The 91,353-nt window shown below is 69.3% G+C and carries 73 protein-coding genes and 2 tRNA genes; 30 read left to right on the top strand and 45 right to left on the bottom strand.

The window, feature by feature from the left end; translation table 11 throughout:
• Window positions 1-154: 154 nt before the first annotated feature.
• Together F4X11_08690 and F4X11_08695 are read right to left on the bottom strand one after the other, a co-directional pair.
• A complete protein-coding gene (locus tag F4X11_08690; protein ID MYN65091.1) occupies window positions 155-1,228 on the bottom strand; it encodes a YncE family protein in 1,074 nt (357 codons plus the stop codon).
• Between the two features lie 39 nt (window positions 1,229-1,267).
• A complete protein-coding gene (locus F4X11_08695; GenBank protein MYN65092.1) occupies window positions 1,268-3,319 on the bottom strand; it encodes a hypothetical protein in 2,052 nt (683 codons plus the stop codon).
• Between the two features lie 427 nt (window positions 3,320-3,746).
• Between F4X11_08695 and recA the strand changes: the two genes are divergently transcribed.
• Window positions 3,747-4,787, top strand: a complete 1,041-nt coding sequence (gene recA / locus F4X11_08700) for a recombinase RecA (protein MYN65093.1) — start codon at window positions 3,747-3,749, stop codon at window positions 4,785-4,787.
• Window positions 4,788-4,795: 8 nt separating this feature from the next.
• Here recA and F4X11_08705 read toward each other — a convergent pair whose 3' ends face one another.
• Genes F4X11_08705 through F4X11_08715 form a run of 3 tightly spaced genes read right to left on the bottom strand, consistent with a single transcriptional unit; the run spans window position 4,796 to window position 8,476 of the window.
• Complete coding sequence (locus F4X11_08705) at window positions 4,796-5,293, bottom strand: septum formation initiator family protein (protein ID MYN65094.1); 498 nt, start codon at window positions 5,291-5,293, stop codon at window positions 4,796-4,798.
• Window positions 5,238-6,719 carry an insulinase family protein gene (locus F4X11_08710; GenBank protein MYN65095.1) on the bottom strand — a complete coding sequence of 494 codons (1,482 nt, stop codon included), beginning with the start codon at window positions 6,717-6,719 and terminating at the stop codon, window positions 5,238-5,240. The genes F4X11_08705 and F4X11_08710 overlap by 56 nt, the downstream gene beginning before the upstream one ends.
• Before the next feature lie 20 nt (window positions 6,720-6,739).
• Complete coding sequence (locus tag F4X11_08715; GenBank protein ID MYN65096.1) at window positions 6,740-8,476, bottom strand: insulinase family protein; 1,737 nt, start codon at window positions 8,474-8,476, stop codon at window positions 6,740-6,742.
• Window positions 8,477-8,655: 179 nt separating this feature from the next.
• Here F4X11_08715 and F4X11_08720 point away from each other — a divergent pair.
• The 3 genes from F4X11_08720 (at window position 8,656) to F4X11_08730 (ending at window position 10,364) form a co-directional block, all read left to right on the top strand.
• Window positions 8,656-8,731 (top strand) — tRNA-Phe (locus F4X11_08720).
• Between the two features lie 212 nt (window positions 8,732-8,943).
• Entirely contained in the window at window positions 8,944-9,417 is a 474-nt protein-coding gene (locus F4X11_08725) for a hypothetical protein (GenBank protein ID MYN65097.1), read from the top strand.
• Window positions 9,396-10,364 carry a hypothetical protein gene (locus tag F4X11_08730; GenBank protein MYN65098.1) on the top strand — a complete coding sequence of 323 codons (969 nt, stop codon included), beginning with the start codon at window positions 9,396-9,398 and terminating at the stop codon, window positions 10,362-10,364. Before F4X11_08725 ends, F4X11_08730 begins: the two co-directional genes overlap by 22 nt.
• A gap of 165 nt (window positions 10,365-10,529) precedes the next feature.
• Here the strand turns inward: F4X11_08730 and F4X11_08735 are convergent, their stop codons facing one another.
• The 8 genes from F4X11_08735 to F4X11_08770 all read right to left on the bottom strand — a co-directional run bounded on the left by F4X11_08735 (window position 10,530) and on the right by F4X11_08770 (window position 21,253).
• Window positions 10,530-12,239, bottom strand: a complete 1,710-nt coding sequence (locus tag F4X11_08735; protein ID MYN65099.1) for a hypothetical protein — start codon at window positions 12,237-12,239, stop codon at window positions 10,530-10,532.
• A 2-nt stretch (window positions 12,240-12,241) separates the two neighbouring features.
• The gene (locus tag F4X11_08740) at window positions 12,242-14,551 is read right to left on the bottom strand and encodes a TonB-dependent siderophore receptor (protein MYN65100.1); all 2,310 of its coding nucleotides are present in this window, start codon (window positions 14,549-14,551) and stop codon (window positions 12,242-12,244) included.
• Between the two features lie 799 nt (window positions 14,552-15,350).
• A complete protein-coding gene (locus F4X11_08745) occupies window positions 15,351-15,686 on the bottom strand; it encodes a DUF3325 domain-containing protein (protein MYN65101.1) in 336 nt (111 codons plus the stop codon).
• A complete protein-coding gene (locus F4X11_08750) occupies window positions 15,683-17,299 on the bottom strand; it encodes a PepSY domain-containing protein (GenBank protein ID MYN65102.1) in 1,617 nt (538 codons plus the stop codon). Before F4X11_08750 ends, F4X11_08745 begins: the two co-directional genes overlap by 4 nt.
• Window positions 17,296-17,565: a DUF3649 domain-containing protein gene (locus F4X11_08755; GenBank protein MYN65103.1), complete on the bottom strand. Its 270-nt coding sequence runs from the start codon at window positions 17,563-17,565 to the stop codon at window positions 17,296-17,298. Before F4X11_08755 ends, F4X11_08750 begins: the two co-directional genes overlap by 4 nt.
• A 136-nt stretch (window positions 17,566-17,701) precedes the next feature.
• A complete protein-coding gene (locus F4X11_08760) occupies window positions 17,702-19,243 on the bottom strand; it encodes a PepSY domain-containing protein (protein ID MYN65104.1) in 1,542 nt (513 codons plus the stop codon).
• 79 nt (window positions 19,244-19,322) lie between these two features.
• Window positions 19,323-20,219 (bottom strand): hypothetical protein, encoded by an 897-nt coding sequence (locus tag F4X11_08765; protein MYN65105.1) that lies wholly within the window; start codon window positions 20,217-20,219, stop codon window positions 19,323-19,325.
• Window positions 20,220-20,371: 152 nt separating this feature from the next.
• Window positions 20,372-21,253 (bottom strand): hypothetical protein, encoded by an 882-nt coding sequence (locus F4X11_08770; GenBank protein ID MYN65106.1) that lies wholly within the window; start codon window positions 21,251-21,253, stop codon window positions 20,372-20,374.
• Window positions 21,254-21,373: 120 nt separating this feature from the next.
• On the opposite strand from F4X11_08770, the gene hisC reads away from it, so the two are divergent.
• Both hisC and F4X11_08780 read left to right on the top strand, forming a co-directional pair.
• On the top strand, window positions 21,374-22,423 hold the full coding sequence (hisC, locus tag F4X11_08775; protein ID MYN65107.1) for a histidinol-phosphate transaminase: 1,050 nt from the start codon (window positions 21,374-21,376) through the stop codon (window positions 22,421-22,423).
• Between the two features lie 47 nt (window positions 22,424-22,470).
• Window positions 22,471-23,517 (top strand): S9 family peptidase, encoded by a 1,047-nt coding sequence (locus tag F4X11_08780; protein ID MYN65108.1) that lies wholly within the window; start codon window positions 22,471-22,473, stop codon window positions 23,515-23,517.
• 23 nt (window positions 23,518-23,540) lie between these two features.
• Here the strand turns inward: F4X11_08780 and F4X11_08785 are convergent, their stop codons facing one another.
• A complete protein-coding gene (locus F4X11_08785) occupies window positions 23,541-24,812 on the bottom strand; it encodes an aminotransferase class I/II-fold pyridoxal phosphate-dependent enzyme (GenBank protein MYN65109.1) in 1,272 nt (423 codons plus the stop codon).
• Here F4X11_08785 and F4X11_08790 point away from each other — a divergent pair.
• Window positions 24,751-25,767 carry a 2'-5' RNA ligase family protein gene (locus F4X11_08790; GenBank protein ID MYN65110.1) on the top strand — a complete coding sequence of 339 codons (1,017 nt, stop codon included), beginning with the start codon at window positions 24,751-24,753 and terminating at the stop codon, window positions 25,765-25,767. The two genes, F4X11_08785 and F4X11_08790, sit on opposite strands and share 62 nt — an antisense overlap.
• Complete coding sequence (locus F4X11_08795; GenBank protein ID MYN65111.1) at window positions 25,764-26,186, top strand: vitamin K epoxide reductase family protein; 423 nt, start codon at window positions 25,764-25,766, stop codon at window positions 26,184-26,186. Before F4X11_08790 ends, F4X11_08795 begins: the two co-directional genes overlap by 4 nt.
• Here F4X11_08795 and F4X11_08800 read toward each other — a convergent pair.
• Window positions 26,146-27,021 carry a hypothetical protein gene (locus tag F4X11_08800; protein MYN65112.1) on the bottom strand — a complete coding sequence of 292 codons (876 nt, stop codon included), beginning with the start codon at window positions 27,019-27,021 and terminating at the stop codon, window positions 26,146-26,148. The genes F4X11_08795 and F4X11_08800 overlap by 41 nt on opposite strands.
• A gap of 107 nt (window positions 27,022-27,128) precedes the next feature.
• On the opposite strand from F4X11_08800, the gene F4X11_08805 reads away from it, so the two are divergent.
• The 3 genes from F4X11_08805 (at window position 27,129) to F4X11_08815 (ending at window position 29,450) form a co-directional block, all read left to right on the top strand.
• On the top strand, window positions 27,129-27,440 hold the full coding sequence (locus F4X11_08805) for a DUF4339 domain-containing protein (protein ID MYN65113.1): 312 nt from the start codon (window positions 27,129-27,131) through the stop codon (window positions 27,438-27,440).
• 89 nt (window positions 27,441-27,529) lie between these two features.
• Window positions 27,530-27,973 (top strand): cytochrome c, encoded by a 444-nt coding sequence (locus F4X11_08810; protein ID MYN65114.1) that lies wholly within the window; start codon window positions 27,530-27,532, stop codon window positions 27,971-27,973.
• A 193-nt stretch (window positions 27,974-28,166) separates the two neighbouring features.
• Window positions 28,167-29,450 (top strand): acetamidase/formamidase family protein, encoded by a 1,284-nt coding sequence (locus tag F4X11_08815; protein MYN65115.1) that lies wholly within the window; start codon window positions 28,167-28,169, stop codon window positions 29,448-29,450.
• Here the strand turns inward: F4X11_08815 and F4X11_08820 are convergent.
• The 11 genes from F4X11_08820 to F4X11_08870 all read right to left on the bottom strand — a co-directional run bounded on the left by F4X11_08820 (window position 29,431) and on the right by F4X11_08870 (window position 42,106).
• On the bottom strand, window positions 29,431-31,023 hold the full coding sequence (locus F4X11_08820) for an ATP-binding protein (GenBank protein ID MYN65116.1): 1,593 nt from the start codon (window positions 31,021-31,023) through the stop codon (window positions 29,431-29,433). The genes F4X11_08815 and F4X11_08820 overlap by 20 nt on opposite strands.
• Window positions 31,024-31,067: 44 nt before the next feature.
• Window positions 31,068-32,330: a beta-lactamase family protein gene (locus F4X11_08825; GenBank protein ID MYN65117.1), complete on the bottom strand. Its 1,263-nt coding sequence runs from the start codon at window positions 32,328-32,330 to the stop codon at window positions 31,068-31,070.
• 14 nt (window positions 32,331-32,344) lie between these two features.
• Window positions 32,345-32,551 (bottom strand): type II toxin-antitoxin system HicA family toxin, encoded by a 207-nt coding sequence (locus F4X11_08830; GenBank protein ID MYN65118.1) that lies wholly within the window; start codon window positions 32,549-32,551, stop codon window positions 32,345-32,347.
• 32 nt (window positions 32,552-32,583) lie between these two features.
• Window positions 32,584-32,967: a hypothetical protein gene (locus F4X11_08835; GenBank protein MYN65119.1), complete on the bottom strand. Its 384-nt coding sequence runs from the start codon at window positions 32,965-32,967 to the stop codon at window positions 32,584-32,586.
• Between the two features lie 104 nt (window positions 32,968-33,071).
• Entirely contained in the window at window positions 33,072-33,767 is a 696-nt protein-coding gene (locus tag F4X11_08840) for a S8 family serine peptidase (protein MYN65120.1), read from the bottom strand.
• A 32-nt stretch (window positions 33,768-33,799) separates the two neighbouring features.
• Window positions 33,800-35,665, bottom strand: a complete 1,866-nt coding sequence (locus F4X11_08845) for an ABC transporter ATP-binding protein (protein ID MYN65121.1) — start codon at window positions 35,663-35,665, stop codon at window positions 33,800-33,802.
• Window positions 35,665-36,804, bottom strand: coding sequence for a hypothetical protein (locus tag F4X11_08850; GenBank protein MYN65122.1), 1,140 nt, complete (start codon window positions 36,802-36,804; stop codon window positions 35,665-35,667). Before F4X11_08850 ends, F4X11_08845 begins: the two co-directional genes overlap by 1 nt.
• Window positions 36,805-36,856: 52 nt before the next feature.
• Complete coding sequence (locus F4X11_08855) at window positions 36,857-37,249, bottom strand: quinohemoprotein amine dehydrogenase (GenBank protein ID MYN65123.1); 393 nt, start codon at window positions 37,247-37,249, stop codon at window positions 36,857-36,859.
• Window positions 37,227-38,717 (bottom strand): quinohemoprotein amine dehydrogenase maturation protein, encoded by a 1,491-nt coding sequence (gene peaB / locus F4X11_08860; GenBank protein ID MYN65124.1) that lies wholly within the window; start codon window positions 38,715-38,717, stop codon window positions 37,227-37,229. The genes F4X11_08855 and peaB overlap by 23 nt, the downstream gene beginning before the upstream one ends.
• Window positions 38,714-40,501, bottom strand: coding sequence for a quinohemoprotein amine dehydrogenase subunit alpha (peaA, locus tag F4X11_08865; protein ID MYN65125.1), 1,788 nt, complete (start codon window positions 40,499-40,501; stop codon window positions 38,714-38,716). Before peaA ends, peaB begins: the two co-directional genes overlap by 4 nt.
• Before the next feature lie 30 nt (window positions 40,502-40,531).
• Complete coding sequence (locus F4X11_08870; protein ID MYN65126.1) at window positions 40,532-42,106, bottom strand: hypothetical protein; 1,575 nt, start codon at window positions 42,104-42,106, stop codon at window positions 40,532-40,534.
• A gap of 63 nt (window positions 42,107-42,169) precedes the next feature.
• Between F4X11_08870 and F4X11_08875 the strand changes: the two genes are divergently transcribed.
• The 3 genes from F4X11_08875 to F4X11_08885 all read left to right on the top strand — a co-directional run bounded on the left by F4X11_08875 (window position 42,170) and on the right by F4X11_08885 (window position 43,998).
• On the top strand, window positions 42,170-42,457 hold the full coding sequence (locus F4X11_08875) for a type II toxin-antitoxin system Phd/YefM family antitoxin (protein ID MYN65127.1): 288 nt from the start codon (window positions 42,170-42,172) through the stop codon (window positions 42,455-42,457).
• Window positions 42,454-42,897 carry a putative toxin-antitoxin system toxin component, PIN family gene (locus tag F4X11_08880; protein ID MYN65128.1) on the top strand — a complete coding sequence of 148 codons (444 nt, stop codon included), beginning with the start codon at window positions 42,454-42,456 and terminating at the stop codon, window positions 42,895-42,897. Before F4X11_08875 ends, F4X11_08880 begins: the two co-directional genes overlap by 4 nt.
• Window positions 42,898-43,017: 120 nt before the next feature.
• On the top strand, window positions 43,018-43,998 hold the full coding sequence (locus tag F4X11_08885; GenBank protein MYN65129.1) for a tetratricopeptide repeat protein: 981 nt from the start codon (window positions 43,018-43,020) through the stop codon (window positions 43,996-43,998).
• A gap of 26 nt (window positions 43,999-44,024) precedes the next feature.
• Here the strand turns inward: F4X11_08885 and F4X11_08890 are convergent, their stop codons facing one another.
• Window positions 44,025-44,792 (bottom strand): BON domain-containing protein, encoded by a 768-nt coding sequence (locus F4X11_08890; GenBank protein MYN65130.1) that lies wholly within the window; start codon window positions 44,790-44,792, stop codon window positions 44,025-44,027.
• 158 nt (window positions 44,793-44,950) lie between these two features.
• On the opposite strand from F4X11_08890, the gene F4X11_08895 reads away from it, so the two are divergent.
• Window positions 44,951-46,285 carry a VWA domain-containing protein gene (locus F4X11_08895; GenBank protein ID MYN65131.1) on the top strand — a complete coding sequence of 445 codons (1,335 nt, stop codon included), beginning with the start codon at window positions 44,951-44,953 and terminating at the stop codon, window positions 46,283-46,285.
• Window positions 46,286-46,877: 592 nt separating this feature from the next.
• Here the strand turns inward: F4X11_08895 and F4X11_08900 are convergent.
• Both F4X11_08900 and F4X11_08905 read right to left on the bottom strand, forming a co-directional pair.
• Window positions 46,878-50,138, bottom strand: coding sequence for a TonB-dependent receptor (locus F4X11_08900; GenBank protein MYN65132.1), 3,261 nt, complete (start codon window positions 50,136-50,138; stop codon window positions 46,878-46,880).
• 431 nt (window positions 50,139-50,569) lie between these two features.
• Window positions 50,570-54,841, bottom strand: coding sequence for a hypothetical protein (locus F4X11_08905; GenBank protein MYN65133.1), 4,272 nt, complete (start codon window positions 54,839-54,841; stop codon window positions 50,570-50,572).
• On the opposite strand from F4X11_08905, the gene F4X11_08910 reads away from it, so the two are divergent.
• The 8 genes from F4X11_08910 to F4X11_08945 all read left to right on the top strand — a co-directional run bounded on the left by F4X11_08910 (window position 54,206) and on the right by F4X11_08945 (window position 64,161).
• On the top strand, window positions 54,206-56,044 hold the full coding sequence (locus F4X11_08910) for a DUF1592 domain-containing protein (protein MYN65134.1): 1,839 nt from the start codon (window positions 54,206-54,208) through the stop codon (window positions 56,042-56,044). The genes F4X11_08905 and F4X11_08910 overlap by 636 nt on opposite strands.
• Window positions 56,041-57,444, top strand: a complete 1,404-nt coding sequence (locus F4X11_08915; protein MYN65135.1) for a DUF1552 domain-containing protein — start codon at window positions 56,041-56,043, stop codon at window positions 57,442-57,444. Before F4X11_08910 ends, F4X11_08915 begins: the two co-directional genes overlap by 4 nt.
• Window positions 57,445-57,575: 131 nt before the next feature.
• Window positions 57,576-57,869 (top strand): type II toxin-antitoxin system prevent-host-death family antitoxin, encoded by a 294-nt coding sequence (locus F4X11_08920; protein MYN65136.1) that lies wholly within the window; start codon window positions 57,576-57,578, stop codon window positions 57,867-57,869.
• Window positions 57,866-58,291 carry a type II toxin-antitoxin system VapC family toxin gene (locus F4X11_08925; protein MYN65137.1) on the top strand — a complete coding sequence of 142 codons (426 nt, stop codon included), beginning with the start codon at window positions 57,866-57,868 and terminating at the stop codon, window positions 58,289-58,291. Before F4X11_08920 ends, F4X11_08925 begins: the two co-directional genes overlap by 4 nt.
• A gap of 37 nt (window positions 58,292-58,328) precedes the next feature.
• Window positions 58,329-60,347: a PQQ-binding-like beta-propeller repeat protein gene (locus F4X11_08930; protein ID MYN65138.1), complete on the top strand. Its 2,019-nt coding sequence runs from the start codon at window positions 58,329-58,331 to the stop codon at window positions 60,345-60,347.
• Between the two features lie 44 nt (window positions 60,348-60,391).
• Window positions 60,392-61,852, top strand: coding sequence for an amidohydrolase family protein (locus tag F4X11_08935; GenBank protein ID MYN65139.1), 1,461 nt, complete (start codon window positions 60,392-60,394; stop codon window positions 61,850-61,852).
• Window positions 61,853-61,919: 67 nt separating this feature from the next.
• Window positions 61,920-62,201: a hypothetical protein gene (locus tag F4X11_08940; GenBank protein MYN65140.1), complete on the top strand. Its 282-nt coding sequence runs from the start codon at window positions 61,920-61,922 to the stop codon at window positions 62,199-62,201.
• Between the two features lie 46 nt (window positions 62,202-62,247).
• Complete coding sequence (locus F4X11_08945; protein ID MYN65141.1) at window positions 62,248-64,161, top strand: CocE/NonD family hydrolase; 1,914 nt, start codon at window positions 62,248-62,250, stop codon at window positions 64,159-64,161.
• 87 nt (window positions 64,162-64,248) lie between these two features.
• Here the strand turns inward: F4X11_08945 and F4X11_08950 are convergent, their stop codons facing one another.
• Together F4X11_08950 and F4X11_08955 are read right to left on the bottom strand one after the other, a co-directional pair.
• Window positions 64,249-65,292 carry a hypothetical protein gene (locus F4X11_08950; protein ID MYN65142.1) on the bottom strand — a complete coding sequence of 348 codons (1,044 nt, stop codon included), beginning with the start codon at window positions 65,290-65,292 and terminating at the stop codon, window positions 64,249-64,251.
• 132 nt (window positions 65,293-65,424) lie between these two features.
• Complete coding sequence (locus F4X11_08955) at window positions 65,425-66,942, bottom strand: DASS family sodium-coupled anion symporter (GenBank protein MYN65143.1); 1,518 nt, start codon at window positions 66,940-66,942, stop codon at window positions 65,425-65,427.
• Window positions 66,943-67,101: 159 nt separating this feature from the next.
• Here F4X11_08955 and tatA point away from each other — a divergent pair, with 159 nt between their 5' ends.
• Window positions 67,102-67,269, top strand: coding sequence for a twin-arginine translocase TatA/TatE family subunit (tatA, locus tag F4X11_08960; GenBank protein MYN65144.1), 168 nt, complete (start codon window positions 67,102-67,104; stop codon window positions 67,267-67,269).
• Window positions 67,270-67,536: 267 nt separating this feature from the next.
• Here the strand turns inward: tatA and F4X11_08965 are convergent, their stop codons facing one another.
• Window positions 67,537-67,845 (bottom strand): redoxin domain-containing protein, encoded by a 309-nt coding sequence (locus F4X11_08965; GenBank protein ID MYN65145.1) that lies wholly within the window; start codon window positions 67,843-67,845, stop codon window positions 67,537-67,539.
• A gap of 18 nt (window positions 67,846-67,863) precedes the next feature.
• Entirely contained in the window at window positions 67,864-68,118 is a 255-nt protein-coding gene (locus F4X11_08970; protein MYN65146.1) for a redoxin domain-containing protein, read from the bottom strand.
• Between the two features lie 123 nt (window positions 68,119-68,241).
• Between F4X11_08970 and F4X11_08975 the strand changes: the two genes are divergently transcribed.
• Entirely contained in the window at window positions 68,242-68,727 is a 486-nt protein-coding gene (locus F4X11_08975) for a hypothetical protein (GenBank protein ID MYN65147.1), read from the top strand.
• Between the two features lie 67 nt (window positions 68,728-68,794).
• Here F4X11_08975 and F4X11_08980 read toward each other — a convergent pair whose 3' ends face one another.
• Window positions 68,795-70,273, bottom strand: a complete 1,479-nt coding sequence (locus F4X11_08980; GenBank protein ID MYN65148.1) for a DUF3179 domain-containing protein — start codon at window positions 70,271-70,273, stop codon at window positions 68,795-68,797.
• A 98-nt stretch (window positions 70,274-70,371) separates the two neighbouring features.
• Between F4X11_08980 and hpt the strand changes: the two genes are divergently transcribed.
• A complete protein-coding gene (hpt, locus tag F4X11_08985) occupies window positions 70,372-70,896 on the top strand; it encodes a hypoxanthine phosphoribosyltransferase (GenBank protein ID MYN65149.1) in 525 nt (174 codons plus the stop codon).
• Window positions 70,897-70,917: 21 nt separating this feature from the next.
• On the top strand, window positions 70,918-71,763 hold the full coding sequence (locus F4X11_08990) for a citryl-CoA lyase (protein MYN65150.1): 846 nt from the start codon (window positions 70,918-70,920) through the stop codon (window positions 71,761-71,763).
• 52 nt (window positions 71,764-71,815) lie between these two features.
• Here the strand turns inward: F4X11_08990 and F4X11_08995 are convergent.
• The 4 genes from F4X11_08995 to F4X11_09010 form a co-directional block, all read right to left on the bottom strand.
• Window positions 71,816-71,890: transfer RNA gene (locus F4X11_08995), tRNA-Val, on the bottom strand.
• A gap of 59 nt (window positions 71,891-71,949) precedes the next feature.
• The gene (locus tag F4X11_09000) at window positions 71,950-72,438 is read right to left on the bottom strand and encodes a hypothetical protein (protein ID MYN65151.1); all 489 of its coding nucleotides are present in this window, start codon (window positions 72,436-72,438) and stop codon (window positions 71,950-71,952) included.
• A 124-nt stretch (window positions 72,439-72,562) separates the two neighbouring features.
• Window positions 72,563-74,569, bottom strand: a complete 2,007-nt coding sequence (gene uvrB, locus F4X11_09005; protein ID MYN65152.1) for an excinuclease ABC subunit UvrB — start codon at window positions 74,567-74,569, stop codon at window positions 72,563-72,565.
• 62 nt (window positions 74,570-74,631) lie between these two features.
• Window positions 74,632-75,624 carry a VWA domain-containing protein gene (locus F4X11_09010; GenBank protein ID MYN65153.1) on the bottom strand — a complete coding sequence of 331 codons (993 nt, stop codon included), beginning with the start codon at window positions 75,622-75,624 and terminating at the stop codon, window positions 74,632-74,634.
• A gap of 45 nt (window positions 75,625-75,669) precedes the next feature.
• Here F4X11_09010 and F4X11_09015 point away from each other — a divergent pair, with 45 nt between their 5' ends.
• Entirely contained in the window at window positions 75,670-77,133 is a 1,464-nt protein-coding gene (locus tag F4X11_09015; protein ID MYN65154.1) for a hypothetical protein, read from the top strand.
• 27 nt (window positions 77,134-77,160) lie between these two features.
• Here F4X11_09015 and F4X11_09020 read toward each other — a convergent pair whose 3' ends face one another.
• Window positions 77,161-78,633 carry a hypothetical protein gene (locus tag F4X11_09020; GenBank protein MYN65155.1) on the bottom strand — a complete coding sequence of 491 codons (1,473 nt, stop codon included), beginning with the start codon at window positions 78,631-78,633 and terminating at the stop codon, window positions 77,161-77,163.
• Window positions 78,634-78,647: 14 nt separating this feature from the next.
• Complete coding sequence (locus tag F4X11_09025; GenBank protein MYN65156.1) at window positions 78,648-79,112, bottom strand: transcription elongation factor GreA; 465 nt, start codon at window positions 79,110-79,112, stop codon at window positions 78,648-78,650.
• Between the two features lie 36 nt (window positions 79,113-79,148).
• On the opposite strand from F4X11_09025, the gene F4X11_09030 reads away from it, so the two are divergent.
• Window positions 79,149-79,994 carry a hypothetical protein gene (locus F4X11_09030; protein ID MYN65157.1) on the top strand — a complete coding sequence of 282 codons (846 nt, stop codon included), beginning with the start codon at window positions 79,149-79,151 and terminating at the stop codon, window positions 79,992-79,994.
• The gene (locus tag F4X11_09035; GenBank protein ID MYN65158.1) at window positions 79,991-81,349 is read left to right on the top strand and encodes a replication-associated recombination protein A; all 1,359 of its coding nucleotides are present in this window, start codon (window positions 79,991-79,993) and stop codon (window positions 81,347-81,349) included. Before F4X11_09030 ends, F4X11_09035 begins: the two co-directional genes overlap by 4 nt.
• A 227-nt stretch (window positions 81,350-81,576) precedes the next feature.
• Here the strand turns inward: F4X11_09035 and F4X11_09040 are convergent, their stop codons facing one another.
• The 5 genes from F4X11_09040 to F4X11_09060 all read right to left on the bottom strand — a co-directional run bounded on the left by F4X11_09040 (window position 81,577) and on the right by F4X11_09060 (window position 91,151).
• On the bottom strand, window positions 81,577-83,277 hold the full coding sequence (locus F4X11_09040; GenBank protein MYN65159.1) for a PQQ-dependent dehydrogenase, methanol/ethanol family: 1,701 nt from the start codon (window positions 83,275-83,277) through the stop codon (window positions 81,577-81,579).
• Window positions 83,278-83,282: 5 nt separating this feature from the next.
• Complete coding sequence (locus F4X11_09045) at window positions 83,283-84,059, bottom strand: c-type cytochrome (protein ID MYN65160.1); 777 nt, start codon at window positions 84,057-84,059, stop codon at window positions 83,283-83,285.
• 51 nt (window positions 84,060-84,110) lie between these two features.
• Window positions 84,111-85,931, bottom strand: a complete 1,821-nt coding sequence (locus F4X11_09050; GenBank protein ID MYN65161.1) for a hypothetical protein — start codon at window positions 85,929-85,931, stop codon at window positions 84,111-84,113.
• Between the two features lie 16 nt (window positions 85,932-85,947).
• On the bottom strand, window positions 85,948-88,836 hold the full coding sequence (locus F4X11_09055) for a TonB-dependent receptor (protein MYN65162.1): 2,889 nt from the start codon (window positions 88,834-88,836) through the stop codon (window positions 85,948-85,950).
• A 197-nt stretch (window positions 88,837-89,033) separates the two neighbouring features.
• On the bottom strand, window positions 89,034-91,151 hold the full coding sequence (locus F4X11_09060; GenBank protein ID MYN65163.1) for a sulfatase-like hydrolase/transferase: 2,118 nt from the start codon (window positions 91,149-91,151) through the stop codon (window positions 89,034-89,036).
• Window positions 91,152-91,353: the final 202 nt, after the last annotated feature.

Below are 91,353 nucleotides of genomic sequence, written 5' to 3' on the forward strand. Positions count from 1 at the left end.
CGCGGACGACGGCGACACGCTGGTGCTGTCGCTGATGGGTGACGACGGAGTTGAGAGCCGCGCCACCTGGCAGCGTCATCGCTAGTCCCTCCGGACTGGGTTCGTCGCGGTTCGAGGCCGGCGGGACGTGTTCCAGGGTCTCTGTTTTGACCGTCTACTCCATCTTCCAGAACGCGACGCCGCCTGCCTGCTTGCCGACGTCGACGGCGCCGACCCGCTCCGCCGTCGGCACGTGGTAGATCTCGACCGTGCCGGGGTCGCTGCCGACCCCCTCGAGCGTGACGAACGCGTACCGGCCGTCCGGCGTGATGGCCACGCCATGGGGAATGGTGCGGGTGGTGGGCGCCCGCGCCCGCTCGACGCCGCTGCCGAGATCCCAGAAGCCCACCGCGTCGTCTCCCTTGTAGGTGGCGATCAGGGTCGATCCGTCCGGGGTCACGTCGAGGTTGTAGGGACCGGCCCCGGTCTCGAACGTGCGCAGAATGCGCCAGGATCGGAGGTCCACCTCGAACACCCTGGCGACGTTGTTGCCGGTCACGTAGGCGATTCCTTCCGCGGTCGGCGTCGTCACCCAGGTCGGCTGTACCCCTTCACCGAGCGGCAGGCGGCGCGCGATCTCGAAGCCGAGGGCATCCAGCTCGACGAGGTCGCCGCCCATCATGTTGACCGAGTAGTGCCGCGTGCCGTCGCGGCTGAGGCGCGAGCCGTGGGGCATGACGCCGGTGTCGATGCGCGCCACCTCGGCCATCGTCTCGACCTCGACGGCCGAGATGCTGCTCGGCTCCATCCGGCCGTGCAGGTTGAAGTTCACGACGAACATCAGGCCGGTGGCCGGCGATACGTCGAGCGTCGCGGGGAACAATCCGAGCGTCACGTCCCCCACCCATGCATCCGTGCCCGTCTCGTACTTGTGGACGCTGCCGAAGGGCAGCCCGTGGGCGATGGAGACGTACCAGTGGCGGCCGTCCGGATCGACGGTGATGCCATGCGGGCCCTCGATCTCGTTGGGATAGCTCCCCACCCCGATCGTCTTGACGACCTCTGCGCCGCCGGGCCCGTAACGCACGAGCGCCACCTCGTCCTCCGACTCGGCGCACACGTAGACGTAGTAGCTGCGCTCCGGCGACTCCGGCGGCGCTGCTGCCGCGGGCACTCGCGCCTCCCGCGAACCGAGCAGGGCCAGCAGCGTGAGCGAAACCGCCACCGCGCCGATCGTCCGCGTCCCCACGTGCATGCTCCCGTCTGCGTGTCCCGCCGCGCCTGACTCCTACTGCGGCTCGCCGATGACCCGGCCCGGACCGGTCTTCTCCTCGAGGCGCACGGCCCAAAGCCCGCTGTTGTAGTCGGTGAAGAAGATGTGCCCCTTGTAGGGCTGCGGACCCCAGACGAACGGTGCGTTGGGAGCGAATCCGTCGGGCTCGAACGGCACGAATCGCGCGATCTCCCGGCCCTGCCGGTAGAGGTCGCCCATCAGCTCCCCGGACACGTCGACCACGCGCAGGCCGCCCGGGTAGTAGTAGCCGACGTAGAGAATGTCGTCCTCCACCCAGATGTTGTGCGAACCCGCCTCGGGCACCTGGTAGCGCGCCACCTCCTGCGGATTGTCCCAGTCGCTCCAGTCGATGACGTGGATCCAGCCCGCGGTCCGAAACGGCAACTGCGCATCCTCGGCGGCGTTCGCCAGCCCGCCGTAGGGATAGGCCTCGTCGCCGGCGAAGAGGTAGAACTTGCCGGTCGACTGGCTGCGGTAGGGGAAGGCAGCGTGGTTCCAGCCGTTGGGATACGCGTAGCGCCCCAGCTCGACCGGCCGCTCCGGCGTTCCGCCCCGACCGCCCCCGCCGACGTCGACGGCCACCACGCCGTCCGTCCAGTTCGACGAGAACGCAATGCCGTCGCTGACCCAGACGTCGTGCACGCTGTGCCCCTGCGTCTCGAGCTCGAAACGCCCCACCCGCTCCGGATTACGCGGATCCTCGATGCTCACGATGTCGTAGCGACGCCCGGCGCTGAGCGCGTACACATGATGCCCGTCCACGAAGACGTTGTGGACCCCGCCGGTCAGTTGATTGGTGAACTCCGACAGCACCGGAACCCCTTCGCGCGGATTGCCGGCGCCGAGCACGACGAAGCCGTTGCGCCGGTTCGAGGCGCCCTCGCGACCGATCACGGCCAGCTCGCCGTCGGCAGAGACCTTGACGTCGTTCACGGTCCTGGCATCGACCTGCACCTCGTTGACCTTCTCGATGTTGGCCGGATCGGTCACGTCCCAGAAGTAGGTGTGTCCGTCGGCGCCCCAGGTCCCGGTGAGGGCGTAGTCCCGGCCGTCGGTTCCCTCCCAGACCCAGAGGTCCGACGAGCGGCGGTCGAGCACCTTGCCGCGTCCGACCACCTCCACGTCCCGCGCCACGTCCCGCGGCTCGATGGAAACCGTCCGGGCAGCCGTATGCGTGCCCGCGGTCGCGATCACGGTGTAGGTCCCGGAACGTTCCGCGACGAAACGGCCGTCGGCGGCGATGTGCGCCGGGGCCCCGGCGGCGACGATGGCGGGGGCGGTCTCACCGCCGACCGCGAACCGCACCGGCACACCGGGCACGGGACGCCCCTGCGCATCGGCCGCGACGGCAGTGAAGCGCAGCACGTCCCCCGTGCGCGCCGCGTCGGCGCCGACCTCCAGCACCAGCGAGGAAACCGGATTGTCCTCGACCTCTATCGTCAGCGCGTCGCTCTCGGTGTCGACCGACGCGGTCACCGTGACCCTTCCGGCCTCACGCAGAGTCAGGAATCCGAACCGGTCGATGGACGCAACGGCCGCGTCACTGGTGGCGAACATGACCGGCACGTCTTCCCGGCGGGCGCCTGCCGTGTCCGTCACGGCCACCTGCAGGCGCGGCTGGGTCCCGGCGTAGAACACCGACGGGACCCTGGAGAAAGCGACTTCCGAGATCGGCGGCAGAGGCACCGTCACCGGAATCTCCACCCGCGCGCGCGCATCGGGTCGCCGGCTCCTGTCGCCCGGGTTGGTCGGAACGAGAGCGATCAGCGTGAACTCGCCGGGGCGGTACGCCTCGACGCGGCCCGTGCGGGTCACGCTCACGCTGCGCCGCGCGCGCGAGTAGAAGACGACGGTCGCGTCGTCCACGACGGCGCCGCCGGCGTCCCGGACGGTCGCGGACAACTGCGCCGCCTCCCCTATCTCCAGGCGCAGGGCGCCCGGATCGACTTCGATGCGCAGCCCGGCCGGCGTATCGCCGCCCTGCCCGCGGACCATCAATGCGGCGCACGCGAGCAGGAGGAAGACGCATGACAAAGAACGCGCCAACCGTACTCCCCAGCGCCGAGGCCGCGCATCCACGTGTCCGATCCGGGCCCCTGCCGCGAGTCCTTCGTCACTGCCCACCTGCCACCCCTTCCCTGACTGCTAACGGCTCCACTGCCACCGTCGGCCTGAACGGCCGGCCCCGCGTACCGGTCGCAAGGACTGCCTCATTGTATCGCCGCTGCCCGCCGGGAAGGCAGGATGCAGAATCTGCAACGGTCCGGGCCGTCAGGATGGCGGAAACTGCTGCTGCGCAGCCGAAAAGGGCGAAAGTCTAGAACAACATAAACTGCTTCATATAATGAATTTATATGGATTTCTAAACTGACTTTCGCTTGACACTCGTCTGGCACGATCCTAGAATACGTTTCGTGACATGCAAGCCCGCCCTATCGAACAGAATGGAGAATCCATGTCGAATCCGGAACGGATAGCCCGCGAACGCTCGAAAGCCGTCGAGATCGCGGTCGGGCAGATCGAGAAGCAGTTCGGCAAGGGAGCGATCATGCGCCTGGGCGCGCAGGGCGCGGTGTCGGCCGTCCCGAGCATTTCCACCGGATCGATCAGCATCGATTACGCGCTCGGCATCGGCGGCGTGCCGCGCGGCCGCGTCGTCGAGGTCTACGGCCCCGAGTCGTCCGGCAAGACCACCCTGGCGCTGCAGGTCATCGCACAAGCCCAGCGCGTCGGGGGCAACGCGGCGTTCGTCGACGCGGAGCACGCGCTGGATCCGATATACGCGCGGAAGCTCGGGGTGCAGCTCGACAACCTGCTCGTCTCGCAGCCGGACCACGGGGAACAGGCGCTGGAGATCGTCGAGACGCTGATTCGCTCGGGCGCCATCGACGTGGTGGTCGTCGACTCGGTCGCGGCGCTGGTGCCGCGGGCGGAAATCGAGGGCGAGATGGGCGAGGCGCAGGTCGGGCTGCAGGCCCGCCTGATGTCGCAGGCGCTGCGCAAGCTGACCGGCGTGGTGGCCAAGTCGCGAACCTGTCTCCTGTTCATCAATCAGCTCCGCGAGAAGATCGGCGTGATGTTCGGCAACCCGGAAACGACGACCGGCGGCCGGGCGCTGAAGTTCTACTCGTCCGTCCGCGTGGACATCCGCCGCATAGGGGCCATCAAGGACGCCGACCGCGTGATCGGGGGGCGTACGCGGGTGAAGGTGGTCAAGAACAAGCTGGCGCCGCCGTTTCGCGTGGCGGAGTTCGACATCATGTACGGCGAAGGGATTTCACGCGAGGGCGATCTGCTTGATCTGGCGGTCGAGCGGCGCATCGTCGAGAAGAGCGGCGCGTGGTTCTCCTATGGCGGCGAGCGACTCGGGCAGGGCCGCGAGAACGTGAAGACGCTCCTGCGCGAGAAGGCGGATCTGTTCGGGAGCATGGAAGCCGAGGTGCGCAAGGCGCTCGGACTGGCGACCGAGGCCGGCGCCCGGCCCACGCCCGTGGCCGAGAGCGCTACGGCCTAGGGCAGCGCTCAGGGCGCGGTTCGTGGCGCCGCCGCACTCGACGGCGGCGCGACCGAGCCAAGGATGAACACGCGCTCGCCCGGGTGTATCAGGCCGAACTCGCGGCGGGCGATCTCCTCGATGAAGGTCGGGTCTTCGCGAAGCCGCCGAACCTGCTCGCGCAACGTCTCGTTCTCGCCCTTCATGTCGGCGATGCGCTCGGCGAGGCGCGCCTGTTGACGGCTGGCCATTCGCGTGGCCAGCAGACCGCTCTCGCCGACGAGCGCATTCGCCACCAGCGCACACGTGGCGAACAGCAGCAGATAGCCGACGGCGCGCCCGCCGGGACGCCGCGCTCGAACCGTTCGCGCCGGTGCAGGCGCATCGGAATCCACGATACGTCCTGACGATACACGAAAAGGCCGTGCGATGGACAGACGAGCCGGAGCGCCGCCGGCCCCGGCTGCCCTGTCAAGGAGAGGACGGGTACTCCATGGTGAACGGATCCGGCAGCGGTATGCCGGCAATCTCGCCGGCGGCGAGTCCCGGCAGGGTTACGTCCGGATTGTCCGGGTCGCCGGCCTCGATCGTCGAGCGATCACCGACCACCAGCATGACAAGCCGTTCCGGATCGAGGTACTCGCGCGCCACGCGCAGCACGTCGTCGCCGCTGACGCTGCTGATCCGATCCCGGTAGGCCACGAGATACGCCGGGTCGCGCCCCGTGTATTCGTCGTTCGCGAACAGGCCCGCCGTCGACGCGGCGCTCGAGAAACTGCGGCTGAAGGTCTCGACGAACGACGCCTTCGACGTGCGGAGCTCCGCTTCGGTCACCGGCTCGGAACGGATACGCTCGATTTCCTCCAGCACGATCGCCGCGGCGCGCGCCACCGTCTCGCTCCGCGACTGGAAGCTGACCCGGAAGGCGCCGGGAAAGTACGTGCCGAACCCGTACGACGAGTAGGCGCTGTAGGCGAGCCCTTCGTCCGACCGGATGCGGGTCAGCAGGCGCGCCGCGAAGCCGCCACCGCCGAGGATGTCGTTCATCACCATCAGCGCGTAGCGGTCCGGGTTGTCGCGCATCGCGCCGAGATGTCCGATGACGACGCGCCCCTGGTTCACGTCGTCCTTGTCGACGACGTAGACGCCGGGTCGAATCTCGTGATCCGGCGCCGGCACCGGCGTGGAAACCGGCTTGCGGGCCGGCCAGTCGGCCAGGCGGCCCTCCAGCCGGGCCAGGAAGTCGGCCGGCTCGACGTCGCCGGACACCGCGAAGATGAAGTTGCCCGGATGGTAGTACTCGCGGTGGAAGGCGACCAGGTCGTCACGCGTGATCGCATCGATGCTCGCCCGCGTCGACGGGGTCGTCGTGAAGTGCCCGCCGCCCCGCAGCAGCCTGCGCCACTCGCGGACCTCGATGCTCTGCGTGCTGTCGTTGCGCCGCTCCATCTGCTGGAGAACCTGGCTCTTGGCGAGGTCGAGACGGTCCTGATCGAAGCGCGGCCGCCGCAGCATGTCGAAGAACAGGTCGAGCGAGGCGTCGAGGTCCTTCGTCAGAGAGTTGACGCCGGCGCGGCCCGAGGTGTCGCCGATGCCGCTCGACAGCTCCGCGGCCAGGAACGCCGCTTCCTCGTCGAATTCCACAGGTCCCAGCGCACCCGCGCCGCCGGCGCGCATCTGGCTGCCGGTCAGGGCTGCGAGGCCGGCCTTATCGGCGGGCTCGAGATAGGCGCCGGTCCGCACCGTCACGGAGACCGACACCAGCGGCAGAGCCCGATCCGGCACGATGAAGACGACCGAGCCGTTCGACAGCTCGTGGCGATGCGCCGCCGCGTCCGGCGGATCGAACGCCAGATCCTCGAACACCAGGTCACGCGGGTGCGCCGGGATCGGCTGGGCCAGGGCCGGCGGGACGGCCAGGCCTGCAAACACCACGCCCATCCAGCACCACACTGCGAATCGTCGCGCCCCCGTCACCGCGCACCTCCCAACTCTTCGATCCGTTGCCGAACGAGCGCGACCAGCGCCTCGGCCATGTCCCGGTTCTCCGGCGGGACCTGCCCGACCATCTGCTCCGCCTGCGCCAGGAACTGATTGAGCTGATCCTCCGGCATCTGCCCGAGCATCGCGCGCACCTGGCGGATCTGCTGCCGCTCGTCGTCGCTCAACCCCGCCAGGAGGGGATCCTCCTCGGTCTGTGTGCTCTCGTCGCGGTAGTAGACCGCCACCGCGCGCGTCTCGGGCGTGAAGTACCTGTTCGCCACCCGCATGACGTCGGCGGCGGTGACCGCGTCGTAGAGGGCCGGATCGGTATTGATGTGCTCCCAGCCGCGATTCCCCTCGCGGATGAGAAGCTGCATCATGAGTCCGAAGTTGCTGCGGAGGCCCCGGAAGGTGTCCGCGGCGTTCTGGTTCTTGACCTTCTGCAGCTCGCGCTCGCCGACCGGCTCGGTCTTCATTTTCTCCAGCTCGGCGTAGATGGCCTGCTCGACCTCTTCCGGCGTCCTTCCCTGCCGGGCCGTGCCGCGCAACTCGAACATCCCCTCGAACTGGAAGCCCGCCTGTCCGCCGGAGGCCCTCGTGGCCACCGCCTGCTCCTCGACCAGGGAACGATAGAGGCGTCCCGTCCGACCGCTCAACAACTGTCCCAGCACGACCAGCGCCGGCTCGTCCACATGTCCGTCGCGCACCGAGTGGTACCGGACGACGACCTGCGGGTTCGTGTCGGCATACGCGATCATCCGCTTCTCGGCGAGCTGCGGCATCTCGCGCGTGCGCGGTTGAAGAGGCGGGCGGGCTCCGCGCTCGAGCCGGCCGAAGTAACGCTCGGCCAGCTCGATCGCCGCGTCGGGGTCGAAATCGCCGACCAGCGCCGCGGCCAGGTTGTTCGGGGCGTAGTACGTGTCGAAGAATCCCAGCGCCTCGTCCCGGGTGATGCCCTCGAGATCGCTGGGCCAGCCGATCACCGGCCAGCCGTACGGCGACGACTGCCAGAACATCGCCTCGAACTGCTCCTGGAACTTGCCGATCGGCGTGCTGTCCGTGCGCAGCCGCCGTTCCTCGTGCACCACGCTGCGCTCGGCGTAGAACTCCCGGAACACCGGGTTCGCCAGCCGGTCGCTCTCCATCCAGAACCACAGCTCCAGCTTGTTGGCGGGAACGTTGATGAAGTAGATGGTGAAGTCGTAGCTCGTGCCGGCGTTCATGCCCGAGCCGCCCTCGGCCGTGTAGATGCGGCTGAAGTCCTCCTTGATGAGCAGGTCGCTCTGCCGGGCGAGCAGCGTCTCGAACTCGTCGAGCAGCTCCTGGTGGCGCGTACTGCGCACGGCGGGATCGGCCGGGTCCTCGATCTCGCCGAGCTGGTGCCGGCGATCCAGCTCCACCTCGGCGGCCTGGATCTCGGCCCGCAACGCGTCGAGCTGCTCGATGATCTGCAGGTCCTGCTCGATGTCCCGGGTCCCGATCGTCTGCGTCCCCTTGAACATCATGTGCTCGAAGAGGTGCGCAACGCCGGTGATCCCGGGCCGCTCGTACACGGAGCCGACCTTGGCCACCCAGCCGGCCGCAACGTTCGGATCACCGGGCCGCGGAACCAGCAGCAGGGTCAGGCCGTTGTCGAGCCGATGCTCGATCACGTCGACCTGCTGCGCGCCGGCCGACCCGGCCAGCACCAGGACGACCGGAAGAACCCACCAGGATATCTGTCTCATCGGATGCCTCGCCACGTCGTACAGGGGAGACCGGCGCCGGGGGACTCCGGCTTTCCGGCCATTACCGACGGTACACCAGTCCCGACGAAGACGCCAAGCACGGCCGGCGCGCGCCTTGCGCGGCGTGCGCGCCGTGCAGTATCTTGGTATTTCCTGCCGGGTTCCGCGCCCGCCTGCGTGCCGAGGTAGCTCAGTCGGTAGAGCACATGACTGAAAATCATGGTGTCGCCAGTTCGATTCTGGCCCTCGGCACCACCTTCAAGTTACTGATTCTCGGGCAGTAATAGGAACACGGCACTTCCGGCGGCTTCTCGGCCAGCCGAGTTGCCCTTCCCGGCAAACTGGATGTTGCACCCGGTTCCGGCGAATGACGGCCCGCGGCTCCGCCCCCCCGCATTGCGGGCAACGGAGCACCAGGGTAGAGTCGAGACGACGGGCACCGTCCGGGTGACCGAGCAAAGGCTGCCATGCGAATCCCGGCGGCGGGGAACGGACAACCGAGCGAACAGCAGATGCGCGCCCAGGGCTGGGGAGCCTACGAGCGCCTCCTGCCGGCGGCGCGGCTCTCGAACGCGGAAATCGACGAAGAAACCGTGAGGACGATCGCGACCAGGCGCAACCGGAACGGCGAGCCCGAAAGCCCTACGGTACGAGCGCGGCTGTGCAGCGCGACCTGCGGTTGGAAGACACCGGCCACCGAAGCCGAATTCTACCGGGCCCTGCGAGCGGAAGAGCCGGACAGCCGGCAGAGGAACATTCTGGATGCGTGGGCGACCGAAGCCACCCCGGAAGAGATATTCCGGGCCTGGGCCGAGGGTGCCTACACCCCGCGCACGCTGGCCGCGGCCCTGCATCGTGCAGGCCTGCAGGTATGCAAGGCGGCCAGGTTCCTCAACAACTTCGACCAGGAGCCCGCAGGATGGACGAGACCGAGCGGTTGAGGCTGCCGGCGCATGCGGGAGCACTGTGGCGCACAACGCGCGAGATCACGCGCCGGGGAATCGCCGAACTGACAGGGGAAAGCGGGAGCTACACGATCGGGGGCGGAACGATCCTGGCGGCGAGGTGGAAACACCGCAGCAGCAGCGACATCGACATCGTCGTCGCAGAGGAAACGAGGCCGGGAAGCGTCCTGGCACGGCCGGACAGCAGCTTCAGGAACGGAATCGAGACCTTGCGCGGAACCGTAGCGCCCAGGGCGCGCGGGAAACTGGTGACGGCTGGATGGGCGGACCAGAAAATCGATATCTGGGCGACCACGCCGATGCCGGCCAGCGGAGCGGCAGCGGCGATCGTCGACGGGAACATCGAAACGGTGCTATCGACGATCCAGATCCTGCGCGGGAAACTGGAGCGAGGCGAAGACTGTCTGGTACGGGACGTGTACGACGTACTGCGGGCCAGTGAACTCGACCGCGGGAGCCTGGTTGCGGCCGCCAACGGCGCCGGCCGCAGGTGGGCGAGGACCATAGCCGGAATATGGCAGGCGGCGAAAACGAGAATCGGCGCCCGGGCAGAGACGCTCGACACCGTCGAAGCACTGGAACGGCCGGAACGACTGGGCGCCGACGCGGCCGACGCAATCAGAAAGGCCATCTACACGAGACTGGAGGTCGGGGTGGACAGAGGCCGGATCCTGGTGAGTGCCACGACGGGCTTCGGCGACGAGAAAGCGCGAACGATCGCCGGAGTCAGCGACGAGGCTTTCGAGCGACTCGGACTCAACGGGTACCTGGCCCACCAGCGACCCGACGGAAGACGCGTTCGAGAGCGCGCCGAAGAAGCACGCCGGGAGTTGGGCAAGTACACGCGAATCTACAGCGAAGAGAACGGCCAGGTAACGGCGTGGCACGGCGATGTCCCACCTGCGGGGCAGCGGGACAAGTGAGTTGAATCACGCGTGGTCCAACCCTTCGACCCTGGCCAACTTCCTCAGGGTCGCCAAGGCGACCAGAGCGAGTGCGCCGTCGAGGTCGATGTCGACGAGCATGATCGGCTGCGGCGCATCACGGACGATGCGGTCGGGGGCCGGAACTCGCCTGTCGGCTCCGGGTCAACGGCGTTTCCGTCCCAGCCTGCCCACGTGACGGCGCAGGCGCCGCCACGTGGGCAGGAGCGTGGTTGCGCTCACCACCGTGCCGCCGATGCTCAGCACGATGACGACCGCATCCCAGAGCGGGCGTTCGTAGTAGAGAAACGGGAAGTCGAGGCTGTGCAGCCCCTGGTACAGCCAGCGCAACTGCCGCCGGCTGTCGTCGGTCCGCAGCGCGATCCCGCCGCGAGCCGGATCCAGATAGAGCCAGGTCCGATCCGAATCCTCGTAGCGGACCCGCAGCACCGGAAGCGACCGCGTCCCCCGGGAATCGTAGTAGTGGGCGTCGAACTCGTGCAGCCATACCGCGTCCCGAACCGGCACGCCGGGCATCGCGAGCTTCGCGAGCTCGACCAGCGACTCGCCCTTCAGATGCCTCTCGCCGAACGCGCGGAACGCCCCGTTATCCGGCCGAGCGGCGGATACGTAGCGCTGCTCGAGCACGGGCCGCGGCGTCCGCGGCATCAGGCCGATCCGCATCCACTGCACGGCCTCCTCGTTCGAGGGCGCCCGATGGCCATGCCAATACGGTTCGCCCCGGACCTGAACGGCATCGAGCTCCTTGAGCGCGCCGGCCTTCCCGAAGGCCCTTTCGACCTCCGCCGCGGCCGCCCGCAGATTGGCCAGCGTCATCAGGTCGACGCGCAGCGGCCCGCCGGTGAACACCTCGCGCTGCTCGCGCGAGACGCGCGGAGACTGAAACCAGTCGAACGGCCCCACCGAGAGCAGACCGCTGTACGCCCAGGTGAAGGTGATGACACCGAAGAACAGGCCGGCATAGTGATGCCACTTCATCAGGCCGACGTACGGCGACGGCACCGGGACATCGCGCATCCGCAGACGGAACCGCCGAATCGGAGAGTAGCGCCAGACGCCCCAGACCAGGCCGGTGAGGCACATCACGCAGCCGAGGAGCGACGACCAGATGATGAACTCCAGCCAGACCGATCCGTGCTTGCGTAGCGGCGTGAAGTAGACCCAGTGGGTGACCGGTCCCAGGTATCCCCAGAAGCGCTCGCTCCACGTGGTGCGCAGCACCACGTCGCCGGTGACCGACGACACGTACAACCGCGTGTCGTCCGCATCGTCGAGCGCAAAGCGGTGCATCGGCATCTGCCCGCGGGCCTGCAGCGTCCACTGATCGGGCTCGGTGAGGTAGCCGTCGTAGTGCAACGGGCCGTCGTAGCCCGGGGCGTAGCGACGGGCGATGGACTCGGCCTCGGCTCGACCGACGTACGTGAACATCTCCCCCGTGTCGGCGAAGACGATCTGCGCGCTGCTGAATGCGCCGCCGCGGCGGGAGCTGCCGAAGCGGTAGACCGGCCGGTCGTCGAGCATGCCGAGCCGGACGCGGTCGACGCCGATTGCCGCTGGCCGCGGCGTCGCGTCCTTGCCCGCAGCCGGCGTCGACTCGGCGAGGGCCTTGTCATCAGGGGCGAGGCCGGCTGCCTGTGCGGCCTCGAACGGCGATAGGGTCACGCTGGCGAGGTCGAGGGCGGGCGAGCGCGCGAGGCGCTCCTCGTTCGCCATTCCCGGCATGCGGGCGTACATCATCACCACGCCCGACACGAACCAGGCGACGAAGAGCACGCCGCCGGCTATCCCGAGCCACCGGTGGAGGTAGACGATCCACCGTCGCCAGTCGAGCCACCGCTTGAGCGACCGCAGCATGTTCAATTCGTGCGGATCCGTACGGTGGCCATGACGTTGAACGGCTCGCCCGGATAGAGCTGCCGGCTGCCGAGCGACGATTGCCAGTACGCCGTGTTGGTCACGTTGGTCAGGTTGAGCGCGTACTGCGCCCGGCCCCTCGTGTACGACACGCCCAGGCTGAGGCGCTCGTAGCCGTTGAACTCGACGGTCTCGGAGTCGTTCAGGAACTGGCTCGAAATATACTGGCCGGCGCCCATGACCGCGAGCCCGTTCGGCCAGAGGTACGACGTGGAGAAGGTCACCGTGTGCCGGGGCGACCGCCGGGGCGTGTTGCCCGAGAGCACGGCGCCTCTCGACGTCGTGTAGTCGAGGAAGCTGGCCGCGGTGAAGCCGTAGCCGACGTCGAGCAGCCAATCGGGGGTGACGTTGCCCCGCAGCTCCGTCTCGAAGCCGCGCGCGCGCAGGCTGCCGATCTGCTCGTAAATCCCCGCACCGAGCGAACGCGTCAGGTTCCGCTTCTGGATCTGGAACACGGCGTTGCTCAACTGCAGACGTTCCCCCAGGAAGCGGACGCGCTGACCGGCCTCGTACTGCACCCCGTATTCCGGATCGAGCGGCGTGCCGTCCACGTTCACGTCGTACTGCGGCTGGAACGACGTGGAGTTCTGCAGGTAGAGATCGTACGCCGGCGCCGCCTGGTAGACCAGCCCCACGCGGTGGCTGAAATCCTGGAACTCGCCCTCGTTGAGGGGACCCTCCGACTCCACTCCGTTCTCCACGGGGTTCCGGTGGGTCGTGCGGTCGAAGATGTCGAAGCGCCCGCCGACGACCACCTTCAGGGTGGGCGCGAGCGTCAGCGTATCCTGCAGGAACAGCCCGGAGGAGTGGGCCGTCTGGTAGTCGTAACGCGTCACCGGGAAGGAGCCGATATCGACGTTCGCGTGGGTCTCGACGGGATTGAACAGGTCGATCGGAGTCGTGTTGAAGTTGGCCCCGCCGCGCCGATCCGTCCGGTTCGGGTAGAACTGATAGTCCCATCCCGCCAGCACGTCGTGCTCGATGCCGGTCGAGAAGCTTGCGCTCAGCTCGGCCTGATTGACGAGCGAGCGACGGTGGTGGAAGAAGTACAGGAAGCCCCGGTTCACCTGGCTGGGCGGGGTCACGTCCAGAAACTCCGCGACGAAGTACTCGTCGTCGAAGCGACGGAACCCGAGCGTGTCGCGGAAGACGACATTGTCGCCGAGGACCTGCGAGTAGCTGACGCGCAGGTTCTGGTCGATCGCCGACCCGAAATCCTGCGGCGTGTTGTAGCGGCTGGACGGCGACACGTTGGGAATCGATGCGCTGTCGTCGCCGCTGATGGCCCTGGTCAGCGGATCGCCGATGATGCCGCGCTCGGCGCTCGGCATGAACCCGCCGTCGAGCGGCACCAGCGGGATGCCGCTGTCGCCGCTGACGCGGTTGCGATCGACGAAGTAGCGCAGCTCGAGCTGCGCCGAGTTCGATGCCCGCCACGTCAACGACGGCGTCACGTTGAGTCGCCTGGACGGATCCTGCCGATAGTTGGTGGCCGACTCGCCGGCGGTGTCGAAACGGTAGAAGAGCGTGTCGCTCAGGCGTCCGCCCGCGCCGAACGTCCCCCGGTAGGTGTCCCAGCGCCCGAGGGCCAGCGAGGCGTCGTAGGCGGGATCGGGGGTCGGCTTCTTCAGGACGATGTTCACGGTGCCGCCGAGCGCGCCCGTGCCGTACAGCACGGACGCCGGTCCCTTGAGGACCTCGACGCGTTCGACGTTCGCAAGCTGGGTGGTGACGCGGTTCCCCTCGTTGCGAATCCCGTCCACCATCTGCACGTTCTCTCTGAAGCCCCGGAACGTGAAGTACTGGTAGACGCCGTAGTTCGTGTACGCGTTGACGTTGGGCACGTGCTGCAGCGCGGTGACGACATCGTTGATGGCGTGCGTCTCCAGGTACTCCCGGTTCAGGGTGTTCACCGTCAGTGGCTGGTCGCGCAGCGGCGCTTCGACCCGCCCGATCGTCGGCGCGACGGCGGTACCCAGTACGGTGATCTCTTCACGGACGGTCGCAACCTGCAGCCTCGCTTCGACGGTCCGGTCGCCAGCGGCTATCGTGATCGTCTGCGCGTGGAGATCGAAACCCTGGGCGGCGATCTCCAGACGGTACTCCCGGTGATGCCGGTCCGCCGCTCGCCGGAACCGACGTGAATCAGAACGACCGGCGCGCCGACGACGGCGCCCCCGTCCGAATCGACTGCGCGTGCGACGAGCGAAGCATCCTGCGCCGCGGCTGGCGTGACTAGCGCCAGCAACAATCCAACTGCCGCGCCCGAAATCATGAAGGCCCTCACCTCAACCCCTTTCCGGCTTCATGTTCGGCGGAAGCCGTTACGCCGGAAGACCCTACGGCGGGCGCCGAGCCGAAACAACTTAAGAGTTGCTGAAATCCTCTTCAGCAACTCTTAAGATGCTGTCCGGTGGTAGCGCGATTTGGCGCCGGCTTTCCAGGAACGCCATACTCTTTCACCCCGTTTCTGTCCGTCCTCCTGGTCGCCTCCGCATCGTTCACTCCGCCTATCGATACGTTGCCGCAACCGGATCGCGCGGCGTGCGCCTTAAGATTTCCTGAAAAGCGAACTACCGGGAAGTAATGAACGCCCCGGGTCTTGACCTGGGTCGCACTCGGAGCCATAATGCCGGCGTCTCCCCGAGAAATCGGGCTTGTAAGGCTGCCATCGGAGGTAGCAGTCCCCGGTTGGTGATGACAAGCTGACGGGGGACACACAACGGGTGGCTCTGCGACGCTTTGGGGGCGCAGAGCCACCTTCTTTTTTTGCTCACGCCCGGATCAGTCGCAAGACCCGCACGCAAGGCATGCGGCCTGCGGATACACAAGCGCGCGAACGGTAACGCACGCGTCAGAGTGTCGGTTGCAAGCGCACCGCGAACTGCAACGACCGCCGTACCTCTTTCCGACGAGGGCCGAAGACGAAGTGCCGGGTATCCGGAACTCGATACCAACCCGACCCCGATAAGCGCCTGAAAGGAACAAGCGTTCGAAACCGAACGCGGAACCGAGTCGTCGCGACTTCGAGCTTGCGAAAAACGAACCCAACTATCCGAAGAATCCCACCCAGAGGCTGGCAACGGCACCGACCGCGGCGGCAACTCGGATGGGGGCAACCGCCTGCGGGGAGTAGGTGAGGAGCAACGCCGCCGCAACCGCGGTAACCGTCACCACGCCCGGGAACGCCACGGCCGCCATCGCCGGTCCCCACGCGCGGGCCGTCGCCGCCGCACTCGCGGCCAGCAGTATCCAGCCGGCCGACCGGTCCGCTCGCCGGCGCCGGCTGCTCGGCTCGCGGCCGTACACCCGGCGGTGGTGGCGGGTCTGGCTCAGGCCCAGGGTCGCCAACCCGGCGTAGCTCAGCGCGAACGCGGCCAGCGTCATCCCGCGGCGTCCTCCGGATACGGGGCCCCCGCCGCAACGACCGCGGGCGCGTCGCGCCGTGGGCGGTCGTTCGCCGCCACCCCGGCCGCCGTCGCGGGCGCATGACGGTGCAGGTACACCGCGGCCGCCGCGAAGCCGAGTCCGGCCGCGAGCGCGACGAGATCGAAGCCGGCCACCTCCCACGCGCCGGCGGGTATCGAGGCCGCCAGGTGCCGGTCTGTCGTAGCCGCGTTCAAGGCAGGCAGTGCACCATAGGCGACTGCGGCCAGCCCGAGCTGATCGGTCCAGGCGTGACGGGCCGGCCGCAGCCAGGGCAAGGCCAGCATCGCCAGCCACACGATGAACAGGACGTGGATCTCCCACGCCGCCCGGTCCGCCATCCCGACCGGCAGCAGCCGGTTCGCCCAGAAGTACGCCGCAATGCCGATCGGCAATCCCACGATCGTACCGACGTTGAGACGCTCCACCACCCGGATGGCGGGGGGCAACGGACCCGCGGCCGCCGCTCTGGCCTTCCGCTTCGCCGTCCACAGCACCAGCCCCGTGCCGATCATCGCCGTGCCCAGCAACCCTGAAAGAAAATAGAGCCAGCGCAGCACGGGTCCCGCGAAGAGTCCCTCGTGCAGGGCGAGCAGCGCGTCGTTCACCGCCATCGGTCCGGTGCGCCGGTCGAAGCGCTCGAGCAACCCGCCGGTGGCGCCGTCGAAGACCATGCGCCCGCCGTTGCTGACCGCATCGACGTGGTTGCGCGTGAAAACGACCCGCGCGTTGCGGTCGCCCGGGTTGTAGACGGACACCACCCGCAGCGGCGTTTCGCCCCAGTGGCGCTCCGCCGTCTCGTACATGGAGGCCAGCGGGGCCCGCGGGGCCGCCACGTGCGCCGGCTCCGGAATCGGCGGGTTGCGGAAGGCCTCGTCGAAGAACCGGTCGCGCTGGTCGCGCCCGTAGGTCGTATCCAGCACCGGGGACATGTAGGTGAAGACGAAGAAGACCAGGCCGCTGTACGTAAGCACGAGATGAAACGGCAGGGCGGTCACGCTGAGCACGTTGTGGACGTCGAGCCACGAGCGCTGCCCCTGCCCGGGACGAAACGTAAAGAAGTCCGCAAAGAACTTCTTGTGCGTGATGACGCCGGAGAGAATGGCCACCAGCATCAGCATCGAGCAGATGCCGACGAGCCACCGCGCCGCGGAACGCGGCAGGTAGTGCAGCGTGTAGTGAAGCTGATAGAGCGTCTGGCCGCCCGCGGTCGCTCGCGCCTCGAACGGTGCCCCGGTGCGGGGATCGAGCGCCTCGCTCCGGCGGCCCGAGGCGCCCCCGGGGCCGCTCCAGGAGATGGTGACGTTGGGCACGTCGTGCCCGCTCGGCGGGAAGATCGTCCATCGCGACGCCCGCGGCGCCACCCGCTCGAGTCGTGCCAGCCCCATGGCCAAACCGTCCATCTGCGAAGGGGCCGGCAGCGCGAGCGGCGTCTCCGGCCGCATCCACCGGTCTATCTCGCTGTCGAAATAGCCCAGCGTGCCAGTGAGGAACACGAAGAAGAGGACCCATCCCACCGGAAGCCCGGTCCACGTGTGCAGCCACGCCATCGACTGGCGCAATCCGCCGTTCATGACACGCCCGACCTCCCGAGCAGGGCCAGACTCCCGAACGCCGCGCTGGTCAGCAGGATGCCGAGCCACGCCCGCCGCGCCGAGCGCGCCGCGAAGACCCAAACGACGGCTGCTGCGTAGACGAGATAGGTCAGCAGGATGCCGGTCATCACCGCGTCGCCGCGTGACATCGGCAGGATCTGCGCGAGGCCGAGCGCGACGGCGTTGGCCGCGGCGTAGCCGCCGACGACCGCGGCCAGCACCCGCGAGAGGACGTGGCGGCTCATGCTCGTGGAGCGTCTCACCACGCCGGCGAGTCTATTGAATGAGAAGCGCCCTCAATCTGAAGAGTTTCTGAAGACTCCCTGAAGCGGCGGGGAACGCTGTTGGCCGCATGGACCTCTCACCGTTGCTGTCGGTCCATCAGCGGCCGAGCGCACGGCGGACCCGCTTGATGCCGAGCCACAGGCCGATACCGCTGGACGCCAGCCCGCCGAACATGAGAGCGATCAGACCGATGTCCCATAGCGGCCGTCGTTGATACCAGAAGGCGAAGTCCAGGCTGTGCAAGCCGTTGAACAGCCAGCGCTCCAGACGGCTGTAGCGGTGAACGGTCCCCACGATCCGGTTCACCGCCGGGTCCACGTAGATCCAGGTCCGCATCGGGTCGGCGAACCGGATGCGAATCACCGGCAGCGGGGGGCGGTCGACGCCGCGGCCGTAGTAGTAGCTGTCGTACGACTCGAGCTGCGTCGCCCCGGCCAACGGGATGGCGGGCAGCGCCGCACGCAGGCGCTCCACCAGCGTCTGCGTGTCGAACGGCCCGCGCCGCGGCTGCAGCGTGTTCGCAGCGACAACCAACCGATCATGCCCGCTCGGGTCAACGGAGGCTACCCGGTTGCGGCTCATGCGCACTTCGTAGTGCGCCTCGCCGTCGATCCGCAACAACGTGACCTCCTTCACCTCCCGCCCGGCGGTCGCCTGCTCCCACGCTGCGGTGTCCGTCGGTGGAAAGTCGGCCAACACGAGCGGTCCCCCACCGACTGCCGCCGATGAAACATGGAGACCCTCCGCCGTCATCCACGCGAACGGCTGGACCGACAGCATGCCGCTGAAGACCCATGTCAACGTCGCGAGTCCGAAGGCGACGCCGGTGAGGTAGTGCCAGCGGAGCCAGCCGCCGTACGGAATGCGCGGTTGTGCGCGCTGTGCCCGCCTCCACCGAAACTGCGTCACCCCGAGCAGCAGCCCGGTGATCGCGATCAGACAGCCGATCGCCGAGGTCCAGACGATGACCGCTTCCCACAGCGGGCGGTCGATCCTGAGTGCCGGAAGATAGAACCAGTGCGGGATCGCACCGATCCAGGCGAGCGCCCTGCTTCGGCGCGTCGTCACCATCGCCACCGCGGCCGTCCGCTGTTCGACGTACACCTCGGTCCCGGCGCGGTCCGACACCCGCACCTTGTGTGCCGGCAGGAACTGTTGTGCAATCAGCATCCACTGATCCGGCTCCTCCACGAGCCGGTCGTGCGTTATCGCCGACGCCGGTGCGCCGGTGAACCGCGAAGCTACCTCCCGGGCCTCGTCCGGTCCGAGTGGTGAGAGTCGCTCGCCGGTGTCGGCAAAGACGGTGACACCGTCGAAGCGGTATGCCGGCCGTCCCATCACCGCCAACAGCTTCGCCCGGGCCGGCGGTTGCGTGACCCTGCCGCGCTCGGCGGCTGCCGCCGGCGTCAGGTGCACCCTTGAGAGATCGAGTGCCGCCCGGTGCTCGATACGCGCCGTCGGCGTCAGCTCCGGCATGCCGCCGGTGTACATCATCACGACGCCGGAGAGGAACCAGAGCACGAACAGCGGGCTGAGGGGAATCCCGACGTAGCGGTGCGTCCAGATCAACCAGCGCCGCAGCAGCACTTCGCTTCGCTCCGTTCTGCGGCACAGGTCCTGGAAGCCCGTCCGGGGCATGACCGAGTACGTCCGCGGGCGCCCGGCATCAGCGTGTTGGCGTAAAAGAACGACGGAGCCTGCGCCGGGTTTGGCGGCGCTAGCGTTGCGTCCTGCGGTCCATGTGCAGGCTGAATGCGAGGTCGCTGCCCGTCACGCTGACCGAAAGGCGCATCCCCGGCGGATCCGGGCGTTCGAAGACCAACCGGTAGCGCCTCGACACCTCGCCGTAGTGCTCGTTCATGCGCTCCGCGAGTTGCGGCAGCACGCGCTCGTACCCGGTCGGAGCCACGAAGGTCTCGACGCTGCCGCCGGTGTTCTCCACCAGGCTCAGGGCGTACTGGGGCAACCGCTGCTGGGCCCGAACCCCTCCGCGCGTAGCCAGCATCACCGCGTGGATCGTGACCCCGTTGGCGATCAGCGGATTCAGCAGATCGGCGTACCGGTTGTCGTTGTAGCTCCCACTCGTCTCCGTGCCGTCCGTGAGCACCAGCACCATGACCGGAAACGCGTCGTCCTCCTCGAAGCGGCGGTCCCACGTCTCCCGCACGCCGTCGAGCAACCGCGCCCCCGCGCCGCGGTCGGGGAAGAGAAGGCCGACGCCGTCCTTCAATTCCGCGCGATCCGTCGTGAAATCGACCCGCTGCTGGACGCTGCGGCCGATCGTCACCAGGGAAATCTCGTGCCCCGGCGCCAGCGTATCGAGAAACCCGTCGAGTCCGGCGCGGAGCGGATTGAGTGCGCTCGTCTCCATGAGGCGGTCGCCGTTGTCGATCAGCACGGCTATCTTCATCGGCGCCGCGTCGAGATTGGCCGAGACGATCCCGGCCGAACGACCGTCCTCGGAGACCTCGAAGGCGTCAGGAGCGAGGTTCAGCACCGGCTCCCCCGTCGACCGGCGGGTAACCTCGACGAACACCTGTCCCAGCGTCTGGGCCGGCGCGAGCGAAGGCACCAGTCCGGCGAGCACGACGAACAAGACGAAACGAAACGACATGGGTCAGCTCCCCCTGGCTACCGCAAGCGTCCCGCGGGGCGCGCGCGCCCCGCGGACAAAGGAACCCGCCGCGCGGACAACGGAACGCGCGGGCGTGCACGCACCGCCGCCATGGCGTCCGGACGTGCGGCCCGCGAGTCCGCCTCCGGCTGCTACTGCATGCGGAGCCCGGCGAACAGCCCCGCGATGCGGGCACCGGACCGCGTGATGGAAGCCGAGATCTGGGCGCCGGGCGGATTCGGTCGCTCGTAGACCACGCGGTAGCGCCGCGACACGCTCTCGTAGTGGGCGTTCATGCGGTCCGCGATGCTCACCAGCATCTGCTCGATGCCGGTCGCCGCCGCGATGTTCTCGTATATGCCGCCGGTGTTCCCGGTCAGGTTGAGCGCGTACTGGTTGATGACGCTGCCGCCCCGCGACGACAGGAGCACGACGTGGACGGTGATCGAGTTGGTGATCAACTCGTTGACCAGCTCGACGTACTCGTTCTCGTTGTAGTTGCCGCTCCCCTCGGTGCCGTCGGTCAGCACCATCACGAAGACCGGAAACGGCTCGTCGTCCTCGAAGCGGCGCTCCCAGGTCTCGCGAATGCCGTCCAGCACGACGGCGCTTGCGCCCCGGTCCAGAAAGATCTCTCCGGCCGATCGCTGGAGCTCGCCGCGGTCGGTGGTGAAATCGACCCGGCGCTGGATGTTCCTGCCAATCGTGAACAGCGAGATCTCGTGCGGCGGCGGCACGGCCTCGAGGAACCCCTGCATCCCGTTCCGCAGGGCGTTCAGCGCGTTCATCTCGACCATCCGGTCGCCATTGTCGACCATGAACGCGATCTTCATCGGCCCCACCGGCTCGGCCGACACGATCCCCGCCTCGCGGCCGTCCTCCCGCACCACGAAATCGGCCGGCGTCATGCCGGGCACGAACTGCCCCGCCCCATCGACCACCTCGATGAACAGTTGCCCGAGGGACTGGGCTCCCGCCACGGACGGAGCGACCAGGAGAACCGACACCGCGACGACGACAGCGAAACGAATCATGCGAGACCTCCCGTCTCCGGTGGACGCTCCAGGCGCTGTTCCAACAGGCATCTCCGCAGTATACTGCGCGGCTTCCGGCCGCACGCGCACGCCGACTGGTATCGTTCCGATCCGAGGTCCATGACACGCTTCCGCCCAGCCATCGACTCCCTCCGCGCCTACGCGCCGGGCGAGCAACCGCCCGACGGCGTCGACGTCGTCAAGCTGAACACGAACGAGAACCCGTACCCGCCCAGCCCGCGCGCGCTCGCCGCGCTCGCCGCCATCGACGCAGAGAGCCTGCGCCGCTACCCCCAACCGCTCGCCGGCACGTTCCGGCGGAGCGCGGCCGAGGTCCTGGGCGTCGATCCGGAATGGATCCTGGTGGGCAACGGCAGCGACGATCTGTTGACGATGCTCTTCCGCGCCGTCACCGGCGCCGGCCGGGCGGTCGCATACCCTGCGCCGACCTACGTCCTCTATCGCACCCTGGCGGCCATCCAGGGCGCGCCGGTCCTGGAGGCGCCGTTCGACGAGGATTACACGCTCCCCGTGGATGCGCTGGCGGATTCCGGCGCGGCGCTGACCATCGTCGCCAACCCCAACAGCCCGTCCGGCACCGCGGCCACGACCGAGCAGCTCGCGAGGCTGGCCGACCGCGCGGCCGGCGTGGTAGCGGTCGACGAGGCGTACGTGGCGTTCGCCGACGGCTCCGCGCTCGATCTGGTCCGCGGCAACGACCGGGTCATCGTACTGCGCACGCTGTCCAAGAGCCACGGGCTCGCCGGGCTGCGGCTGGGCTTCGGCATCGCCCATCCCGACCTGCTGTCCGGGCTGGCCAAGGTGAAGGACAGCTACAACGTCGACGCGGTCGCGGCCGCGGTGGGCGCCGCGGCCGTTCGCGACGTCGCCTACACGCGCGAGACCGTCGAACGAATTCGCAGGACCCGGGCCCGACTCGGCCGCGCGCTGGCCGACCGCGGGTTCCGGATCTGGCCCAGCCAGGCCAACTTCGTGTTGGCCCGGCCCGCCGACGGCGATGCCCGCCGGCTATACCACGGACTGCGGGAGCGCGGCGTCCTGGTGCGCTACTTCGCCGAGCCGGGCCTGGCCGACAAGCTGCGGATCACCGTCGGCACCGAGCAGGAGACCACGAGGCTGCTGTCGGCGCTCGCGGATCTGACGCCCTGACCGGTCGCCGCGGCACAATCCGGCGATGGCCCGGTTATGATGACGGCGTGACCAGCCCGACATCCCTTGCCTCGAGGACGGCGCGCTTCCTGGTGCTCGCGGCGTGCCTGCTGATCGCGGCCGGGTCGGCAGCCCCCGCCGCCGCCCAGTCCGCGGTCGACCGCTACGAGCTCGACCGCAACCGCAAACGCGAACGCGACCGGACGTTCCGCCGGCTCAGCGACGGCGTCCTGCGCATGCGGAAGCTCTCGTACGAGAGCCGGGTCGACCGCCTCGACATTCCGTTCTACCTCTTCGAGCCGCTGCAGGTGCGGGGACCGCGGGCCCACGCCGCACTGATCTGGATTCACGGCGGCGTGCACGGCGACCTCGACCCCACCTACTTCCCGTTCATCCGGGAAGCGGTGTCCCGCGGCTACGTCATCCTGGCCCCCGAGTACCGGGGCAGCACCGGCTACGGCCGGGCGCACCATCACGCCATCGACTACGGCGGCTACGAGGTGGACGACTGTCTGACCGCGGTCGACTACATGCGCCGTCACCTGCCGCACGTCGACCTCGAGCGGCTCGGCATCATCGGCTGGAGCCACGGCGGGTTCATCACGCTGCACTCGGTGTTCCGCGACCAGGCCACGTTCAAGGCGGCGGCGGCGATGGTGCCGGTGACCAATCTCGTGTTCCGGCTCTCCTACAAGGGCCCGCGCTACGCCCGGCACTTCGTGGCCCAGGAACGCATCGGCGGCCCGGTGCACGAGCGGCGCGGCGTCTACGTCGACCGCTCACCCCTCTACCACGTCGACAAGCTGCAGACGCCGCTGCTGGTGCACGTCGCGGACAACGACCGGGACGTCAACTTCGAGGAAGCGCAGCAGCTCATCCACGCGCTCGAGTACCTGAAGCCGGATCTGGCGGAGACGCGCATCTACCGCGACCCGCCGATAGACCGGTTCGGCGGCGGCCACCGGTTCAACCGGCGGGTCGATCGGGATCGCGGCTACCGGCGCGTCGACAGCCCCGAGCAGCGCGATTCGTGGAACCGGATCTGGACCTTCTTCGACTGGCATCTCCGGCCGTACCTGACCCGCCCGCGATAACGCCGCGGCGGCCCGACTCGGCGTCACGGACCGGGAGCCAGCCGCCGGAGCCGAAGCGCCGCCTCCTCGAGGGTCTCCCGGCCGCGGCAGAAGGCGAACCGCAGATACCGAGCACCGTCGCGGCTGCGTTCGTAGAAGTTGTCGCCGGGCACCGCCGCCACCCCGACGCGTTCGATGAGGTGCATGGCCGCCGGCAGGGGATCCAGTTGCGCCAGATCCGCGACCCCGCGGTAGTCCGCCAGAAAGTAGTAGGCGCCGCACGGCTCCGTCATGCGGAATCCCGCTTCGCGCAACGCGCCGCCCAGGACGGCGCGCTTGTCCGCGTAGCCCCGCCCGAGATCGCGGAAGAACGCCGCGGGCATGGCGAGAAGCTCGACCGCGGCCTTCTGCAGCGGCGTCGGAGCCTGTACGACCAGCGTGTCGTGGACCGCACGAATCGCCGGCGTCAGGTGCGGCGGCGCCAGCACCCAGCCGATCCGCCAGCCGGTCGCATTGGCCGTCTTGGAGATCGAGTTGACGACGATGGTCCGCTCGCGCATGCCGGGCCACGTGGCGATGGACCGGTGGCGCGCGCCGTCGAAGACGATGTGCTCGTAGATTTCGTCCGCGACCACGACGAGGTCCCGCGACCGCGCGAGGTCGGCGATCGCCTCCAGGTCCTCGGATTCGAACACCTTGCCGGTCGGGTTGTGCGGCGTGTTCAGAATCAGCAGCCTGGCGCCGGCCGCAACGCGCCGCAACTCATCCGGGTCGAGCCGCCATGCCGTTCCGCTCTCTTCTTCGCGCAGGGTGACGAAGCGGGGCGCGAGCCCGAAGATCTCCGCCTGCGCGGGGTACATCTCGTGAAACGGCTCCACGATCACGACGCCGTCGCCGCGGCGGCCGACCGCGGCGAGCACCGCCGCGAGCCCCTCGGTGGAGCCGAGCACGACCGTCGCTTCGGTTTCCGGGTCGGGCTCGAAGCCGCTCCAACGCGCCGTATGGGCGGCGATCGCCTGCCGCAGCTCGGGCAACCCGAACGGATAGGAGTACTGGTTCAGCTCGTCGCGCCGTCCCTGCAGGGACTCGAGCGCATCCCGCAGCAGCGTCGCCGGGCGGTCGGCAGTGGAATCGACCGCTGCGGCTCGCTCGATCCGTCGGATGCCGGCGTCGCTGCCGCCGAGCAGCGCCGTGATCGCACCCCAGACGAGCGGGAAGGGCGGGGGCTCGTCCGTGAATCCCTGGGCCAGATTGATGGCGTCATGCTGCCGGGCGAGTCGCGTCATGCGCCGAATGACCGATTCGCTGGCCTGCATCGCCGGTCATTCTACCCGCGCCCCCCCTCACGAGCCGCCGGCCCGCGGCCGATACAGCGGAAGACATGGTGCGTTTCGTCAACCGCCGGATGCAGGAGCCCCGCCGGCTGACGGTGCGGCGCATCCGTGCTCGCAGCGGCCATCGGCTGGTGGTGACGTATCCGGACGGCCTGCGACGACTGCACGCGTTCGCGGACGATGCGGCCCTCGCCGCCGGAACCGCCGCGCTGCAGGCGGCGCTGGCCGCGGACGGCTGGGAGCCGTTGCACCGGCCGGCGCCCCGCTGGCGTCCCGCCGCCGGATAGCGCCCCGAAACGCCTCGCCGGCTCGGCGTTGTACGCTGTCAACGATGCCCGGCTCGCTCCTGGCTGTCGACGTCGCGCTCCTGCTGCCGCCCGGGGTGCACGATCTGGTGACGCAGCTCAACGCCCGGCTGCCCGGCCCTCCGGAAGGCTTCCGGTTCGACGCGGATCATCTGCCCCACGTGTCGCTCGTCCAGCAGTTCGTGCCCGCAACCGACCTGCCGTCGGTGTCGGCCGAGGTAGGCGCCGTCCTCTCCACGGCCCCGCCGCTGACGCTCGTCGCCGAGGGTCTCGCGTCGAGCGGAACCACGACGTCGCTCGTCCTCGCCGCGACGCGCCCCCTGGAGACGTTGCACGCGCGCCTCATGGATCGCCTGGCGCCGTTCGACATGGCCGCCGGCGACGCGGAGGCCTTCCTCGCGGCCGGCGAGCCGGCGCGCGCCCGGGACATCGAATGGGTGACCCGATTCAGGACCGCCGCCGCCTATGCCGCGTTCGAACCCCACGTCACGTTGGGGGCCGGCGTGCTCGATGACCGAGCGCCGGCACTCGAGTTCGAGGCGGACCGGGTCGCCATCTGCCGGCTCGGACGTTTCTGTACCTGCCGCCGCGTGCTCGCCTCGTGGACACTTGCCGGCCGGACCGGAACATGACGCTCGCCATCGGCCTGCTCGCCGCCGTCGGACTGGCCATCTCGAGCTACTTCACGGCCGTCGCGTATCGCTGGACGACCCCGGACGTGCGCTGGATCCCCTCCTTCTGCAGACTGCAGGAACGGACCTGCGCCTCGGTCGTCTTCACGCCGAGCGCGCGCGTGTTCGGTCCACCGAACTCCCTGCTCGGCCAGGTATTCTACGCGGCGCTGCTGGCGGGAGCCGCGTTCGGACGGCTCGCCGATCCGCATTGGTGGTGGCTCTACCTGGGAGCCAGCCTCGTGACGGTCGGCCTCGGCGTGTACCTGAGCCACGCGTTGCTGTTCGTGCTGCGCGTGCCCTGCCCCCTCTGCTTCGTCTCGCACGGCGTCAACGCCGTCATCTGCGGACTCCTGCTGTTTCTTCCGCACGCCGGGTGACCGCCCCCGCCAGCGGCTCCCGCAACGGCGCCGGCTCCGCCGACGCCAGCCGCTCGCGGTCTCGCAGGATCGACTGGTACTCCGCCGAGCGCTTCCAGATTCGCCCGGATACCTCCGTCAGGTGGACCGCCTTCAGTCCCAGGTACAGAAACACGGCGCCCAGCAGGCCGACGATGAGGTACTGCAGCCCCTGCACGGCGGTGGAACCGATGCGGGCGGTCAACAGGTCGAGCACCTGGTAGGACAGGAATCCGCCGAGCGCCAGCAGCGGCCCGGTGACCGTCCGCACGCTCCACGACGCGACGCGCGACTGCTTCTCCATGACGGAGCTGATGACGCGCAACTCGTCCACGGCACGATACAGGCCCGGAAAGTCACGCCCCGTCAGGATTTCGCGCAACGGGACACGCGCTCGGCAGGCGCGCACCACCCGCCGATCCCCGCGCAGCCAGGACGGACCGTCGATGACGATACGGCGCCCTGGAAACCGCCGGCGCAGCCGCTCGACCAGCCGCGCGTGCGAGGCCTCGGTGTGCTCGCCCGCGGTCGAGACGACGTCGACCTCGATCCGGCGCCGCGAGGGTACGCAGACCACCTCGTGCAACCCCCCGCCGTCGATATCCTCGATGTAGGCCGCGGCGTGGGGCGGGATACCTTCGTGCAGCTTCGCCTCGTGGTCCAGGCAGGGCAGAACCGGCACCGCCTCGGGCAGGGGCACCGACACTCGGTACATCTTGACTGCGTGCAGCCGCGCGAACGCCGAGAGGGCGTCGAGGAACTCCCGGCACGCCGCGCCGTCGTCGGCGGGCGCCGGCGCTCGAACGGAGGCGGCCACGGGCCGACCATAGCACACGGCATCGACCGCCTCGACGAAGGCTCGCGCCGCGTTTGCGTTTCGGAGTATCCTGATCTGTAGACGGTCGTCAGGAACGGAGGGAAGCCATGTCGGAGCAGCAGTGGTACATGACGCGCCGCGGCCACCAGATCGGCCCCGTGCCGCAATCCGAGATCGAGGCAATGATGCGCAACGGCGGCGCCGACGGCGACACCTACGTCTTCACCGCCGGCATGACCGAGTGGTTGCGCCTCAAGGAAGTGGGCGCCTTCCGGCCCCTGCTGGCCGGCGACGGCTCCGGTCCCATCCCGGCGCCGCCCGGACCGCACACGAGATCGCACCGGACCGGCGGGCGGCGGCGGGGCGAGGAATCCGTGCTCGACAACCTGGGCATCGGGAGCCTCGTCGACGGGCAGTGAGCCGGTGGTGATATAGTCAGTGGCTGTCTTCGGATACGCGGTCCGATACGTTGAGCTACATTCGACACGTTGAACTGAAGAGGAAATCAATGATCGCACGACGCAACGGCATGATCGGCGCCGCCGCCGCGGCGCTGCTGGTGACGGCAGCCCTGTTCTCCGCCGACGTGGCGGCACAGGACGCCCAATCGACCTTGGACGGCGTCTTCACCGCCGAGCAGGCGGAGCGGGGCCAGGCGGCCTACGATCGAGAGTGCGCCCAGTGCCATCTCGAGGACCTGCTCGGGGACGGCATCGCGCCCTCGCTCATCGGCGCGCCGTTCCACTTCCGCTGGAGCGAGCTGTCGGTCGGCGACATGCTGGTCGCCATCCGCACGACCATGCCGCAGGGCGCGCCGGCGAGCCTGAGCCCGCGCGCCTACGTGGACATCGTCGCGTACATGCTCTCGCGCAACGACTTCCCCGCCGGCGACATGGAGCTGCCGACCGACCAGGACGTCCTCGAGTCGATCATCATCCAAGAGGCGCAGTAGCCTTCCCGGCGACCCTCCCGTCCGCGTGTGGCCGAATTCGGCTTTCCGTCACACGCCCGCGGTCTCGGGCGACGGACGAGCGGCCGGCCTTGCCGTCGGCTGCTCGCCGTCGCACCCGTACTGCCCTTCGCCTCACCAACGGTCTACTCGCGGTGGACATGCGCATGGGCCGCGCATGTGCCACAATCCCGGCATGTTGAGACATGCCAGACGTATCGTTCCGGGGCTTCGCTGCGTCGCCACGGGCTCCCTGTGCGCCGCCGTGCTGCTGTTCGGACCGACCGCCGCGCCGGCGCAGGACGACATCGTGGTGGTCGGCGGCGAGGGCCGCCATTGCGGCGAGGATCCGCAGTGCATGAACCGCCTGCACCCGGCCATCCCGATGGCGGCGCGGGCGCGGCCCGGCCAGACCATCGTGTTCCGCGCGCGCAACGCCAGCGACTTCGACCTGGACCCCGCCAGCACCTACGAAGACCCACGCGCCGGCGACTCCCAGATCGGTACGGTGCACCCGCTGACCGGGCCGGTCCACATCGAGGGCGCCGAACCGGGCGACGTGCTGGCCGTGACGCTGCTCGACATCGCGCCGGGCCGGTTCGGCTACACGTCGGTCAGCCCCATCGGATTCGTCTCCGATCACGTCACCGGGTCGTTCCGGGCCGAGTGGCGCCTGAACCGGATCGAGGCCGTCAGCGACGACCTGCCCGGCGTGCGCATTCCCAACGCCAGCTTCCCCGGCATCGTCACGGTGCTCCCGGGCCCCGACGAGCTCGCCGCGATGCTTTCACGCGAGGCGGAACTGCGCGCGGTCGGCGGCGCCGGCTTCCCGCCGTATCCGACGCACGCCTCGCCCGCGGCCGTCTGCGGTCCGGACGGCTCCCACCCGGACGAGTGCCTGCGCACCCTCCCGCCGCGCGAGCACGGCGGAAACCTCGATATCCGCTACCTGCAGGTCGGGGTCACGCTGTATCTTCCCTGCTACGTCGCGGGCTGCGGCCTCGCCATCGGCGACCCGCACTTCGCGCAGGGCGACGGCGAGGTCTCCGGCACCGCCATCGAGATGGACGCCGACTTCACGCTGACCACCCGGCTCATCAAGGAGGGCCCGGAGCTGCGCCGCGGACCGCACTTCGAAGGGCCGGTCCGCGTGCTCGACATCCCGTCACGCCGCTTCTACGCGACCACCGGGTTCCCGCTGAAGGCGGCGGGCGAAGTGCCTCCCGACATGCGCTACCTCGGTGCTTCCGAGCGCATCGGGGCGCTGCGCAACCTGTCGAAAGACGTCTCCCTGGCCGCCCGCAACGCCCTGCTGGAGATGATCGACTACGTCACCGAAACCTACGGCCTGACGCGGGAGCAGGCCTACGTCGTCGCCAGCGTGGCCGTGGACCTGCGCATCAGTCAGCTCGTCGACGCGCCCAACGTGGGCGTGACGGCGCTGCTGCCGCTGGACATCTTCACGTCCCCCAGACGGTGATTGGCCGGCCGGCTCGGTCCGCGTCCCGGCGGAAGATCTTCTCGTCCCACGACCTGTCCGCCCGGCGGTCGAACACGACCAGATGACCGGTCCGCGCCGCGCAGCGGTCCATGTAGGCCGACGTCTGCTCCATACCTTCCGCAATCGTCCGCTCGAGGCCCTTGTGCGCCACCTTGCACTCGATGACGAATCTGTCGGTCGCGGCGTCCGGCGCCGTCGCGCCGCCGCGGGGCCAGACGATGAGCAGGTCGGTACGCCCGCGGCCCAGGCCGTACTCCCGCTCGATGCGCCCCCCGCCGTTCACCACGCGCTGCAGGAACGCCTGCAGGATGAGCTGCGGGCCCGCCTCCGCGTAGTCGAAACGGCCCAGCCAGTGCTCCGAGTGCTCGCGGAAGAACGCCTGGAAGGCGCCGAGCAGCCTGTCGACATCGAGACCGCCATCGTCGTCGACGTACCAGGCAATGTCCTCAATCAGTCGCGACTGGGCGGCCCACGTGAGCTCGCGCGGCACGATCTCCGCGTAGATGGGATTAGCGATGCGCGGAGGAGCGTCCCCTGCGATCAAGCCGAGGTCACGGACGTACTCGAGATCACGGTTTGAGAACGTCCATTCGTTACCGCCGCTCAGCAACGGTTCGACCACGCGCCGCACGCGATCCTCCTGCAGCTTGTCGGCGAGCTGGTCGAGATGCACTTGCCGACTGAGAATCAGGTGCTCCTGGGCGTCGAGGACATCCGGGGCGGTGATGGCTCGGGAACGGTCGCGGCCCGCCGCCTCGTCGAAGCAGACACGACGGCAAAGCGCGTTCACCAGCCACGGCTGCCCCCGGGTCTGTCTCCAGACCGTCTCCAGGGCCTCCGGCGTGAATGGCTGGCTTGTCTCGCGGGTGTGCTGGTCCAGCAGGGCGCGCACCTCGGCCTCGGTGAAGTCGCCGAGGCGCAGCGATTCGGCCCTGACGTTGAACGCGCTGCCGCCGGCGACCGCCGCGTTTTCGGCGCTCGATTGAATCCGGTAGTCGCGCACGTCGCGCACGCCGCACAACACCACGCTCTGCGGGAAGCTCTCGGGACGCCGATCGTAGCGCGCCCGCAACTGTCGCAGCACGGCGATCAGCGTGTCGCCGATCAGGGTGTCGATCTCGTCGATCAGCAGCACGACCGGCGCTGCGGTGTTCTCGCACCAACGGGTCAGGGCTTCTGCGAGCGCGCCGTCGCCGAAAGTCTCCAGTATGTCGGGCCAGGCGTCGTACAGGAACTCGTCGCCCGCGGACCGGGCCCGGGACGCCAACTCGCCGAGGATCACCTGCATGGCGCGCCGCACGTCTTCGCGCACGGCCTGGGCGGCCTCGACATTCACGTAGACGCAACGGAACTCCCCGACACCGCCGCTGTTCAGCAGGTCGCGCAGGGCGAGCAGGGTGGACGTCTTGCCGGTCTGGCGGGGCGCATGCAGCACGAAGTAGCGCTTGTCCCCGATCAACTCCAGGATCGACGGCAGGTTCAATCGTTCCAGCGGTGGGATGCAGTAGTGATCCCGCGCGACGACGGGCCCTTCCGTGTTGAACTTCCGCACGTTCCGAGTATGACACCTCGACTGCGGCCGCCCGGGCGGGCCGGCTACTGATCGGCCGCGCCGCGATCGGCTGCGCGGTTGACGAGATTCTGAAACTCGCGGCGCGGGTTGATCCCCCCGGGGCTCTGCGTGAACGCCATGCCGATGATCTCGCGCTCCGGGTCGACCCAGCCCATCGTCCCGTCGGAGCCGGCGTGCGAGTACGTGCCGTCACTGGTGATCTGCCAGCCGAGCCCGTACCGGGTGTTCGTCCCGCTGACGATCTCGCCACGCGTGCCGGCCGCTACGGAGTCCTCAGAGAGGATCTGGGCGTCGGCGTAGCGCCCGCGGTTCAGGTACATCTGCAGGAAGCGGGCATAGTCGGGCCCGGTCGAGATCATCCCGCCCGAGGCGCGGACGATCGGGAAGTCCGGCGGATCGCCCGGCGTGAAGCCCTGCCGGAAGACGACACGCCCGCCGTCCCGGGGCCGCCCGCGATAGACGGTGGCCATTCGGCTGAGCTTGGTCTGGTCCTCGTGATTCAGCGTGTCCGTCATGCCGAGCGGCTCGTAGATGCGTGCGCGCAGGAAGTCTTCGAGCGGCATCCCGGAGGCAACCTCGATGATGGCGCCCACGGTGTTGTAGCCGGCGTTGTTGTAGCTGTAGGAGGTGCCCGGCTCCACCGCCGGCCCTTCGGCCCCGAACTTGGCAACCGCGCCGATCAGGGTCGGGTTCTCGTCACCCTCGAACGGGTAGAAGATCGGACCGATCCGCAGCCCGGAGGAATGGCTCAGCAACTGCCGGATCGTGATGTCGCGCGAGCGAGAATTGTCGAACGATTCCAGGTACCGCGCCGCGCGGTCGTCGAGCGACAGCCGGCCCTCCTCCTGCAGAATCAGGACCGCCGTGCCGATAACCGGCTTCGTGTTCGAGGCCATCCGGAAGAGCGTGTCGTTCTCCATCGGAAGCTGGTACGCCTCGTGCCGCCAGCCTACCGCCTCGTGCAGGACGATGACGCCCCGTCGCGCGACCATCAGGACCGCGCCCTTCAGTTCGCCCCGTTCGACGGCGGCCCGGTAGAGCTGTACGGCCTCGTCGAGCAGCGCCGCGTCCATGCCCACCGAGGACGCCGGGCCGTAGGAGAGCGTCGTGGCCTGCTGCGCCGGCGCTCCGGATGACCCGACCGACAAGGACCAGGCAATCCCTACGACGGCTGCGAGACGGCAAGTCGATGGCTTCATGGCGTACTCCCTCGCGGACCCGAATCTTCCACCTCGGCACGCGCGACTCAGGCGGCCACTGTGGGCACGACGCTTAGCCGGCGCCATTGCCGAGATGGTCCTCACCTCCTGCGCCGTGACCTGACCTGAGCCCGTCGTAGCGGCGGAACCGGAGCGTCCTTGCCAAGCTGGCGTCTGATATTCGCAATTATAAACGGCGGGAGATCATCATATACCGGTATCACAATCGGCCGTGGCGATCCGGCTTTCGTATAGATCATGTGGCTGCCTTGTTGCCGCTTGAGAACCCATCCTTCTTGTTCACACATTCTGGCAAGGTCTTTGTGCGTGTACCGCTTCTTCATGCTGGCGCTTCGAGGAGATGCTGATATGCAAAATCAGAGAAATTACTGGAGATATCGCCACTATCCCCTTCATCAGCCAAGTAGTCGGCAGACTTCACGTAAGAACATGCCCCGATCTTCACGAAATCCAGCTTGCGATTCGCACTCGAAACCTCGTCTTGCGCAGCCACGATGAACCCCACCTCCTGCAGTGCTTCATCCAACGTCCCCAGCTCGCCGCAAGTGTCAAGCCACAAGCCGATCGCTTCCTTTACAGCTTCGCGCGCTTGCGCCTGTGTTTCGCCGACCGACGCAACGTCAATGCTCGGACACCATCCGACCCAGAGGTTGCTGTCCTCCTGGCGGGTTCCGATGCGAAGATTGATTTCAACCAACGGCAACTGCCACTACTCCCTTCTCTCAGTAGCCGACGGCACGCCGGCCCCTCGTCCGCAGGCTAACCCAGGTCCTTGTTCCTGTCCAGACAGGCTGAACACGCCAGATCTCATCGAACACTCCGCCGGAGCTCGGAAACGACCGCGGCGGGGGCGCGCAGACCCTTTCCGAGCATCGCCCGCGCCGCGAGCCCGGTGATGTTGGCTACGGCGAAGCTCAGCCCCTTGAGGTTCCGTTCGGGATCGACGCCCGGAATCGGACGCGGGTAGCCGCACGTGCGGAACACCGGCGCTTCGGGCGGACCCGTGACCCTGTGGGATCCGCGCGGGCACTCCCAGTCGAGCTCGACGCGAATCACGCCTTCGAGCCCCAACGTACCGGGCAGCCAGTCGACGCCGCGGTGGGAGCCGGCCGCCACGATGACGACGCCGGCTTGGTGCGAACGCCCGACCGCATCCGCCAACACACCGGCGCGGGATCGATCATTCGTGCCGAGGCTGAGGTTCACGAGCGGCAACCCGTGCGCCGCCGCCCAGTCGATGGCCGCGACCAACGCCTCGACCGACGCGTCGAGCGAGCGGTTGAAGACTCTCAGCGGGCAGACATGGACGGCAGGGGCGAGGTCCTGGATCGCCGCTGCCACGGCAGTGCCGTGGCCCAGGCGGTCGACGGTGTCGTCACGAGGGTTCCCCTCGCCGTCGAAGCCCGCGCCGGCTGCAACCGGGCCGATGTGCGGATGGCTGGCATGGATGCCGCTGTCGATGACACCGACGACAAGCGGCTGCGCTGGGGTTTGTACGGTCACCGGACCAAGCGATACGAGTGCCCTTGACTCGCCTACCGGGCCGGCGACGCCTCCGGCGCGCGCGGCGTCTCTTCCCGATCCCCGGCTGACTCACGCTCATTCGTCGAGCCGGCCCCCGCCCTGAAGTGTTCGGCTCCCCTCGGGTCCGCGGTGTGCAACTGCGACGCGAACAGCCGCGCGAAGACCCCACCCCGCGCCAGGAGCTCGTCGGGGGGCGCAATCTCCGCGACGCGCGCCCCGTCGAGCGCCACGACGCGGTCCGCCCGGCGGGCGAGCCCGAGGCGGTGCGTGATGAGCAACGTGGTCCGCTCCCGCATGAGCGCCTCGTAACCGTCGATGACAAGCCCCTCCGCGACGGGATCCAGCGAGGCCGTCGCCTCATCGAGCACCAGCACGCTCGGCTCGGCCAGCAACGCGCGGGCGATGCCGACGCGCTGCCGTTCCCCCGCCGACAGCGCGGCCCCCCGCTCGCCCACGACGGTCCCGTAGCCCTCCGGTAGTCCGGCGATGAAGTCGTGGATCCCGGCCGCGCGAGCCGCCGCCTCCACCTCGGCATCGCCCGCGGCCGGCCGCGCGTAACGGATGTTCTCGCCCATCGACGCGTGGAAGATGAACGGCGCGTGCTCAACCAGCGCCACGTGCCGGCGGACGAACCCCAGCGGCAGCCCGCGCAGGTCGCGGCCGTCGAGCCGCACGACGCCCCGGTCCGGATCCTGGAAGCGGAGCAGCAGGTCGGCCACGGTCGACTTGCCGACGCCGCTGCGGCCGACGACGGCCACGGTCTCCCCCGGCGCGACGGTGAACGAGACGTCCTCCAGCGTAGGCCCACCGCGGTCGAACGAGAAGGTCACCCGGTCGAACTCCACGACCCCGCGGGCTTCGGCGGGCGCCGCCGCTCCCGGTGTTTCCTGCACATCGACCGGCGCATCGGCGATCTCGTGGACCCGCGCCAGCGAGACCTTGGCGGTGGCGAGGCTCGCGTAGAGCCCCATCAGTCCCTGCACCGGCGCCATCAGCCGCGTCTGGTAGGCCATGAACGCCACCAGCGTTCCCATGCTGAGGGTGCCGTCCAGGTAGCGGAAGCCGCCGTAGAGAAACACGACGCCCAGGCCGCCGGACAGCAGCACGCCGGGCAGCCCGCCGGCCAGGTAGGTCACCCGCTGCATCGCCATCAGCGCGCCGATGAACGCCTGGTTCCGGTCGCGGAATCGGGCCACCTCCCGCCCTTGCGCGTTCGCCGTGACCACGAGCTTCATGGCCGAGAGCGTCTCGATCAGGAAGCTCCCGATGTCGGCGCTCCGCTCGCGGAACGCGGCCACGCGCCCCTCGAGCCGGCGGCGGTAGACGACCAGCGCCCACACGCTCAGCGGCAGCACGGCGATGCCGGCCAGGAACAGCCGCACGTCGAGCCAGATCATCATGCCGACCGACCCGGCCAGGAACAGCAGGTTGCCGATCCACGAGAGCGCGGCCTCGGCCGCCACGCGCTGGATCTCGCCGATGTCGTTGTTCAGGCGCGACACGATGTCGCCCAGCCGCGTGCGGGCGTAGAAGCGGGGCGAGAGGCGCTGCAGGTGGCGGTACAGATCCAGCCGCATGTCGAACAGGATGTCCGCCGACACACGGGTGTAGCGCAGGCCGCTGGCGACGTTGAGCAGGAAGCCGAGAAGCGTCAGGCCGATAAACAGGGCGACGATGCGCAACAGCACCGCCCGGTCGCCGGCCAGCAGCGCGTCGTCGATCAGGTCGCGGGACAGCAGGGGAACGATCAGCGACGCCGCGGTGCTGGCGAGGCTGAGCGCGACGACCAGCGCGAGGCGCCGCCAGTACGGCGCGACGTAGGCCAACGCGCGCCGGAACTGGGGATCCAGAAAGGCCCGGCGCGTCCGGACCGGCATCAGGGCGCCGGCGGAGACGGGATGACGATGAGCCCCGACGTCATGTCGCCGTCGAGCGCCAGCGTATCGAGGTAGTCGAACGACGCGGCCTCGTAGAAGTCGATCGTATTCCCGGCGGACGAGATGTAGAGCACCTCCCCGTTGGTGCTGACGTCGAGCGCCATGCGCGGCCGGCCGGCGACCTGCCGGCGGTTGCCGATGCTTCGCTGTTCCAGATCGAAGGTCCAGAACTCGTAGCCCTCGATGCTGCTCTGCAGCCCGTAGGCGGTCCGCCGCCCCGGCGCCAGCGCGAACTGGATGCCCCTGGACGGCCCGAGCGTATAGAAGTCGACCTCGCGGTTCGGCAGGTCGATGCGGGCGATGCCCATCAGGTCGCGGTCCTGCGCCTCGTCGTGCAGCGTGAACAGGTTGGTGAAGAAGCCGGGCTCCTCGTAGATCAGGTCGGTGGAGAACCCGAACCGGATCGGCCCGACACCGGGCTGGATCGGCTCGCGGAGCGACCAACGGTCGACCTCCGTGAACTCCTCGGTCTCCAGGACGATCACGTCGCGGCCGAAGTGGTACAAGTACTCGCCGTCGGGTGAGTACAAGAAACTCGATCGGGGGGTCGACTCCCCCGTCGGCCACGGCAGATCCTGCAGGATCTCGTGGGTTTCGAGATCGACCTCAACCAGCCGGTACGGCTCGATCTCGAAGCGGTCGATCAGCTTGACCGCGGTATCGAGCGTCAGGATCGCGGTCCGCCCGTCCGGCGCCGCCCGGAACCCGCGAATGCGCACGGCGCGGTTGCCCGCGCTGAAGTTGAACGAGTCGGTCACCTCCCGCGAGGCGACGTCGACCGTCGTCAGGTACTCCATGGTCGGGTCGAGGAAGTAGAAGCGCTCGCGATCCTCCGATACGACCATCGCGCGCGGCGAGCCGTGCGGCACCGTGATCTCGTCGACGACGCTGGTGGTCGCCTCGTCGATCACGAAGATGCGGCTGGGAAACCCGCCGAGGTAGAGCGTGCCGTCGCCGGCCGACACTCCCGGCGGCAACGACGCCTCTTGCGCGGCGGCCGACTGGCCGGCCAGCACGAGCAGCGCCCACAGCGCGACGGTCACCCATGCGATGCCGGGCCGCCCGCGCGTCCCGCGCACGTCCGGTCGCCGGGACCACCGCCAGACCGGAGCGCGGCTCCCGGCACATCTACTACGGAAATATGAGGTCAACCTTCCGCCAGTCCTTCTGCGCCGCGGCGCATTTGCCCGTCCAGTCGGGCGCGTGATTCAACTGATCCGGCACCTGCGCCGGCCAGAAGCAGCCGAGGTGGCAGTCGAACAGGTCGCGCTCGACCGGCTGGCACAGGCCCGCCGCGCCGCCGTTGCTGTCCGCCTCCCAACCGGGCAGGAAGATGAAGCTGCATCCCAGCGGGATGTGCGGCCCCTCCTGCTTCGGCGGCTGCGCCGGACTGTCCTGCAAGGCGACGACGCGGCCATCCTCGCCGGCGCTTCCGCCGTTCCCGGCCGCGGCGCGGCGCCGGGCTTCTTCCATCCCCTGCGCGATGCGGGCCGCCTTCTGGTTAATGGGCCTCAGATGCGTCATCGTTTCCCTCTTCCGGCGTGCCACCGCCGTCGAACCGCCGCAGATACGCGGGGTTCCGCTCGGCGATCTCGCCGTAGATCTCCAGGCAGGTCTCGGTCCAGCCGCGAATCCACTCGCAATAATGCAGGTTGGGCGCCTGCGTGGTGCCGTAGCGCGTGTACGCCTCGTGGTAGCAGCCGCCGGCGCACAGCGGACGAGCCCAGCAGGTCCGGCAGTCGGTCTTCCGGTCGATGTGATGGGCGTCGAGAAACGCCGTCTGCGTCGTGTCGTCGACGCCGTCCCGAACCGTGCCGAGCTTGTGATCGTCGGAGCCCGCGAAACGGTGACAGAGCGCCACGTCGCCGTTGGTCGCCACGCCCATCAGGCCGAGCCCGGCCCCGCACGGCAGCGCCTTGCTCGCCCCCTTGTGCAGCTCCTCGACCGTGTCGCGGACGTTGCTGAAACCGTGGTGCCGGCCCGCGAGCGCAGCCTCCAGGAACTCGTGGGCCAGCTCCCGGAACTGCGCCAGCATCGAGTCGAAGCCGGTCTCCCCGATGGCGTGGGCGCGGCCGGGCGAGGTGGTGACCGGTGCGAAGCCGACCTCCCAGAAGCCGACCTCCTCCCGCAGGTGCCGGTAGATGCGGGTGATGTCGAGCACATCCGAGGTCAGCGTGACGCGCGCGCCGATCGGTCGCGACGTGTGCCGCTTGAGCAGCTCGCGCACCTTCGGCGCCACCACGTCGTAGCTGCCCCGCCCGTCGTGAAACACGCGGAACTTGTCCTGCATCTCCTTCGGACCGTCGATGGAGATGGTCACCCCGACGTCGTTGTCGGCCAGGAACTCGATGACCTCGGGACGCAGCAGCGTGCCGTTGGTCGTCAGGCTGAACTCGACCCGCTTGCCGACCTCGGCGGCGCGGCGGCGCGCGTACGGAATGGTCTTCTCGAGCACCGCGAAGTTCAGCAGCGTCTCGCCGCCGAAGAACGTCAGCCGCACCACCGGGCTGCCGCCCGAACGCTCGATCATGAAGTCGACGCTCTCGCGCGCGGTCTCCTCGCTCATCAGCTTCGGCATGCCGCCCGCGGTCGGTTCGGCGATCTTGTCCTCACCGTACTCGTAGCAGTACGCGCAGCTCAGGTTGCAGCGGTTGGTGACGTTGACCACCAGCGTCGAGAGCGGGATCGGCTTCAGCGGGATGATGTTCGGGGCCGGCTCGGGCGGCGGCGCGGCGGGCGGCGCGGGTTCCACCGGCTGAATGACGCGGGCGCCGGCCAGCTCCGCCAGGCTGTCCTCGACCGTTCGCGGGTCGAAGCGCGGCGCGAGGCGCGCGTACAGATCGGGAGCCGCCAGGTGCCCGCCGCGCAGGGTCTCCACGACGGCGGCCGACGTCTCGTCGAGCGCGAACACCGCGGCGCTCGGCACCAGGTACAGGAACTGCCGGCCCGCCGCCTCGAACGGATGGCATTCCCCGAGTGCAATCGCGGTCATTGGCCGGACTCCCCCCGCCGGATATAGAGCGGCACCGTCACCAGCAGATGCGCCCGCGCGCGGAGCGGCCGGTCGAGCGCGCTGCCGTCCGGGGCCGCGGCGAGCGTCGCCACCACCCAGACGTCGCCGATGTTGTTGCGGTCTCCGCTCCGCTCCGGATTGGGACCGTCGACGGCCGGCTCGAACACGCCGTGCTCACCGAGGGTGCCGACGAACGCGGTGTCGTCGTCGTCGAAGGTGACGGCGTACTCCTCCATGCTCCAGTCGACGTCGACCAGCATGCCCAGATCCAGATCGTCGTCGGTCCCCGACTCACCGTCGGGACCGTCGTGCCAGGCGCGCGCCTCGAAGCGCTCGTACTGCTTGGGGAACGCCGCGCCGCCAACGCGGGCGAGGCCCGTGGCCGGGCTCACCTCCAGACGGTGAATCGCATCGTACACGGTGACCGCCTCGGTCAGCGCCGCCCGGCCGACGAAGAGGTCGCGGCTGCCGACCCGCGCGTCGGACGCCACGGCCACCTGCAGCGTCGCGGCCGTCGACGACTGATCGCTGATGCCGGTGACGGTGAGGCCCGCGCCGAGGTCTATCGACGCCGCGTCGAGCCCGTCCGGCAGGTTGGCGCCGAAGAGCTGCAGCGTCACCTCCCCCGCCGCGGCCGACACCGCCGGCGGGTAGACCCCCGTGATCAACGGCTCGGGCCCGACCCGGCGCAGCGTGACGTCGATGCCCCGCTCGTCGTAGGCGCCGGTGAACCAGCGGCCGCCGATCTCGTCGCGGTCGCGCGAGACGAACAGCACCTCCCGTGCGCTGAAGTGTTCGGGGCTGGTACTCCGCCCCCGCCACTGATAGCCGGTGTAGACCAACGCCTGCCCGGTCCGCGTGACGTCGACGCCGCGGGCCGGATACGTGTAGCGCGCCCGGGTCTCGAACTGGTCGGGCGCGGAGGGATCGGCCTCCACGACGACCTCGCCGTAAACGGGTCCCTGCCCCCGCTCGTAGCCGACCAGCGCCCAGGCGCCCTCCAACCGCGGCGTCCGCATGTTGGCAGACCAGCTCGCCCACGCCGGCGAAGCGAGCGGAAACACCTCCGCCAGGTGATCCACCGCCCGGTCGACCGCCGTCCGGCCGTCGTCCTCGTCGTCGGCCTCCGGCCCCGGCCCGCGGAGCCAGTCGCCGACCAGGAACGACTGGACGTCCGCGAGCGGGTAGTAGCCGCGGTGCATCGCGGTCAGCAGCTCCCACTCCTCGAGCGTCCGGCGCTGATTGAGCACCCGCCCCATCGAATGGCAGCGGTTGCAGGTTTGCTGCGTCTCGGGATCGGCCTCGTAGTGGAAGTCGATGTTGCGGCGTTCCACCTCGAAGGCCCCGAGCCGGGCCTCCTCGGGCGCCAGACCGTGGTTGGTCGCGAGATAGCGCACGGCCTCGCGCGCGTCCGCGGGCTCGATCTGCAGATTGTTGAGCAGCACCATCCGACGAATGGTCTGCTGCCAGCCCTCCGGCGTCGTGCGCTGGTAGGAGATGCGGCTCATGCGGCGCTGCTCGTCCGCGCGGTGGCACGTCCCGCAGACGCGGTGCACGAGATCGCTCGTGACCGGGATCCCGCCGTCCGGCAGGACGGCGCCGGAGGACACCTCCTGTGCGAGGGCCCGAGAACCGCCCCCGGCCAGGACCGCCGCCGCTGCCAACGCCGCCGCCAGCCGACCGCCGATCGTTGCGACGCACGAAGCACGCCGCGGAGCAAGCGAAGATGGAGAAGCCATGACTTGCGCTGTTTTAGCACACATCGTCGGCGCGGTCGAATGCGCCCGCCCCGGTCAGACGTCGTTCCGCAGCAAGCCCTTGCCCAGCAGAACGGCCAACGCGCCGAGGAAATCGGCCAGTTCCACCGGCGGATGCGACCTCCCGTATGCCTCGTACAGGTCCGGCACCTGCGTCCATCGGTCGGCCATGGCGACCAGCGCCGGCAAGTCGACGCCGCGCAGATACCGCATGGCCACGATCCCCGCCTCGCCCGCCGCGATCGAGAGGCTGGCGTCGGGCACGATCTCCCGCCCCACGACCGCCGGGGTCATGGTGGCGCGTGCCGCGCGCGTCGGCCGCAGGCGGATGAACGGCGCGCGCCGCAACGCCTCGAACGCGTCCCACACCGCCGGATCACGCCGAAACGCCGCGACCGCATCGGCCCCACCCGACGAGCCCTCCACGGCAGCGACTTCGACCGGGTCCGCGCGATCGCTCCAGAACGGATGCAATTCGTTCCTGGACACCTCGGCGAAGAACTCCGCAGCCTGGCGTCGGTAGCTGGCCCAGACCTCCTGCTCCCGCCGAGCATGGAACTGTCGCGCCAATTCCGCGCGGTCGGGATGCCGCAGACAGGTGTTCGTCACGATCGCGGCGAGCCAACCCGACGCCATCGCCTTCTTGACCCCGAACGACGACAGCGGATCGATGAAGGTGGCGGCATCGCCGACGAGAAGAAACCCCGGACCTCCGAAACGGCGGGCGCCGTACTGCGAAGCGTCGCAGGCCCAGGGCGGCCCCTCCAGCATCGCCCCGCCGGTCATGCTCGCCAGGTGACGGGTCTTGCCGATCTCGGCGGCGTAGCGTGCAGCCAGCGCTCCGGGGTGATCGGTCTCGGTCGTCCGCGGATCGACCATCACCGTCACGTAGCGCCGCCGGCTCGACACCGGCACCGACCACGCCCAGCCGTCGGCGTACGCCTCGACCACGGTGTACGTGTCGTCCCCGGACTCCTCTCCGGCGCCGTCGACCGGCTGGCGTGCAAGACGCGGCCACGGATCGTCGCACCGCCAGACGCCCACCAGCGCCAGCGTCGTTGCCCCGGCCTGCACCCGCGTGCGGTGACGGCGCGCGACGATGCCCGCGCGCCCCGAACAGTCGAGCACCGTGCGCGCGAACGCCGCCACCGGGCGGCCACCGTCGTCGCGGCCGGTGACCGTCACCCGGCATCCATCGGCGAGCGCAACCTGCCGCACCGTCACGCCGGTCCGCACGACCGCGCCGGCGCGCCGCGCCTCGGCCAGCAGCAACCGATCGAAGTCCCGCCGCAGCACCTGGTGGCCGACGCGAGCGCCGCCGAACGTCGCGCTCCGCGGCGGGCCGCCGCCCCAACAGACCGTGTTCCCTTCGGCGGTGAGAAATCCCGCCGACTCGACCGCCTCGCGAACGCCGACCGCCTCGAATACCTTCCGGCAGCTCGGCGGCAGCGACTCGGCCAACCCCGGCGTCCCGGCGTCGGACTTCGTCAGAACCTGCACGGAGTGCCCCCACGCCGCAAGCAGGCGGGCTGCCGACGCGCCGGCCGGCCCGCCGCCCACCACCAGCACGTCGACCGGCCCGCCGGAGTGCCACTCCGACTCCTCTGTCATCTCGATGCCCCCAAGGTGCGCCGCTATCGTATACTCAATCGTGCACACAACGATGAGGCAGTTATGCGCTTTGTGAGCGTGCGCGAGTTGCGCAGCCGGTCGGCGGCGGTCTGGACCGCGCTGTCGAACGAGCGGGACCTGGTCGTGACGTCCAACGGCAAACCCATCGCCCTGCTCTCGGCGACCTCGGAGGACGTCCTCGAGGAGTCGCTCGGCGCCCTGCGCCGGGCGCGCGCGCAGGCCGCCGTCACAGCCATGCAGCAGGCCTCGCTGAAGTCCGGCGCCGACCGCATGTCCCCGGAGCAGATCGACGCCGAAATCACGGCGGCGCGCTCGGAACGATCCCGATGACGCTCGTGCTGGATACGAACGTGCTCGTATCCGGCCTGCTCTCTCCGTTTGGTGCCCCGGGCGAGATTGTCCGCCTCGTCACGAGTGCGGCCGTTCGCCTGTGCTACGACGCCCGCATTCTCGGCGAGTACCGTCAGGTGTTGCTGCGACCCGCGTTTCCATTCGGTCGCCCCCGGATCGAGTCCCTGCTCGACCAGATCCGGGCCGACGGAGATCTGGTGGTGCCGCACCCCCTTGCCGCGCCGCTGCCGGACCCGGACGACGAGGTCTTTCTGGCCGTCGCCCTTGCGGGTCGCGCCCAATGTCTCGTGACCGGGAACATCAGGCACTACCCGCAGGATCGCCGGCAGGGGGTACATGTCGTTGCACCGAGACAATTCCTCGATCTCTATCGCGCGGTGTCTCCAGGCGCCCCGCCGTGTCGCGTTCACGACGAGTAGGACACCGCACCGTGGCCGACCTCCGACCCGCGCTCCTGGCGCCGAATCGAGAGTTGCCCTCCGTTCGCCGGTGGGATATCGTGAGCCTGTTCCAGAGACCCTGTGCCCCGGAGGAATGCCATGCCCGTTTCGCGACCGATTGCCCCGATTCTGCTCGCCGCGGCCGTCGCCGTGGTACTTGTCCAGCCCATGTTCGCCCAGAACAGCGCCCGCATCTTCGGCGTGGTGAGCGACCACGAGGGGAACCCCGTCGAGGACGCCACCATCCTCCTGGAGTTCCAGGGCGGCATCACGCGCAGCTTCGAAACCACGTCGAACGACGAGGGCGAGTACATCCAGATGGGCTTGGCGAGCGGTCCCTACATCGTGACGGTCACCGCGGAAGGGATCGGCGCCTTGCGGTACAGCGTCAGGGTGTCCGCCGGAGAGGAATTCGAGCTGGATGCGCAGGTCCTCGCCCCTGGACAGGTCGACCGCACGGGACTCTCGGCGGAGGAGATAGCCGAACTGGACGCGCGCGAAGCGACGGCCGGTGCGTTCGCGGGCGGCCTGGAGGCGGCGCGGGGAGGCAACTACGACGAGGCGGCGCAGCTCCTGACCGAAGCCATCGAGTCGACGCCGGACTGCGGCGAATGCCTCCGGAACCTGGGCATCGTCGAGTACCAGCGCGGGAACCACGACGAGGCCGAGCAGGCCCTGCTGCGGGCAACCGAGATCGCCCCGGACGACGCAGCGGCGTTCGACACGCTGGCCGCCGTCTACAACGCGCAGCGGCGCTTCGATGACGCTGGCGAGGCGAGCGCCGAGGCGTCCCGGATCCGGGGCGGCGCGACGGGCGGGGGCGGCGACGCCGGCGCGGTGTTCAACCAGGGCCTCGCCGCCTGGAACGCGGGGCGTACCGATGAAGCCCGCGGCCACTTCGAACAGACCCTGGAACTGGACCCGAGCCACGGCGAGGCGAACTACTGGCTGGGCATGGCGAGCCTGAACGCCGGGCAGATCGCCGAGGCGGTCACCTACTGGCAAACCTACGTGGAACGCGAGCCCGACGGTCGCTTCGCGGCCCAGGCCTCCGGTCTGATCGCGCAACTCGCGCCGTAGACCGTCGGCGGCGCCGGCTCCGCCGACTACCTGCCCGGAAACTGGAGGAGGTTCCGGACCTCCTCCGACTCGAACGCCTGCCGGGCGATCGACTCCAGAATGCGGCTCTCGGCCCCGCTACGGACCGACCCGACGAGCATGACCACCGCCTGGTCCACGATGATGCGGAACGGCGGGATGATGTCTCCCGTCAGCGTGTAGTGCGACAAGGTTGGGTGCCGCAACGCGCGGGCGGCGATCTCCAGCCGCAGCCGATCGTCGCGGGCCGAAGCCGACTGCTGGGCAATCCCCATCCGGATGTCCTGCACGCCGGGGATCCTCGCCACCCGCTCGAACAGCTCCGCCGGTTTGTCGCGGTCCGGCGTCACGGCCCCGTTCAGGGTCACCACGCCGTCCTCCACGCCGCCGCCGACGTAGTCCCAGATGGTGATGTAGCGGTAGTTGATGATCGCCCGGCCCACCTCGCGGGCGATCTCGTTGTCGTCCTCGACCTCGGGGACTACGAGCTCGCTGGCGACGGTCTCCACCTGGGGGAACGCCAGCGTGCGGTTGATCGCCTCGGTCTTGTCCCACAGCGTCGGCACGCTGCCGGCAAGCGTCGCCTCGGTGTCGTCAACGGTAACAGTCACGTCCTCCAGGTCGAGGCCATCGCGAAGCATCTCCGCCACGGCGGCCGCGACCGTCGGCCGGGACTGCGCCGCGCCGGTGGCCGCCTGCACCTCAAGGGAACCCAGCGTGAACAGGCCGGCCACGGCGAGAATGGTTGCCAGCGATCCGCGCGTTGGAGCATTCATGATCACCTCCCCTCCATCCTACTCCCATCGCGCACGTACTGGACCCGCCGCCGGGACGGCGAACAGACGCATGCCGCTATTCTCGCGGCGCCCGACTACCAGTGACGGGCAAAGACGGGGTAGCATGGTCCGTAGCTCGAAAAGGAGGTTGGATACCCATGCGCCATCTTCCAGTGGTTTCGCCGATGTGCATACGTGCCGGACTGGCGATCTGCGGCTTCGCCCTTGCGGCGGGAGTCGCGTCCGAGACGCCGGCCCAGACCACCGAGGCTCCGTCGCCTCAGCAACCGGGGACCACCTTCCGGTCCGGGGTAACGCTGATTCGCACGGACGTCATCGTCCGCGACGCCAACGGGGCGTTCGTCCCCGATCTGACGGAGGCCGACTTCCGGATCGTAGAGGACGGGGTGCCGCAAGAAGTGGCCTCACTGATACTGGTGCACGGCGGCCGGGTCTTCAACCAGCTCGTGCCGCCGCCCCCCGTGCACGAGGGCATCATCCTCCCGGAGCAACGCGTCGACAGCCAGATTCCAGGACGGATCATCGTCTTCTTCGTCGACGCGATGCACCTGGAGCCGGAGGTCACCCCCCGGGTCCGCCACTTCGTCAAGGAGGTGGCCGACACCCTGGTGCACGACGGCGACCTGGTGGGGCTGATTTCCAACGGCCCGGGCGGAAAGGCGGTCGATCTCACCTACGACCTGGGCCACGTGAAGTCGGCGGTGGACGGGATCGTCGGAACCGGCATGACGCCGCGCGACCTCATCGAGAACACGCAGGAGGGACCCGACGGCCCCGGCGAGCTCCGCTGGCGCGCGCACCGCGCGTTCATGGCGGTGAACGGCGTCCTGGAAGGGCTGGCGGGAATTCAGGACCGGCGCAAGGTCATCATCTACATCAGCACCGGATACGACCTGAATCCCTTCGCCCTGCAGCGGCTGGTGCGCACCTCCATGCGCGACGAGCTCCTGCGCGAGCGGCCACTCGACCTGGCCGGCGGCGGCGCCGGCACCGACCCGCGCATCCTGATGAGTCCGCTCAACCGCGTCGAGCGCCAGGGAGTCGTGTTCGCCGACAGCGAGCTCATCAGCGAGCTGGCCGAGCTGAGCGACACGGCCACCCGCGCCAACACGACGCTGTACACCATGGACCCGCGGGGACTCATCTCCAGTCCCGACATCGACTACAACGTGCCGATCGAGGCTTGGCGCGAGTACATGATGGCGGCCCGCTCCAGCCTGCGCACACTGGCAGAGCTCACCGGCGGCATCTCCATCGTCAACACGAACAACTTCTCCGAGCTTCTGCAGCAAATCGACGCGGAGACGAGCGACTACTACGTCGTCGGCTACTACACCAGCAACCCCGACCCCACCCACCGGCGACGCGCGCTACGCGTGAGCGTCGCCCGCGACGGCCTCCACGTACAGGCGCGCGATTCGTATACGCTCGCCCGGACGGGCGAGCCCGTTGAGCTGCCGGGAGGGCCCTGAGGCGCGGTCAGCAGGGGCGGCTGGACTCAGCGCGCACCGTTATGGCTCAACCGTGACGCTGGTGGCGGTGCGCTCGCCGCCAGCGTCACTGCTGCCGGCGCATGCCGGCGGGTGGCGTGTCGCCGCTCTGACCGCCGAGGTTGATCTCGATCACCCGCACGCGTTCATCCCACCCGCCGGATCTCCATCCGAATAGCGTCGAGTTCCGCTCGCATCGTGCCGTGTTCCGCCCGCATGTCGGCCCGGTATCCTGTCATGCTCCGCCCGCATGTCCAGACGGAGCTCTCGGATTGCAGCCTGGATGTCGTCGATGCGGGCGTTCGTGGAACACGACCCGCCGACAATCGAAACCGCGACGGCTGCGCCGGTCGCCATGACGGTCAGCCGATCCGCAAGGGTCATACCCAACAACCCTACCACAGTTTTACACTATAGAGAACGCGTGCGTGCGACCCGACCGTCGCACTGCGCGCGTCGATACGCTGTGGACCGGCTTGGGCGGCACGCGAAACGCACCGTACAAGAAAGGAGCCGGACGCCCCTCGCGGGCGCCCGGCTCCACGTGACCTCGGTCAGTCTCTAGACGCGCTGCCTAGAAGCCGTACCGAATCCCGAAGTTCGCCTGACGCGGGATACCACCAGAGCGCAGCGACGTGTAGTTCAGGAAGTTGCCGCTGTCGTAGTTCCCGGTCGGGTTGTTGAAGTTCGGGCGGTTGAAGAGGTTGATGATGTCGAAGTAGATGTCGAGCGTGTCCCCCTCCGCCGGGCGGGCCCGCCACCCGAACCGCAGGTCCAGGTTGATGAAGTCCGCCGCTCGCGCGCCGCCCTGGCGGCCGTTGTGTTCCACCGTGATCGGGTTCCGGTGCGTGCGATCGGGGAATATGGCCGTGGGGTTGTAGGACCCGGCGGGAAGCGGATCCCAGTTGGTCCCGTTCCTGTCCAGGTCGACCCGGGCGTTGTAGACGGTGAACGGGTTCTTGCTCATGTAGCGGAAGATGGGGCTCAGGGTGATCCCACCCGGCAGCTCCGTGCGCCCGCTCAGCGTCAGGATGTGCAGGCGGTCCTGCTCGGCCGGCTGCCAGTTCCGGTCCATGTGCAGGTTGCCGAGGACCTGGGTCTGGACGCCGTTGAGGCTGACGCCGTTGGTGCCGTACTGCTCGAAGGTATCGCCGCGCGAGTGGCCCAGCGCGTACGAGAGCCGCATGCCCCAGCGGTCCGAGTAGCGCTTCTCCACCGAGACGTTCAGGCCGTCATAGGCCGACAGCCCGACGCTCTCGATCGACAGCAGCCGCCCCTGCCAGACGCCAATCGGCAGGCCGGCCGGACCGAGGCCCGTCGCCGGATCCACCTTCGCGCACTCCATGGCGAGCAGGGCGGGATTGCTGTAGAGGCCGGCGGTCGCCGCCCCTGCCGCACAGCTCGGGAACGAGTTCAGCCCCCCGATGCCCGGCGAGCCGTTCTCGGGCCGGTCGTAGACCCCGCCCCGCTCCGTCCCGTACCACGCATCGTACCACGTGAGCGGGTCGCTGCTGTCGGTGCCGGAGCGCAACGGCGCCACGTAGTTGATGCGGTTGAGCAGTCCAGAGCCCCGGATGTTGACGTAGTCGACCCCGACCGACAGCGTCGGCATCAGCTCGCGCTCGAAACCCAGCGTGAGCTGCTTGAACAACGGCTGCTGGCGGCGGTAGTTGTCGATGTAGACGTTCGACTCGTTGAAGCGGTCCGTGGTGCCCGGGGGGTAGACCGAATTCACGAAGTCATGATTCACCAGTGGGCAGTGCGACGCGCCGTCGCGGATGGTCGCCGGCCCGCACTCCCCGGCCGCCGCCGAGCCGATGCGCAGGGCCTGCTGCAGCTCGGGGTCCTGGATCGGCATGCCGTTCCGCGGCCCGGGATCCTCCTGTCCGCCCTGCTCGCCCCCACCGCGGGGGAACGAGGCGACGAAGGAGTTGTTGATGACCGGATCCTGCAGGACGTTGTCGAGCCCGCTGAAGAGCGTCCGGTCATAGAAATACCCGTAGCCCGCCCGCAGAACGGAACGGCCGTCGCCCGTCACGTCGTAGGCGACCGAGAGCCGGGGCGAGACGTTGTTCCAGTCGCGCGGATCCGTCCCGGGCACCATCAGCGGGTTGTCGGTCCGTGCGGCGCTGATCATCTCGGCGTCCCACCGCACCCCGAGCCCCAGCGTCCAGCGCTCGTTCAGCGTCCACTTGTCCTGGAAGAACGTCTCCCACGTGTTGATGGGGTAGGCGAACTGGTTGCCGGTGGGCGCGCCGACGCGAATCTGGAGCCGTTCGGGGTAGGTCGAGTAGTCGTTGATGTCGAACGGCATGTCGGTATTGAAGTGGAACGCGCCGCCCAGGAAGTTCTCGCGGAAGTCGTCGATGAACGACCGGTGGAACGTGCCGCCGAACTTGAAGTCGTGATCGCCCATCTTGTCGGGGACGAACCACGAGGTGGTGTTGTTGTACTGCCACTGCGAGTCGATGCGGCCGCCGGCCCACGGCGCGATATTGTCCCAGAAACTGCTCATTCTGTAGCCGGGCGCCAGGTTCCGCATCTGCCCGTCGCGGGTCACGTGCCCGTTCAGGTCGTACCATGCCGGAGAGGCCCCCGCGGCGTTCTCGTAGCTGCGGGTGATCCGCACCGTGTTGACGACGTTGTTGCCGATGACGCTGGTGTAGCTCCCGACCCAGATCATCTCGTCGTCTTCCTGGTTGTGCCCCGAGGTCAGCGTCCGGTTGCCGTAGCGGTCGGTCTCCGGGCTGAGCTCGCGCATGAACCGCAGGGCCCACGAGTTGTTCCCGTTGATCTGGTGGTCCACCCGGTACATGGTGTTCCACGCACGCCATTTCTCCGGTACGGACCAGTCCAGATCCGGACGGCTGTTGAACTGCCGCGTCCTGGCCGGGTTGGTCAGCCGCCGCTCGAGGCTCACGAAGAAGTGCGCCCTGTCCTGCACGATCGGCCCGCCGAAGACGCCGCCGAACTCGTACTTGTTGTTCGGCGGCTTCTCTACGCTCGAGTCTTCCTGGAACAACTGGTTGTTGAAGTAGTCGCGCGCCGTCATGCCGGTGCTGGTGCTGTAGCTGAAGCCGGCTCCGGACCACTGGTTCGTCCCCCGCTTGGTCACCGCGTTGATGACGGCGCCGGACGAGCGGCCGAACTCGGCGTCGAACTGTCCGCTGACGACCTGGAACTCCTGCACAGATTCGATCGCCACCTTGACTTGGCTGCCGCCCGCGCCGCCGCCGGTGGAGTCGTTGTTGTACCCCCCGTCGACGTTCAGCGAGCTGGCCGCGGCGGTCTGCCCGTTGGCGATGATCCCGTCGTTGCCCTGCGAGCTCGACGGCAGGAACTGGATGCCCGGCAGTAGCGAGATCGCGGCGAACGCGCTGCGGTTGACCAGCGGCATCTCCACCAACTCGGCGTTGTCGAGCGTGCCGCCCACCTCGGCCGAGGTGAGGTCGACCAGCGGGGCCTGCCCGGAGACGGTCACCGTCTCCTCGAGGGCGCCCACGCCGAGGATGATGTCGAGCGGGACGGTCGCCCCGACCCGCAGCTCGTAGCCGGTCGTCTGGAACGTGCTGAAACCGGGCAGCGCGGCGGTGACCGTGAAGACCCCCGGCAGCAACTGCGCCGCGAAGTAGCTTCCGTCACCGCCGGTGATGACTTCGCGGAAGGTCCCGTCCGCCTCGTTCTGGATGAAGACGGTCACCCCCGGAAGCGCGCCTCCCGTCTCGTCGGTGACCGTCCCTCGAAGCTCCGTCCGACCCACCTGTGCCAGGGCCGGCGCCGCCGCCGCGCCCACGAGCGCGCCGACGATCAGGAATGTCGTAAGCCTTCGCACTATTCCATCCTCCTTCTAAAACCGAAACGAACGATCAGCGGTTTTTTCGGATTGACGCAGGCGGCCACGTTGCCGACTGCCCGTGCTTCCCGGCTCTACCTGTCTCACTGCCCTCCTTGATAACACTCAACCCGCGAAATCGCACCCTAGCGCAGACGCGCGTCGGTTGGCAAGTCCGTTTCGCCCCCGCGCGCCCCTGGTGCGCTCTGATTGCATACTCCGGGCCATCTCGTCAGCGACGCTGCGGAGCCCGGCAACGCCCGCCAATGTTCGCGTCGCGTGACAGATCGCCACGCCCTCGCCACGGCGGGATCCCGATTCCTGGATCCGGGATCCCGGATCCTCGCCGGCCCGGGAGGCGTACAGAAGGGGAGCCGGACGCCCTCGGGGGCGCCCGGCTCCAAGTGACTCCGGTCAGACTCTGTACGCGCCGCCTAGAAGCCGTATCGGATCCCGAAGTTCGCCTGCCGCGGGATCCCGTTGGAGCGCAGCAGCGTATGGCGTGCGAAGTTGCTGTCGTTCTGGTTCCCGTTCGCCCACGACGCGACGAAGAAGTTCGGGCGATTGAACACGTTGATGAGGTCGAAGTAGATGTCGAGCGTGTCCCCCTCCGCGGGTCGGGCCCGCCATCCGAACCGCAGGTCCATGTTCATGTAGTTGCCCTGGCGGGCGCCGCCCTGCCGGCCGTTGTGCTCCACCGTGAACGCGTTGGGGCCCTCGCCCGTGTACGTCCCCGCGGGAATCGGGTCCCAGTTGGTGCCGTTCCGGTCCAGATCCCACAGGCTGTTGTACATCGTGAACGGGTTCGCGCTCATGTAGCGGAAGATGGGGCTCAGGGTGATCCCGCCCACCAACTCTGTGCGCCCGCTCAGCGTCAGGACGTGCTTGCGGTCGTGCTCCGCCGGCTGCCAGTTCTCATCCATGTTGAGGTCGCCGAGGACCTGGGTCTGGACGCCGTTGACGCTGATGCCGTTGGTGCCGTACTGCTCGAAAGTGTCGCCGCGCGAGTAGCCGAGCGCGTACGACAGCCGCATGCCCCAGCGGTCCGAGTAGCGCTTCTCCATCGAGAAGTTCAGGCCGTCGTAGGACGAGAACCCGGTGCTTTCGATCGACAGCAGCCGGCCCTTCGCCCAGACGCCGATCAGCAGGCCGGTCCGCGGATCGATGCCGGTCACCGGATCCGCCTTCGCGCACTCGGCTTGAATGATGGCGGGATTGCTGCTGTAGAGATGGGCATCGGCCACCGCCTGCGGACAGCTCGGGTAGAACACCGTGTCGGTCCGGTTGTAGACCCCACCTCGTTCCGGAAACACGTCGTAGTACGTGAGATCGGAGGAAGCGTCTATCGAATCGCGGAGCGGCGCCACGTAGTTGATGCGGTTGAGCAGTTGGCTGCCCCGGATGTTGACGTAGTCGACCCCGATCGACAGCGTCGGCATCAGCTCGCGTTCGAACCCCGCCGTGAACTGGGCGAACACCGGCTGCTGCCGCCGGTAGTTGTCGATGAAGGTGTTGGCCTCGTTGAATTGAGTCGACGTGCCGGTGGGGTAGATCGTCTCTATGAAGTCGCGATTCAGCAGCACGCACTCTGCCACGCCGTCGCGCGTGGTCGCCGGCCCGCACTCCCCGGCCGCCGCCGAGCCGATGCGCATGGCTCCCGCCAGCTCGGGATCCTGGATCGGCATGCCGTTCCTCGGCCCGGGATCTTCCGCCCCGCCCTGGTCGCCGCCGCCCCGGGGGAAGGAAGCGACGAAGGAGTCGGTGATGATCGGATCCTGCAGGACGTTGTCGAGTCCGCTGAAGAGCGTCCGGTCGTAGAAGTGCCCGTAGCCCATCCGGATGACGGACCGGCCGTCGCCCGTCACGTCGTAGGCGAGCGACAACCGCGGCGAGATGTTGTTCCAGTCGCGCGGGTCGGTCCCCGGCACCATCAGCGGATTGTCCGTCCGCCGCGCGCTCAGCAGCTCCGCGTCCCACCGGACGCCGAGCCCGACCGTCCAGCGTTCGTTCAGCGTCCATTTGTCCTGGAAGAACGCCTCGAACGTGTTGATGGGGTAGGCGAAGTTGTTGCCGCCCGGGTTGCCGACGCGAATCCGGAGCCGTTCAGGGTAGGTCGAGTAGTCGTTGCGGTCGAACGGCAGGTCGGTCGCGAAATGGAATTCACCGCCCAACCAGTGCGCGGCGAAGTCGTCGATGGCCGAGTGGTGGTAGGTGCCTCCGAACTTGAAGTCGTGATCGCCCATCATGTCGGGGACGAACCACGACGTGGTGTTGTTGTACTGCCACTGCGAGTCGTCGCGATTCCACGCCCACGGCACGTAGTCCTGGTAGCTGTTGTAGATGTAGGCGGGCGGGAGGTTCCGCATCTGCCCGTCGCGACTGATGTTCCCGCCCAGCTCGTACCATTCGGGAGGGCCGCCGCCGCGGGCCTCGAAGACGCGGGTGACCCGCGCCGTGTTGACGACGTTGTTCCCGATGACGCTGGTGTAGCTCCCGACCCAGATGTAATCGTCTTCCTCTCTTTGGAGCGGCGAGATCACGGTGCGGGTGCCGAGCTGGTTGCGCTCCGGCTTCGACTCGTCGACGTACCGCAGGGCCCAGGAGTTGTTGCCGTTGATCTGGTGGTCTATCCGGTACATGGCGTTCAACGCCCGCCACTCCTCGTTCGACGACCAGCTCAGATCGGGCAGGCCCGGGCCACGGGAGCCGAAGACCTGCGCCCGGGCCGGGTTGGCGACCCGCCCCTCCAGGCTCACGAAGAAGTGCGCCTTGTCCTGCACGATCGGCCCGCCGAAGACGCCGCCGAACTCGTACTTGTTGTTCGATGGCTTCTCGACGGTCGGGTCCTCGGCGAACTGCTGGGCGTTGAAGAAGTTGCGCGACGTCATGTTGGTGCTGGTGGTGTAGCTGAAGCCGGCGCCGGACCACTGGTTCGTGCCCCGCTTGGTCACCGCGTTGACGACGGCGCCGCTGGAGCGGCCGAACTCGGCGTCGAACTGGCCGCTGATGACCTGGAACTCCTGCACCGACTCGATCGCGATCCTGACCTGGCTGCCGCGGGCGCCGCCGCTGCTGGAGCCGCTGTTCGAGCCCCCGTCGAAGTTCAGCGAGCTGGCCGCGGCGGTCTGGCCGTTGGCGATGATCGTGTCGGCGCCCTGCGAGGCCGACGGCAGGAACTGGATCCCCGGCAGCAGCGAGATCGCGGCGAACGCGCTACGGTTCTGCAGCGGCATCTCCGTCAGCTCCCCGCTGTCGAGGGTGCCGCCCACCTCTGCCGAGGTGAGGTCGACCAGCGGGGCCTGCCCGGAGACGGTCACCGTCTCCTCGAGGGCGCCCACGCCGAGGATGATGTCGAGCGGGACGGTCGCCCCGACCCGCAGCTCGTAGCCGGTCGTCTGGAACGTGCTGAAACCGGGCAGCGCGGCGGTGACCGTGAAGACCCCCGGCAGCAACTGCGCCGCGAAGTAGCTTCCGTCACCGCCGGTGATGACCTCGCGGAAGGTCCCGTCCGCCTCGTTCTGGATGAAGACGGTCACTCCCGGGAGGGCTCCCCCCGTCTCGTCGGTGACCGACCCTCGGAGCTCCGTGCGGCCCTGCTGTGCCACGGCCGGTGTCGCCGTCACGCCGACGAGCGCGGCGACGGTCAGGAATGTCGTAAACGTTCGCACTGTTCCACTCTCCTTCCAAGACCAGCGCCCCAAAAACGAGCGCCACGATGCTTCGAATTCGACGCGGACGGCGACGACGACTACGGCGACGACGACTACAGGTGTGCTGTTGCGTGATTCTCGGCTCCAGGCTCCTCCTCGATGCTTGCAGGACGCGAAATCGCAACGTAGCGCAGACGCCCGCCGGTTGCAAGCCCCTTTTTTTCCGCCGCGCAGCGCCTGCCTGCCTCTCGAACGCAAGCTCCGGGCTGCTCGAACTCGAAACGACGCGGCCCAGGTCGGGATGGTCCGACAGCGTTTCGATGCCCTCGACAATCGCACCCCGTGGGCTCTCGGGCAGTGCCCGGTCTCGGCCGGGCAAGGGGTGCTACCCTCTTTGGACACGGCTTCCCTCCACCACCTATGAAGTCCACCGCTACCCTCGCCCTCGCCGTCCTGCTCGGCGCGACCGGCTTCGCTCAGGAGCGGGCGCGCACGTCGGCCGCGCCGGACGCCCTCGCACGCACCCCGCCCCTCGCGCTGACCCCGACCGAGTACAACAACACCATCGCGGACCTGCTCGGTTTTCCGCGGGACGGCGAGCGCTGGCCGCCGCGGCCGGCCCTGGCCGACACGCTGAGCCCGCGGCGCGCGGCGAGCAAGGGGGTCTTCCTGCCCCCGCCGCCGCCCCCGGTCTGGCCCTGGCGGTTTCCGTCCGAGCCGGGTGCGGGCGGCTTCGAGGGAATCGCGCAAGGGCAGAGCCCGTCGTCCTACCAGGTCGAGGAGCTGCACCTCGCGGCGATGCACTTCGCCTCGTTCACGCTGCTGTCGCCGACGTTCTTCGCCTGCGACGACCGGGCCGCGTTGTCGCCCGCCGAGCGGGAGGACTGCGCGTGGACCAGCATCGAACGGTTCGCCGGGCGCGCCTGGCGCCGGCCGCTCCGCGGCGGCGAGCGCGAGCGGATCGGAGCATTCTTGCGAACAAGTCTCGCGGCCCACCCGTTCGATGAGGCAGTCGCGCTCACGGTCGCCGGCATTCTGCAGTCGCCGGCGTTCCACTTCCGGCTCGAGCGGGGCGACACCGCCGGGGGCGGACCCACGGATTGGGAGCTGGCGACCCGCCTCTCCTACTTCCTCTGGGATTCGATGCCGGACGACGAGCTGTTCGCGGCCGCGGCGGCCGGTGAGCTGTCCACGCGGCGGGAGATCGAACGGCAGGCGCGACGGATGCTGGAGGATTCGAAGGCCCGGCCCGCCGTCGTCCATTTCCACAACCAGTGGCTCGGAACCGACGACGTGCTGCGCATCGCGCCCGCGCGCCGCGCCTTCGGGCCGCGCTTCGGCATCGAGCCGGAGCTGGAGACGGCGCGCGACGACGATGTCGAGTGGCCGACCGTCCTGGGACCGGTGCGGCACTCGCTGAAGCTGGAGACCGAGCTCTTCGTCGAGCAGACCATCTTCGACGGCGACGGCACGTTCACCGCCCTGATGACCGACCACCACGGCTACCTGTCGGACGCCACGGCGCCGATTTACGGCGCGGGCGCCACGCGACTCACCGACCGGCCGGCGGTGACCCGGCAGATCGAGTTCGTGGCGGCGTCCATCGGCCGGGAGAAACCGCTGCCGCTCTACGCGGCGGCGTTCCCGCCCGACCAACGGGCCGGGATCCTGACGCACCCTTCGGTCCTCGCCGTCGGCGCCTACGCCGTGCAGCCCGGGCCGATCCTGCGGGGCGTGCACGTGCTGGAGCGCATCGCCTGCACGGAGCTGGGAACACCGGTTCAGGGCGCCGAGACCGCGCTGCCGCTCGACTCGCTGGCGGTCGAGAGCACCAACCGCCAGCGAACCGCGGCCGCTACGGCTCCGCCGACCTGCGTTTCCTGCCATCGGCGAATCAACCCGCCGGGTTTCGCGTTCGAGCACTACGATGCACTCGGCGCCTGGCGCTCGCACGACAATGGTCAGCCGGTGGACGCGAGCGGCTCCCTGACGCTGCCCGGCGGTGAGACGTTCACCTTCGCTGACGCCATCGACTTCGTCCATCAGCTCGCGGCCAGCGACCGCGTACGCGATTGCTACGCGTTGCACTGGACGCGCTATGCTCTGGGCGACCGGATCGACGCCGGCACCCCGGAGCTGCGGTCGATTCAGCAGGGCTTCCGGGAACACGACTCGATCGAGGAGTTGCTGGTCTCGATTGCCGGCAGCGACCTGTTTCGCCGAGGTTCGACGACGCAAGTCCGAGGAGCGGCCAGATGATCTCGCGGCGGCATCTTCTTCGGGCGGGCGGCCTTACGGCACTCGGAGCCGCGTGGCCGGGCGGCGTGCTGCGCGCCGCGGCCGAAACCGCCGCGCCGCCCCGGCGGCTCGTCCTGATCAGTCACTGCCACGGGTGGCCGTACGCCGACTGGCGCATGCGTCCGCCGGGGATGCCCGAGACGCGGCCCTGGTCACTCGATCTGACGCCTCTGACCGAGCGCGATCTCAGCGCGCCGCTGGCCCCCCTCCACCCGCACCGGCGCCGACTGCTCGTCCTCGACGGCCTGTCGCTGGCGACGGCGGAGCTCGACGCCGGGGGAAACCGCCACGACCGGGGCTGGATCCACGCCTGGACCGGCAACAACGCCGACTTCTCGGGGCGGGACACGCGCTCGACTTCCGCGTCGCTGGACCAGCTCGTGGCCGCGCACGTCGCACGGCCCGACCGGCTGCCGTCGCTGGAGCTGTCGGTGGATGCGGCGCTCGAGGCCGGCCGGCCCATCGCCTACAACCTCGGCGGCGTGCGGCTGCCGGCCGAGAACACACCGTTGCGCGCGTGGGAACGGGTATTCGGACCGGCGTCTTCCGGCGACGCGGTGGGCGCGCGCCGGCGCGACACGCTCGACTTCGCGTACCGCGAGTACCGCGCCTTCGCTGCCCGCTTCGGCGCCGCCGAGCGGGCGCGCATCGAGTCCCATTTCGGGCTCGTCGACCGGCTCGGCCGCAGGCTGGAAGGTCTGGCGACCCTGGCCTGCGATGCCCCGCCGCGGCCGGCCGCCGCGTTCGAGCAGTACGACCGGCGCTTCGACGCCTTCGCGGACATCATCGCCGCGGCGTTCGGCTGCGACATCACCCGGGTGGTCTCCCTCTCCCTCGGCGAGATGCCGACGACGGAGTTCGGCGCGGATCACATCAGCGACAAGGTGCACAAGGGCATCGCGCACTACATCTACGAAGACCCGGCCAAGCACGCCGCGATGAGCGACTACGTGCGACACCACGCCCGGCAGGTCGCGCGGCTCGTCGACACCCTGGAAGCGATCCCGGACGCCGGCGGCGGCTCGGTCATGGACAACACGCTCATCGTCTGGGGCTCCGAGCTCGGCGACGGCTGGCACGGCTACAGCCGCTACAACCCGGTGCTGATCGGCGGCTCGTGGGCGTTCCGGAGCGGGCGTTACCTGCACTGGCCCCACCGGACGCCCGTGCAGATGCGAGTTCCACCGCACATCGCGTCAGGCGGCAGGACCCGATTCGCCGGCGTGCCTCACCAGCGGCTGCTGGTGAGCGTGGCTCGCGCGATGGGTCTGCCCGTCGATCACGTCGGGCTGCGGCAGGTGCGCGGGCAGCGCGGCGACTTCGTCGACGTGTCGGGCCCGCTCGACAGGCTGACGGCATAGACCTTCCAGCAGCGTCGCGCTGCGCCACCGCTCGAAGAACCGTCCTCCGGGGGAGCAGTAACCACGGCTGGTCGACGGCTGTGGTCCATTCCATGTATTCTTGACCATGTTAGTCACAGGAGGGCTCCCCGATGGCCGAATCCCCGTCCGAGCGGTATGCCAAGCCGACTCGGCAGCGCTGGAAGCTCGGAGAGGCCAAGGCCAGGTTCAGCGAGGTAGTCCGCCTCGCCGCCTCGGGCCAGCCGCAACGGGTCACGGTGCGCGGAGGGTCCGCGGTAGTCGTCGTGGCGGCCGATGAATTCGACAGTCTCCGGGCCAGACACTCCGCACCGAGCCTGCATGATCTTCTGTCCGGTTCCCCGCTGAACCGCCTGGAGTTCGGGGACGAAGGCGTCCGGAGCCCGGTTCGCGAGGTCGACCTTTGAACGGCTGGCTGCTCGACACGAACGTGGTGTCCGAGCTGCGCAAGACGCGTCCTGCCGCGCGCGTGAAGGCGTGGTCGGATGCGCAGCCGCCCGACAGCCTCTTCCTCAGCACGGTCACGCTCGCCGAGATTCGGTACGGGATCGAACGCCAGTCGGATCCGGCGTTTCGGCAGGAGCTCGAGAGCTGGCTCGACGGCGGACTCAGGCCGTGGTTCGCACGGCGCATCCTCCCGGTGGACGAAGACGTAATCCTGGAATGGCGCCGCATGGTCGCCCGCGGCAGGAAGCAGTCGATCACGTTCAGTCAGCCGGATCTCTTCATCGCCGCGACCGCGCAGGTGCATGCGCTGACCGTCTGCACGCGCAACGAGAACGACTTCCGCGCCGCGAAGGTCCCCGTTCTCAATCCCTGGTCGGCGTGATCGCCGGAACCCGCATGCCGGTCGTATGATACGAGGCATGTCCAAGCGTCGCTTCGCGTCCACGCCCATCGCGCTCGCGTTGCTCTTGCTGCCGGCCCCGGCCGCCGCCCAGCCGGCGGATGACGAGTCCGCGCATCGAACCCTGAGCACGGAACAGGGCGAGTGGCCCAGCTACGGCGGTGACGCCGGACACACGCGCTACTCGCCGCTCGACGAGATCGACGCCTTGAACTTCGGCGCCCTCGAGCTGGCCTGGCGCTTCAGGACGGACAATCTCGGTCCCGCGCCCGAGTTCAAGCTGGAGGGGACGCCGCTGATGGCCGGCGGGGTGCTCTACGCCACCGGCGGCACGCGCCGCACCGTGGTCGCGCTCGACGCCGCGACCGGCGAGCTGCTCTGGATGCACCGGGAGGACGAGGGCGAGCGGGCCGCGGCATCGCCGCGCCGCCTGTCGGGCCGCGGACTCGCGTACTGGTCCGACGGCCGGGAGGCGCGCATCCTGTACGTCACCATCGGCTTTCGCCTGGTGGCGCTGAACGCGGTCACCGGCGAGCGGATTCCCGACTTCGGATTCGGCGGCGCCGTCGACCTGAAGGCAGCCGCCTTCGTCGGCGACGGGCGGCGGATCGATCCGGTCACCGGGGCCATCGGCTCGAACGCCACCCCGACGGTGGCGCGCGACGTCGTGGTCGTTGGCGGCACCTTCGCCGACGGGGCCGCACCCCCCACCCACAATCACATCAAGGGACTCGTGCAGGCGTTCGACGTCCGCACCGGCCGGCGCTTGTGGACCTTCAACACGGTTCCCCGCCCCGGCGAGTTCGGCGCCGACACGTGGCTCGGCGATTCATGGGGCACGAACGGCAACAACGGCGTCTGGACGCAGATTTCCGCCGACGCCGAGCTGGGCATCGCCTATCTGCCGGTCGAGTCCCCGACCGGCGACTACTACGGCGGACACCGCCCGGGCGACAACCTCTTCGGCGAAAGCCTCGTGGCCGTCGATCTGCTGACCGGCGAGCGGCTGTGGCACTTCCAGCTCGTCCACCATCCCCTCTGGGGCTTCGACATGGCCAGCCCGCCGATCCTGGCCGACATCACCGTCGACGGGCAGGAGATTCGGGCGGTGGCGCAGCCCGGCAAGCAGGCGTTCCTCTACGTCTTCGACCGGGTCACGGGCGAGCCGGTCTGGCCGATCGAGGAGCGGCCGGTGCCGCAAGGAGACGTCCCGGGCGAATGGTACTCGCCGACGCAGCCGTTCCCGACCAGACCGCCGGCCTACGACCGCCAGGGGGCGTCCATCGACGACCTGATCGACTTCACGCCCGAACTGCGCGCCGAGGCGGTCGAGCTCGTCTCCCGCTACAAGCTGGGACCGCTGTTCACGCCGCCGGTCGTCAGCCGGCCCGAGGGGCCCATCGCCACGCTGGGGCTCGGCGCCGGCAGCGGCGGCACCAACTGGCCGGGCGGCGGCTACGACCCGGAGACCCGCATCCTCTATGTGCCGTCGCGCACCGGATTCTACTCCTGGGAGCTGATTCCCAGCCCCGGGCCCGACGTGTCGGATATGCGCTACGTCAAGGGGACCGCGCAGTACGGGGTCGGACACGGGGGCTTGCGCGCCCTCAACGTGCGCGGGCTACCGCTAGTGAAGCCGCCTTACGGGCGTCTCTCCGCAATCGACCTCGACCGGGGCGACATCCTGTGGCAGCGGCCGCACGGTGAGACGCCGGATCTGGTGAAGAACCACCCGGCGTTGCAGGGGCTGGAAATCCCGCGCACGGGCGAGCCGTGTACCCATCTGATCGGTCCGCTCGTCACCGCCACCTTGATCGTGATGGGCGAGTGCGGCTTCCACGAGACCCCCGGCGGGCGCGGCGCGATGCTGCGCGCCTACGACAAGGCGTCGGGCGACGAGGTGGGCGCGGTCCTCATGCCGGCGCCGCAGTCGGGTTCGCCGATGACCTATCTGGCCGGCGGGCGGCAGTACATCGTCCTCGCCGTCAGCGCGCGCGGTTACCCGGGCGAGTACGTAGCGTTCAGGCTGCCCTCGTAAGCACCTTGCGGAACCGCAGGCGACCACTGGCGGGCGAGACTCGGATGGTGAGATTCTGGAGGTCGCACATGGTTTCGGCACCGCGCCCCCGACGTACGCGGCTCCCGGCGGCAACCGTTCCGGCGGTTTGCCGCGCGGCAGTCGTCCTGTTCCTTGCAGGCACGCAACCCGTCCTGGCGCAGCCGTTCGACGGCCAACGCGACACGCAGCCCGAGAGCGCGACGCTGGCCATCGTCGGGGGCCTGCTGATCGACGGACACGAGGGACCACCCCTGTCCGGGGGCATCGTCCTGGTCGACGGCGACCGCATCGTCGCCGCGGGCAGCCGGGAAGCGCTCGACGTACCCGCCGACGCCGAGGTCATCGACGCCACGGGGATGACCGTCATGCCGGGACTCATCGACGCCCACGTCCACCTGGACATTCTCGGACACTCCGACTACCAGCACTGGCACGGAACGCACCGCCCGAACTACGCCGACATCATGGCGGTCTCCTCCCGACAGCTCCTGCTGAGCGGGGTCACCACGGCCGTCGACCTGGCGGGGAATCCGGACGCGCTCATCACGACCCGGGAGCGGATCGAGAGCGGCGAGATCCCGGGCCCCCGCATCGTCGCCAGCATGGGCTGGATCACCAACTGGACCGACGAGCAGGTCCGACGGCACCACCGCCGTACCCACACCGTCAACGTCCGCACCGTCGAGGAGGCGCGGGCCGCCGCGCGCACCGCCATCGCCCAGGGGGCCGGGATCATCAAAGTCCACACGGGGCTCTCCGAGGCGCAGTTGCGAGCGATCGCGGCCGAGGCCGACCGGAACGGCCTGCGGATCACCGGGCACGTGGGCGACCGCGACGATCTGCTGATGCGGATCCGGTCCGGCCAGGACGGCATCGAACACCTGTCCCTGGCGGCCGGAGACAGCCCGGCCATCCATCCCGACGTCATCCAGGGCCTGGTCGATCGGCGGACCTGGGTGGTGCCGACGATGATCCAGACGATGGCGCAGGGCCTGACCGCGGAATGGCCCGACCGGCGCGACAACCCGCGGGCACGCGCGCTGACCCCGCCCGACCTGTGGGCGGACATCCGGCGCTCCATCGAGAACCCGCGGCGGTTCGGCTACTTCGGGGGCGGCCTGCGCGTGAGCCGCTTCGAGGCGCTGGGCGCGAGGCTCCGCCAACTCCGGGATGCGGGCGTGCGGGTGCTGGTGGGCACCGACGCGGGCACGCCGCTCAACTTCCACACCGATGCCACCTGGCAGGAAATGGACCTGATGGCCGGCTTCGGGTTCCCGCCGATGGAGGTGCTGGTCACCGCCACGCGGCGGAACGCCGAGTACCTGGGGCTGGAAGACGAGCTGGGCAGCCTCACGCCCGGCAAGCTGGCCGACATCATCGTCGTCGACGGCAACCCGCTGCTGAGCATGCGGGACCTGCGCAACGTCGTGGCCGTCGTAAAGGACGGCCGGGTCTACAAGCGGCCGGACGCGGGAGTGCGGTAGTTCAGGCCGCCACCGGGATCCTCCGGCCACAATGTCGCGACAGGCCGCTCGCGGCCGTCGTGGTAGCATGAAATTCGTGACCGCGGAAGAGTTCTCACTTGTGACGACCGGCCTGGGCAGCGTGATTACACTGCTGCTCGGCCTCCTGGTCTGGTTCCTCCGGCGAGAGATCAAGCAGAACGACGAGGCTCACAAGAATCTGGGACAGCGGATCGACCGGGTCGAAGGCAAGATCGACCACCTTCGTGAGGATGTAGGCGTGCTTCGCGAGGACATGGGGGTGCTCAAGGGTATTCTCATCCGGCACTACGGCAATCCCGACCACGCACGCCAGGAGTCTGCGCCGTAGAACGGCGTAGACTGCCAGTCGTCATCACTTTCCGCGGCCCACGGCAATGCAGACACCACGGATCGGACCAGCCATCGTCTTGTTGCTTGCAGTCGCCACCGGTGCGCCGGCGCAGGTCCCCGCGACGTACGAGGCGGTCCTGTTCGCCGAGGATGTCATGGTCCCGATGCGCGACGGCGTCCGGCTCGGCACCGACGTCTATCGGCCGGCGCGCGACGGCGCACCCGTAGAGGAGCCGCTGCCCGTCCTGCTGCAGCGCACTCCCTACGGCAAGAGCGGACGCGGGCTCGTCGAGCGCAGCCTGTACTTCGTCGAGCGCGGCTACGTCGTGGTGCTGCAGGACATGCGGGGCCGGTACGAGTCGGAGGGCACGTTCTCGAAGTACCACGACTTCGACGCCCCCGACGGCTACGACACGGTCGAATGGGCCGCCACGCTCCCTTACACCTCCGGCGAGGTCGGCATGTTCGGCACCTCCTACGGCGCGCACACGCAGGCCGACGCGGCCAAGATGAATCCGCCGCACCTGCGCGCGCTGCTGCTCAACCAGGGGGGCATCTCCCGCCCCTGGGCGCACAAGGTCCGCAACCACGGCGCGTTCGAGTTGGGACAGCAGCTCGGCTGGGCCTTCGGCCAGCTCCGGGTCTCGCCCGACCCGGTGGTGCGAGCCACGTTCGAGGCGGAAGACGTCGCGGACTGGTTCGCGGCGATGCCGCTGCGGCCGGGCCTCAGTCCGCTGGCCGCGGCGCCCGAGTTCGAGGAGTACGTGCTCACGCAGATGACGCACGGAGACGACGACGATCCCGACGCCGACTTCCGGCACTGGGATCGCATCGGCGTGAGCTGGCGCCGCTACTACGGGCGGACGGCGGACGTGCCGATGCTGCACGTCGCCGGCTGGTACGACCCCTACTGCGGCAGCATGTTCGAGAACTTCCGCGGACTGTCGGCGGCCAAGACTGCACCGCAGCGGTTGCTGGTCGGCCCCTGGACGCACGGCGGCAACACCCGCTCCTACGCCGGCGACGTGGACTTCGGACCGGCGGCCGCGCTGCCCGACTTCGCCACGGAGCTGCACCTGCAGTGGTTCGACCGCCATCTGAAGGACCGGCCCACCGAGGCCGACGACTGGCCGCCGATCCGCCTGTTCGTGATGGGCACGGGGGACGGGCGCCGGGACGAGAACGGCCGGCTGCGCCACGGCGGCTACTGGCGCGACGCCGAAGAGTGGCCGCTGCCCGAGGCGGAACCGACCCGCTACTATTTCCACGCGGACGGCACGCTGCGCACGACCCCGCCGGCGGGCGGCGTGCCGCCCACCACCTACACCTACGACCCGGCCCACCCGGTGCCGACCATCGGCGGCTCGTTCTCGGGCGTGCTCAAGCGCGGCGCCTTCGATCAGCGGGAACGCGAGTTCCGAAGCCTCCGGGGCGGCTCGGAGAACGGCTTCTACGGATCGCGGCCGCCCTATCTGCCGCTGAGGACGCGGCCCGACGTGGTGGTGTTCCAGACCGCGCCGCTGGAGGAACCGGTGGAGGTCATCGGTCCCGTCACGGTCCGGCTGTATGCGTCGTCGACCGCGGTCGACACGGACTTCACCGTGAAGCTGGTCGACGTCCACCCGCCGAGCCGCGACTTCCCCACCGGCTTCGACATGAACGTGACCGACGGGATCCTGCGAGCGCGCTATCGCAACTCACCGAGCCGGCCGGAGTTGATGGCGCCGGGGGAGGTCTACGAGTTCGAGATCCGGCCCTACCCGACGGCGAATCGCTTCCAGGCGGGCCACCGGATCCGCATCGACATATCGAGCAGCAACTTCCCCCGCTTCGACGTCAACCCGAACACCGGCGAGCCGCTCGGGCGGCACCGGCGGGCGATTCGCGCGGACAACTCGATCCACCACGCGGCCGCCCACCCTTCGCACGTGATCCTGCCCATCGTCCCGGCGCCGTAGCGCCCCGAAACGCCGCGGTTCTCGGCGGAATCGGCGGAGCGACGAACGAGCCCGAAATCGGGCGCGCCGCCGCTCCGGGTCCGGAGCCTACTGGCCCTGCTGCGCCTCCAGGAACCGCGCGTTGCGCAGCGCGTGCTCGATCGCGTAGTTCCCCTCGTGGCAGGCGAACTCGTAGACCACCCCGGTGCCCGGCGACGGCCGCATGAAGATGCGCGCGGTCCAGGGCGCCGTCCAGGTGGCCGGATCGTCCAGCGTGTACTCGTACTGCAGCAGCTCCGGGCCAACGCGGGTGAAACGCTCGGTCACGTGCACGTCGCGCGTCGACCCGCTCGCGCCGCGCGAGAGGTTCGTGGTCTCGACCACCAGGGTGTCGCCCTCCCACTGCGCCCGCGAAGATCCCACGGCGCTCGGCGGGCCGAGCCGGCTCGGCGCCGCGCCGCCGATCGGAATGAACCGGGTCTCGTGGTACATCTCCTTCAGGATGGCCACCTGCGTGGGCGTCTGAAAGATCTGGTACGTGCTGTTGTAGCCGCGCCCGCTCAGCAGCACGCCGCCGCCGAGACAGCGGATGTTCGGATCGATGCGCACTATTTCGTCGGCCAGGGTCGGCCGCTCGGGCAGCGGCGACGTACGCTCCGCCCGCTGCCGCGCAGCGCGCTCCTCCGCCTCCGGGGTCCTGGGAGGCATGCGTCCGTTGGGCGGATCGACGATCAGCGACGTGCGGTTCTCGAACCAGCGGCCGCTCATCCAGAACTGGTTGTAGCTGCCGGTCGATCGACGCCGCGGCCGGTTCGCAGCCTGCGCTTCGTCTGCCGGCTCAGCCGCCAGGGCGGCCAACGCCCGCCGGAACGGCGTCTCGCCGAACACCGCGTCGCCCCCGACGGCCGAGTATTCGCTGGCGTGCTCGGCCAGTGTCGCCACCTCTTCGTCGGTGAGGAACTCGCGGTCTCCCAGCTCTTCCGGCCGCTGCAGCGGCGTCGCCGAGTCGCTCGCCCAGACCCCCTGCAGATCCGGCCGTCCGTCCGCCAGGCGGGGAACCGTCCAGCCCTCCGGGGCCTGCGCCACCGCCACCGCCGGCGCCGCCGCCAGCGCCGCCGCCACCATGCACGCCGCCATGCGCTGCCTGTTCATGTCGACCTCCCTTGAGAAACCTGGGTCATCCTCGGAGCCGCGGCGAAATCGCGAAGTCCCGCCACGGAAACCCTCGTCGCTGTCCGGTACCGAGACGATAGGACCCGGCGGCCGGATCGCGCAAGCGCGCGATCAGCCCCCGATGCCGACGAGGCTCATCATCGCCAGCGTCACGATCGGCACCAGCACGATGGCGAGAACCCCCATCAGGAGACCGTACTTGATCATGCGGGTGATGGGGATGCGGCCGGACGCGTAGACGATGGCGTTGGGAGGCGTCGACACCGGCAGCACCACCGCCACCGACGCGCCGAGAGCCGCGGCGACGGCCGGCGTGATCGGATCGACGCCGGCGGCCACGGCGATGGAGATCACGATGGGCACCGCGATGTTGGCGGCGGCGGTGTTCGACATCGTGTTGGAAAGCACCACCGTGAAGAGCGTCGCCGCGAAGGTGATGGGAACCACGCCGTTGGACGGCACGAGACCGGTAATCCCCTCGCCGACCACCTGCGCGAGCCCCGTGGCCCCGGACAGCGTCCCGAGCGAGAGCCCGCCGCCGAAGAGCAGGATGGTGCCCCAGTCGATCTGCGCGGCCTGCTTCCAGGTCAGCGTCGACCGTTGGGTGCTGCTGACCGGCAGCAGGAAGAGCAGGACGGCGCCGGTCAGCGCCGCCACCGACTCCGGCACGCTGGAGAGCACCGCCACCGCGAACGGGTGCTCGCGCCCCAGAAGCAGCGGCAACAGGCCGGGCCCGATCCAGAGCAGCACGGTCACCCCGAACGCGATGACCGCGTTCCGCTCGCCCGGCTTCCAGGGGCCGAGCGCGCGCTGCCGCTCGGCGATGATCGCCTCCGCCCCCGGGATCTCGGTGATGCCGGTCCGTCCGACCCAGTTCAGGTAGACGAACACGATGCCCATGAAGATGGCCGTCACGGGAACCGCGAGCAGCATCCACTCGACGAACGAGATGCGGACGCCGAGCTGCTCGCCGATGAACCCGATGGCGATGATGTTGGGCGGCGTGCCAACCGGCGTCGCCATGCCGCCGATGGAGCAGCCGTAGGCGGTCATCAGCATGAGGGCCGTGCCGTAGTGCTTCGGCAGCTTCCCCTCGGACTCCATGAAGACGACGAGCGACACCCCGATCGGCACCAGCATGGCGGTCGTGGCGGTGTTGCTCATCCAGGCCGACAGGAACGCGGCGAGGGCGCCGTAGGCCACGAGAATGCGGGTCGGCCGGGCGCCGATGAAGCGCCACGACAGGACTCCGTAGGCGATCCGTTCGTTCACGCGATGCACGAACAGCGCCTGGGCCAGGATGAAGCTGCCGATGAAGAGGAAGATCAGCGGATTGGCGAACGGCGCAAGGACGTCCCGCACCGGCGCCACGCGCAGCATGACGGCCAGCACCGGACCGAGCAGTGCGGTGACGGCCAGCGGCAATGCCTCGGTGGTCCAGAAGACGATGACCAGCGCCATGACCGCCGCCAGCCGATGCCCCTCCGGGGTCAGGCTGCCGAACGGAAGGAGGAGCACCAGCAGGAACAGCGCCGGCCCGAGCAGCAGGCCGACCCGGCGGCGCTGCTCGTCGAACCGGGCCTGTGCGTCCTGCACCGCCTGCACGTCGGAACCGGGCGTATCCGTCATCTGGCCGCCTAACGTAACACGAAACGGGTCGGCTCGTGTCCGGATCGGGCGGGAACGCGGAACCGCCGCCGCGCGGTGAGATTGCCTGGAGGAATCGATCTACAATCGGGTAACGCAGAGAGAGGTCATACGATGCACCCTGAACTGATGCTCGCGCTGATTGGTCCCATCGGCCCGATGGAACTGATCATCATTCTCGTCATCGTGATCCTCATCTTCGGCGCCAATCGGTTGTCCGGTCTCGGCAAGGGACTGGGCCAGGCGATCCGGGGATTCAAGGACGAGATGAAAGTCGACGAGAAGTCGGAGAGCTCCGAATCGAACTAGTCGCCTGCGCCGTAGAACGCAGCGAAGCAAGTTCTGCGTTGCCGGCTCCTGGAGCGATGGGGGCTGAGGCCGGACACGGCGTCCCGCGGCGAGTCTCGCCAGCGTGGCCTCGGGGCTGCCGGGCGAGCCTGCGCAGGGAGCGTCGCCGGCAGAAGACTCCCCCCCCAGGGGACCCTGATCGACGGCGCTCCCAAACGAGGCGAAGACGGCGGACGACATACCGGCGCCCTCCACCGTCACAACCACACCCACTCTCGCATGGGTGGCCTACTTGCGGGGCACCTCCAGCTCGGTGAGGTGGGCGACGAGCTCCTGTCCCGCCCGCGACATGCTCACCCGCTTGTCGATCCTGAGGATCTTCCCGTCGGGACCGATGATGAACGTCCACCGGTTGGGCATCGACCACGCCGCGTTCATGACGCCGTACGCGTCGGCGACGCCCCGGCCGGGATCGCTCAGGATCGGAAAGTTCGCGTCGAGCGATTCGGCGAACCGCCGATTGGTCTCCGCGTCGTCGACGCTGATCATGAAGTACCGGATGTCGAACTGGTTCAGTTGGTCGCTGGAGTCACGCAGCGACTCGCACTCGGCCGTTCAACCGCCGGTGAAGGCCTTGAGAAACCACGCCAGCACGACGGTCGTGCCCTCGTACTGGGCCAGGGTGTGGGTGTTCCCGTCGCTGCCCGGCAACTCGAAGGGCGGCGCGACGTCGCCGACCTCGAGATCAGCCGCCAGCGCGCCGCCGGCGCCGCACACGACGACGGCCAGAAGGGCAGCCGACACGCACAGTCGTTTCATGCGTCCTGTACTCCTTCGCTGGTGCGGGCGCGCCTCGCTCCGCGCCTGCATGTATCCCTTGCACTCTCGATACGCACAGGATATTGCAGCCGCCACCGCTTCGGCCAGCGGACCGGACCGCGACCCGCAGCGCAGTGACGCCACGGCGGACGACGCGCCGGCGGAAGGGACCGCATGAACTCCCCGGCGCAACCGGACCCGCGGCCGGCCGGTCGGCCGGCGAGCCGTCCGCGCCTCCTGCCGCGGTTGGCCGCGACGGGCGCAACCGTGGTGACTCTCGGCGCGCTGGCCACGGTCGCAATCCAGGTCGACAGGTTCTCCGCCGACCCGCCGGCGGTGGACGCCCCGGCGCTGCCGCGCGGCGACACGTTGCAGCGCCCCGCTCCCCCGGCCGCCGGCCCGCGACCGGGCCAACCCGTCATGGGCGGCCCGGGTTGGCGTGTCGTCAGCGTCAATTCGGTCTCCGGCGTGCTGATGATGATCGTCGAGACGGAGAGGCTCGACGACATGACCGAGATCGCCCGCGAGGCCGTAACCCCGGCCGCGGCGCAACTCCTCGAAGCGCTGGTCTACTTCCACCGCCCCGGAGCGTCCGACGCGGTGGGTCGGGTGCAATGGACGCCCGACGGCGGCTACCGACCCCTCAGGTTCGGGGAATAGCCGCGTCGCGCGACGTCCGGCGGGACGGCGCACAGGCCCGGGCGAACCGCGAGACGAGCGGCGCACATCAACGGACCAGGCGCGTCTCCGGGAACTGCGAGTACCAGCCGAACCAGAACGCGCGCTGCGCCGCCACCCGCGGCGCTTGCCGCGCCGGGTCCGACGTATCGATCAGCGCATCCTCCGTCACCTGCCAGCGGCCGCCCTCCGCGTCGACGACGAGGAGGTCTCCGGCGAGCCGCTCGAAGTTCGTCGAGCCGGCGTCGTAGACGCGGTTCGCGCCCTCGCGGCTCGTCACGATGAGAAGACGGCGCCCGGCGTGCTCTTCCAGGTGGAGTCGGTGGTCCTCGAGGAAGTCGGCCGAGACGGCCAGGGGCCGGCGGGCGCCCCGGGCGTCCTCGAGAAGCATGACCAGCACCTCGTCCTTGTTGTCGAGCCGATCGTCGCGCTCCGGGACGTCGAACATCAGGTCGTCGGTCCGGAAGTAGGCGCGGTAGGCGACCCCTTCGCGGTAGTCCCGCCGGTGACCGGTGTCGAGCGAGAGAACCGTCGTGTCGGGATGCATGCGGCGCCATTCGCCCCAGGTGGTGGTGACGACCGACCGGTGCGTCAGCCGCCTGCCGGACCCGACCAGCGTGCCGAGCACCGGAACGCCCTCGAAGGTGTTCCACAGGCTGCGGGTGCCGTGATCGAACATCAGCTTGTTGGATCGATACAGCAGGCCGCTCGTCCCGAACCGGATGTGCTCGCCCTCGACCACGCTCTCGTAGGGAATGACGGTGCCGCACAGCGTGCAGTAGACGATGGTCAACTCGACGCCGCCCAGCCGGTCGAGCGCCATCTCGTGCCAGGCCAGGATCCGCTTCGGATAGGCGCGGGTCTCGCCGCCGGCCGCGACGCCGAACACGACGTGGTCGTCATCGAGGTAGTCCGCTTCGCCGGCCGCCAGGTGGGCGGGGTACTCCAACGGCGGAATGCCGTTGACGTCCACGCCGCCCCAGTCGATCTCGTCCAGCCGGATGGTCGAGAACACGCGGCGTGGAAAGAAGTCGGCGAAACGAGGATCCATCTGGGCGTACCACTGCCCCTTGAAGAAGCCGTAGTCCGGATGCGGATCGTACGGCTGGTCCCAGATCCACTGGTGCGCCCGCCGAATGTCCCCGCGGAAGCGCTGGCCGGTCTGCCGCTCGAGGAACCGCATCAACCGCCGCCACACCCGGGTGCTCGGGTGTTCCGGCTGTATCCATTCCAATCGGTCGCCGGCGCCGGGATTCGTCGGATCGGCGCCCAGACCCGGGGGCCGGACCGCCGGCCGGCGGGGGGGCTGCATGAACCGCACGAGGTCCCAGATGATCCCGGCGTAGCCGTTCCGCCAGCGTGCCGCGATCTGTTCCAGCGCCGCATCGGCGATGTCGCCGTCATCGTGGATCGCCTGAAAGAAGAGGCGAACGTCCGGATGTCCACCGGCAGGCGCCGGCTGCGCCCACGCTGTCGAGCCTGCCGCGAGGAACAGCACGACACCGGCGGCGGCGATGGATCGCTTCATCTTGCACCCTCTTTCGGTCGTTCCGGCGCATCCGGACGCGCGACGGCCGCCCGCGCCGCGCCGCCGTCCCGATGGTGTACTCTCGCCTGCGTCGTCCCATGTCCAGGGTTCCGGTGCCGCTGTACACCGCCGAGCAGATCCGCAACCGTGTGGCCGAGCTCGCGATCAGCCTCGACGGCCGCTTTCCGGCCGGCGCCACGCCGCACTTCGTCGCCGTGCTGAGTGGCAGCTTCATGTTTCTGGCCGATCTCGTACGGGCGATGCCGCGGCCGGTCACCATCGATTTCGTCAGGATGCAGAGCTACGGCTCGGCCAGCACCACGTCGGGAACGCCACGGCTGCTTCACGGCCCGAGCTCCGATCTCCGTGACCGGCACATCGTCATCGTGGAGGACATCGTGGACACGGGTCTGACCTTGCAGACCCTGCGGCGGAATCTCATCGCGGCGCGGCCCAGGAGCCTCGACACCGTGACGCTTCTCGACAAGCCGGCGCGCCGGCGGACCGACGTGCCGGTGGACCTGGTCGGCTTTCGTATCCCGAACCGGTTCGTGGTCGGATACGGCCTCGATCACAACGAGGAGCACCGTCATCTACCCTATCTGGCGGTCATTGGGGCATGATAGCCCGAAGCGAGAAGCTCGATGTCCAGTTCCCAGACACCGAACGCGCCCCCGAATCGGCCGCCGGCCGGCCGCTGGCCGACCGCCATCACCCAGGTCGAACCGGACAAGATCCTGGTGCGCGGGTACCCCCTCGACGAGTTGATGGGCCGACTGTCGTTCGGGGACGCCATCTACCTGCTGATCACCGGTGAGATCGCTTCGCCGACGGTGAGCCGCGTGATGGACGCCCTGCTGGTGGCGTCGCTGGATCATGGCGCGACGCCGCCCTCGACGTTGGCCGCGCGGCACGTCGCGGGCACCGGGGCCCCGTTGCGCGCCGCCGCCGCGGCCGGCATGCTGGCTCTCGGCTCGCCCCTCGGCGGCGGGGGGAGTATAGAAGGCTGCATGCGGTTTCTCGACGACGGGCTCGCGCTGGTGGGCGACTGGGTGTCGTACGACGACGCGGCGCGCCGGCTGCTGGATCAACGCGCCGGCAGCGGGCAGAATCCGCCCGGATTCGGCCATCGCCGGCACCGCCGGGACCCGCGCGCCGCGCGTCTGATGCAGCTCGCCTTCGAGCTGGAGCTCGAGGGAGGGCATACCCAGCTCGCCCGCGCGGTGGAGCAGGAGCTGGCAGAGCGGCAAGCCGCGGCCGGCCGGCCGCGGATGTCGCTGAACGCGGACGGCGCCATCGCCGCCGTGGCAGGCGACCTCGGCCTCGACGCCCAGACCGCCACGATGCTCTTCACGATTTCGCGGGTGCCCGGTCTGGTGACGCACGCCATCGAAGAGCAGCGGCGGCAGGACGCGATGCGCCCCATCGATCCGTCGCAGCACTTCTACGACGGGCCGGGGGAGCGGCGCCTGCCGGACTCGCCGCTGTGACGCGATCAGGAAGGGATCCGTCGAAAGCCACTGCCGCGAGAAAGGCGGGCAGTGGTGGGCGCTAGTGGATTCGAACCACTGACCCCCGCCGTGTGAAGGCGATGCTCTACCACTGAGCCAAGCGCCCGATCCGGATCGAACCCGCAGTGTAATCGAAGACTCACTCCGCCGCCAACCGGAGCGAAATCAGCGCGCCTCGGCGATCAGTGCCCGCAGCATGCGCGCGTACTGCGCGTCGGCGTCCGCATCGCCATCGTACCGGGCCGCGCCCGAACCGGTATCGACCATGTCGGCCGAATCGTCTCCGCCGGAGAGGCCGTCCGCCCCGGTGTCGGTGATCAACACCTTCGTCTCTGGAATCGACGCCGCGTTCAGATCGATGTAGGCCTCGCGATACTGCCCGTCGGCGATCTTCTGCTCCACGTACAGCGCCACCTCCAGGCGCGCCGACACGACGAGAAGCGTGCCGGGAAACGCCAGCGCGGCTACGAACCGGTCCTCGTCCGCCGTGTCCCGCGCCGCGATGGCGCCCATCCCGGAGGCGCTCAACAACTCGGCCAGCTCTGCGGCCAGGGGCGCGGACTCCGATTCCTGCGCCTGCGCCTGCGCCGCGAAAGCCACCGCCGCCAGAACGACGACGACCGCCACCCGTCTGAGGATCTCCAAACTCGACATGGTGAATCTCCCTTCGACGGCGCCAGAGCCGGCGCCGGCCCGTGCACACGTTCTACCACCGGCGACGGTTGGCGTCAACGACCGATTTCCAGTTGTCCGGCCGGTCCGCTCCCATCTTCTCACATCACGGCGAGACGCCAATCTCCAGCCTGCGGAGATCCCGCACCTGGTCCCGCAGAACGGCTGCCCGCTCGAACTCGAGATTCGCCGCGGCGGCGCGCATCTCCTTCTGCAAGGCGGCGATGCGCTCGTCCACCTCGGCCTGGCTGCGGTAGGTCGGGCCGGGCGGCTCGGCGGCGGGAACCGCGGCGTAGTCGCGCTCGTACACACTGGTCAGCACGCTCTCGATGTCCTTGCTGACCGACGCCGGGGTGATCCCGTGCTCGCGGTTGTACGCCTCCTGCCGCTCGCGACGCCGGGCCATCTCGGTCAGTGCCGCCCGCATCGAGTCGGTCTCCGCATCCGCGTACATCACGACCCGCCCGTTCACGTTGCGCGCCGCACGACCCGCGGTCTGGATGAGGGATCCGGCCGACCGCAGAAAGCCCTCCTTGTCGGCGTCCAGAATCGCGACCAGCGACACCTCCGGCAGATCCAGCCCCTCCCGCAGCAGATTGATGCCGACCAGGACGTCGAAGGCGCCCCGCCGCAGGTCGCGCAGGATCTCGACGCGCTCCAGCGTGTCGATGTCCGAGTGCAGGTAACGGACCCGCACCCCCAGTTCCTGGTAGAACTGCGTGAGGTCCTCCGCCATCCGCTTGGTGAGGGTGGTCACCAGCACGCGCTCCCGGCGTTCCGCGCGCAGCCGGATCTCGTGCAGCAGGTCGTCGACCTGACCCTTCACGGGACGCACGTCGACCGCCGGATCGACCAACCCCGTCGGGCGGATGATCTGCTCCACGACCACCCCGGCGCTGCGCTCCAGCTCGTACGGGCCGGGCGTCGCGGAGACGAAGACCACCTGCCCGACGCGTCCCTTCCACTCGTCGAAGGTCAAGGGGCGATTGTCGATGGCCGACGGCAGCCGGAAGCCGTACTCGACCAGCACGTCCTTGCGCGCGCGGTCGCCGTGGTACATCCCGCGCACCTGCGGCACCGTCTGGTGGCTCTCGTCGATGATCGTCAGCGCGTCGTCCGGAAGATAGTCGAGCAGGGTGGGCGGCGGCTCCCCCGGGGCGCGGCCGGACAGGTGCCGCGAGTAGTTCTCGATCCCGTGGCAGTAGCCGATCTCCTTCATCATCTCCAGGTCGAACATGGTGCGCTGGTGCAGCCGTTGCGCTTCGAGCAGCTTGCCGAGCTGCTCCAACTGCATGCGGCGCTCGGCCAGCTCCGCCTTGATCGAGTCGACCGCCTGCACCGTGTGCTCGCGCGGCATCACGAAGTGCGACTTCGGATACACCGCGATGCGGTCGTGCCGTTGGTGCGCGCGCCCGGTCAACGGGTCGAAGCTCAGCAGCTCGTCGACCTCGTCCCCGAACAGCTCGATCCGCACGGCCTGCTCGTCGTAGGACGGATACACCTCGATGATGTCGCCGCGGACCCGGAACACGCCGCGCGCGAAGTCGTGATCGTTCCGCTCGTACTGGATCTCGACGAGCTTGCGGAGGATGGCGTCGCGATCGATCCGCTGGCCCCGCTCGAGCGCGAGCAGCATCCCGTAGTACGCCTCCGGGGATCCGAGCCCGTAGATGCACGAGACGCTCGCGACGATCAGCACGTCCCGCCGCTCGAACAGCGCACGGGTGGCCGACAGCCGGAGGCGGTCGATCTCGTCGTTGATCGTCGCTTCCTTCTCGATGTACGAGTCGGTCGCCGGCATGTAGGCCTCGGGCTGGTAATAGTCGTAATAGCTGACGAAATACTCCACCGCGTTGTCGGGGAAGAAGCGTTTGAACTCCTGGTAGAGCTGCGCGGCCAGGGTCTTGTTGTGGGCCATGACCAGCGTCGGGCGGTTGACCGCCGCCACGACCTGGGCCATCGTGAACGTCTTGCCCGAGCCGGTCACGCCGAGTAGGACCTGATGCCGGTCGCCGCGGTTCAGGCCCTCGATCAGCTCGCCGATCGCACGCTCCTGATCACCGCGCGGCTCGAAGTCGGAAACGAGGGTGAACCGATCGTACGTGGAAGGCATGGACGAGACCGCCTGTCACCAGGGCGATCCGGCATGCTACCACGAGGGACGGAGCCGGGCCGTCAGCGCGGGTCGGCGGAAGCCTCGGCCTCGTTCCAGAGCGCGTAGTACCCCTCCCGGACCCGCACCCTCGCGCGCCGCAGATCGGCGCGGTCCGGACGCAGGCGGACCTCGACCTCGCGCCAGCTCCCGTCCCGGCGGGTGTTGGTCGAGATGAACCCGAGCGAGTACCGCGCGTCCAGCTCCTCGACGATCGTCTCGTAGATCTCCTCGAGCGCGTTCAGCGACTGCGGGAAGTAGGCGGTGCCCCCGGTGAGCTCCGTCAGCCGGCCCAGCCGCATCCGCTGCCGTTGGCGCGCCCTGGAACGCAGGTTGCGCTGGAAGCCGATGGCGTAGACGGTGACGTCGGACGCCCGCAGCAGATCTCGCGCGTCCCGCATCGAGAGGCGGCTGCGGGTGTCCTCGCCATCCGTGTAGAGCACCAGCACCTTGCGGCCGTCCTGCTCGAACGCGCCGTCCAGGTAGACGCCGAGGGCGTCGTACAGGGCCGTGTAGCCTTCGGGCCGACGCCCCCGCACGCGCTCGATCAGCCGGCCGAAGTCCTGCTGCCCGTAGCGGCCCACCCGCACCTCGGTGTCGAAGTCGACCAGCGTGATGTCGGCGGCATAGGTCAACGTGTTGAGGAACCTGATCGCGGCGGTCTTCTGGAACCGGTCGTTCCGCTCCATGCTGCTGCTCATGTCGAGCAGCATGCCGATGTGCAGGGGAATCGTCTCCGCGTCGCTGGCGAGCCCGAGCGAGAAGTAGCGCACCTCCTGGGGACGGCCGTCCTCGAGCACCTCGAAATCGTCGCGCGTCAGGTCGGTCACCAGGTTGCCTTCCCGATCGACGACGGTGACGCCGAGGTGCACCAGATCGATCCGACTGGTGAACAACGGCTGTTGTCCCTGTGCCGAGGCAGGCGCGAGGAGCAGAACCGCCAGGACGATTCCTTGCCACTTCATGGCCGCGATGATAGCGCACCCGGACGGTCGTTCCGATCCATCCCGGGACATCCGTACAGGCAGCGGGCGCGGACCGGCGTATAATTCGAGGCTGCCATGAGGTGCGTGGCGGTCTGCCAGGATGCCCTGGTCGTCAGGACGCTGCACCAGGCGCTCGTGCCGTCTCTCGACATCGAGTTCCTGGTAGAGGATCGCGCCTTGGCCCGCCGCCTCCACGACGCCGGGATTCCCGCCCGGGCCGGCGATCCGCGGCGCATCGACACCTACCTCCGCATGGACGTGACGCCGGCTACCTGCGTCATCGTCGAGGACGGCGGGCGCCGCAGCGTGAGGCGCATTCTGGAAGCGCTGGCCGACGCCGGCGCGGTGCTGACCTACGTGCTCGACGTCGCCGAGCGCCGCTCGAAACGATCCGACGAGTGCCTCGCCGCCTTTCCCGAAGTCAGCGCGTTGAGCCTCGGCGATCTGCTCAAGGGCTCGCTGCTCGGCGCGCTCGGCCGCGCGCTCACCCGTTCGCGGGTCCAGCAGTACCAGCGCTACTTCGCCGACGCCGACCGCGTGCTCATTCTCCTGCACCACGATCCCGACCCCGACGCGCTGGCGAGCGGCCTCGCGCTGCGCGCGCTGCTCCACCGCACCAAGGCCACCGCCATCATCGGCGCGTTCCACGGGGTGACCCGCCCCGAGAACCTGCGCATGGCGAACCTGCTCGACATCCGGGTGCAGGCCCTGACCGCCGAGTCGCTCGGCGAGTTCGACCGCATCGCCACCGTCGACGTCCAGCCGCACTATTTCGGGGGGTTGCTCGGACGCGTGGACCTGGTCATCGACCACCACCCGGAACGGACCGGCTACACGACGATCTTCAAGGACATCCGCCCCGATTACGGCTCGACGGCCACGATCCTCACCGAGCATCTGCGGGCCACGGACGTGAACATCTCGGAACGCATCGCCACGGCGATGCTCTACGCCATCAAGTCCGACACGCTGTTCCTGTCGCGGCAGACGAACCGCAGCGACCTGGAGGCGTTCACCTATCTCTATCCCCTCGCCGACCCGGCGCTGGTCCGCAAGATGGAAGGCTCCGAGATCACGCTGGAGCGGCTGCGGCACGTGACGCGGGGCGTGCAGTCGGGCCGGATGCGCGACCAGGTGTTCGCGGCGCACATCGGCGAGGCGCCGCGGGACGACCTCGTGCCGTACGTCGCGGATTTCCTCCTGCAGCTCGAGGACGTCAAGTGGTCCGTCGTGTCCGGCATCGTCGGCGACCGGCTCGTCGTCTCGGTCCGGAATCTGGGCTACTCGCGCAACGCCGGCGAGTTCGTCAAGCGGTGGTTCAACGATATCGGCAGCGCGGGAGGACATCGCGCCATGGCCAAGGCGGTGGTGCCGCTCGACGCATTCCGGACGAAGTTCGAATCGGTCGAGGACAGCGAGATCGCGGGCCGGCTCGCCGACCTCGCCGCCCGCTTCCTGCGCGAGCCGCAGAGCGGCGAACGGCGAACGGCGGGCAGGGGCTTCCGTACATCCGCGAAGCTGCGGTCGCCCGAGGGCTGAGACACGCGGCGCCGCAGGCCTCTCCGCTCAGTCCTGGCCCGCCAGACGGGCCGAAAAGGACGCCGGAGCGTCCGCCCGCTCTGCCGGCGGCGCCTCGATGAGCTCGCCGCTGGCCCCCAGGACGGCGTCGACGAACTGCCGAAAGCCGTCCTGGTAGCCGCGATCGACCAGCTCGGCCAGGGTCTGCTTGCGGTCGGACCGCTCGTCGTAACACCCGGCCACGTCGAAGGGGCCGACCGGGTTGTGCGCCGGCCTGACCTCGAACAGGGACTGGAACAGCCCGCGCCGGACGTCGATCGCCTCCTGAAGCGAAACGGTCTCGACGCCGAGCAGGTATTCCCCCGCCTTGCCGCGGATGTCCCGGCGCGCCGCGCCGAGCGCATGCGGGCCGCTGGCGGACGGTACGGCCGAGACCAGTATGACCTGCTGGACGCCGGCCCGCGCCACCTCTTCCAGCAGACGCGCCGTGCTGTCGGGCCGATCGCAGAACCGGTGCGTCTCCCCCTGCCAGGCACTGTCGTGCGCGAACGTCACGTGGTGCGGGTCGGTGGCGACGGGCAGGCACAGCGCGGCGGCGAAAGCGTCCATCGCGTGCCGCTGCGCGTCCTGCGACAAGTCCACCGTCTCGAGCGGCCGCGCCGCGGCGTCCTCCCCGGGCTGCCCCTGCAGGAACTCGCCGCGGTACGGCTCGGCGAGCAGGGCGAAGGCGACGTCGCGCCGCGCGTCGACGTCGTGGACCAGCATCAGCAGCTCGCGAAACCCGGGCTGCCCCAGGTTCTCCTGGAGCAGCTCGGCATAGCGCCGGCCCAGCTCGTCGGCGTTGGGACGCTGCACCCGCGACCCGTGCATGATCTGCCACAGGCCGCCACTGAACCATGCTACGGCCTGCGCGCGGTCGATCGGCGCCCCCAGCAGCCGCCACCACAGCCCGCCGCGACCCGGCCGCCGCCCCCGGGGCCGCAGCGCGCGCTCGATGACATCGAGGGCCAGCAACGCCAGCAGCGAAGCGACCGCGATCACCACGAGTCGGGGCAGGTAGACCGGCAGCACCGACGGCGCGAAGACCGTGCGGAGCCAGCCGCCATAGGCCGTCGACAGATCGCCGCCGACCTCGACGCCGATCAGGACCAGGAAGTACCCGACGGGAAACACGACGGCCGCCAGCGCCAGCGCCGCGACCGGCAGCAGCGTCGTCGCGAACGCGGCGGCGAGCATCCACGCCGCGCCGCGCAACGTAGGCCGCCAGCGGTAGGTGCGGCGCACGCCGGGGCTGCGCCACAGCCCGCTCTGCGCCCACAGGCGCGAGCCGCCGTCCACCGCCGCGAACATCGCCCCGACGGCGCCGATCCCGCGCCCGGCGACGAGATCGATCTTGACGCCGGCCTCGACCAATGCGCGCAGCACACCGGCGTGATACGCGCCGGCGGCGCCGGTGCCGGCGAGGACGAGCGCCGTCCGCAACTGCGGGACGTACCGGCGAACCGTGTCGATGGAAGCCACGGACTGGCAGGCGCTCAGGACTCGTGGATAGTGGTCAGCTCGACGATCTCGAACTCGCGGACGCCGCTCGGCGTCTTGACCTGGATTTCGTCGCCTTCCTCCCGGCCGACGATGGCCCGGCCGATCGGGGACGCGGTCGACACCCACCCCTTCGCGGGATCGGCATCCTCGGGCATCACCAGCTCGTAGGTGATGGTCGCCCCGTCCTCCGCGCGCAGCAGTACGGTCGACCCGAGCGCCGCCCGATCATGCGGCAGGCGGTCGAGGTTCATCAGCGCGATTTCCGCGACCCGGGTCCGCAGCATGCCGATGCGGGCCTCGACGAGTCGCTGCCGCTCCTTCGCCGCCTGGTACTCGGCGTTCTCGCGCAGGTCGCCCAGCTCCCGGGCCCGCTGAATCTCCTTGGGAAGCTCGCGAGTGAGCTCGCGCTCCAGCGTCTGAATCTCGCCCTCGATCCGCTTGAGCAGTCTTGCCTTCATGAGCAGATTGCAGCCTTGTAGCCTAGCACATCTGTTATGCTCGGCCCGGCGCCGCGCAGCGCCGCGGATTCCGTGGAAACCGTCACCAGTCGCCGGAACCCGCTCGTCGTCCGTTTCCGGTCCGCCCTCCGCACGAACCGCCGGTCGCGGACGCATCTGCTGCTCGACGGGCGGCGCCTGATCGCCGACGCGCGGCGCGCCGGCGTCCGTCTGGAATCCGTTCTGGTGGCCGCATCTGCGCTCCGGCGCGGCGCGCCGGCCCTCGACGCGCTCGTGGCGGATTGCGAGGCGAACCGTATCGATGTCGCGGCCGGCTCGGACCCCGTGCTGGCGGCCGCCAGCCCCCTCCGCTCCCCCTCCACCGCCGTCGCGCTCGCGCGCCATCGCGCTCCGTCGGTCGAGGAAGTACTTGCCCGCGCCGCGCACGGCTGCCTCATCGCGCCGGCCGGCGTGCAGGACCCGGGCAATCTCGGGGCCATCGTCCGGGCGGCCGACGCGGCCGGCGCCGGCGGCGTCGTCGTCACCGGGGCGGCGGCCGACCCCTTCGGATGGAAGGCGCTCCGCGGGGCCATGGGCAGTACTTTCCGGCTGCCGGTAGCGGACGCGGGCGAGGCGAGCGACCTGCCCGAACAGGCCCGGCGAGCCGGCTGCGAGGTGCTCGCCGCGGTCCCGCGGAACGGCCGGTCGATGTACGATCTCGACCTGACGCGGCCGGCGCTGATTCTGATCGGCGGGGAGGGTGCGGGTATCGAGAGCCCGTTCCACCGCTCGGCCGACGCCGTGGTCTCGATTCCGATGGCCGGCGGCGTCGAATCGCTCAACGCCGCGGTGGCGGCCGCCGTCCTCGCGTACGAAGTCCGCCGGCAACGAATGGCGGTATGAAGTCAGGCCACCTGTTCGAGTCCGCCGCGCCGGACCGGCGCGCCGTCGAGGCGCCGCTCGCGGAGCGGATGCGCCCGCGGACCTTCGAGGAGCTCGTGGGCCAGCAGGAGCTGCTGGCGCCCGGTCGGCCGCTGCGCGCCGCGATCGAGCGCGACGCCCTGCAATCGATCATCCTCTGGGGTCCGCCGGGCACCGGCAAGACGACCATCGCGCGCCTGATCGCCACGGTCACCCGCGCCCATTTCATCGCCTTCAGCGCCGTCCTGTCCGGCATCAAGGACATCAAGGCGGTGATGGCCGAGGCCCAGGCGGCGCGCCGCGAGCTCGCACGGCGCACGATCCTGTTCGTGGACGAGATCCACCGCTTCAACAAGGCGCAGCAGGATGCCTTTCTGCCCCGCGTCGAGGCGGGCGACATCGCGCTGATCGGCGCCACCACCGAGAACCCGTCGTTCGAGGTCAACGCGGCGCTGCTGTCGCGTTCCAAGGTCTTCGTGCTGCAGCCGCTGGCGACGGACGAGACGGCGGCCATCCTACGACGGGCGGTCGCGGATTCCGAACGCGGCCTCGGCTCGACCGGGGTCGCGGCGGACGACGACGCCCTCGCGGCCATCGCGCGCCACGCCAGCGGGGACGCGCGCGTGGCGCTCAACCTGCTGGAGCTGGCCGCCACCCTGGCCGGCTCCGGACGCATCGACCGGGAGCTGCTGGCGCGAGCCATCCAGAAGCGCGCCCTGCTCTACGACAAGTCGGGCGACGAGCACTTCAACCTGATCTCGGCGCTGCACAAGTCGCTGCGCAACAGCGATCCGGACGCCGGAGTCTACTGGCTGGCGCGCATGATCGAGGCGGGCGAGGAGCCTCTGTACATCGCGCGGCGTCTCGTGCGCTTCGCCTCCGAGGACGTCGGAAACGCCGACCCGAACGCCCTTGCGGTAGCGGTCGCGGCCAAGGAGGCGGTGCACTTCATCGGCATGCCGGAGGGCAACACCGCGCTGGCGCAGGCCGTCACCTATCTCGCCACCGCGCCCAAGAGCAACGCCGTCTACGCCGCGTACAACCGGGCCGCGGCCGACGCGCACGAGCAGGTGGCGGAGCCGGTCCCCCTGCACCTGCGCAACGCGCCGACCCGGCTGATGAAAGAACAGGGCTACGGGGACGGGTACGCCTACGCGCACGACGATCCGGACGGCGTCACCGGCATGGACTGTCTGCCCCCCGCGCTCGCCGGCCGCCGGTACTACCGGCCGACCACCCGGGGATACGAGAAGGAAGTCGCCCGCCGGCTCGACGCGTGGCGGGCGCTGAAGCGCGCGAAGGGGCAAACCACCCCCGCGCGGACGGAGGAGCCGTAGCCGTGCCGGGAATGCTCTACTACGCGGGCCGCGGGCTGCAGCTCCTCGGGATGTGGCTGCTGCTCGTCTCCATCGTCACCGCCGGGCCGCTCGGGCCAAGCCCGCGTCTGTTCGGCGCCGGCGTCGCCGCCTTCGTCGCCGGCTGGTTCCTCGTGAAGCGGACGGCGGGATAGAGGCCGGCCCCGGTCCCCGCGAGCCCGTGGGGGAGGCCGGCCGCGGGAACGCGGTCAGTCGCGCAGGGCGAACGTCGACAGGGAACTGCCGGCGATGACCGCGACGTACTGTCTGCCGTCCACCTCGTAGGTCATCGGGCCGTTGACGATCTGGCCGCCCAGGCCGACCCGCCACAACAGATCGCCGGTGCGGGCGTCCAGGGCCTGAAAGTAGCCGGAACGGGCGCCGGTGAACAGCAGGTCCGAGGCGGTGGTGAGGATGCCGCTGCTCGTGACGTCGGTCATTTCGAACTTCCACCGCGTCTCGCCGGTCAGCGCGTCGAGCGCCACCACCGCTCCGCTCCCGGCGGCGGCCGTCCAGGTGTTGACGGGCCCACGGGTCAGCCCCGGCACGGTGGGGGCGTCGGGCACCGGCTCGGCCGTCCTCGGCCGCCCGCCGACGAACGGACGCCCCGGCGCATACTCCTGCGGCTGCGCGTCGAAGACGGACGCATACGACTCCCAGGCCGGGACGTACATCATCTCCGTCCGTGGACTGTAGGACGGCGAGTACCAGTTCGTCCCCCCCTGAACCCCGGGGTAGGTGGGCGCCCCGGGCGGCTGGGGCGTCTCGATCGGCCTACCGTTGTCGTCGAGTCCCTCCGCCCAGTTCACCGTCACGAACGGCTGCCCGGTCAGGAAACGGCCCGTCTCCCGGTCCAGCACGTAGTAGAAGCCGTTGCGATTGGCCCACAGCATCGCCTTCAGCTCGATGCCGTTGCGCTCGATGTCGGCCAGCACGGGGATCTGCACCGCGTCGTAGTCGTACGGGTCGTTGGGCGTGAACTGGAAGTGCCAGCGGAGCTCGCCGGTGTCGGCGTCGAGCGCCACGACCGAGTCCGAGTAGAGGTTGTCGCCGGGACGCTGGTGGCGATTGAAGTCGGGCCCCGGGTTGCCCAGGCCCCAGTACATCAAGTTCAACGCCGGGTCGTACGACCCGGTCAGCCACGCGGCTGCGCCGCCGTGCATCCATGCCTCCGGGTCGCAGTACGTCTCCGGATCCGGAGGACACTCCTCCCACGTCTCGTGCCCCGGCTCCCCCGGTCCCGGGATGGTGTGGAAGCGCCACACTTCCTCCCCGGTGGCCGCGTCCAGTGCCGTGATGAAGCCGCGGATGCCGCGGTCGCCCCCGGCCGAGCCGATGATCACCTTGTCCTCGACGACCAGCGGCGCCAGGGTGAAGGAGTAGGCCAGGTGGCGGTCCGCCAGCTCCACGTCCCAGAGCTCGGCGCCGGTCGCCGCATCGAGCGCCACCACGTGCGCATCGAGAGTGGCCATGAACACCCGGTTGCCCAGTATCGCGACGCCGCGGTTGTTCGAGCCGCAGCAGGCCCGGTGGTCGGGCGGCGTCGCGTAGCTGTAGACCCAGAAGACGCGCCCCGTCCGGGCGTCGAGGGCCACCACGTCGTTGGGCCGCTGCGTCAGGTACATCACGCCGTCCACGACCAGCGGCGTGGACTGCCACGGACCGAACACCGGCGTCTGGTACACCCACTGGAGCTGCAGGTCCCGCACGTTGGCGGCCGTCACCTGGTCCAGCTCGCTGTAGCGCTGGCTGTAGTAGGTGCCCGAGTAGGTCAGCCAGTCGGCCGGCGCCTCCGCCGCCCTGCTCAGCCGTTCGAACGACACGTCCTGCGCCGAAGGACCGGCGGCCGTCAGCCCGACCAGCACCCCGGCCACCGCGAACCGCCGCGCGGTCTCCATGCGTCGCGTCATTGTTTTCAGCCTTTCAGGGACACGAGATACGCCAGCAGATCCGCGAGCTCCGCCGCATCGAACCGATCCCCGTAAGCGGGCATCGGCGACTGCTCGATCACGCGGAACTCACGCAGGTCAACCTTGTCGAACGACCGCAGACGCGCGTCGTCGTCGAGAATCTGCACCGTGTAGGTGTCCTCGTTCAGGCGGCGGCCGGTGATACGCGCACCGTCCGCCGTCACCAGCTCCACCGGGCGATCGATGGGCCGCATCGTGCCGGTCGGGTCGAGCAGCGAGCGCCGTAGCGCGCTCAGCGTCCGGACGGAACCGATCCGCGTCAGGTCCGGCCCGGTCCGGAACCCCTGGCCCTGCAGTCGGTGGCAGCTCAGGCAGTCGCCCGCCCCCTCGAAGATCGCCCGTCCGCGGGCGGCATCGCCCAGCATGGCGACGTCGATCTCGTAGGTCATGTTGCGCAGGTAGGCGACGATGCCGGTCATCTCGGCGGTGTCGAGTTCGATGGCGAGCATCCCCGTCCCGGGAATACCGTCCCGGATGACCTGGATCAACTCGCGGTCGAGCGCCGCGCGCCGCAACTGGCCGCTGCGCAGGTCGACCCCCGCCACGGCCGCCCCGTCCTCACCGTGGCAGGCCGCGCATTGTTCCAGGTACACGCTGCGGCCGTACTCGATGTCGGCCGGCTCGTACTCGGTGTGATCCTGCGCGTGTCCTGGCCCGATCCCGGCGACAAGACAGAAGCCCGCGCACGCGACCAGCCACCGCCCGCGAATCAATCGTTGCATGGGATTTCCTCTGGCGCATTGTAGATCCGGCCGCGCGCAACGCGGCGGGGCTCACGGATCGGTGGTCCCGGCGGACGCCGGGGGGCGCAAGCGGGTCTCGACCCGCATGCGCTCGTCCGTGGCCGCGGCGAAGAACGGCTCCCACTGCCGGCGGATCGCATCCAGCTTCGCCACGTGATCGGGATTGGCCTCGCGCCCGTTCCTGACGACGTACGCGAACGCCTGCCGGTGGACGCGCGGCGATTCGTCGGCGCTCGGCACGCGGGGGCCTTCGACCTCGATGATGTCCGCTATCAACACCTCGCGCCTCGTGCCGTTGAACGTCACCCCCACCTGCGGCGATCCGGCGCTGCGGGCGGGCGGCATGGCGTTGGTCGGCGCCTCGACGTAGAAGAACGCCGGCACCTCGTGGTCGTGGCGCAGACCCATCGCGTACTGGTCGAGCGCGCTGTAGCCCTCGACCGCGGCCACCGTGCGGAACGCCCCGCCGCCGAGGTCCTCGATGTCGTTGCCCTCCATCACCGACGCGTCGCTGTCGACGAAGAAGCTCCAGTGCGCCTGTTGCCGGCCGAGCAGCGCCGACGACCGCTCCCGGTCGTGATCGCTGAAGTCCAGGAAGGCGAGCCAGCGATGGCCGGTCTCATGGCCGAGCAGGCTCAGCGTGGTGTTCTCGCGGTTCACCTTCTTCTCCGGGTCGTCGGAGTACTTGCCGAGCCAGCCCATGACGACGATGCTGGTCAGCGTGTCGCTGCCGAAGTCGGCCGGAATGTCGTATACGGCCTGCCCGATGCCCTGGATCCGGTTGCCGATGGTGATCTCGTAGGCGAAGGCATCGAAGAGCACGGGCTGGTCGGTCCAGATGACGATCTGATCGTAGGCGTCCGGGTGGGTCTGCAGAAACTTCCGGGCCACCGCCACCGTGTCGAGCTCGCCCCGCAACGCGAAGCGTTCGCCCACCGCCGCGGCTCCGCCCGCCGCCCCCGCCGCAGCGCTCAGATCGACCGACTCGAACGCCGTGGTGCGCCCCGGGGAAAGGCCGACGATGGCCTCGCCGAGCCCCACATCCGGATCGAACGTCATCTCGATCGCGCCGGTCGACAGCAGGCTCACCTGCACCGTGGTCGTGCTCTGCGATTCGAACCCCGGCACGTCGCACCAGGTCACGGTGGCCGCGTCGGCGCCGGATTGCGAATAGACCGTGCCGCCGACCGACGGATCGAGGTCGGCGAGAAACGGCGCGACGCGCGGCGGTCCCGACAGCAGGCGGGACACGCCGCGGGCCGTGCTGGCGCTGTCGCCCTCCTCGAACGTGATGTTGCCGTCGGAGTTGACGAACGCGCCGTCATGGGTCGTCGCATAGAAAGGGAAATCGAACGACAGCGCCAGCGGAGCGCTGTCGTCGTCGTCCAGCGTCAGGGCGTCCCCCAGCGACGAGCGCCAGGCAGCGGTCCCCAGGTACTCCACGTCGTAACCGCCGTCGTCGTTCGCGGCGAACCGCAGGGTGACGTCCCGCAGGTCGTAGATGTTCGAGGCGCGGAACAGATCGCCCTCGTCCTGCAGCACCGCGATCTCGCCCTGGTCCTCGTTCGACCCGGCCGCGGACACCGGCCGCAGAAGTCCCCGCTCCACCGCGGACCGGTGGTTCCAGATGCTGTCGAGCACGCCCCAACGCGCGCCGTCGTCGATGAATCCGGACCGCTTGCCGGCTTCGACGGGCAGCAGGCTCGGGGGGATTGCGTTCCGGACGGTGGTCGGGGACGGTGCAGCGGGGCAGGGATTCTGCGCGACGGCCGAATCGGGCGAGCCGGCGGCGACTCCCGCCGCGAACAGGACCATCCTCGCCGCCCCCCGCACGCATGGCGTACACCGCATGGCCGCTCCCGGATGGTCAGAAGCCGAGCCGGAAGCCGACGCGCAGCAGGCTCGGGTTCATTATCTCCAACGTCCTGCCCGGACCGGTCGGGCCCTCGGCCGTGCCCACGTCGTACTGGCGCTTGAGCACCGTGCTCGCGTTCAGAATGTTGAACCAGTCGAGGTCCACGTTCATCGTGACGTCGTCGACCCGGAACTCCTTGCCGACCCGCAGGTCGAAGCTCCTGATGGCCGGCAACCGGTGATCGCCGACGTCGGGCGCCAGCAGCACGTCCTTGAACGCCGCCGCGTCCCGCGGATGGGCCTGGATCTCCTGGAAGTAGGGCTGCCCGAAGCCCTGCCGGATCAGCAGGTTGGCGGCGACGTTGATGCCGAACGGCGCCTCGTAGAGCCCGTTGGCCACGAACTGGAACTTCGGGCTCACGAAATAGAAATCCGTCTTGCCGCTTCCCGACTCCCTGCTGATGACCAGGCCGCCGTCGCGCTGCGGGCTGATCGGCGACGGCGTCGGATCGATGATCGCGGCCGCCCGGTCCGTGAAGTACTCCCGGTGGTCGTTGTAGGAGTAGGCGATGCGCGCCATCCAGCGGTTGCTCAGCCGCTTCGTGAAACCGGTCTCCCAACCCCAGTAACCCTGGTGATAGCCCTCCCGGTTGCGCTCCTCCCGGCCTCCGCCCGGGGGCAGGGCCACGCCCGGCAGCGGCGCGTAGACGTCCTGGCTGACCGACCCGCCGCCGCCGGCCGACGGCAGCGCCGCGGTGATCGTGTCGACCACGCCATAGTCGCTGGACGCGAGTCCGAGCAGCGGCTCCCACGTCAGGTTGGTGAACCGACGGTAGGTCACCGACGCGGTCAGCGCGGAGTTGGAAATCGGCAACTCCCGATCGACGCCGAAGATGAGCTCGTGCGTCCGCGGAGAAGAGAGGTCGGAAGCCACCCGGTTGACGCTTTCGGTCGACGTCGGGTTGGCGGGATCGAAACCCTCGGCGAAGACGATCCCGTTGTCGAGAAGCAACTCGTCGCGTTGCGTCACGCCGTCGCCGTTGAAATCGATCGCCGTATAGTACACGGCCGAGTAGTCGACCGGTCCGGCGAGGGTGCTGGAAGCCCCCGCCTCCAACTGCGAGGCGAACTGCCCGTAGCTCGCCCGGACGAGCGTGTCCGACTCCTCGCCGAGCGCGTAGCTGACGCCGATACGCGGCGCCAGCATGTCGAAGACGTGCGTGTTGCGCAGGGGCGATGACGTCAGAGCGGGGAGCACGTCCGGCACCAGCGGGTTCGCCCGCCGGCTCGATTCCAGCAGCGACGCCGCCGACCGGTCGAAACGCACGCCGACGTCGATGGTCAGGCGGTCCTTCGCGATCCGGTCGCTTGCGTAGAAGCTCAGGTACCGGCCCTCCGCGTTCACGGAGGAGTCGCCGAAGATGATGGTCCGCATCAGGCCGTTGTCGGGATAGCTGTTCAGATGCAGGGAGAGCGTCCCCGTTCCGGGCCAGACCAGATCCGTCTGCACGCCGTTCCGCCGCCAGTTGAAGCCGAGCCGCAGCTCGTGGTCGCCACGGAACCAGTTGGCGTCGGCATCGATCACCGACTGCGGCCGCCACGATCGGAAATCGAGGTAGGAGTTGTGGTACACGCGGTTCACGTCGCGGTACACGTCCTTGTCGAGCCCGCCGCGGGGCGTGAGGAAGAAACCCCAGTTGTACTGCGTCGCCTTGGCGCTGACCACCAGATCGCGCCCGGCCCAGGTGGCCGTGCCGGTGAACAGGCCCGCGCCGCTGCCCCCCTGGTTCCAGGTGGTCTCGTCGGGCCGCGTCGGCCCGGCGTTGCGCCCGAGCTTGATCTTGGCCCCGTTGAAATGATTGAAACCGAGGCGCAGGCCGTCGGCGACCTGCCCCTGCACCTTCAGCGCCCGGTTGGTCAGGGTGGTGCGATCCGCGGTGTCGATGAGCGTCCGCAGCCGGATGTCGGTCTCCCCCAGCGAGCCCCAGGCCCACAGCCGATCCCTCACGAGCGGGCCGCCGACCTCGAAGCCGTAGTCGGCGTACTGCTCCATCCGGTTGCCCTTCCCGGTCTCGCCGCCGATCGACTCGGCCAGCTCCTCCGACAGGTTGCCGCGCTGCAGCCCTTCGTTGGCGAAGTAGCCGCGCAGGCTGCCGTGGTACTGGTTCGTGCCGCTCTTGAGCACCACGTCCACGGCGGCGCCCGGGGTCTGGTTCCGCACGTCCGCCCCGCCCGTGTTGATGCGCACCTCCTGGAACTGGTCGAAGTCCCAGTAGGTCGGCGACGAGAGCGACGCCATGTCGGTGATCACCACACCGTCGAGCGTCCAGGTGTTCTCGTCGTCGCTCGCGCCCTTGGCCATGTAGATGGACTGCTGGCCCGATTCCGCCCCGCCGACGTTGACGCGGTCCACCACGACGCCGGGAATCGTCTGCAGCACCACCCACGGGTCGCGCGCCGACGGGATCTCCTGCAGCTCCTCCACCGTCACGTGCGTATCGGTGCTCTGGCGGCGCGGGTCGATGATCGGCGCCGTGCCGGAGACCATCACCGTCTCCTCGACGCCGCCGACCTCGAGCGTTGCGACCAGCGGGGTTGCCGACGCCGCCCGCACCTGTACGGCCGTGTCCACGAACGTGCGAAAGCCCTGCAGGGTGACGCTCGCCACGTAGGTGCCGACCGGGAGCCGCAGCAGGTGCGCCTCGCCCTGCACGTCGGTGAATACGTCGGCGCGATCCTGCGGTCCGGTAATGGTCACGGCTGCGCCCGGCAGCACCGCGCCGGTGGAGTCCTCGACGGTGATGTCGATTCGTCCGAGGTCGACCTGTGCCGCAACGGGCGACGCGAGCAGGACGAGCGCGAGCCCCGCGCCCAGATTCGGAAAGTGGATTCGCCGCTTCATGTCGCCGCCTCCATCACGTGCGCGGGAGCGGCAGATGACCGGCGCTTGGGTCCCGGCAATTCACCGCGATCCCAGATACGTCTCCGCGCATGGTAGCAGCAGATTCGTTCCACCACGAAATCTCCAAAGCGATACCGTGCTACCACGTCATCCGGCGTCCGGGCCGGACAAGTCGACGTCCGACGGCCGTTCGCCCGTCAACCCCCGCTTTCGAGCAGTCCGGTCAGGCGCTGTATGTCCTCGCCGTAGGACGCCGGCGCGGTGCCCACGAACCGCTCCAGGTAGGACCGCGCCGCGCCGAGATCACCCGCATCGACCAGCTCCGTGCCCAATCGCAGCAGGGCGTCCGGAACCCGTGTACTGTCGGGGTCCAACTCGATGACGCGCTCGAAGGTCTCCAGCGCCCGTTCGTGATCCCCGCGCCGCGCATAGGCGACGCCCAGCGCGTTCAGCGGGTTGACGTCCGGGGGTCCCTCACCCGCCACCAGCGCTTCCAGCAGCGGCACCGCCTCGTCGGCCGCACCGCTCTCGGCCAGGTACATCCCGAGCTGGCCGGCCGCGGCCGGACTCGCGATGCCGGCATCCCGAACCCGTCTCAGCGTCGCGACGGCCTCTTCCGCCTCGCCCAGCGACCAGTGGAGGTACGCCAGGTGCCGGTGGGCCAGCTCCAGATCGGGGCGCTCGGCGATCACTTCACGGTAGACCTCTATCGCTTCGCGCGGCCGGCCGCGCCGGTACAGGTCGACACCGCGGTGGATCGCTGCGTCCAGGTGCGCAAGCCGCTTCGGGTCGTCGTCCTCGGTATGGGTATCCCTGGCGGGCGCGGTTCCGCCCGCGTAGCCCAGGGACCGGAGACGCTCGACCACCTCCGCGGTCTCCGCGACGCGCCGCTCGAGCGGGTCCGACGCCGGCAGGTCCGCCAACAGGGCCTCCAGCTCCCGCGCCCGCCCCGCCCGGCCCGCGGCCAGGTTGCTCGATTCGGCCGGGTCGGCCCGCACGTCGTAGAGCTCCGGCACGGGCAGATCGATGTACTTGTCCCGTCCCGCCAGCACGCCGCGCAACGGCGCCCAGCCCCGGTTCAGCGAGGCGGACAGCGCCTCGAAGTACGACAGCGGCTCGGTGTCGGCGGGCGCCGGGTCGAGGAGCGAGCGGCCGGGCAGCGCGGGAGCCGGCAGGGAGAGCGCATCGAGGACCGAAGGAACGATGTCGACGTGTCGGACCGGTTCGGCCGAGACCGCCCCCTCGTCCGGAACGGCCAATCCGCGTCCGATCTGCGCGACGACCAGGGGAACCCGCAATGTCGCCTCGTACGCGAACAGGCCATGGGTCCGCTCGCCGTGCTCTCCGAAAGCCTCGCCGTGGTCGGCAGTGACGACGACTAGGGTCGGGCGCGCTTGCGAGGCGCCGGCGACGTCGAGCAGCGGACCGAGCGCGTGGTCGGTGTAGGCGACCTCGCCGTGATACGGGCTCGCCGCGTAACGTGCGTCGAAGGGCGGCGGCGGACTGTAGACGGCATGCGGATCGAACAGATGGACCCAGGCGAACCACTGTCCCGGCTGCGACTCGATCCAGGTGCGGGCGGCCTCTACCACCGCCTCTGCCGGCCGTTCCGCGATGGTGAGGTCGTACGGCCCCTCCGCGTGCCCGAACCGGTCGTCGTACACGTCGAAACCGTTGTCGAGCCCGAACCGGCTGTCGAGCGGGAAGGCGCCGACGAACGCGCCGGTGGCGAATCCCTCGGCGCGCAGCATCGCGGCCAGCGTCAAGCTCTCTTCCGGCAATCGGTAGCCCGCGTTGTCGTGAATCCCGTGCTCGAAGGGATAGAGCCCGGTAAGGATGCTGGCGTGCGACGGCAGCGCCATCACGGCGTGGGCGTGGGCGAACTCGAAGCGGACGCCGGCCGCCGCGAGGCGATCGAGATTGGGGGTCTCGGCCGGACCGCCGTAGCTGCCCAGCGCGTCGGCGCGCAGCGTGTCGATGGTGACCAGAAGCACGTTCTGCTCGGCGGTGCGCGCGACGAGCGGCTGCCGCCCGCCCGACCAGAGCCAGACCAGCGCCGCAGCGGTGCCCGCGACCAACAGGGCGGCGACAGCGCGGCGCCGGGTGGCGGCCGAGCCGCTCGAACCGGATCGGACCCGGGAACGACCGCCGGCGGTGCGCCGGGCCCGCACCGGCTCCCTCGAGGTGGCCCGTGACGACGACGCCGGCGATGCAACGCCGGGCGGCGTCACCGCTGCCGGCGCCGTCCCGCGCTTCGCCGCTCGCTGCGAGCGCGTCTTGCCACGGCGCTGTCTGTTGCGTGACTTGCGACTCATCGGTGGCCCGGCAAGCGGGGCTTCAAGTCTATCGTGGACGGCGACGGTCGGGGCCGGCTCTCCCTGTATGGTTCACAGGGCTTCTGCGGGGCGATCTCCCCCGCGAAGCAACGCACCACGGAATTCTCGGGCGCCGGACGTCCCAGAGGCTAGGAGTCTGCGCCGCAGAAAACAGATGCGACAATTGTAGGCGCGAGCCGAC

The organism is Acidobacteriota bacterium (assembly GCA_009861545.1).
Lineage (GTDB): Bacteria > Acidobacteriota > Vicinamibacteria > Vicinamibacterales > UBA8438 > WTFV01.

Excerpts from the sequence above, each read along its gene's own strand:
- F4X11_09040 (MYN65159.1), bottom strand. The coding sequence starts at position 83,277 with ATGACGCGACGCATGGAGACCGCGCGGCGGTTCGCGGTGGCCGGGGTG.
- hisC (MYN65107.1), top strand. The coding sequence starts at position 21,374 with ATGACACGCTTCCGCCCAGCCATCGACTCCCTCCGCGCCTACGCGCCG.
- F4X11_09015 (MYN65154.1), top strand. The coding sequence starts at position 75,670 with ATGAGGTGCGTGGCGGTCTGCCAGGATGCCCTGGTCGTCAGGACGCTG.
- F4X11_08910 (MYN65134.1), top strand. The coding sequence starts at position 54,206 with ATGAAGTCCACCGCTACCCTCGCCCTCGCCGTCCTGCTCGGCGCGACC.
- F4X11_08945 (MYN65141.1), top strand. The coding sequence starts at position 62,248 with ATGCAGACACCACGGATCGGACCAGCCATCGTCTTGTTGCTTGCAGTC.
- F4X11_08830 (MYN65118.1), bottom strand. The coding sequence starts at position 32,551 with ATGTGTGAACAAGAAGGATGGGTTCTCAAGCGGCAACAAGGCAGCCAC.
- F4X11_09010 (MYN65153.1), bottom strand. The coding sequence starts at position 75,624 with ATGTCCCGGGATGGATCGGAACGACCGTCCGGGTGCGCTATCATCGCG.
- F4X11_08845 (MYN65121.1), bottom strand. The coding sequence starts at position 35,665 with ATGCCGGTCCGGACGCGCCGGGCCTTTCTGGATCCCCAGTTCCGGCGC.
- F4X11_08735 (MYN65099.1), bottom strand. The coding sequence starts at position 12,239 with ATGCTGCGGTCGCTCAAGCGGTGGCTCGACTGGCGACGGTGGATCGTC.
- F4X11_08870 (MYN65126.1), bottom strand. The coding sequence starts at position 42,106 with ATGACAGAGGAGTCGGAGTGGCACTCCGGCGGGCCGGTCGACGTGCTG.
- F4X11_08745 (MYN65101.1), bottom strand. The coding sequence starts at position 15,686 with ATGACGCTGGCCGCGTTCGCGCTGAGCTACGCCGGGTTGGCGACCCTG.
- uvrB (MYN65152.1), bottom strand. The coding sequence starts at position 74,569 with ATGCCTTCCACGTACGATCGGTTCACCCTCGTTTCCGACTTCGAGCCG.
- F4X11_09025 (MYN65156.1), bottom strand. The coding sequence starts at position 79,112 with ATGAAGGCAAGACTGCTCAAGCGGATCGAGGGCGAGATTCAGACGCTG.
- F4X11_08940 (MYN65140.1), top strand. The coding sequence starts at position 61,920 with ATGAAATTCGTGACCGCGGAAGAGTTCTCACTTGTGACGACCGGCCTG.
- F4X11_08770 (MYN65106.1), bottom strand. The coding sequence starts at position 21,253 with ATGATTCGTTTCGCTGTCGTCGTCGCGGTGTCGGTTCTCCTGGTCGCT.
- F4X11_08880 (MYN65128.1), top strand. The coding sequence starts at position 42,454 with ATGACGCTCGTGCTGGATACGAACGTGCTCGTATCCGGCCTGCTCTCT.
- F4X11_08875 (MYN65127.1), top strand. The coding sequence starts at position 42,170 with ATGCGCTTTGTGAGCGTGCGCGAGTTGCGCAGCCGGTCGGCGGCGGTC.
- F4X11_08765 (MYN65105.1), bottom strand. The coding sequence starts at position 20,219 with ATGTCGTTTCGTTTCGTCTTGTTCGTCGTGCTCGCCGGACTGGTGCCT.
- F4X11_08930 (MYN65138.1), top strand. The coding sequence starts at position 58,329 with ATGTCCAAGCGTCGCTTCGCGTCCACGCCCATCGCGCTCGCGTTGCTC.
- F4X11_08895 (MYN65131.1), top strand. The coding sequence starts at position 44,951 with ATGCGCCATCTTCCAGTGGTTTCGCCGATGTGCATACGTGCCGGACTG.
- F4X11_08755 (MYN65103.1), bottom strand. The coding sequence starts at position 17,565 with ATGAGCCGCCACGTCCTCTCGCGGGTGCTGGCCGCGGTCGTCGGCGGC.
- F4X11_08890 (MYN65130.1), bottom strand. The coding sequence starts at position 44,792 with ATGAATGCTCCAACGCGCGGATCGCTGGCAACCATTCTCGCCGTGGCC.
- F4X11_08805 (MYN65113.1), top strand. The coding sequence starts at position 27,129 with ATGTCGGAGCAGCAGTGGTACATGACGCGCCGCGGCCACCAGATCGGC.
- F4X11_08855 (MYN65123.1), bottom strand. The coding sequence starts at position 37,249 with ATGACGCATCTGAGGCCCATTAACCAGAAGGCGGCCCGCATCGCGCAG.
- F4X11_08825 (MYN65117.1), bottom strand. The coding sequence starts at position 32,330 with ATGGCGCCGGCTAAGCGTCGTGCCCACAGTGGCCGCCTGAGTCGCGCG.
- F4X11_08955 (MYN65143.1), bottom strand. The coding sequence starts at position 66,942 with ATGACGGATACGCCCGGTTCCGACGTGCAGGCGGTGCAGGACGCACAG.
- F4X11_08990 (MYN65150.1), top strand. The coding sequence starts at position 70,918 with ATGTCCAGTTCCCAGACACCGAACGCGCCCCCGAATCGGCCGCCGGCC.
- F4X11_08815 (MYN65115.1), top strand. The coding sequence starts at position 28,167 with ATGTTGAGACATGCCAGACGTATCGTTCCGGGGCTTCGCTGCGTCGCC.
- F4X11_08795 (MYN65111.1), top strand. The coding sequence starts at position 25,764 with ATGACGCTCGCCATCGGCCTGCTCGCCGCCGTCGGACTGGCCATCTCG.
- F4X11_08975 (MYN65147.1), top strand. The coding sequence starts at position 68,242 with ATGAACTCCCCGGCGCAACCGGACCCGCGGCCGGCCGGTCGGCCGGCG.
- F4X11_08810 (MYN65114.1), top strand. The coding sequence starts at position 27,530 with ATGATCGCACGACGCAACGGCATGATCGGCGCCGCCGCCGCGGCGCTG.
- F4X11_08785 (MYN65109.1), bottom strand. The coding sequence starts at position 24,812 with ATGCAGGCCAGCGAATCGGTCATTCGGCGCATGACGCGACTCGCCCGG.
- F4X11_09060 (MYN65163.1), bottom strand. The coding sequence starts at position 91,151 with ATGAGTCGCAAGTCACGCAACAGACAGCGCCGTGGCAAGACGCGCTCG.
- F4X11_08730 (MYN65098.1), top strand. The coding sequence starts at position 9,396 with ATGGACGAGACCGAGCGGTTGAGGCTGCCGGCGCATGCGGGAGCACTG.
- F4X11_08920 (MYN65136.1), top strand. The coding sequence starts at position 57,576 with ATGGCCGAATCCCCGTCCGAGCGGTATGCCAAGCCGACTCGGCAGCGC.
- F4X11_08885 (MYN65129.1), top strand. The coding sequence starts at position 43,018 with ATGCCCGTTTCGCGACCGATTGCCCCGATTCTGCTCGCCGCGGCCGTC.
- F4X11_08915 (MYN65135.1), top strand. The coding sequence starts at position 56,041 with ATGATCTCGCGGCGGCATCTTCTTCGGGCGGGCGGCCTTACGGCACTC.
- F4X11_08950 (MYN65142.1), bottom strand. The coding sequence starts at position 65,292 with ATGAACAGGCAGCGCATGGCGGCGTGCATGGTGGCGGCGGCGCTGGCG.
- peaA (MYN65125.1), bottom strand. The coding sequence starts at position 40,501 with ATGTGTGCTAAAACAGCGCAAGTCATGGCTTCTCCATCTTCGCTTGCT.
- F4X11_08980 (MYN65148.1), bottom strand. The coding sequence starts at position 70,273 with ATGAAGCGATCCATCGCCGCCGCCGGTGTCGTGCTGTTCCTCGCGGCA.
- F4X11_08750 (MYN65102.1), bottom strand. The coding sequence starts at position 17,299 with ATGAACGGCGGATTGCGCCAGTCGATGGCGTGGCTGCACACGTGGACC.
- hpt (MYN65149.1), top strand. The coding sequence starts at position 70,372 with ATGTCCAGGGTTCCGGTGCCGCTGTACACCGCCGAGCAGATCCGCAAC.
- F4X11_08760 (MYN65104.1), bottom strand. The coding sequence starts at position 19,243 with ATGCCCCGGACGGGCTTCCAGGACCTGTGCCGCAGAACGGAGCGAAGC.
- F4X11_09000 (MYN65151.1), bottom strand. The coding sequence starts at position 72,438 with ATGTCGAGTTTGGAGATCCTCAGACGGGTGGCGGTCGTCGTCGTTCTG.
- F4X11_09055 (MYN65162.1), bottom strand. The coding sequence starts at position 88,836 with ATGAAGCGGCGAATCCACTTTCCGAATCTGGGCGCGGGGCTCGCGCTC.
- F4X11_09050 (MYN65161.1), bottom strand. The coding sequence starts at position 85,931 with ATGCGGTGTACGCCATGCGTGCGGGGGGCGGCGAGGATGGTCCTGTTC.
- F4X11_09045 (MYN65160.1), bottom strand. The coding sequence starts at position 84,059 with ATGCAACGATTGATTCGCGGGCGGTGGCTGGTCGCGTGCGCGGGCTTC.
- F4X11_09030 (MYN65157.1), top strand. The coding sequence starts at position 79,149 with ATGCTCGGCCCGGCGCCGCGCAGCGCCGCGGATTCCGTGGAAACCGTC.
- F4X11_08935 (MYN65139.1), top strand. The coding sequence starts at position 60,392 with ATGGTGAGATTCTGGAGGTCGCACATGGTTTCGGCACCGCGCCCCCGA.
- F4X11_09035 (MYN65158.1), top strand. The coding sequence starts at position 79,991 with ATGAAGTCAGGCCACCTGTTCGAGTCCGCCGCGCCGGACCGGCGCGCC.
- F4X11_08970 (MYN65146.1), bottom strand. The coding sequence starts at position 68,118 with ATGCAGGCGCGGAGCGAGGCGCGCCCGCACCAGCGAAGGAGTACAGGA.
- F4X11_08725 (MYN65097.1), top strand. The coding sequence starts at position 8,944 with ATGCGAATCCCGGCGGCGGGGAACGGACAACCGAGCGAACAGCAGATG.
- F4X11_08715 (MYN65096.1), bottom strand. The coding sequence starts at position 8,476 with ATGAGACAGATATCCTGGTGGGTTCTTCCGGTCGTCCTGGTGCTGGCC.
- F4X11_08790 (MYN65110.1), top strand. The coding sequence starts at position 24,751 with ATGGCGTCATGCTGCCGGGCGAGTCGCGTCATGCGCCGAATGACCGAT.
- peaB (MYN65124.1), bottom strand. The coding sequence starts at position 38,717 with ATGACCGCGATTGCACTCGGGGAATGCCATCCGTTCGAGGCGGCGGGC.